Source organism: Pseudomonas sp. XS1P51, assembly GCF_054897845.1.
In genome coordinates, this window is sequence record NZ_CM142707.1 from 566,473 (window position 1) to 681,039 (window position 114,567).

At 59.9% G+C, this 114,567-nt stretch carries 99 protein-coding genes and 5 pseudogenes (2 of these 104 cut by a window edge); 68 read left to right on the top strand and 36 right to left on the bottom strand.

The window, feature by feature from the left end:
* The 4 genes and pseudogenes from ACYZUD_RS02720 to ACYZUD_RS02735 all read right to left on the bottom strand — a co-directional run.
* A protein-coding gene (locus ACYZUD_RS02720) for a MurR/RpiR family transcriptional regulator (protein WP_462022484.1) crosses the window boundary here: on the bottom strand, positions 1-521 show its 5' portion. Its footprint begins 349 nt before the window's first position; the window shows 521 of its 870 coding nt (coding positions 1-521); the start codon lies at positions 519-521; the stop codon falls past the left edge of the window.
* 225 nt (positions 522-746) lie between these two features.
* Positions 747-975, bottom strand: a pseudogene (locus tag ACYZUD_RS02725) (site-specific integrase); the annotation flags it as partial.
* A 784-nt stretch (positions 976-1,759) separates the two neighbouring features.
* Positions 1,760-2,590 carry a universal stress protein gene (locus ACYZUD_RS02730; protein ID WP_462022485.1) on the bottom strand — a complete coding sequence of 277 codons (831 nt, stop codon included), beginning with the start codon at positions 2,588-2,590 and terminating at the stop codon, positions 1,760-1,762.
* A 432-nt stretch (positions 2,591-3,022) separates the two neighbouring features.
* The gene (locus tag ACYZUD_RS02735) at positions 3,023-3,253 is read right to left on the bottom strand and encodes a hypothetical protein (RefSeq protein WP_462022486.1); all 231 of its coding nucleotides are present in this window, start codon (positions 3,251-3,253) and stop codon (positions 3,023-3,025) included.
* Positions 3,254-3,416: 163 nt separating this feature from the next.
* Between ACYZUD_RS02735 and ACYZUD_RS02740 the strand changes: the two are divergent.
* Positions 3,417-4,275: pseudogene (locus tag ACYZUD_RS02740) on the top strand (SulP family inorganic anion transporter).
* A gap of 58 nt (positions 4,276-4,333) precedes the next feature.
* Here ACYZUD_RS02740 and ACYZUD_RS02745 read toward each other — a convergent pair.
* The gene (locus ACYZUD_RS02745) at positions 4,334-4,519 is read right to left on the bottom strand and encodes a ribbon-helix-helix protein, CopG family (RefSeq protein WP_462022487.1); all 186 of its coding nucleotides are present in this window, start codon (positions 4,517-4,519) and stop codon (positions 4,334-4,336) included.
* A gap of 408 nt (positions 4,520-4,927) precedes the next feature.
* Here ACYZUD_RS02745 and ACYZUD_RS02750 point away from each other — a divergent pair, with 408 nt between their 5' ends.
* Positions 4,928-7,507 carry an EAL domain-containing protein gene (locus ACYZUD_RS02750; protein WP_462022488.1) on the top strand — a complete coding sequence of 860 codons (2,580 nt, stop codon included), beginning with the start codon at positions 4,928-4,930 and terminating at the stop codon, positions 7,505-7,507.
* Between the two features lie 633 nt (positions 7,508-8,140).
* Here ACYZUD_RS02750 and ACYZUD_RS02755 read toward each other — a convergent pair.
* Genes ACYZUD_RS02755 through ACYZUD_RS02770 form a run of 4 tightly spaced genes read right to left on the bottom strand, consistent with a single transcriptional unit; the run spans position 8,141 to position 12,199 of the window.
* Positions 8,141-8,599, bottom strand: coding sequence for a Csu type fimbrial protein (locus ACYZUD_RS02755; RefSeq protein ID WP_462022489.1), 459 nt, complete (start codon positions 8,597-8,599; stop codon positions 8,141-8,143).
* Positions 8,596-10,980 carry a fimbria/pilus outer membrane usher protein gene (locus ACYZUD_RS02760; protein ID WP_462022490.1) on the bottom strand — a complete coding sequence of 795 codons (2,385 nt, stop codon included), beginning with the start codon at positions 10,978-10,980 and terminating at the stop codon, positions 8,596-8,598. The genes ACYZUD_RS02755 and ACYZUD_RS02760 overlap by 4 nt, the downstream gene beginning before the upstream one ends.
* Positions 10,953-11,645 (bottom strand): fimbrial biogenesis chaperone, encoded by a 693-nt coding sequence (locus ACYZUD_RS02765; RefSeq protein ID WP_462022491.1) that lies wholly within the window; start codon positions 11,643-11,645, stop codon positions 10,953-10,955. The genes ACYZUD_RS02760 and ACYZUD_RS02765 overlap by 28 nt, the downstream gene beginning before the upstream one ends.
* 50 nt (positions 11,646-11,695) lie before the next feature.
* Positions 11,696-12,199 (bottom strand): Csu type fimbrial protein, encoded by a 504-nt coding sequence (locus ACYZUD_RS02770; protein ID WP_462022492.1) that lies wholly within the window; start codon positions 12,197-12,199, stop codon positions 11,696-11,698.
* Positions 12,200-12,851: 652 nt separating this feature from the next.
* Here ACYZUD_RS02770 and ACYZUD_RS02775 point away from each other — a divergent pair.
* On the top strand, positions 12,852-14,000 hold the full coding sequence (locus tag ACYZUD_RS02775) for a GlxA family transcriptional regulator (RefSeq protein ID WP_462022493.1): 1,149 nt from the start codon (positions 12,852-12,854) through the stop codon (positions 13,998-14,000).
* A gap of 280 nt (positions 14,001-14,280) precedes the next feature.
* On the opposite strand, the gene ACYZUD_RS02780 is transcribed toward ACYZUD_RS02775, so the two are convergent.
* Together ACYZUD_RS02780 and ACYZUD_RS02785 are read right to left on the bottom strand one after the other, a co-directional pair.
* Entirely contained in the window at positions 14,281-14,688 is a 408-nt protein-coding gene (locus ACYZUD_RS02780) for a transposase (protein ID WP_462022494.1), read from the bottom strand.
* 133 nt (positions 14,689-14,821) lie between these two features.
* Positions 14,822-15,135, bottom strand: a pseudogene (locus ACYZUD_RS02785) (transposase); the annotation flags it as partial.
* A 167-nt stretch (positions 15,136-15,302) separates the two neighbouring features.
* Between ACYZUD_RS02785 and ACYZUD_RS02790 the strand changes: the two are divergent.
* From ACYZUD_RS02790 to ACYZUD_RS02830, 9 genes and pseudogenes are all read left to right on the top strand, one after another.
* The gene (locus ACYZUD_RS02790) at positions 15,303-15,947 is read left to right on the top strand and encodes a DsbA family oxidoreductase (protein ID WP_462022495.1); all 645 of its coding nucleotides are present in this window, start codon (positions 15,303-15,305) and stop codon (positions 15,945-15,947) included.
* A gap of 37 nt (positions 15,948-15,984) precedes the next feature.
* Complete coding sequence (locus ACYZUD_RS02795) at positions 15,985-17,097, top strand: alkene reductase (protein ID WP_462022496.1); 1,113 nt, start codon at positions 15,985-15,987, stop codon at positions 17,095-17,097.
* 54 nt (positions 17,098-17,151) lie between these two features.
* Positions 17,152-18,288: an FAD binding domain-containing protein gene (locus tag ACYZUD_RS02800; RefSeq protein WP_462022497.1), complete on the top strand. Its 1,137-nt coding sequence runs from the start codon at positions 17,152-17,154 to the stop codon at positions 18,286-18,288.
* Positions 18,289-18,321: 33 nt separating this feature from the next.
* Positions 18,322-18,447 (top strand): annotated as a pseudogene (locus ACYZUD_RS02805) (LysR family transcriptional regulator); the annotation flags it as partial.
* A gap of 101 nt (positions 18,448-18,548) precedes the next feature.
* Complete coding sequence (locus ACYZUD_RS02810; RefSeq protein ID WP_462022498.1) at positions 18,549-19,082, top strand: GFA family protein; 534 nt, start codon at positions 18,549-18,551, stop codon at positions 19,080-19,082.
* A gap of 493 nt (positions 19,083-19,575) precedes the next feature.
* A complete protein-coding gene (locus ACYZUD_RS02815; protein WP_462022499.1) occupies positions 19,576-20,433 on the top strand; it encodes a sugar phosphate isomerase/epimerase family protein in 858 nt (285 codons plus the stop codon).
* Positions 20,426-21,475 carry an isopenicillin N synthase family dioxygenase gene (locus tag ACYZUD_RS02820; RefSeq protein ID WP_462022500.1) on the top strand — a complete coding sequence of 350 codons (1,050 nt, stop codon included), beginning with the start codon at positions 20,426-20,428 and terminating at the stop codon, positions 21,473-21,475. The genes ACYZUD_RS02815 and ACYZUD_RS02820 overlap by 8 nt, the downstream gene beginning before the upstream one ends.
* Positions 21,476-21,501: 26 nt before the next feature.
* Positions 21,502-22,299 (top strand): transporter substrate-binding domain-containing protein, encoded by a 798-nt coding sequence (locus ACYZUD_RS02825; RefSeq protein WP_462025173.1) that lies wholly within the window; start codon positions 21,502-21,504, stop codon positions 22,297-22,299.
* Positions 22,300-22,348: 49 nt separating this feature from the next.
* Positions 22,349-23,893, top strand: coding sequence for an amino acid ABC transporter permease/ATP-binding protein (locus tag ACYZUD_RS02830; RefSeq protein WP_462022501.1), 1,545 nt, complete (start codon positions 22,349-22,351; stop codon positions 23,891-23,893).
* Here the strand turns inward: ACYZUD_RS02830 and ACYZUD_RS02835 are convergent.
* Positions 23,890-24,795 (bottom strand): LysR substrate-binding domain-containing protein, encoded by a 906-nt coding sequence (locus ACYZUD_RS02835; RefSeq protein WP_462022502.1) that lies wholly within the window; start codon positions 24,793-24,795, stop codon positions 23,890-23,892. The two genes, ACYZUD_RS02830 and ACYZUD_RS02835, sit on opposite strands and share 4 nt — an antisense overlap.
* Positions 24,796-24,962: 167 nt before the next feature.
* On the opposite strand from ACYZUD_RS02835, the gene ACYZUD_RS02840 reads away from it, so the two are divergent.
* From ACYZUD_RS02840 to ACYZUD_RS02880, 9 genes are all read left to right on the top strand, one after another.
* Complete coding sequence (locus tag ACYZUD_RS02840; protein ID WP_462022503.1) at positions 24,963-26,087, top strand: NAD(P)/FAD-dependent oxidoreductase; 1,125 nt, start codon at positions 24,963-24,965, stop codon at positions 26,085-26,087.
* Complete coding sequence (locus tag ACYZUD_RS02845) at positions 26,077-26,415, top strand: (2Fe-2S)-binding protein (RefSeq protein WP_462022504.1); 339 nt, start codon at positions 26,077-26,079, stop codon at positions 26,413-26,415. Before ACYZUD_RS02840 ends, ACYZUD_RS02845 begins: the two co-directional genes overlap by 11 nt.
* A complete protein-coding gene (locus ACYZUD_RS02850; RefSeq protein ID WP_462022505.1) occupies positions 26,408-27,808 on the top strand; it encodes an FAD-dependent oxidoreductase in 1,401 nt (466 codons plus the stop codon). The genes ACYZUD_RS02845 and ACYZUD_RS02850 overlap by 8 nt, the downstream gene beginning before the upstream one ends.
* The gene (locus ACYZUD_RS02855) at positions 27,805-28,158 is read left to right on the top strand and encodes a RidA family protein (protein WP_462022506.1); all 354 of its coding nucleotides are present in this window, start codon (positions 27,805-27,807) and stop codon (positions 28,156-28,158) included. Before ACYZUD_RS02850 ends, ACYZUD_RS02855 begins: the two co-directional genes overlap by 4 nt.
* Before the next feature lie 160 nt (positions 28,159-28,318).
* On the top strand, positions 28,319-29,101 hold the full coding sequence (locus ACYZUD_RS02860; protein WP_462022507.1) for an ABC transporter substrate-binding protein: 783 nt from the start codon (positions 28,319-28,321) through the stop codon (positions 29,099-29,101).
* A gap of 67 nt (positions 29,102-29,168) precedes the next feature.
* Positions 29,169-29,606 (top strand): heme-binding protein, encoded by a 438-nt coding sequence (locus ACYZUD_RS02865; protein WP_462022508.1) that lies wholly within the window; start codon positions 29,169-29,171, stop codon positions 29,604-29,606.
* A 293-nt stretch (positions 29,607-29,899) separates the two neighbouring features.
* The gene (gene ssuD, locus ACYZUD_RS02870; protein WP_462022509.1) at positions 29,900-31,045 is read left to right on the top strand and encodes an FMNH2-dependent alkanesulfonate monooxygenase; all 1,146 of its coding nucleotides are present in this window, start codon (positions 29,900-29,902) and stop codon (positions 31,043-31,045) included.
* Positions 31,042-31,887: an amidohydrolase family protein gene (locus ACYZUD_RS02875; protein ID WP_462022510.1), complete on the top strand. Its 846-nt coding sequence runs from the start codon at positions 31,042-31,044 to the stop codon at positions 31,885-31,887. The genes ssuD and ACYZUD_RS02875 overlap by 4 nt, the downstream gene beginning before the upstream one ends.
* A 194-nt stretch (positions 31,888-32,081) precedes the next feature.
* On the top strand, positions 32,082-32,276 hold the full coding sequence (locus ACYZUD_RS02880; RefSeq protein WP_462022511.1) for a hypothetical protein: 195 nt from the start codon (positions 32,082-32,084) through the stop codon (positions 32,274-32,276).
* A gap of 106 nt (positions 32,277-32,382) precedes the next feature.
* On the opposite strand, the gene ACYZUD_RS02885 is transcribed toward ACYZUD_RS02880, so the two are convergent.
* Together ACYZUD_RS02885 and ACYZUD_RS02890 are read right to left on the bottom strand one after the other, a co-directional pair.
* Entirely contained in the window at positions 32,383-33,420 is a 1,038-nt protein-coding gene (locus ACYZUD_RS02885; protein WP_462022512.1) for an AraC family transcriptional regulator ligand-binding domain-containing protein, read from the bottom strand.
* 9 nt (positions 33,421-33,429) lie between these two features.
* Positions 33,430-34,344 (bottom strand): GGDEF domain-containing protein, encoded by a 915-nt coding sequence (locus ACYZUD_RS02890; RefSeq protein WP_462022513.1) that lies wholly within the window; start codon positions 34,342-34,344, stop codon positions 33,430-33,432.
* 484 nt (positions 34,345-34,828) lie between these two features.
* On the opposite strand from ACYZUD_RS02890, the gene ACYZUD_RS02895 reads away from it, so the two are divergent.
* From ACYZUD_RS02895 to ACYZUD_RS02915, 5 genes are all read left to right on the top strand, one after another.
* Complete coding sequence (locus ACYZUD_RS02895) at positions 34,829-37,357, top strand: TonB-dependent receptor (RefSeq protein ID WP_462022514.1); 2,529 nt, start codon at positions 34,829-34,831, stop codon at positions 37,355-37,357.
* A gap of 63 nt (positions 37,358-37,420) precedes the next feature.
* Entirely contained in the window at positions 37,421-39,334 is a 1,914-nt protein-coding gene (locus ACYZUD_RS02900) for a phytase (protein ID WP_462022515.1), read from the top strand.
* Positions 39,335-39,431: 97 nt separating this feature from the next.
* On the top strand, positions 39,432-40,133 hold the full coding sequence (tolQ, locus tag ACYZUD_RS02905) for a protein TolQ (RefSeq protein WP_462022516.1): 702 nt from the start codon (positions 39,432-39,434) through the stop codon (positions 40,131-40,133).
* 13 nt (positions 40,134-40,146) lie between these two features.
* Positions 40,147-40,593: a protein TolR gene (tolR, locus tag ACYZUD_RS02910; RefSeq protein WP_462022517.1), complete on the top strand. Its 447-nt coding sequence runs from the start codon at positions 40,147-40,149 to the stop codon at positions 40,591-40,593.
* Positions 40,590-41,387, top strand: coding sequence for an energy transducer TonB (locus tag ACYZUD_RS02915; protein ID WP_462022518.1), 798 nt, complete (start codon positions 40,590-40,592; stop codon positions 41,385-41,387). Before tolR ends, ACYZUD_RS02915 begins: the two co-directional genes overlap by 4 nt.
* 93 nt (positions 41,388-41,480) lie before the next feature.
* On the opposite strand, the gene ACYZUD_RS02920 is transcribed toward ACYZUD_RS02915, so the two are convergent.
* The 3 genes from ACYZUD_RS02920 to ACYZUD_RS02930 form a co-directional block, all read right to left on the bottom strand.
* Positions 41,481-41,894 carry a VOC family protein gene (locus tag ACYZUD_RS02920; protein WP_128869654.1) on the bottom strand — a complete coding sequence of 138 codons (414 nt, stop codon included), beginning with the start codon at positions 41,892-41,894 and terminating at the stop codon, positions 41,481-41,483.
* Between the two features lie 89 nt (positions 41,895-41,983).
* The gene (locus ACYZUD_RS02925; RefSeq protein ID WP_462022519.1) at positions 41,984-42,643 is read right to left on the bottom strand and encodes a TetR/AcrR family transcriptional regulator; all 660 of its coding nucleotides are present in this window, start codon (positions 42,641-42,643) and stop codon (positions 41,984-41,986) included.
* On the bottom strand, positions 42,630-43,481 hold the full coding sequence (locus tag ACYZUD_RS02930) for a 3-hydroxybutyryl-CoA dehydrogenase (protein ID WP_462022520.1): 852 nt from the start codon (positions 43,479-43,481) through the stop codon (positions 42,630-42,632). The genes ACYZUD_RS02925 and ACYZUD_RS02930 overlap by 14 nt, the downstream gene beginning before the upstream one ends.
* A 166-nt stretch (positions 43,482-43,647) precedes the next feature.
* Here ACYZUD_RS02930 and ACYZUD_RS02935 point away from each other — a divergent pair, with 166 nt between their 5' ends.
* The gene (locus ACYZUD_RS02935) at positions 43,648-44,664 is read left to right on the top strand and encodes an AraC family transcriptional regulator (RefSeq protein ID WP_462022521.1); all 1,017 of its coding nucleotides are present in this window, start codon (positions 43,648-43,650) and stop codon (positions 44,662-44,664) included.
* A gap of 120 nt (positions 44,665-44,784) precedes the next feature.
* Here the strand turns inward: ACYZUD_RS02935 and ACYZUD_RS02940 are convergent, their stop codons facing one another.
* From ACYZUD_RS02940 to ACYZUD_RS02950, 3 genes are read right to left on the bottom strand one after another with little or no spacing between them, the layout of a single operon-like run.
* Positions 44,785-45,435, bottom strand: coding sequence for a hypothetical protein (locus ACYZUD_RS02940; protein ID WP_462022522.1), 651 nt, complete (start codon positions 45,433-45,435; stop codon positions 44,785-44,787).
* On the bottom strand, positions 45,428-45,739 hold the full coding sequence (locus ACYZUD_RS02945) for a DUF6932 family protein (RefSeq protein ID WP_462022523.1): 312 nt from the start codon (positions 45,737-45,739) through the stop codon (positions 45,428-45,430). The genes ACYZUD_RS02940 and ACYZUD_RS02945 overlap by 8 nt, the downstream gene beginning before the upstream one ends.
* Positions 45,717-46,007: a DUF6932 family protein gene (locus ACYZUD_RS02950; RefSeq protein WP_462022524.1), complete on the bottom strand. Its 291-nt coding sequence runs from the start codon at positions 46,005-46,007 to the stop codon at positions 45,717-45,719. Before ACYZUD_RS02950 ends, ACYZUD_RS02945 begins: the two co-directional genes overlap by 23 nt.
* A 170-nt stretch (positions 46,008-46,177) precedes the next feature.
* Here ACYZUD_RS02950 and ACYZUD_RS02955 point away from each other — a divergent pair, with 170 nt between their 5' ends.
* A complete protein-coding gene (locus ACYZUD_RS02955) occupies positions 46,178-47,992 on the top strand; it encodes an ABC transporter ATP-binding protein (protein WP_462022525.1) in 1,815 nt (604 codons plus the stop codon).
* A gap of 3 nt (positions 47,993-47,995) precedes the next feature.
* Here ACYZUD_RS02955 and ACYZUD_RS02960 read toward each other — a convergent pair whose 3' ends face one another.
* From ACYZUD_RS02960 to ACYZUD_RS02970, 3 genes and pseudogenes are all read right to left on the bottom strand, one after another.
* Positions 47,996-48,952 carry an alpha/beta hydrolase gene (locus ACYZUD_RS02960; protein WP_462022526.1) on the bottom strand — a complete coding sequence of 319 codons (957 nt, stop codon included), beginning with the start codon at positions 48,950-48,952 and terminating at the stop codon, positions 47,996-47,998.
* Positions 48,953-49,162: 210 nt separating this feature from the next.
* Positions 49,163-50,162, bottom strand: a pseudogene (locus ACYZUD_RS02965) (NAD(P)H-quinone oxidoreductase).
* A 51-nt stretch (positions 50,163-50,213) separates the two neighbouring features.
* On the bottom strand, positions 50,214-51,428 hold the full coding sequence (locus ACYZUD_RS02970; protein ID WP_462022527.1) for a YbfB/YjiJ family MFS transporter: 1,215 nt from the start codon (positions 51,426-51,428) through the stop codon (positions 50,214-50,216).
* A gap of 112 nt (positions 51,429-51,540) precedes the next feature.
* On the opposite strand from ACYZUD_RS02970, the gene ACYZUD_RS02975 reads away from it, so the two are divergent.
* Complete coding sequence (locus tag ACYZUD_RS02975) at positions 51,541-52,416, top strand: LysR family transcriptional regulator (RefSeq protein ID WP_462022528.1); 876 nt, start codon at positions 51,541-51,543, stop codon at positions 52,414-52,416.
* A 115-nt stretch (positions 52,417-52,531) separates the two neighbouring features.
* On the opposite strand, the gene ACYZUD_RS02980 is transcribed toward ACYZUD_RS02975, so the two are convergent.
* Positions 52,532-53,254, bottom strand: coding sequence for a pirin family protein (locus ACYZUD_RS02980; protein WP_462022529.1), 723 nt, complete (start codon positions 53,252-53,254; stop codon positions 52,532-52,534).
* 316 nt (positions 53,255-53,570) lie between these two features.
* On the opposite strand from ACYZUD_RS02980, the gene ACYZUD_RS02985 reads away from it, so the two are divergent.
* Positions 53,571-54,521: a GlxA family transcriptional regulator gene (locus ACYZUD_RS02985; protein ID WP_462022530.1), complete on the top strand. Its 951-nt coding sequence runs from the start codon at positions 53,571-53,573 to the stop codon at positions 54,519-54,521.
* 179 nt (positions 54,522-54,700) lie between these two features.
* Positions 54,701-56,185 carry an ATP-binding protein gene (locus ACYZUD_RS02990; protein WP_462022531.1) on the top strand — a complete coding sequence of 495 codons (1,485 nt, stop codon included), beginning with the start codon at positions 54,701-54,703 and terminating at the stop codon, positions 56,183-56,185.
* Here the strand turns inward: ACYZUD_RS02990 and ACYZUD_RS02995 are convergent.
* Positions 56,150-58,954, bottom strand: a complete 2,805-nt coding sequence (locus ACYZUD_RS02995) for an ATP-binding protein (RefSeq protein WP_462022532.1) — start codon at positions 58,952-58,954, stop codon at positions 56,150-56,152. The two genes, ACYZUD_RS02990 and ACYZUD_RS02995, sit on opposite strands and share 36 nt — an antisense overlap.
* Positions 58,955-59,268: 314 nt before the next feature.
* Between ACYZUD_RS02995 and ACYZUD_RS03000 the strand changes: the two genes are divergently transcribed.
* The 3 genes from ACYZUD_RS03000 (at position 59,269) to ACYZUD_RS03010 (ending at position 62,218) form a co-directional block, all read left to right on the top strand.
* Complete coding sequence (locus ACYZUD_RS03000) at positions 59,269-59,844, top strand: flavodoxin family protein (RefSeq protein WP_462022533.1); 576 nt, start codon at positions 59,269-59,271, stop codon at positions 59,842-59,844.
* Between the two features lie 32 nt (positions 59,845-59,876).
* Positions 59,877-60,701 carry an alpha/beta fold hydrolase gene (locus tag ACYZUD_RS03005; protein ID WP_462022534.1) on the top strand — a complete coding sequence of 275 codons (825 nt, stop codon included), beginning with the start codon at positions 59,877-59,879 and terminating at the stop codon, positions 60,699-60,701.
* Between the two features lie 74 nt (positions 60,702-60,775).
* A complete protein-coding gene (locus ACYZUD_RS03010; protein WP_462022535.1) occupies positions 60,776-62,218 on the top strand; it encodes a catalase in 1,443 nt (480 codons plus the stop codon).
* Positions 62,219-62,252: 34 nt separating this feature from the next.
* Here the strand turns inward: ACYZUD_RS03010 and ACYZUD_RS03015 are convergent, their stop codons facing one another.
* Positions 62,253-62,699 (bottom strand): helix-turn-helix domain-containing protein, encoded by a 447-nt coding sequence (locus tag ACYZUD_RS03015; protein WP_462022536.1) that lies wholly within the window; start codon positions 62,697-62,699, stop codon positions 62,253-62,255.
* 209 nt (positions 62,700-62,908) lie between these two features.
* Here ACYZUD_RS03015 and ACYZUD_RS03020 point away from each other — a divergent pair, with 209 nt between their 5' ends.
* The 6 genes from ACYZUD_RS03020 to ycaC all read left to right on the top strand — a co-directional run bounded on the left by ACYZUD_RS03020 (position 62,909) and on the right by ycaC (position 68,695).
* A complete protein-coding gene (locus ACYZUD_RS03020; RefSeq protein WP_462022537.1) occupies positions 62,909-63,892 on the top strand; it encodes an MBL fold metallo-hydrolase in 984 nt (327 codons plus the stop codon).
* 35 nt (positions 63,893-63,927) lie between these two features.
* Positions 63,928-64,848 carry a LysR family transcriptional regulator gene (locus tag ACYZUD_RS03025; RefSeq protein ID WP_462022538.1) on the top strand — a complete coding sequence of 307 codons (921 nt, stop codon included), beginning with the start codon at positions 63,928-63,930 and terminating at the stop codon, positions 64,846-64,848.
* Between the two features lie 315 nt (positions 64,849-65,163).
* On the top strand, positions 65,164-65,580 hold the full coding sequence (locus tag ACYZUD_RS03030; RefSeq protein WP_462022539.1) for a DoxX family protein: 417 nt from the start codon (positions 65,164-65,166) through the stop codon (positions 65,578-65,580).
* On the top strand, positions 65,573-66,163 hold the full coding sequence (locus ACYZUD_RS03035) for an antibiotic biosynthesis monooxygenase (RefSeq protein WP_462022540.1): 591 nt from the start codon (positions 65,573-65,575) through the stop codon (positions 66,161-66,163). Before ACYZUD_RS03030 ends, ACYZUD_RS03035 begins: the two co-directional genes overlap by 8 nt.
* On the top strand, positions 66,160-67,998 hold the full coding sequence (locus tag ACYZUD_RS03040; RefSeq protein WP_462022541.1) for an amidohydrolase: 1,839 nt from the start codon (positions 66,160-66,162) through the stop codon (positions 67,996-67,998). Before ACYZUD_RS03035 ends, ACYZUD_RS03040 begins: the two co-directional genes overlap by 4 nt.
* A 70-nt stretch (positions 67,999-68,068) precedes the next feature.
* Complete coding sequence (ycaC, locus tag ACYZUD_RS03045) at positions 68,069-68,695, top strand: isochorismate family cysteine hydrolase YcaC (RefSeq protein WP_150644494.1); 627 nt, start codon at positions 68,069-68,071, stop codon at positions 68,693-68,695.
* A 119-nt stretch (positions 68,696-68,814) separates the two neighbouring features.
* Here ycaC and ACYZUD_RS03050 read toward each other — a convergent pair whose 3' ends face one another.
* A complete protein-coding gene (locus tag ACYZUD_RS03050) occupies positions 68,815-70,248 on the bottom strand; it encodes a mechanosensitive ion channel family protein (protein WP_462022542.1) in 1,434 nt (477 codons plus the stop codon).
* A 157-nt stretch (positions 70,249-70,405) separates the two neighbouring features.
* Between ACYZUD_RS03050 and ACYZUD_RS03055 the strand changes: the two genes are divergently transcribed.
* Positions 70,406-71,311, top strand: a complete 906-nt coding sequence (locus ACYZUD_RS03055; protein WP_462022543.1) for a LysR family transcriptional regulator — start codon at positions 70,406-70,408, stop codon at positions 71,309-71,311.
* Positions 71,312-71,419: 108 nt separating this feature from the next.
* Here ACYZUD_RS03055 and ACYZUD_RS03060 read toward each other — a convergent pair whose 3' ends face one another.
* The 3 genes from ACYZUD_RS03060 to gspG all read right to left on the bottom strand — a co-directional run bounded on the left by ACYZUD_RS03060 (position 71,420) and on the right by gspG (position 73,647).
* Entirely contained in the window at positions 71,420-71,860 is a 441-nt protein-coding gene (locus ACYZUD_RS03060; protein ID WP_462022544.1) for a hypothetical protein, read from the bottom strand.
* A gap of 150 nt (positions 71,861-72,010) precedes the next feature.
* Positions 72,011-73,198, bottom strand: coding sequence for a type II secretion system F family protein (locus ACYZUD_RS03065; protein ID WP_462022545.1), 1,188 nt, complete (start codon positions 73,196-73,198; stop codon positions 72,011-72,013).
* 14 nt (positions 73,199-73,212) lie between these two features.
* The gene (gspG, locus tag ACYZUD_RS03070; RefSeq protein WP_462022546.1) at positions 73,213-73,647 is read right to left on the bottom strand and encodes a type II secretion system major pseudopilin GspG; all 435 of its coding nucleotides are present in this window, start codon (positions 73,645-73,647) and stop codon (positions 73,213-73,215) included.
* 194 nt (positions 73,648-73,841) lie between these two features.
* On the opposite strand from gspG, the gene ACYZUD_RS03075 reads away from it, so the two are divergent.
* From ACYZUD_RS03075 to ACYZUD_RS03170, 20 genes are all read left to right on the top strand, one after another.
* Entirely contained in the window at positions 73,842-74,450 is a 609-nt protein-coding gene (locus ACYZUD_RS03075; RefSeq protein WP_462022547.1) for a lytic transglycosylase domain-containing protein, read from the top strand.
* A 206-nt stretch (positions 74,451-74,656) separates the two neighbouring features.
* Positions 74,657-80,488, top strand: a complete 5,832-nt coding sequence (gene mnxG / locus ACYZUD_RS03080; RefSeq protein ID WP_462022548.1) for a manganese-oxidizing multicopper oxidase MnxG — start codon at positions 74,657-74,659, stop codon at positions 80,486-80,488.
* A 36-nt stretch (positions 80,489-80,524) separates the two neighbouring features.
* Positions 80,525-82,477 (top strand): YncE family protein, encoded by a 1,953-nt coding sequence (locus ACYZUD_RS03085; protein WP_462022549.1) that lies wholly within the window; start codon positions 80,525-80,527, stop codon positions 82,475-82,477.
* A gap of 13 nt (positions 82,478-82,490) precedes the next feature.
* Positions 82,491-83,147 carry an SCO family protein gene (locus tag ACYZUD_RS03090; protein ID WP_462022550.1) on the top strand — a complete coding sequence of 219 codons (657 nt, stop codon included), beginning with the start codon at positions 82,491-82,493 and terminating at the stop codon, positions 83,145-83,147.
* Positions 83,144-83,764 (top strand): SCO family protein, encoded by a 621-nt coding sequence (locus ACYZUD_RS03095; protein ID WP_462022551.1) that lies wholly within the window; start codon positions 83,144-83,146, stop codon positions 83,762-83,764. The genes ACYZUD_RS03090 and ACYZUD_RS03095 overlap by 4 nt, the downstream gene beginning before the upstream one ends.
* Positions 83,765-83,773: 9 nt before the next feature.
* Positions 83,774-85,324 (top strand): cytochrome c/ABC transporter substrate-binding protein, encoded by a 1,551-nt coding sequence (locus tag ACYZUD_RS03100; RefSeq protein WP_462022552.1) that lies wholly within the window; start codon positions 83,774-83,776, stop codon positions 85,322-85,324.
* 13 nt (positions 85,325-85,337) lie between these two features.
* The gene (locus tag ACYZUD_RS03105; RefSeq protein WP_462022553.1) at positions 85,338-86,291 is read left to right on the top strand and encodes a peptidylprolyl isomerase; all 954 of its coding nucleotides are present in this window, start codon (positions 85,338-85,340) and stop codon (positions 86,289-86,291) included.
* 221 nt (positions 86,292-86,512) lie between these two features.
* The gene (locus tag ACYZUD_RS03110) at positions 86,513-87,046 is read left to right on the top strand and encodes a response regulator (protein ID WP_462022554.1); all 534 of its coding nucleotides are present in this window, start codon (positions 86,513-86,515) and stop codon (positions 87,044-87,046) included.
* Positions 87,047-87,129: 83 nt separating this feature from the next.
* Complete coding sequence (locus ACYZUD_RS03115; RefSeq protein WP_462022555.1) at positions 87,130-88,836, top strand: GspE/PulE family protein; 1,707 nt, start codon at positions 87,130-87,132, stop codon at positions 88,834-88,836.
* Positions 88,817-89,620: a hypothetical protein gene (locus tag ACYZUD_RS03120; protein WP_462022556.1), complete on the top strand. Its 804-nt coding sequence runs from the start codon at positions 88,817-88,819 to the stop codon at positions 89,618-89,620. Before ACYZUD_RS03115 ends, ACYZUD_RS03120 begins: the two co-directional genes overlap by 20 nt.
* 1 nt (position 89,621) lies before the next feature.
* A complete protein-coding gene (locus ACYZUD_RS03125; RefSeq protein WP_462022557.1) occupies positions 89,622-90,167 on the top strand; it encodes a PilN domain-containing protein in 546 nt (181 codons plus the stop codon).
* Positions 90,154-90,702 carry a GspMb/PilO family protein gene (locus ACYZUD_RS03130; protein WP_462022558.1) on the top strand — a complete coding sequence of 183 codons (549 nt, stop codon included), beginning with the start codon at positions 90,154-90,156 and terminating at the stop codon, positions 90,700-90,702. Before ACYZUD_RS03125 ends, ACYZUD_RS03130 begins: the two co-directional genes overlap by 14 nt.
* Positions 90,702-91,220, top strand: a complete 519-nt coding sequence (locus ACYZUD_RS03135; protein WP_462022559.1) for a hypothetical protein — start codon at positions 90,702-90,704, stop codon at positions 91,218-91,220. Before ACYZUD_RS03130 ends, ACYZUD_RS03135 begins: the two co-directional genes overlap by 1 nt.
* A complete protein-coding gene (locus ACYZUD_RS03140) occupies positions 91,217-93,055 on the top strand; it encodes a secretin N-terminal domain-containing protein (RefSeq protein WP_462022560.1) in 1,839 nt (612 codons plus the stop codon). The genes ACYZUD_RS03135 and ACYZUD_RS03140 overlap by 4 nt, the downstream gene beginning before the upstream one ends.
* A 2-nt stretch (positions 93,056-93,057) precedes the next feature.
* Positions 93,058-93,531: a type II secretion system protein gene (locus ACYZUD_RS03145; protein ID WP_462022561.1), complete on the top strand. Its 474-nt coding sequence runs from the start codon at positions 93,058-93,060 to the stop codon at positions 93,529-93,531.
* 4 nt (positions 93,532-93,535) lie between these two features.
* Complete coding sequence (locus ACYZUD_RS03150; protein ID WP_462022562.1) at positions 93,536-93,910, top strand: type II secretion system protein; 375 nt, start codon at positions 93,536-93,538, stop codon at positions 93,908-93,910.
* A complete protein-coding gene (locus ACYZUD_RS03155; protein WP_462022563.1) occupies positions 93,885-94,421 on the top strand; it encodes a type II secretion system protein in 537 nt (178 codons plus the stop codon). The genes ACYZUD_RS03150 and ACYZUD_RS03155 overlap by 26 nt, the downstream gene beginning before the upstream one ends.
* Entirely contained in the window at positions 94,418-94,807 is a 390-nt protein-coding gene (gene csgE, locus ACYZUD_RS03160) for a curli production assembly/transport protein CsgE (protein ID WP_462022564.1), read from the top strand. The genes ACYZUD_RS03155 and csgE overlap by 4 nt, the downstream gene beginning before the upstream one ends.
* Positions 94,804-95,238: a curli assembly protein CsgF gene (locus ACYZUD_RS03165; protein ID WP_462022565.1), complete on the top strand. Its 435-nt coding sequence runs from the start codon at positions 94,804-94,806 to the stop codon at positions 95,236-95,238. Before csgE ends, ACYZUD_RS03165 begins: the two co-directional genes overlap by 4 nt.
* A gap of 31 nt (positions 95,239-95,269) precedes the next feature.
* Positions 95,270-96,133 (top strand): CsgG/HfaB family protein, encoded by an 864-nt coding sequence (locus ACYZUD_RS03170; protein ID WP_462022566.1) that lies wholly within the window; start codon positions 95,270-95,272, stop codon positions 96,131-96,133.
* 349 nt (positions 96,134-96,482) lie between these two features.
* Here ACYZUD_RS03170 and ACYZUD_RS03175 read toward each other — a convergent pair whose 3' ends face one another.
* Positions 96,483-97,751 carry an IS110 family RNA-guided transposase gene (locus tag ACYZUD_RS03175; RefSeq protein ID WP_462021435.1) on the bottom strand — a complete coding sequence of 423 codons (1,269 nt, stop codon included), beginning with the start codon at positions 97,749-97,751 and terminating at the stop codon, positions 96,483-96,485.
* A 1,244-nt stretch (positions 97,752-98,995) separates the two neighbouring features.
* Between ACYZUD_RS03175 and ACYZUD_RS03180 the strand changes: the two genes are divergently transcribed.
* Complete coding sequence (locus tag ACYZUD_RS03180) at positions 98,996-99,346, top strand: DUF6124 family protein (RefSeq protein WP_462022567.1); 351 nt, start codon at positions 98,996-98,998, stop codon at positions 99,344-99,346.
* Between the two features lie 251 nt (positions 99,347-99,597).
* On the opposite strand, the gene ACYZUD_RS03185 is transcribed toward ACYZUD_RS03180, so the two are convergent.
* The 4 genes from ACYZUD_RS03185 to ACYZUD_RS03200 form a co-directional block, all read right to left on the bottom strand.
* A complete protein-coding gene (locus ACYZUD_RS03185) occupies positions 99,598-101,043 on the bottom strand; it encodes a curlin (RefSeq protein WP_462022568.1) in 1,446 nt (481 codons plus the stop codon).
* Between the two features lie 27 nt (positions 101,044-101,070).
* Entirely contained in the window at positions 101,071-101,532 is a 462-nt protein-coding gene (locus ACYZUD_RS03190; protein ID WP_462022569.1) for a curlin, read from the bottom strand.
* A gap of 63 nt (positions 101,533-101,595) precedes the next feature.
* Positions 101,596-103,842 (bottom strand): Ig-like domain-containing protein, encoded by a 2,247-nt coding sequence (locus tag ACYZUD_RS03195; protein ID WP_462022570.1) that lies wholly within the window; start codon positions 103,840-103,842, stop codon positions 101,596-101,598.
* 35 nt (positions 103,843-103,877) lie between these two features.
* Positions 103,878-105,224: a hypothetical protein gene (locus tag ACYZUD_RS03200; protein WP_462022571.1), complete on the bottom strand. Its 1,347-nt coding sequence runs from the start codon at positions 105,222-105,224 to the stop codon at positions 103,878-103,880.
* 281 nt (positions 105,225-105,505) lie between these two features.
* On the opposite strand from ACYZUD_RS03200, the gene ACYZUD_RS03205 reads away from it, so the two are divergent.
* From ACYZUD_RS03205 to ACYZUD_RS03225, 5 genes are all read left to right on the top strand, one after another.
* Positions 105,506-106,954 (top strand): sensor histidine kinase, encoded by a 1,449-nt coding sequence (locus ACYZUD_RS03205; protein ID WP_462022572.1) that lies wholly within the window; start codon positions 105,506-105,508, stop codon positions 106,952-106,954.
* Between the two features lie 186 nt (positions 106,955-107,140).
* Positions 107,141-109,948, top strand: a complete 2,808-nt coding sequence (locus tag ACYZUD_RS03210) for a multicopper oxidase domain-containing protein (protein ID WP_462022573.1) — start codon at positions 107,141-107,143, stop codon at positions 109,946-109,948.
* 17 nt (positions 109,949-109,965) lie between these two features.
* Complete coding sequence (locus tag ACYZUD_RS03215) at positions 109,966-110,976, top strand: SCO family protein (protein WP_462022574.1); 1,011 nt, start codon at positions 109,966-109,968, stop codon at positions 110,974-110,976.
* Between the two features lie 118 nt (positions 110,977-111,094).
* Entirely contained in the window at positions 111,095-112,588 is a 1,494-nt protein-coding gene (locus ACYZUD_RS03220; RefSeq protein ID WP_462022575.1) for a sensor histidine kinase, read from the top strand.
* Positions 112,557-113,987 (top strand): sigma-54-dependent transcriptional regulator, encoded by a 1,431-nt coding sequence (locus tag ACYZUD_RS03225; protein ID WP_462022576.1) that lies wholly within the window; start codon positions 112,557-112,559, stop codon positions 113,985-113,987. The genes ACYZUD_RS03220 and ACYZUD_RS03225 overlap by 32 nt, the downstream gene beginning before the upstream one ends.
* Here the strand turns inward: ACYZUD_RS03225 and ACYZUD_RS03230 are convergent.
* On the bottom strand, positions 113,978-114,373 hold the full coding sequence (locus ACYZUD_RS03230) for a hypothetical protein (RefSeq protein ID WP_462022577.1): 396 nt from the start codon (positions 114,371-114,373) through the stop codon (positions 113,978-113,980). The genes ACYZUD_RS03225 and ACYZUD_RS03230 overlap by 10 nt on opposite strands.
* A gap of 178 nt (positions 114,374-114,551) precedes the next feature.
* Here ACYZUD_RS03230 and ACYZUD_RS03235 point away from each other — a divergent pair, with 178 nt between their 5' ends.
* Positions 114,552-114,567, top strand: partial view of a class I SAM-dependent methyltransferase gene (locus tag ACYZUD_RS03235; RefSeq protein ID WP_462022578.1) — the 5' end (the start) only. 791 nt of this gene lie beyond the right edge of the window; 16 of the gene's 807 nt are visible here — the first part of the coding sequence; its start codon is at positions 114,552-114,554; its stop codon lies off the right edge, out of view.

The following is a 114,567-nucleotide window of genomic DNA, read 5'->3' on the forward strand; positions in this document are numbered from 1 at the left end:
TCGACGAAATTGCCGGCGGCCAGATCGGCCAGGTGCACGCCGTCGCGTAGATATTGCAACTGATGCGCCAGGATCGCCGCGACCCCTCGTTCCGTCTGGAATCCCGCACAGTAGACGTTTTCTCGAGTTGCCAGACGTTTGACGAAACGCTCGAACTCCGGACTTTGAGCGATCTCGTAAACGCGCACCATGGTGCTGATTTCAAACTCCAGGCTGGCGGCAAGCAGGTCGTTTCCCGACTGGGCGCGTGCCGCGAACTCCCGCAGCCGATCACCGACCAACCAGGGACTGTCGCCAATATTGCTTTTCAGATCGGCTTTCAGTTCTTTGAAATGGGTATAGCCGATAGCGCGACAGAATCGGCCCACCGACATTTCACCGACACCGACCTTGGTGGCGATGCTGGCGGCGGTCTCGAAGGGCAACTCGTTCAAATTGGCCAGCATGTAGTTGGCGATAACGCGCCCGGAGGCGGTTGATCCTTCGAGGCTATCGAGCAGGCGCTGCTTCACGGTCGTCATTGAAAAATCCAGAAATGGTATATTTCTATCTTGCTATGGCTGAGTAATATTTTTATAACATGGATCGATCGGCAGCAGTCAACTATTTGGGCAATCGATTCGTGGAGGGCGTAGGAGAGGCGGTGGTGAAAGGATTCGGAGGTCCCGTCCATGGGACTTCGATGGGTATGCCGGTGTTGGTGCTGATCGAAACGGACCCATTCTGCCAATTTAAATTTGACCTTGGGCACGTTGCTGATTTGACCTCTGATGGATGTTCGTCAGCGATTTGCGCGGCCAGGAGCCGCAGGAGTACTCTTTGTTCTCATTGCCCCACCGATACGATAGAAAACGCTGACCGACACGCCGTCCTTCGCACTGAGATTCGACCGACCAGATTGCCGTCCTCCCTGAGGATTCGGCCGGCATCGTTGGCGGTCAGCGACTCGAGTTCTTTGATGGTGATTTTGGCCATAAAATAGGTTCTCCCTACTTTTACCCCCACAAAAACGTCGGCTCTTGATGGACGTTCCTGGGCTCTCGTAGAGCAGAGTATCGCTGGAGCTCAGGTAAATACTCGCTTGGAAAATCCAGAGTAAAACTTTTGGATCTTTCAAGGAGTATGAAAAAGAGAATGGGGTGCTAGGGGGCGAGTGTTCGAATCACTCCGTCCCGACCATATAATTCAAGGGGTTGCGAGATTTTATCTCGCGACCCCTTTTTATTTTTGGTCGTTTTTACCCCTACAAAACGACTGGCTCTGGGTGGAATCCTAATCGCTTTCATTTGGAGCTGAAGCCATCTTTGGCACTCTGTAGCGGTATTTAGGATTACATAAACTCTCTGAGCGAGGCGAAACCTTGCCGATAGTTCAGCCAATGGCCGTTGCGAACGGTCGCAGCTTTTCTTAGGTGTGTGCGTTTACGCGTCAAAACTATCCACAAAAGGAGTGGGTATATCTGTGGATAATGACTCAGGTACTGCGGAATACAGGGCTTGCAAGGTTTTGATCATGAATTGAGCAGATTTTTGTGTGCCGTTGACCTCGGCGTATAGTCGCTGCCGTTCGGCAGGCTCTAGGCTTCATCGCAATTAGATGCCTATCTTTGCTGTGAACCCAGATGCCTGTGATTTGGTAGGACTGATCCGACACTGCCATTCGACATTGGGGCGGTCTCCATGGATAGTTTCCTTTCGGTGCCGAATCCGTTCTGGCCGATCCGGGTCGGTCCCTCCAGAGAGACATGGCTGATCGGGCGTTACATGTTGAGGTAGCTTTTCGGTAGAAACAGGAGAGGGCGCGTAGTCGTCCGAATCATTCTTGAGGTCGTACTGCCAAGCCAGAAGCGGCGGACTCGCGAATGACCAAAAGCGCCCATGACCAACAGATCGATATCGTGCTCGGCCTGATAAGCCTGTAAGGCGAGTTCCACGTTACCGCTGCGGATAGCGGTCCGGACGTCACACCCGGCTGTTTTCAGAATGGCACTTGCCGCATCGAGTCGCCCAAGGTTCGTCGGTGTTTTGGCTGCGACCATCACGAGATGCACCGGCAGTTTTGTGAGTACGGTACTCGCGGCCACCATCTCCGCGCCCATGTGCGTGACCTCACTCCCGTCATAAGCAAGCATCAGGCTTCGTGGGGTGTTGAAGGTGGGAGGGGTGAGCAGAATCGGCTTGTGTAGAGCATGGATGATACTTTCGAGTTGGTTGATGAGGGGGCGAAGCGAACTTTGTTTCCCCACCACCAGCCAACGCATGTCATTTTCCATTTCCAGTAATCGACCCAACAGTTCTCCGTTTCTTTGACGAAGCTCCGGTTTTTCCACGCCATCAGCAATTGCTCGCTCCCGAGCATTTTCAAGCAGCAGATAGCCTTGTTTCAGTGCTTGCTCATGGCGTTGTTCGTCCAGCGTCATGGCTTCCAGCACATGGCCCAGGCTACCCGGGAGAATCTCCACGCAAGGAGGGCGGTCTACAACGTTCAGGAGGGTCAACGGAAGGGCAAAGTTGAGACTGGCCCACGCGGCGTAGTCGCAGACGGCTGGACAAGTATTTGAGCTATCGATACAGGCCAATATGTGAGTCATCTATACCCTCGTCTCGCGACCTTGAAGAGCCTGTCAAGGGCACGCGGGCTATAAACGAAAAGTATCTGTCCGGGGGGCGAACTCAATGCTTTTCGCGTGCCGGTGAACAGGTTCGGCCGCTGCCCGTCCGATTCGTTATCTGGTGACAGCTAAGCTTGATCCAGTTCGAGTATAGACAGGCCTGGAGAGCCTTCAGGCAGGCAACGTCAATTAAAAAGTCAGTGGCCCTGGCTGCAGGTGGCGTGAGGTATTTGCGGGTAGGTATGCGGTGCTTCGATTCTTTCTTTGAGTGTGGCTGCGTAGTTCCTGGCACTCCGCTCATTGCGAAACTCAACGCTGTGGCCGCCAAAATAGACAGACCAGAGTTCTTCATTTTGGGTAGAGCGGTGCTCAATTTTTACTGACATGTTCAAACTCCAAGAGAAGAATTATTCAGAAGTGAACTTCGGCGGACTTGATACCTAGATTCCGAAGCTCATGGATCAGGTCATCCAAGCGTCCGAATGACTCGATTTCTTCGTTGTCGTTGACCAGAAAATAACTTCTTCCCGCCTCTTTTTTGAACAGGATGATCCACTCGCTGGTGTTGGCCGGGTTGGCTATCACATGCGTGTCGAAATGCATGCCTTCACCGTGTTTGGTTTTGACGTCTTCGCGTTTCATGCGGATCTCCGAGTGTGGATTCATTCTGCCCACGAGCATGATTGGGCGCCTGTCAGCACTGGATTCTCAGCCCGCTCGGGTGTTGCGCCGAGGGCAATCGAATTACTTCACTATTATCATATCGTGTGAATAGTATGCACATGCCACCAGAGAGAGGCCAGTCATGATTGCGATACGAGAAGCGTGGAAAGCAGGCCTGTTAAAGCCCGAGCACTGGCTTCGAAATATCGTCTCTGGGGTCATCGTGGGAGTTGTCGCGCTGCCGTTGGCCATGGCCTTTGCCATTGCTTCAGGGGTCAAGCCCGAGCAGGGGATTTACACCGTCATACTGGGTGGTTTGTTGGTGTCTGTCTTTGGCGGGAGTCGTCTTCAGATCGCGGGGCCGACAGGGGCGTTCATCGTCATTCTGGCGGGGGTGACCGCCAAGTACGGCGTAGACGGCTTGCAGATTGCAACGATGATGGCTGGGGCGATCCTGTTCTTGCTCGGTGTCACCAAGCTTGGCGCCCTCATCAAGTTCATTCCCGATCCTGTGATTGTCGGATTCACCGCCGGTATCGGTGTGATCATTTGGGTGGGGCAATGGAAAGACTTTTTCGGTTTGCCGACAACCAGTGGCGAGCATTTTCATGAGCGCCTCTGGCATCTGCAATGGGCATGTGCAGCTTCCACCTGGTGTTTTGGTTTACACCATTGAGGGGCCGCTCTTCTTCGGCGCAGCGGAAACCGTCGAGCGTGTGTTGGCTCAGACGCACACGGATCCAGGGATACTGATTATTCGCCTGAAGCGAGTTCCGTTTATGGACATCACGGGGTTACAAACGCTACTCGAAGTCATTGAACACCTGCGTAAGCGCAACATTGTCGTGAAACTGTGCGAAGCCAACGAGAAGGTTCTTGGCAAGCTGGACAAGGCTGGAATACTCCAGGCACTGGGTTCGGAGCATTATCATGCTGACTTCAGTGGTGCACTGGGCAGCCATGTCGAGATCGATAAGTCGCCAAGCCTTCAGTTGAATTGACGCCTGACCAGTAGTGCGATGGGCTGGCTCCCGTCGTGCCATCCCGTTCGCGAATTAATCACTTGCTGTTGGCCGTGATTTTACTTTTGGTCGAGTAAGACACGCCGTGTGTCTCCAGGTAGTCTCGAATAAGCTGACGGACAACTTGTGAAGGGGTCAAGTCCTGAGAGGCGCAGAGCTCCTCAAGGGCTTTTTTCTTGACGGGATCAATGAGCACCGTCAATCGTGCAGTCTTGTTTTCCATGGATTACCGATGCCCTAGAATGGTCGATGATAATCAAATTGTAATGGTCAGGGCTGTACTTGTCACCGTTCAGGGGCCTCTGGGCTAGCTGGATTGACTATGAGCGCTGGGCGGTGATGACGTCCCTACCCACCTGCATGGCTGCATTGATTTGTCGGGTTCTAATGTCTTTGTCTTCCCTCGTCAAGACTGGGTCTTTGGCGTGTTTTTCGTAAGACAGCCACTTCGGGACTATCCTGTGTTTTTAAACCGACAGTTGTCATGAACCTATGCGTCTGGAGCAGGTGAGCCACACTTTTTAGCGTCAAAATTCGGTACTTAATGCTGCTATCGATGATAGGTCCCCTCCAGTGTCGAGGGCTCTTATGGTGTCCCACAGGTCTTTAGGGATAAAGAACAGTGGGTTGCATGGATAAAGTGGCAACAATGAACGCAAGAGTCGGGCTGACGAGTGGCGAAGAGGCGGAAGACTTTTTCGTACAAACGCTGGAGCAGGCTATCGATGCGGTGGTGATCATTGATGATCACAACAGCGTGGTGTTTTTCAATGCCGCTGCCGAGAGCTTTTGGGGCTGTCCTCGCATCGAGGTGCTGGGTAATAACGTCAGCTCCCTGGTTCCACACGCCTTGCGCGCTCATCATGATGGATATATCAGTGCTAACCGGGAGACCGGGATCAACAAGATTGTGGGGGTTAGCCGAGATGTCCGAATCGTGCGCAAGGATGGCGAGGAGCGTTGGGGCGCAATGTCCATCTCGAAAATCACCTTGCAGGACCGAATCCTGTACGCAGCCTTCCTCAAAGATGTAACGCAATTGCGCTTGAAAGACATTGAGCACCGGCTGCTGTCGATGGCGGTCAATGTCACCAGTTCGGCGACCTGTATCGTCGACGCTAATGCACAGCTTATCTATGTCAATGATGGGCTCATTCGATTGCTCGGTTATCCCCGTGAAGAGGTGATAGGGCAATCACCGCTGATGTTCTTTGTCTCGGATGTTCATGCACAAGCGCCTGCGGAGCCAGGGCTGGAAAAAATCCTCTGTGGCCAGCCCCATGAGGTCAGCGCACTGATCAGCAAGCGTAACGGTCAACGGTTATGGGTGCATGTATCCTCGACGCCCGTGTTTGATGCGCAAGGGCAGATCGACAACATTGTGATTGTGTTGACCGACATTACCCAATCAAAGCTGCATGAGGTCTTGCAGGAAAAGGTCATCGGTGGACTGTTAAAAGAGGATTCTCTGGAGAGCGTGTTAACGCTGATGTGCCACGAGATTGAACGTATCGCCCCCGAAGTCATTGTCTCGATCCTTAGCGTGGACCAGGAGGGGGTTCTACATCCCCTGGCCAGCCCGGGCTTGCCGACGGATTACTCCAGGGCCATCGAGGGGTTATCCATTGGCCCTGTCGCGGGCTCCTGCGGTACCGCTGCCTATAGGGGCGAGCCGGTTCTGGTGATGGACATCAATAATGATCCGCTCTGGGCCGAGTACAAGTCGCTGGCAAAACAGTCAGGTTTACGGGCGTGTTGGTCCATACCGGTGCGCAACAGTTCAGGACGGATTGCAGCTACCTTTGCGCTCTATTTCAGGGAAAGTCGCGGGCCTGATCCCCTGCATGCGCATTTGGTGACGGCGGGCACGCACTTGTGCATGTTGGCGCTTGAGTGGGAAGAGGCGCGTCAATCCATTCGGAAAATGGCCTTTTATGATGCGTTGACCGGCTTGCCTAATCGGAATTTTCTGCTTGCCCAAGCACAGCGGAGCATTCTCGAAATGGCTCGAGAGGAGGCTGAGCTTGCCGTACTGTTTGTCGATCTGGATCGATTCAAGCAAGTCAACGACGCCTTGGGGCACGCGTCAGGAGACGAGTTACTGCGAGTCATGGCGCAACGGCTACGCAGTGTGCTTCGAGAGTCTGACTTTGTTGGGCGTTTATCCGGTGATGAATTCGTGTTGGTACTGCCACGGATGAACGCGACACAAGTCACGATCTTTCTTGAACGGCTGATGATGACCTTGAGCAGTCCGACGACGATTGCGGGCACCTCCGTCGTCGTTTCGGCCAGCATTGGCATCAGCCTGTTCCCGGGCGATGGTCAAGACATGGAGAGCCTGTTGCATCGCGCCGACATTGCCATGTACCAGGCTAAACGGGCGGAGCGCGGTAGTTTCAGTTTCTTTCTTGAAGAGATGAACAGGATCGCTCAAGGGCGATTGATGCTGGAAACGGCGCTGCGTAATGCCCTGACCAACAATGGTCTGAAACTGCACTATCAACCACAAGTCGATCTGAACAATGGGCGTCTGGTCGGTGTCGAGGCGCTGGCGCGTTGGGAGCATCCTACACTGGGCAATATCTCGCCCATACAATTCATCCCCCTTGCCGAGGAGTGCGGGCTGATAAATGACCTGAGCCAATGGGTGTTGCGGGAGGCTTGTGAGCAGCTCAGCGAGTGGCGTCAACAAGGTTTGCTGATCCCGTCCATGTCGATCAATCTGTCGCCGATTAACTTTCACAATCTGAACCTGGGAGGGCTGATCGACCAACAACTGCAACGCTGCGGCTTGCAACCCGCCGACTTGTGCGTAGAAGTGACCGAAGGTGTATTGCTTTGCAATAGTCTGGGGGCCGAGAAAACCATCCGGGATCTGCATGCCTTGGGTGTGCGACTGGCCATCGACGACTTTGGTACAGGCTATTCCAGCCTGGGGTATTTGCGGCACCTGCCAATCAGCGAGCTGAAGCTGGACAAGAGTTTTGTTGATGACCTGGAACACGATACGTCGTGCCGCGCCTTAAGCGAATCGGTCATCGGTATCGGCAAGGGGCTTTCCTTGCACGTTGTGGCTGAAGGTATTGAACACGCTATCCAGCGTGACATTCTCAAGGCCCAAGGCTACGAGGTCGGCCAAGGCAACTTCTTCTCGGCCCCGTTGCCTTGCGAGGCGTTCGTGCAATGGATTACAACTTGCGAGGTCTGATCGAGCATTCAGATGGCAACCTGATGCGCCTCTGAGCTTGTAGGCACACCCAGACAGTTAATTCGACCAATCTAAAGCCCGTACCGGGCCGGCTTTTTTAAGACGGTTTGATTGGCTGTTCGTCGGTCAATTCGCTCGACCAGCCGATATATCCCTTCCTGCCGGACGGAGCATCAGCGCCTGCCCGTTGGTTTGCGGATCATTGCTCCGCTGTTTGGCGAGGCGCGACTGTTGCGCGTTGCAGCGGCCTTCGAAGAGACGCGGCTGTGGTTGAAGACGTTGCCTTTGCAGGTTTTCTGATCGGCCAAACACTCTCCTGAAACCGCCTGCAAATGCTGATAAACCAACCTGTCTGGTTGGCCAGCCACGACGGTAAGGGCTGTCCTTATCGAAGTGTGGCCGTCTAAGTACTTACCCAACTAACCCGACGCTGACGAGCAGTCATCTTGAGCTCCGGTGTCACCGCACTTGAAACTGCTATTGAGGGCGGATTGGCCGTTGGCATCGTCGACCGTGCTCAAGTGCGTCAAGGCATGCGCGTGCTGACCGTTCCCTTCAAGGCGCCCTCTAGGATGGCATGGTATCGCCTGCACCCAACGGCCACCCAAGGGTTAGCGAAACATCAAGCATGAGTCAGTAGATCAACCGTATCCCACTGATATCTCTATAGAGACCAGGGCTATCGCGTCGCCCAGGTTGCATACGCGCGTAGATGGTGTAGGTGCGCGAGGCGCTGGAATGGGCGGGAATGCTGTAGCTGTCGGAAACCGTGCTGCTGACGCCATCACCGCTTCCCCACACCTGCTGATAAGCGCTGGAGGTATAGAGCTGATACTGAGTCTGGCCGGTTGCCGAGGTCATTTGGCGTTCTGCGCTGCCAGTGGCGTCTTCGAGAAGGATCTGGTAACTGACACTCGCTGCGCTGGCATCGCTCTGGCAAATCACGGTGATGGTGGCCGTGCTCAGCTGGATCCGTTCGGCGATGCCTTTAACCAGGCCAAAACTCAATGGTGTTACTGCAATTGAGCAGTTGTAGGCATAGGCCGCAGGACTGCACAGCACGATGACCGTGGACAGGATGAAGGGCTTCATGGGCGGGCTCCGGTTAAACAGGTCAGCGGACCAATTTCGGGAATGTTGTCAGCCTGCGATTGGTATTCAAATGCCAGGTGGCATGAAGGCTTGTCCGGAGGCTGGACCAGCAGTTCATTGTGTGCGCCCAGCCCCTCGAGAAAAGTCAGTCCGTCATAACCGACAACACCTTGTGCGCCAGTGCGATTCAGAGTGACCTGACTGCCTAGCGCTATCGGTTGGTGTTGTTCATCCACGAGGCGCAGGGTGGCACCGTAACTGCGCGAGATCGGGAACTTGACCACCAGGCCGGACCGGTCTCGCGGTCGTACACGTCGTTCGACGTTGTCCAGCGAGGAGTCCATGGGGACATCATTGGCATCAATGGTCAGGAGATTACTTTCATAAGCGCGTAGATCTTCGACGAACAATATTCCAGAAGCATTGGTGCGACCCACAGGGCGGTTCTCTTGCAAGACCATCACATCCGCCAGACCGTCTGTGTCCACAATGGCGAAGCTATCGTTGACACTGTTGGACGCGAACACATGCCCGCCCATTGTCGTGATGGCCCCCCGTGCGGTGGCACGAAAGGCATCGCCATCGTTGCCCTGTTCGGTTTCGGCGCCGACCAGCGCCCAGGGCGTCTTGTACTCCATGCCAAGGCTCCGGCGATTCTGGGCACCGGTTTGTTGCGCGACTCGCCAGCCAACATCACCTTGTTGAACGGCGCTCTGCTGAGCCAGAAGGGTTTGAGAGGCACTGCCGCCGCTGACGCTGCTGCTGGCACTGACCATGGCCCGTTGTCCTATGGGAATGGAAATGCCGATGAATAGCCCATTACCACTGGCGCCTTCGAAATCATGAAACGCCGTGACAAAGCCAAAAGTCTGCCAAGGCAAACGGGTCGAAAAAGTCGCCGAAAGTGTGGAGGTGTGGATGCTTTCTGACTGGACGATATACCTATTGTCGAAGTCATATTGTTCGTAGAGGTTGACCAGTTTTTTTGCATAGACCAGTCCGAACGAGCCGATCCCGGGCAATGGAATGCCCAGATTTGCACGCAGGGTCGTTCGGGGCATAGCGTCGTCGTTGACCGAGGCGATATCGGAAAATTGCTGGTCAGCCTTCAAGATACTCAAGCCATAATTGAACCCGGGTGTAGAGTGGGAGAAGCCCAACCCATACTGAAGTCCTGATTTTCCTCCATGGTCGCTGGCAGCTACCGTGGCAGACAATACGCCGAGATTACCGACTAAAAAGCTTGAGCCGATTCCTCCCATCACCAACCCGGAAGTGCTCTCCAAGTGACTCTCCAGTGTCAGTTTTGAGGTCATGCCACGTCGATAACTTACGGATGCTGCGCTGTCGACGTAATCATTCGACTCGCTGGCATAGTGTCGACGCACTGAGCCCACCTCCACTGACAGGGCATCCAGTCCTGTTTGCAACAGCGCTGTGCTGGCATAAAAAGGCATGGTCTGACTGATCTGGCGGCCACTGGCGTCCTTGACTACCATCGAAATTTCGCCGCCACCGTTGCTGACCGGAAGCTGAGAAACTTCAAAAGGTCCGGACTCGACCTGGCTGGTCAGTTGGTGCAAACCGTTGACGAAGACATCGACAGATGAAGGGACAGCGACTTCTCCGCTTATGCCTGGCAGGGGGAATGTCACCAGATCCGGACGCAGGCCGAAGTTGGTAGTTATCTGCGCGCCCGCCATGCGCACTGGTCGTGTCCAGGGCAAACCGCCGTTAATGAAGTCGCCAGCGTTGTAAGTCCGCAAGTTGACTACATCGGAATATGCGTAAGTACTGTTCAAGCGCACGGTGCTTGTCCGATAAGGATTACTGCTGTGGAGGACACCGGTCTCGAACACGCCATGATCGCCAAAGAAGCGCATGCCTGCCAGGGTGCTCGAGCTGATCTTGCCGCTGTAGCTGGTGACTTGGGTGTCATAATTGAGCACTGCACCAAGATCGCTTCGCGGCGGCAGGTCGGTGAGACGGGGCCCTTCGTGAATCATTCTGAGGGGGACCAAATCGCTATTGGGTACCCGCAGCTGAATGTTCTGTCCGGGGAGATCCAACTGATAGGACCAACCGGGAATGCTGGACAGATCAACCAGACCTTGCTGGCTGTTGTCGGGAAGAATCAGGCCCAGACTCCGTAGCTCGCCGGCATTTGCAAGCATGGCTTCCTGAACCTGGATGAACTCCAGGACACTCTTGCGGCTATTGCCGTTGATGAGCACATCGAGCAATAGGCTTTGCCGGCCGGACGACAGTCCTGCATCGGCATCCGTCGCATGGGCACGCCATGTGGTCACCGGTCCCACTAGACACAACAGCAAGCACAACAACCGTGCCGAATTCACATGCTGGCGCCGACGACCAGCCATTGCTCATGAGGACCTCCTGGGCCTGAGGTTCTTAGTCGCACCTTGGTGCCGATACTCAGTCGCTGCTGCGCGTCCGAGATAGACCAGTGTCGCTCGACGCCGGCCAGGACATAGGGCAAACCCTGGTTCAGCAATTTAAGTTTTTGCCCATTGGCGTCGCTCAGTTCCAGACCCAGTAGTTTGCCGTGCTGCAGACCGTGATTGACGACGATCAAGGTTGGAGTACCGGCCTGTAATTCGATGTGCCACTGTAAATCCGGTTTGGTCGTTTCCACCACTTTGGCGAATACAGGCACCGTCAATCGTAGAGTCATTTCGACTTTGCCGTTGATTTTTCCCGGAAGCTGGTCGAAGACAAGACGGTAGGCACGTTCGGCCTCACCGGAGTGTTCACGCAGCATTACCCTCACGGTTTGCGATTGGCCGGGAGCGATGCGCGCGAATGGAGGGCTGATGACGAGTTGATCGGTTTTTTGCAGAACATCCCCTTGCGTATTTTGGCTCCAGCCGAAGCTGCGTATCTGGATGATCGATTCGTTGTCGGCCCGATTGGTCAGGGTGAAACTGGCGGAGCGTTGGCCGGGAGCCAATTGTTGGCTGATCGGTACAATTTCCAACGCTTGCGCAAAAGCTTGTGAGGAGAGGCTGCATGTACCAGCGAGCATTAGTGCCCACCACAAGGTGACAAGTCCGGTCGTGGGCATTGGGCGTCTTATCAATAGTTAACTGTGACGAGCACAGTGTCGGTGTAATCGCCGACAGTTGTGGAGGTCTGGCCTGCCGGGATTAAGGCATAGACTGGAATCGCCTGTGCGACTCCGGTACCAGCACCCGCTAATGTGTCGGTACCGATGGCTTCTCCCCAATTGGTGGAGTGAGCAAGTTCCTGATAAAGCCCGTAGCTGAGGGCGACGGAGTCTGCACTGTTGGTCAGAGAGCGAGTGCTGGTTGTTGCAGCGTCACCTGCACCAGCCCCCAGCCCGATGGTATAGGGCGCTTCATTGGTGCAGGTGACCGTCAAGGTCGATGTGCTAGAAACGTCAGTGCCTGTGTACGCTGTGAAAGCCAATGGAAGAGTAGACACGGTGCAGACTGCGGCGACAGCCGCGGTTACGGTCATGTTCGCCGTCGCCGTTGCCGCATTTGCATTTAGGGAAAGCATTGCGCCAAGACCGAGCGCCGAAACGGTTACGACTTTGCTGAGAAGTTTACTGGGCATGGTTTTTCCTGAAAGGCGCTAGGGAGTAGGAGGACTTGGTGAGAGACCAATGTCCTCACTCATGTTAGCCGCAAGCGCTTTTTCAGGAGGCTTTAAACTCCTGCATAATTGGCCATGATAGCTGCATAAATAGCCAAGACGACATTTTTATCAGGGCGTCATATGAATATTGGCAGGGCGACAGGAAAGTGGCTTCAGATAAAATTAGTCATGGGGCACCAGTTTCTTAAGTTCTTGATCAAGGCGGAGGGTGTTGGATTTATTGATGGTTGGCGAGATTTTAGTTGAATGTATCTTGATTCGTAAGGTTTTCTTTTTTGCGTAAGATGTAAGGTAGTTGGTTGAAAGTGATAGCATTTTTCTTATATTTGTTGCATGGATTATGAGTCCATGCCTTCGACATCGGCTGAGAAGTATCGTTCGCTAATACTAATGTATGATTTCGGTACTTATTTTATGGGTGGCTTTTTAGCTTGACTCCAATAATACGATGAGACTATTGTTTGAGGCGTTAATTTTTTAACCGATAGCTGCTTGGTTTTTTCTGTGCTAATAATATCGATTCAAGCAAGTATGTAATCAAGCCAAACGTGAATTCGTTCTGGTCATTGTACCTCGGATGTGTCGTTCCGAGTGATAGGGAGCTAATGGAATGCTCTACAAGAGCTTGATACACAATGTGACTATATCTGGCCAAGTTGCGGTCGACGCCAAAGTTGAGACTGGTACTCGCTCTTTGATTATCCTGGCCTACTCCGGTTGTTTTGTTGGCGATATCGTAAAGCTTCTAGAGAGTATATGTTCGCTTAACGAGCATCTTGCTGCGAGTGGGCGTGCAGTTAATTATACTGCAACGGTTTACTCTCTGGATGGCGGGGTGCTGGTTTCACCCTCTACGCCTTTGGTCAGGCTCGAAACTCAGGCTGTGAATACTTATATATCGACCGATATCGACATGTTGGTTATTGCTCATGGGTCGCTGGCTTCGGTATCCGTACTGCCACAATCAATACTCAATTGGCTACAGCAGATATGTCCCCGTGTGGAACGAATAGTGGCGTTAGGTTCTGGGGTGTTCTGGTTGGCCGCTGCAGGGCTTTTGAACAAGCGACAGGTCACGACGCATTCCGTATTGGCGGCTACGCTTCGCAAGCGCTATCCGGCCGTAAAAGTTGAGCCGGGTAGGTGGTTACAAGTAGATGGCCCTTTCTACACTACGAGCGAGTGCATTAATACGAGTGACATGGCTCTGCTTTTGCTGCGTGAAGATTTCTCTGAGAATATACTCGACGTGCTGGAGGTTCATAAATATAAAGAACCTAAAGAGTCTAGTTATCTTGCAGCATTCAGTGCAGTATTAATGCGAGCTGACTCCATTGTTTATCGAGTCTGTGTTTGGTGGTTGGGGCATTTGGACCAAGATTTGAGCATGGGCCTTTCGGCAAGGAGCCTGAGCATGAGTGAACGAAACTTTCGTCGCCAGTTCAAGCTTGAGGTTGGTTATCCACCCTATTATTTTCTATTGCTGCTGCGGGTGGAGATGGCTCGACAGGCATTGATAGATAGCAATCTTCCGGTGGACAAAGTCGCCCGTCGTGGTGGTTTGCTCGATGGCCAGCAATTGGCGCGAATGTTCCGCAAATATATCGGCGTTTCACCTCAGCAATATCGTGCAAATATGCGCGCTGGTTATACGCCCCTCAGTCACCCCGATTACGCTCGGCTATTTAACGCCAAGGTCCAGCCTCACTGGTTACAGAGACTACTGACAGATGTTTTTCCTGTTTGCGCCAAGCGTTGAGAGTGGTTCGGCGATTTGTGAAGAAGACTGAACCGTCGTCACTGATGCTAGAAAAATCGGATAATTAGTAATTGCAGTATCATATCAAAAAGAAATCCGGAGCCAATACCAAAAGTCAGGTTTCTTGCCGCTCTATTCAATAATTTATCCCGTCCGAATACTATTTTAAAGACATCATAAAACATGTTCATGCGTTGCCCTTTCTGTCATCAAGCATAAGTATCCATTCGGTTTTCAAACTCCGGAACACACGCTCCATCGGCGCATTGACGCTCCTATGTCAACCGACGTGCCTCGATTCGTTCAAATCGGCCAAAATCAGAGGGTACAAGTCTCGAATGATGTAGCGCTTCAAACATCTTTGAATTTCCTTGGATGACAGTCCCTCAGCCGTTCTACGCGCTACGTAGGCTCTGGTTCGTGAATCACTGCGCATACGCACCATGGCGATCGTCCACAACGCATTGTTGGCGGATCGATCCCCTCCACGGTTCAGGCGGTGGCGAACCGTCTTTCCGGATGACGCCGGTAACGGACTGACACCGCAAAGCGCAGCGAGCGCTGACTCGCTCTTCAGGCGTTCAGGATTATCGCCGGCAACAGAGATCAGGGTTGCCGCCGACTGGGGGCCCACACCGAATTGATTACGAAGACGATGTGCGTACTGCTGAGTCAGAGATTCCAGCATGTCATCGAGTTCTTTCAGCTCCGCCGCGAGAGCCGTCCAGCGCCTCGCCAGAAGCCTAAGTGACGTAGCCAACGCAGCCAGGAATGGGGCCGTCCCTAACGAGCCAATCAACCGGCTCGTGGACGCTCAGCTAGTCAATCAGCGCGAACGCTCGTGATCTTCCGACATCAAGAGCGCGGTAGCCTTTTTTAGGATGGATTTCTCTCGCTCAAGTCGAGCGATACGAGCTTCCAGTTCCTGGATTTTCTGTTGTTCTGGGGTCAGCGCTTTGCTCTGCGGGGTAACACCTTGGCGTTCCTTCTGGACTTGATCGACCCAACGTCGCAAGGCCGATTCGCCGACGCCGAGTGAACGACTGGCTTCGATGAAACTGTAGTTTTGCTTGAGCACGAGGTCGGCAGCCTCGCGTTTGAATTCAGCGGAAAAGACACGACGTTGTTTGGTCATCTGACACCTCGATCTGGCGAGCATTCTCGCCTAAATGGGTGTCCGGTTTCATTAGACCACTACACTTTGCGTTTTGCGAAAAACAACGTTGTGCAGCAGATGGATTCTCTGACGGGGGCCGGGCGCCTACCTTGGGGGTGTGAAAACATTCAACCACGGAGACCGTCATGAGTTTGCACTCATCCAATATTCAGGTGACTTACGACTTCATCTGCCCATGGTGCTGGATCGGTGAGGAAAATCTCGAACGCGCTCTTGCCGCCTCGGGTTTTTCAACTGACCGCCAAATTACTTTCCTGCCTTATCAGTTGAACCCGGACATGCCTGTTCAGGGTATGGATCGTAAAGCCTATCGCTCTGGCAAGTTCGGCAGCTGGGCGCGAAGCCAGGCCATGGACGCACAGGTCACCCACGCCGGTAAGGCTGTCGGCCTGGCGTTCGATTATGAACGCGTCGAAAAAACCCCCAATACGCTCGCAGGGCATCGGCTGGTATGGCGAGAGCAACAGGCGGGTAGAGACGCTTCCTTCCTGGTCAAGGCCATTTTCAAGGCGTACTTCGGCGAGGGGCGGGATATCGGCGACCTCAATGTATTGGCCGACATCGCTGCCGAAACGGGGCTGGACCGCGGGGCAATTGTCGACTTTCTCGACACCGATGAAGGCACTGCTGAAGTCTTGAAGCTCGAGGCCAAAACCAAAGCCTCCGGCGTGCGCTCGGTACCGAGTATTCAGATCGCAGACGACGTGATCAGTGGTGCTCAGCCCACCGAAGTAATGATCCAGGTACTAAGACGAAGCCAAGCGACTTAAGCCGTTTTTTCAATCCATATCCATTCGGGAAATTATCATGACTCATCACTTGTTCAGCCCAATCAAACTCGGCCAATTCACCCTCAATCACCGCGTCGCCATGGCCCCGCTGACTCGCTCCCGGGCGGGCCAGCCTGGCAACGTACCGACATCGATGAACGTCGAGTACTACCGTCAGCGCGCCAGTGCCGCGTTGATCATCAGCGAGGCTACTCAGATTTCGCAGCAGGGTCAGGGTTACGCCTGGACGCCCGGTATTCACAGCGACGAGCAGGTTCAGGGTTGGAAAGCTGTCAGCGAGGCCGTGCACGCAGAAGGCGGACGCATTTTCCTGCAGCTCTGGCACGTGGGGAGGGTGTCACACCCGGTATTTCAACCCAACGGCGGCCTGCCGGTGGCACCGACAGCGCAGCCGGTCCCCGGCAAGACTTTCATCCTGAATGAAAAGGGCGAGGGCGCCTGGGGTGATGTTCCGGTCCCTCAGGAACTGGACATTCCGGGCATTGAAGCGATCGTTGCCGACTACCGCAAGGCCGCTCGCAATGCTCTTTTGGCCGGTATGGACGGTGTGGAAATCCACGCGGGCAATGGCTACCTGCTCGACCAATTTCTCAACAGTGCCAGCAATCAGCGCAGTGATCGCTACGGTGGAAGTATCGAAAACCGCGCGCGGCTACTGCTTGAAGTCGTGGACGCCGTGACCGCGGAAATAGGTGCCGAACGCGTTGCTGTGCGCCTGACACCGATGGGGCGATTCATGGGGATGGGCGATGACACCCCGGAACAAACCTTTGGCTACATTGCATCCCGGCTCAATCACTGGAATCTCGCTTACCTGCACCTGGTAGAACCGATGATGGTCGGCACAGTGCTCGACGACAGTAACGATCCACGCTGGGACGCCATCATCAAACAGCTGCGTACTGACTTCCACGGCGTTCTGATGCTGGCGGGTGGTTACACCGGCGAAACGGCCGAACAGGCCATCGCGCAGGGTCGTGCCGACCTCATCGCTTTTGGGCGCCCGTTCATTGCCAACCCCGACTTGCCGGCTCGCTTGCGTGGCCGTGCCGAACTCAACCTGGCAGACGGCAACAGCTTTTTTGGCGGCGACGCCAAAGGGTACATCGACTATCCGGTGCTGGCATAACGCTGCGTCAAATCCAGTTGATATGGGAATCACCACTGTACAAGGAGAAAGGTAATGAAGAGTCCAGATGTTCCAAAGGCCTTGGTCATTGGTGGTTCTCTGGGAGGACTATTTGCCGCCACGGCGTTGCGTGCGATTGGCTGGCAAGTTGATGTTTTCGAGCGATCCCCTGCGGCGATGGATAGCCGTGGCGGTGGCATTGTTCTGCAAGCGGATGTCTTGCAGCATTTTCGCTATGCAGGCATCAAACATACCCATGCGCTCGGTGTCCGGTCCCATGATCGTCTGTATTTGAATCGAGCGGGCACCGTCGTGCATAAAGAGCCGACGCCACAAACTCAGACGTCCTGGAACACCCTGTACAACTCATTGTTTTCTGCATTGCCTGCCGAGCACTATCACCGGGGTAAAACGCTGGTTGATCTGGCTCAAAACGAGCAACGGGTGACGGCGATTTTTGAAGATGGCAGCAGCGCCGAAGGAGACTTGTTGATCGGCGCCGATGGTGCAGGTTCAACCGTGCGAAGTCTGGTGTTGCCTGAGGCGGGATATACCTATTCGGGGTATGTGGTCTGGCGTGGTTTAGTCGATGAGAACGGACTTCCTGACTTCGCCAAAGCGGAGCTTTACGAGGACTTTGTGTTTCAGCAGGACCCCGAATCGCTGATGCTGGAATACATGGTGCCGGGCTTGAATGGCTCCGTTAATCCGGGTGAGCGGCGGTTTAACTGGCTCTGGTATTTGAAAGCTGCGCAAGGCCCGGAACTGGACGCTGTGCTCACTGATAACAATGGCCATCGGCGTAGCCACTCCATTCCACCGGGGGCTTTGGCAGCTGAGCAGGATGCTTACCTGCGGGAAATGGGTGAGCGGCATGCCAACCCGGCTTTTCGTGAACTGATTCGCCAGACCAAGGATATTTTTGTGCAGGCGATCCTTGATCTCAAAGTCCCCCGAATGGTGTTTGGTCGCGTGCTGTTGACTGGCGATGCCGCTTTTGTGCCGCGCCCTCATACTGCCGGAAGCACAGCCAAAGCGGCTCGAAACGCGCTCACCCTGGCTCAAGCGATCTCCGACGTTGACGACATCGACAGCGCCCTGCTGGTCTGGCAGCAACAGCAACTTGCCGAGGGCAAGCGAATGGGGGACAGGGGCGTGAGTATGGGCAATCGGATCATGGGCATCACCTGATCAGCCGGCACTTTTCGATCTCGTACACCGTTTATGGATAAGTTGCTGGCGCTGAAAATGTTTGTCGAAACGGTACGCTGTGGTGGTTATTCCTCAGCGGCGCGAAAGCTCGGTATCTCCACTTCGTCAGTGACGCGGCAGGTAACGGGGCTGGAAAGCGCATCAATGTGTTTATAGCGGTTCTCAAGGAAATACTCGCCCCCTGATCACGTCTTGTGCATTCGACAAGACGGAGCATCTGCTTCTCCCAGGCATTTTCCATGGCAAGGAAAGGCCACTACTATGACGGCCACCCCTTTTCCGATATCAACGCTGGAACCGATAAAATACCGATGAATCCTTCTTCAAAAGAGATACCCATGGCATCAGGGCAATGTCTTTGCGGGGCTGTACGCTTTTCCCTAAGGGTTGAACCACGATTTTTTTATCGTTGCCATTGCACCCTTTGTCGCAAGCAAACCGGGGTTGGCCATAACCTCGCCACGCTGGTCAAGGCTCGCGACTTTCAATGGGAAGACGGGCAAGGTGCGATCACTAGTTGGCGCAAACCCAGCGGGTACAGAAATGACTTTTGTTCACGATGTGGTTCGACCGTGCCTAATGTTCTTCGCGAGACGCCTTACTTCTGGATTCCGCTTGGACTTCTGGATGTCGAGCTGAGCATGGAAAGTGTTGGAGATTTCTGCACCGATGATGCTATGCCGTGGGATGAACAACGCTCGGGAAAAAGTTATGGTGCAGCCCCGGAGTCACTTGGGTTTCTTCTGCATGAACTCCAGGTCAAAAATGATTGACTTGGGTGCTTGGTCGGCAAAGGGATAAATGCGCTCACAGATCCTGTTTGCCGCTGGGTGCCCATTACCTCTATGACAACCGCATGAATAGCTTCAAGTGACAGTCGAGCTTCGGTGTATCTGGCGCTGATCTCTGCGACTGAGCGATACCAGCCAAACCAGCGGCAATTGTGCAACGATTACCGTCACAACACCCGCCCAAGGTGTGAGAGCGATCCGCCCGGTGTCGACCAGGGCATTGCCGCTGGTTTCTCCCAAGGCGATGCCCAGGTTGAATGCTGAAATGTGATATTTAGCCCGTCAGGCACGTTAGTTCATGAATTTCTGAACTAACTATTTGCTGCAGCCTATTCAATCATTTGTCTCCATGGCCTTAGGATCCTCCACACGGGACCGAAGCCATCAGAGCAGCAGCCCGCAGCATCCCCTTTCGACTGCCCAGCAACGCCACCAGCCCAATCCGCCAGTGGCCCGACGCAGCCGAGAGGAATGCATGAAGCTAGACATTTTCCGTACCTTGTGGGGCTATACCGCCAGCCATACATCCGCCCTGGATGAACTGCTTGCCGCCGGTTTCGATGGCATCGAAGCACGCTTGCCACTGCAGGCCAATGAGCGTGGCGAGTTCGGCGCTTTCCTGCGCAGCAATCACGTTCCCTACATCTGCACCCTGTTCAGTGCCTACGGTGTCTTGCCCGATCAGCGCGCCACGCCTGCCCAGCACTTGGCCGACATTGATCGCAAGCTCGGCTGGGCCACGGAGCTGACACCCCGTTTTGTCAATCTGCTCGCCGGCAATGACCGCTGGCCTCTGGCGCAGCAGGTCGAGTTCTTCGGTCAGGCCCTGGAACTGGCTGCCAGGCATGGGGTGTTCTGCAGTTTCGAGACTCACCGTGCCCGCTCCTTGTACAGCCCTTGGGTGACCCTGGAACTGATCCGCCAACTGCCGGAGCTGCGTTTCACCAGTGACATCAGCCATTGGGTGGTGTGCTGTGAGCGGTTGCTGGACGACCCGGCCGACGATCTTTCGACCTTCGTCGAGCGTGTCCATCACATTCAAGCCCGGGTCGGCTATGACCAGGGCCCGCAAGTCCCCCATCCCGCCGCCCCGGAATATGCCCGTGAACTCGCGTTTCACCAGCGCCACTGGGAGGCCATCTGGACCTCTCAGCTTCAGCGCGGCTACCCGGTCAGCACCCTGACCCCGGAGTTCGGTGCCGACGGTTATCTGCATCACTTGCCCTTCACCAATATGCCGGTGGCCGATCTCTGGACCTTGAACCAGTGGATGGCACGCACCGAGCGCGAACACTTCGACCGTTTCACCCGTGAAGGAGCCCGTCATGAATAAGACCTCTTCAACCCAGGCCAACTTCAACAGCATCCCGGTGGTGAATATCGCCGGACTGTTCAGTGTCGAACTGGAGCACCGCCTGGCGGTGGCCGAGCAATTGGGACGGGCCGCCAGCGACGTGGGCTTTCTGTACATCACAGGGCATGGCATTGATCCGGCACTGACCGAGGGGCTGCGCCAGGCGGCCAGGGATTATTTCGCGCAGCCCCTGGAGACCAAGATGCGCCATTACATCGGCGCCTCGGAAAGCCACAAGGGCTTCGTGCCCGAAGGTGAAGAGGTGTACTCCAAGGGTAAGCCAGACCATAAAGAGGCCTTCGACATTGGTTTTGAAGTGCCCGTGGATGATCCACTGTTCCTGAGTCGAACGCCGCTGCTGGGGCCGAACCACTGGCCCGACGTACCGGGTTTTCAGGGCTCGGTACAAAACTACTATCAGGCGGTGTTTGCCCTCGGCCGGCGGTTGTTCGATGGCTTCGCCCTGGCGCTGGGCCTGGAGGAGGGTTACTTCGACGCACTGGTCACCCGCCCGCCCTCCAAGCTGCGGCTGATTCATTACCCCTTCGACGCCACCGCCGTGGACGCTCCGGGCATTGGCGCGCATACCGACTACGAGTGCTTCACCATCCTGCACGCCGATCAGCCGGGGCTGGAGGTGCTTAACGATCAGGACCAGTGGATCGACGCGCCGCCAATGCCCGGGGCGTTCGTGGTGAACATCGGCGACATGCTGGAGGTCATGACCGCTGGTGCCTTTGTCGCCACGGCTCACCGGGTGCGCAAGGTCGCTCGGGAGCGCTACAGCTTTCCGCTGTTTTACGCCTGCGACTACCACACGCTGATCAAACCGCTGCCTGCATTCGCCAATGACGCTCAGGACTACGAGGCGCTGGCCATTGGCGAGCACATGTGGAGCCAGGCCTTGCAGACCTACCAGTACCTGCGCAAACGCGTGGAGAACGGCGAGCTTGAGCTGCCGTCCCGTGCCCGAAAGCCATCAAGCTTCGGCCGACTGAAGAACACCGCTACTCATTCCTAAAAAAACAACCAACGGAGCTTCCCATGATGAAAACCCTCTGCGCCCCGACCCGACTGAGCCTGATCGCTGCTGGCCTGTTCTGCGCCAGTGCCGCCCTTGCCAGCACCGCGACCCCCGGTGTTTTGAAGATCGGTATGGAAATCACCTACCCGCCGTTCGAGTCCTACGACGCCAACAAGAATGTGGTCGGCTCTGATCCAGAGTTGGCCCACTCCCTGGCCAAGGCGATGGGCATCAAGGCCAACTTCGTCGATACCAAGTTTCCCAACTTGATCAACGGCCTCAACGCCGGGCATTACGACGCGATCATTTCCGGCATGTACATCACCCCTGAGCGTCAGCTCCAGGCACGGACCATCGCCTACGCCAATACCGGCGCCGCGATCATGGTGCCCAAGGGCAGTGAGTTGAGCCCGCAGGTTCCCGAAGACCTGTGTGGCCTGAAAGTCGGGCTGGAGCAGGGCACCACCTGGGTCGGCAAGTTCCGCCAGTTATCCAGCGACTACTGCGTACCGAACAACAAAGGCGCCATCACCGTCAGCGAGTACCCCTCGGCCCCCGAGGTGACGCAAGCGCTGCTGTCGAAGAACATCCAGGCCCAGGTGGAAATTGCCGGTGCCGCGCACATGATTGCCCAGCGTACCAATGGCCGGGTAGTGGTCAGCTCGCAGAAGCTGGTTTACCCGCAGACCTTGGGTATCTACGTCAAGAAAGACGCTGACGCGACCTATCAGGCACTGGTCAAGGCGCTGGCCGAGAGCAAAGCCAACGGCGAGTACGCCGCCATTCTCAAGACGTATGACCTCGAACCGGTCTCCGAGTAATGCCTGAAACCGCGCCCTCGGCCGAGGGCGCGGCTTGCGCGAGGTGTCTATGCAATTCGATTGGGCTTACTTTATTTCGCTGTTCACCATGGCTGACTTCTGGGCGGCGAGCCTGACCGTCATCGAGCTAAGCACCCTGGCGTGGTTCCTGGGGATGCTGCTGGGTTTCGTCCTGGCATCGGCCAAGCTGTCCAGCTTGCCCTGGCTGCGCATACCGGCGTCTCTCTACATCTGGTTCTTTCGCAGCATTCCGCTGCTGGTGCTGGTAGTCTTCATCTACAACCTGCCGCAGTTGCTGCCGGGTGCCGGGCCGGTGCTGTCGGTGCCGTTCTATTCCGGTCTGTTGGCGCTGGTGGTCACCGAGGCCGCCTACATGGCCGAAATTCATCGTGGCGGGCTGATCTCGGTCGCCAAGGGCCAGAAGGAAGCGGGTCGTGCCCTGGGAATCGGCCTGTTCGGCCTGCAACGGCTGATCGTGATTCCCCAGGCGTTTCGCATCTCACTGCCAACGTTGATCAACGAATACGTGACGGTGGTCAAACTGACCTCGTTGATTTCGGTGATTTCATTGACCGAGCTGCTGACCGTCGGCCAGCGCCTGTATGCCCAGAACTTCCTGGTGATGGAAACCCTGGCGGCAGTGGGCGTGTACTACGTGCTGATCGTCACCCTGTTCGGTTTCGCCCTGCAGCGTCTGGAACGTTACCTGGATCTGAACCTGCGTACGCCGCAAACCCTGGAGGGCGCCTCGATACAAGTACTGCGTGACAGTCTGGCGCCGATGGCACCGAGCAAGGTCAGCCTCCCGGCCAAAGGTGCGGCCCCGGCCCTGCATCTGCAGGACGTGCACAAACGCTACGGCGATCATCATGTGCTCAAAGGCATTGATCTGAAGGTGCACAGTGGCCAGGTGATTTCTATCATCGGTCCGTCGGGCTCCGGCAAGACCTCGTTGATCCGCACCATCAATGGCCTGGAACGCATCGGTCAGGGTGAAATCCTGTTGTTCGGTGAAAGCTTCATCAATGCCAAGGATAAACCGGATGGCCGTCGGCTTCGTCAGGGCGTACGGCGCATCGGCATGGTGTTCCAGAACTTCAACCTGTTCCCGCACCGGACACTGCTGGACAACATCAGCCTCGCCCCTCGTTATCACGGTGCCGGCCGCGCACTGAGCGAACAACGCGCCTGCCAGCTACTCGACAAGGTCGGCCTGCTGGCCCACGTCCACAAGTATCCGCATCAACTGTCCGGCGGCCAGCAACAACGCGTGGCCATTGCCCGGGCCATGGCCATGGACCCGGACATCCTGCTGTTCGACGAACCCACCTCGGCACTGGATCCGGAGTTGGTCGGCGAGGTGCTCACGGTCATCGGCAACCTGGCCCGCGAAGGCATGACCTTGCTGATTGTCACCCACGAAATGGACTTTGCCCTGTCGATCTCCGACCGGGTGATCTTCATGGAAAACGGTCGCGTGCAGCTGGATGCATCACCCCAGGCGATCCGCGAGGCGCCAGGGGCTCAACGAGTGCGGCGATTCATCGGGCTGGAGGAACCGGAGCAGGATCACGGTAAAGTTGCGGTCATCTAGAACCGATAATCCGCCGGCACCTCCCGAGCGATGAAGTGCTGCATGTGTTCGAGAAAGCTGATTTGCAGTTTCGACGCCGGTCCTTGAACCGGCAACAGCATGCTGAAGTCCATTTCAATCGCCGGCTCGAACGCTCGGAACACGATGCCACTGCCTCGGTATTCAACGGCGCTGATGGCATCGACCAGCGCGACCCCCAGACCTTGCTCGACGAAGGCGCACATGGGCAGCGACAGCTGGGTCTCCAGGCGCAGTTCGCGCTCGACCCCATGAGCGGCAAATATGGCGTCGATGTGTTGGCGCGAACCGATGGATTGTGGATAGGAAATAAACGCCTCGCCCTGCAAGTCTTCCGGCCGGATTGTGGCCTTGTCCTGTAAGCGATGATTTGCCGGCAGCGCGCATAGCATGCGTGTTGCCAGCAGTTTTTCTGCGCGCGGGCTGGGGTAGGTGTTGGGCAGTACGATGATGCCCAGATCGCAGCGTTGACCGACCACCAGATCCACGATCTCCCGCGATGAATGCACCACCAGCGATACCTGCACTTGATCATGCCCGGCCATGAAGGCGGCGATGGCTCGCGGCAGGAATGACAGGCCCATGGCCGGTGCGCAGGCGATGTGCAGTGAGCCGCGTTTCAAGCTGCGGATGTCTTGCGCCGTTCGGGCAATGCGTTCGACCCCGAGCAGTGAGCGTTGCACTTCCTGATACAGCGTCATGGCTTCGGGAGTGGGCTGAAGCCGGCCTTTGATCCGGTCGAACAAGCTGAACCCGATGTCCTCCTCAAGGCTGGCAATCAGTCGCGTCGCAGCCGGTTGCGAGATGTGCAGCATCTCGGCGGCACGGGTTACGGTCTGGCCCAGAATCACGGCGCGAAAGGCTTCCAGCTGACGGAGGTTCATGGCGCTATTCCTTCAAGAAACCCATAACGAAAAGACATGGGCTTGCCAAAATAAAGCATTTTTCAAGCTGCTGTCAGCTCTCTAGGATCTTCTCTATCGAGATTATCCAGTGGTAGGGCCTGCGCTGAAGGTGATTTTTCAGTGCCGAGAGAGCGAATACGCAACTCATGCAAAAAACTGATGTAGTTATCGTCGGCGGTGGTTTGGTGGGGCTGTCGATTGCCTATGGACTGGCCATGCTCGGTCGCCAGGTCAGCGTCCTGGACGAGGGGGACGACGCCTTTCGGGCTGCGCGTGGCAACTTCGGCCTGTTGTGGGTTCAGGGCAAGGGCTATGGAATGAGTCCCTACGCACAATGGACTCGCGAATCGGTGGCGCTGTGGCCGCGGTTCGCCGCCGCTTTGCAGGCCGACACCGGCATCGACATCCATCTGCGCCAGCCTGGCGGATTCCAGTTGTGTTTGAGTGACGATGAGATGGCGGAAGAGAGCCGCCGACTGCTCTGGCTGCGCGAAGCCATGGACGGTGATTATCCGTTCGAGCTGCTGGATTCGGCACAACTGCGAACCCGTTTGCCTGGCCTGGGGCCGACCGTAGTGGGCGGCTGTTACTCGCCCATGGACGGTCACGTCAATCCGTTGAAATTGTTACGCGCCCTGTACGCCGCCTGCCGGATGCGCGGGGTCACGATCATCAATGGTCACCGGGTCAGCGCCATTGGCCAGCGCGCCTCGGGCTTCGAGTTGCAGGCCGGCCAACAGCGCTGGTTCGCCGGGCAGGTCGTACTGGCCGCCGGCCTCGGCAATCGCGAGCTGGGCGCGCAGTTGGGGATGGACGTGCCGGTGAGTCCCAATCGTGGGCAGATCCTGGTCACCGAACGACTCAAACCTTTTCTGCATTACCCCACCACGTACGTGCGCCAGACCGACGAAGGCACGGTGCAATTGGGCGACTCCCATGAATCGACAGGTTTCGACGACGGCACCAGCAGCGAGGTGATGAGCGCCATCGCCCGGCGTGCCGTGCAGTGTTTCCCTCAGTTGGGGCACGTACGACTGGTGCGGGCCTGGGGCGCGTTGCGGGTGTTGAGTGCCGACGGTTTCCCCATCTATGAAGCCTCGCAGGCCTGTCCGGGGGCGGTTGTGGTCAGTTGCCACAGCGGCGTGACCCTGGCGGCGATCCATGCCTTGCGCCTTGCGCCGTGGATTGCCGGTGAATTCGACGAGCCGGCTGTGGCGCCTTTCAGTCTGCAGCGTTTCAGTCTCAAACGTGAGGTGCGCCATGCCGGCTGACAGCTTGTTCCGGGCCTTGGTGCCTGCGCAAAAAACCGTGCGGATCGAGTTCGAAGGCGCGTCATTGTCGGTGCCGACGGGTGTTTCCCTGGCCAGCGCATTGCTGGTCAGCGGCGTCACGCAGACCCGCGAAAGTGCGGTCAGCGGCAGGCCCGGCGCGCCCTATTGCATGATGGGTGTGTGCTTCGAATGCCTGGTCGAGGTGGACGGGCAAGCCAATTGTCAGGCCTGCCTGCTGCCGGTTCGGGCGGGCATGCGCGTTCGCAGGCAGCGCGGCGCTCGCGAGTTTCTGGCCTGTGACCACGGCGAGGTGGGCGTTGATGAATAACCAAACGGTCGACCTGATTGTGATTGGCGCCGGCCCTGCGGGAATGAGCGCGGCCCTTGAGGCTATAAGACACGGGCTTTCGGTTGTCGTGCTGGATGAGCAGGGCAGCCCCGGTGGGCAAATCTATCGCAATATCCTGCAGGCCGATGCGCGCAGCCGCAGTGTACTGGGCGATGACTACATGGCGGGCTCGGGGCTTGTCGCACAGTTTCTCCAGTGCGGGGCCCGTTACCTGGGCAACGCGGCGATCTGGCAGGTGACACCACAGCGTCAGGTGCACTACCTGATCGATGGCCGCGCGGAAATCCTGCAAGGGCATCATGTGTTGATCGCCACCGGTGCGTTCGAACGTCCGATGCCCATTCCGGGCTGGACCTTGCCTGGTGTCATGACCGCCGGAGCCGGGCAGATCCTGCTCAAAAGCGCCGCGCTGGTGCCGGTCGGACCAGTGGTATTGGCCGGCTGCGGGCCCTTGTTGTACCTGCTGGCGGTGCAATACCTGCGGGCTGGTATCGCGATCGAAGCGCTGGTGGACACCAGTGGTCAGGGCGATCTGCTGCGAGCGTGGCGCAAAGTCCCTGGCGCCTTGCGCGGCTGGCGTGACTTGCTCAAGGGCCTGCAACTGCTTATCGAATTGAAACGCGCCGGGGTCAGGCATTTTCGCGATGCCCGTGATGTGCGTGTCGACGGTCTGGCCCACGCCAGCGCCCTGAGTTTCGACAGTGGCGGTCGGCGCTGGACCCTTCCCGCCTCGCTGATTTTGCTGCATCAAGGCGTGGTGCCCAACACCCAGATCAGTTGGTCGCTACGCCTCGAACATGACTGGTGCGAACAGCAACTGTGCTGGATCACGCGTCGCGATAGCCAAGGTGAAACCAGTCTGCCGGGCATTTATATCGCCGGTGATGGGGGCGCTATCGGCGGTGCGCAAGTGGCGCTGCTCGAAGGCCGTCTGGCCGGGCTGGCGATTGCCGCACGCTCGGGAAAAGTCGATGCGCAACCGTTGCAACAACTCGCCGCCCCTTATCGAAAGGCCCTGCGTCGCCAGCGTGCTGCCCGGCCATTGATCGATGCGTTGTACCGCCCGCAACAGCAAAACCGCATTCCCGCCGACGAGGTGATTGTCTGCCGTTGTGAAGACGTCAGCGCCGGTGCGATTCGCCAGCACGTCGAGCTCGGCTGTCTGGGGCCCAATCAGACCAAGGCGTTCGGTCGCTGCGGCATGGGGCCTTGTCAGGGGCGCCTGTGTGGTTTGAGCGTCACCGAAATCATTGCCGAGCAGCGCAACGTCCCGGCCGCAGAGGTCGGGTATTACCGCATCCGATCGCCGCTCAAACCCATCACGCTTGCCCAATTGTCCACCGAGACACCTCTTACCCAGGAGCATTTATGAGCCGTATCCAACGCATCGAAAGCAATCCACGCCTGAGCCGCAGCGTCGTGCATAACGGCGTGGCCTGGCTCAGCGGCATCGTCGCCGCCGATTGCAGCCAGGACATCCGTGGCCAGACGCGCCAGGTGCTGCAACGGGTCGACGAACTGCTGGAGGTCTCTGGCAGTGACAAGAGCCGTCTGCTCAGCGTGCAGATCTGGATGAAAGACATGGGCGCCGATTTCACTGGCATGAATGAAACCTGGAGCGCCTGGGTCGACGCCGGGCAAACGCCTGCACGCGCCACGGCTCAAGTGATGTTCGATGACCCGCAGATCCTGCTGGAGTTGATCGTCACCGCCGCCGTCTGACCCATCCCGTTGTAACCGCTGCGCTCGTTCGAGGCTTGCGCAGCGGTGAGCAGACGGCCGACAGAGCCGCCACTCTCGTGAGTTCACATTGCTGCTGCCATAACGGATGCCTTCGATTGCGGAGCGCCCGACATAAACAACATCGCATCTGGAGCTATGAATGAACGTAAAAAGCGTTGTCTTGAAAGTAGGACTCGTCTCACTGCTGGCGTTTGGCGTCAGCGTGCAGGCGGCGGAACAACCTCTGCGCCTGGGCATCGAAGCGGCCTATCCTCCGTTCGCTTCGAAAACCCCGGACAACCAGATCGTGGGTTTTGACTACGACATCGGCCAGGCACTGTGCGCCGAGATGAAAGTCCAGTGCGTGTGGCAGGAACAAGAGTTTGACGGACTGATTCCCGCGCTCAAGGTGAAGAAAGTCGATGCGGTGATTTCTTCGATGTCCATGACCCCGGAGCGGATGAAATCGGTCGATTTCAGCAATCGCTATTACCGTATTCCGGCGCGCCTGGTGTTCAAGAAGGGCAGCGGCATCAGCGACATTCCGGCGCAGCTCAAAGGCAAGCGGATCGGTGTGCAGCGCGCGACCAACTTTGATCGCTACGTCACCGAGAAATTCGTCCCGGCCGGTGCCGAAGTGGTGCGCTACGGCTCGCAGAATGAAATCTTCCTCGACCTGCTGGGTGGGCGCCTCGATGCCACCATGGCCAGTTCGGTGGTGATCGATGAAAGCCTGTTGAAGCGGCCGGAAGGGCAGGGCTATGAGTTCGTCGGCCCGAGTTTTACCGAAGAGCAATTCTTCGGCACCGGCATCGGTATTGCGGTGCGCAAGAGCGATCCACTGGCCGGTCGTTTCAATCAGGCCCTGGCGACGATTCGTGCCAACGGCACATACGACAAGATTCGCCAGAAGTATTTCGACTTCGATATCTACGGCGAGTAACGACCGGGCGTTCTTTCGGCACGCATGCCTGGGCATGCGGCCGTTTTTTTCATTGATTGGAGTCGAGATGCAAACCAAGGCGTTACTGAGCGAGCAAAACGTTTCGCACATGCTGTCGGCGGCAAAAGACCTGGCCCATCGTCGCAACTGGCCCGTGGCAATTTGCGTCGTCGATGACGGCGGTCATCCGCTGGGTCTGTTGCGCCTGGATCATACGGCGCCGATTGCCGGTTACATCGCCACGGAAAAAGCGCGTACAGCGGCGCTTGGTCGTCGCGATAGCAAGGTCTACGAAGACATGATCAATGGCGGACGTCAGGCGTTTCTGAGTGCGCCGAACCTGCAAGGCATGCTCGAAGGAGGCGTCGCCATCTGGCACGAAGGCCACTGCATAGGCGCAGTCGGTGTGTCCGGCGTCAAGGCTGAACAGGATGCCGAACTGGCCCGGTCAGTGGTTGATGCCCTATTGCGTTCGGTAGCCGACAATACCGGGCTTCACACTTGAGCCGGTGATCTGCAACCTTGCGTTGCGCCTAACTGTTTGCTCAGCAACAGCACTTCAACACTTACCGCCTTTGAGCAACAGCACCTTGCCCTGGCAATAAAATTAAAACGTTATAAATCAATCAATTAATGATCTGGTACGGCGCTTGCTCTCTAGAGCCATCGGCCACTGCCCCAGACTTGTTCAAACAAGCACGCTTTACAGCGCCGTGCCGGCCCTGCGTTGCACTACCCGTCGCCTCTTTACCTCATCCAGGGGAGCAGGCGTCTTATTTTGCAGCGAGGAGAGCGTTGATGAGTCTCGATATTTTTTGGTTTCTGCCCACTTCCGGCGACACGCGTTATTTGGGCAGGTCTGACAGCGGCCGCCCGGCTACCAACGAGTACATGCGGCAAATTGCGGTCGCCGCCGAGAGTCTCGGATACGACGGCTTATTGATCCCCACGGGCAGCAGTTGCCTGGACCCCTGGATCACCGCCGCCAGCCTGGTGCCGGTGACCCATCGCATAAAGCTGCTGGTGGCATTGCGCACGTCATTGGGCAACCCAACGGCGTCGGCCCGTCAGGCGGCCACGCTGGACCAGGCCTGCAACGGCCGCCTGCTGCTCAATGTGGTGCCCGGTGGCGACGCCACGGAATTGGCCGCCGACGGTATTTTTCTCGACCACGATCAGCGCTACGAAGCCGCGGACGAGTTCCTCACGGTGTGGCGTCGGGTGCTCAGCGGCGAGACCGTGGATTTTTCCGGCAAGCACGTGCGGGTCGAAGGTGCGCAGAACTTCTTCAAGCCGGTGCAACAACCGCACCCGCCCTTGTATTTTGGCGGGTCTTCGCCCGTTGCCCATGAGCTGGCTGCCCAGCATGTGGACGCTTACCTGACGTGGGGCGAGCCGCCTGCGGCCGTGGCCGAGAAGATCGCCGATGTCCGCGAGCGGGCGAAGAAATATGGCCGCACCGTGCATTTCGGTGTGCGTCTGCATGTGATTGTGCGTGAAACCAACGAGCAGGCATGGGCCGCCGCCGAGGAACTGATCAGCCACCTCGACGACGACACCATCGCCGATGCCCAGCAGAACTACGCCAGGATGGACTCCGAAGGCCAGCGGCGGATGGCCGCCTTGCACGGCGGGCAGCGCGACAAACTGGAGGTCTCGCCCAACCTCTGGGCTGGCGTCGGTCTGGTACGCGGTGGGGCTGGTACGGCGCTGGTGGGCGATCCTCAGACTGTGGCCGCTCGCCTGCAGGAATACGCCGACCTTGGCGTCGACCGTTTTGTGCTGTCCGGCTACCCGCATCTGGAAGAGGCCTTCCGCTTCGCCGAACTGGTGTTCCCGTTGTTGGGCAAACAGCCCGTCACGGTCCGGGATCAGGTACTGACCGGGGGCGCGTTCGACATTCGGGCCGGCAAAAAATCGACCAAGGATGAGGCCGCGGCATGAAGGTGATTGATATGCGCTGCCGTCCGGCCTACCTGCACGACTTTTTCGGGGCCACGCCCGATAGCGCCGGGACTGCCACCGCTCGCTGGCTGAATCGGCGGGTGGGGACGCGCGGCAATGACGAACACTTCGCCCGTTCGCGCACACCCCAGGGGTTTCTTGACGAGGTCCGGGATGCGGGGCTGAGCGGGGCAGTGGTGGTCGGCCGCCACACCCCCGGCCAGCACCTGCCCAACGACCTGATTCACAGCATCGTCCGTGACCATGACGAGTTACTCGGTATCGCCAGCATCGACCCGACCCTCCAGGGGATCGAGGGTGCGCTGGCCGAGATCGACCGTGCCATATCGGGGCTGGGTCTGGCCGGTATCGACCTGGAGCCGGGTTTTGGTGAGCCCGCCAGACATCCGGACGACGTGCTGTATTGGCCGATCTACGAGCACTTGCAGGAACGTGGTATTCCGCTGTTCCTGATGAGTGGGCCCACCACCCCTGACCCCGCCTTCAACAACCCCGAGTATCTGGCCAAGGTCGCCCAGGCGTTCCCGCAGTTGTCGATCGTCTGCTACCACGGCTACTGGCCAAACGTGCAGCAAGCGCTTGGCGTTGCCTTCCGCTACCCGAACATTTACCTGGTGCCGGACATGTACCTGTTCCAGCCTGGCAGCGACGCCTATGTGCAAGCGGCCAACGGCTTTCTGGCGGAGCAGTTGCTGTTCGGTTCGTCGTATCCGTTCCGCCCGATTCGCCAATCCATCGATGACGTCCTGAGCCTGGGTTTCAAGCCGTCGGTGCTCGACAACGTGCTCTATGGCAACGCCGCCAGATTGTTTGGGCTGTAACGCCTTCGCGATACAACGTTGAAGCGGGGGAGACACCTGACTGGAGTCCAATCTGAAACCGCCAAGGAAAAGAACGCCGATGAGCGCGTGCAACTGCAGGCGGGCAATGGAGGTGAATTACCGCGAAGTAAGGGGAATGGGTCCCGCGATTCGGGCGTAAACTAGCGGTGCTACCTCATCAAAAGGAGCCGCACATGATCGCCGACCAAATGTCCAGGCAGATGTCCGAGGACAAAGCTGTGTGGGATCAATACTTCTGTGCTGCGCTGATTGCGGAAAGCAATCTGACGGCACCGGTTGTAGGAGGGGCCACTCACGATGACAGACAGAATCTGTTGATTGAAAGGGCCAAAGCGCTCGCTGACAAGATGATGGACACTCGAGGGTAACCAGAGCCCGTCCATTGCTCGCAAGCTTCAGATAACAAATCAGGCTTTTCAATGTATTGGCCCAACCTTTTCAGGTTGGGCTTTTTCATGCCTGACATTCAACCTCTCAGCTCGAACTGAAGAGCTGCCGAATCAAGTTTGGCGTACTCCCCGTCCATCGCTTGAACGACCGCCGAAAATTCGCCGCATCGTTAAAACTCAAATACTCAGCCACCTCCTCATTACTGAACCCTTTGATCTGATACAGGTACAGCGCTACATGCTTGCGCACCCGATCCACCTGTTGCTGAAACCCGGTGTCGTGTTTTTGCAGTTTTCGCTTGAGGGTAGCGGGGCTCATGGCGAACGCTTGAGCCGCCTGTTCGAGGCTTGGGGTTTGGCGCACATGGGTTTGTAAGTAGCGATAAACGCAGTCGACGAAGCTTGAGGCAAAGCCCAGTTGTTCGATCTGCCCTTGAGCTTCCTGACGGGCGACTTGACCAGCGGTAGCCGATGCAGCGGGCCAGGCAAGCGCAAGATATTCCCGAGGGATGCGCATCAGGTCCAGTGGCCGGTTGAACTGAGTGTGCTCGCCCAGATGCACCCAGTATTGCTCGACATAACGTGGCTCGGCATGGCTGAAGCTGCATTCCCATGGCAGGCGTTGGCCGCTCTGTGACCGGCTCATGGCCACGATCGAGGTCATGCTCGCCTCCAGCAGAAATCGCCATTGTTCGCCCGCCCCGCAACTGTCCAGCCAATAGAACCAGGCGTGTTTTTCATCCAGCACCAGTCGCGGTGTCACCAGAGGGCTGAGCAGCGCCTGTTGCTGCACCAGGGTGTCGAGTGCCTGGTGCAGGTTTTGTGCATGACGCAGGGCATGGCTGGCGGGGCCATAATGGCCCGGCAGCAGACGCTGGCCAAACAAAAAGCTGCTGTCGTCGGCATCCAGCAAGCGCCGGCTGTTGTTGATCAGCCCGAAAAACTGCTGCGGACTGAGGCGGGTTTGCCCCGCCAGGATGTCTTCATGGAACAGCCCGGTTCCGCGCAGCAGGCGATGGCTGTCGATGTCCCGGGACAGTGCGAGATCGATCAGGGTCGCTGGCTGATAATGCCCGGGAATGAAGCGGCTGTCGGTTTCGTACCACGTGGTTTTCAGCGTCATGGTCGCGCCTCAGGCTGTTTTTGCCAGGGGCTGCTTGGCCCGGGCCAGCGCCAGGTTGAGGCGTTTGAGCAGGGCATCTGGCGCCTCATTCACAGCCATGACCACGGCGGTGCTGGCCGACAGGTGAACGCGCTCGCCATGCTGCCGGGTTTTGTGGGCCAGGCTTTGAACGGCTTGTTGCAGCTCCAGCGCCAGCAGTCGTGCCTGGCTCTCGCCGGTGTTGGGCAGCAACACTACGAAACGGTCGCCGGCCAGTCGGCAGAGCAAGTCCTGCCGCCGCAGGTTGAGCAGCAGTAAATGACTGAGCGCCTGCAAAACCGCGTCGCCTTCGTCATGCCCGAACGCCTGATTGATTGCCGTGAAGTTATCGATGTCCAGCGCCAGCAATGACAGCGGTTGCTGTTGCCGCTGACTTTCATCAAGGCTGCCGGCCAGCTGACGCTTGAGGTAGTCGGCGCCGCCCAGCGGCGTGAGTTTGTCGAACAACCGGTGTTCGCGGAATAGTTTTTCGCGTTTCTCCATCTGCGCGCTGATCGCCAGTTGTTCGCGGTGCCAGTGGTAGATGCCGATGGTCAGCAGAATCAGGCCCACCGGCATCGGCCCGGATTCCAGCCAGTGATCCCAGGTGATGCCGGCGGGCAGGCGGATGAACTCGTCGAGGCTGTCGATCCACCAGGAAAAAAAGATGCCGCTCAAGCCGAGTGCCAGGTAATTGGTGACGCGCCCGGCCGGACGACTCTTGAGCACCAACCCCAGCCAGACCAGCGCCAAAAGCGCCGAGCCACCTTCACCGACGATGTCCAGCCAGACCCATTCGCTGACGCTTTTCAGCTCGCCGCAGGCCAGGTGCAGCAGCAATCCCGTGTTCGCCGCCAATAGCAGCAGGGCGAGTTTCCAGCGATGGGGTTTGAGCACTGAGAACATGGTCGCGATCCTTTGGCGAAGTGGCAATGCGCGTCAGCACAGCAGATGTTTGTGACAGTCGGGTGACCGGGCCGGGAGGCAGGTACAAGGTCGAATCAGCTCACGGCGCAGAGGCGTTTTTCTGCCTGGCGAAGACCTGTGACGAGGGAGCTTGCCTGTGGCGAGGGGGCTTGCCCCCGTTGGAGTGCGAAGCGCTCCCATCTTGAACATCGCGGTGATTCTATTGGCGGCCGCTGCGCGACCGAACGGGGGCAAGCCCCCTCGCCACAGGCAAGCTCCTTATCACAGGACATCACTGGCCACAGCGTTGTCAGCCGGCACAGGTCATTTCAGCTCACTTCCATCCCCAAAACCCTGCAAAACCCCGTTTTACAGCACTTCCCGCCAACCCCTGTCACAGAACGGTCATCCCCCGACCCTAGCTTGCCCTCCCAGTTGCCGGGCCACTTGCCTGGCGTTATCGGACTCTTGGGGGAGGACCATCATGTACCAGCGCAGCAGTACCGCCGGGCTCGTCAGCTTTACGCTCACCGCATTGGCCATGGCGATGGCCAGCGAACGTCTGAGCGCCGCCGAAACCACCGCGAACACTGAACACGTCGAAGTGGTGGGGCAGGCTGCGAGTATTGACCAGGCGCTCAAGGAGCAACGCAGCTCCGACAGCATCAAGAGCGTGGTGCATGCCGACGGTGTGGCTCAGCTGCCAGACGAAAACGTCGCCGAAGCGGTGCAACGCCTGCCGGGGATCAGCGTCGAGCGCGACCAGGGCGAAGGGCGGTTTGTCAGCGTGCGTGGTCTGGGCCCGGACCTCAACAGCGTGACCATCAACGGCACGCTGGTGCCGTCGCCGGAAAGCGAGCGTCGCGCCGTGGCCCTCGACGTGTTGCCCTCGGAGCTGGTGCAATCCTTGTCGGTGATCAAGACCCTGACACCGGACATGGACGCCAACTCCCTGGGCGGCACCGTCGATGTACAAAGCCTCTCGGCCTTCGATCACAAGGGCCTGTTCTACACCGGCAGCAGCGAAGCCAGCTACGACAAGAACACTCACCAGACCAGCCCCAAGTTCTCCGGCGCCATCAGTGACCGCTTCAGCCTCGGCGACGGCATCGACAACTTCGGTGTGGCCGCCGCGTTGAGCTGGCAGAAGCGCGACTTCGGTTCGGACAACGTCGAAACCGGCGGTGCCTGGGATTTCGAGCAAGGCGCCAAACTGGAAGAGTTCGAACAACGCGACTACGACATCAGCCGCGAACGCGCCGGCGGTGGCCTGAACTTCGATTACAAGCCCGATGACCTCAGCAGCTATTACCTGCGCACGCTCTACAGCCGCTATAAGGACAGCGAGACGCGCAACGCCGCCAGCCTCGAATTCGCTGACCCGCAGGCCGCGGGTGAGTTGGGCGACGCCGAAGGCTCACGCAAACTCAAGCAGCGCGAAGAGACGCAGGAAATCCAGTCCTACGTGTTGGGTGGCGAGCGCATGTTCGGCCTCTGGACCCTCAGCGGCCAGGCCGGCTACAGCCGCTCCAGCGAAGACAGCCCGGGCCACATCGCCAATGCTGCGTTCGCCGGCAACGATGACTTCGCCGACAGCGGTTTCTACGACAACGACAAGCCCCGGCCGATCGTTGGCCCGGGCTTCTACGACCCGGCCAATTTCACCCTCGACAAGGTCGAGTGGGAAAAGCAGAACACCACCGACACCGAGAAAAACCTGCGCCTGGACCTGGCCCGCGATTACGACTTCAAAGGTTACGCGTCACAGGTCAAATTCGGCGGCAAGGTCAGCCGGCGCAACAAGGACAACGACCTCGAGGCCTGGGTCTATGAAGATTTCGACGCGCTGGGTTTCAGCGATGACCAGCTCAACCTGACGCACTTTCAGAAGGGCACCGTCGACTACCGCCTCGGCCAGTTCGGGCCGGGTATCAGCGGCAGCGCCATCAAGCAGTTGATCGGCGGCCTCAATCAAGCGGACTTCTATGACGAGGTCGAATCGCGGGTCAACGACTTCAAGATTAGTGAAGACATCAACGCCGGCTACCTGATGAACACCCTCGATATCGACGACTGGCGCTTCATCGCCGGCCTGCGCTACGAGGGCACCGAGTTCGAAGCCAAGGGCACCGGCGTGACCGATGGCGAGTTCCAGTCCACCGAGACCAAACGCCGCTATCACCACTGGCTGCCGGGGCTGCATGCGCGCTACCAACTGGACAAGAACACCCAGGTTCGCGCGGCGTGGACCAAGTCCGTGGTGCGCCCGACCTTCGGCCAACTGGCGCCGGGTTTTGTCATCGACGATGACGAGGCCACCTTCGGCAACCCGGACCTCAAGCCGCTGGAGTCGAGCAACCTCGACCTCGGGATCGAGCACTACATGGGCCACGCCGGCACCGTCTCGGCGTTCGTGTTCTACAAGGACATCAAGAATTTTGTCTACAACACCGATCTCGCCGGCACCGGGGCCTGGGTTGATTTTGCTGAGGCTCACACCTTCGCTAACGGCGACAGCGCCAAGCTCTATGGCCTGGAACTGGCCTATTCGCAGAAATTCGACTGGCTGCCGGCGCCCTGGAACGGCCTGCTGATTGGCGCCAACACCACCTTCAGCCGCTCCGACGCCGAGATCAAAGGCTTCGACGCCGCCAGTGGTATCAATCGCAAGCGCAGCATCGATTTGCCCAATCAGTCCGACACGGTCGGCAACCTGATGCTCGGCTGGGAAGACGACAAACTGAGCCTGCGCCTGTCGGCCAACTACAAGTCCGATTACCTCTTTGAGCTGGCCTCGATCAACGACAAGGCCCACGACTTGCACGTCGATGCCCAGACCTTCATTGACTTCAGCGCGCGTTACTCGCTGACCAAAAACCTGCAGGTCAGCTTCGAGGCGCAGAACCTCACCGATGAGCCGTATTTCGTCTACACCGGCCACCGCTCCTACAACGGCCAGTACGAAGAATACGGCCCGACCTACAAGCTCGGCCTGACCTTCACCCACTTCTAAGCCCCGGGGCGGCAGCCCAGTGCTGCCGCCGTGTTGGATGCACGACAAGGACTTTGCCTGTTCATGAGTATTTCGTTTCTACCTAAACGCCACTGGCTGGCCGCATTGATCTGCCTGACTGCCGGTCAGGTTCTGGCGGCCGTGCCAACCCTGACACTCACACCCTGGGGGCCAAATCTGTCGGTCGATGCGGTGGCTTTTCTGCCAGCCAATCTGGGCCCCGAACGCCTGGCTGCCAGCGAGCGTGACGGCTTGCTGTTGCTCGATGCGCAAGGCAAGGAACTGGCGCGTTTGAAGGGATCGTTCAGTGGCGTGGACAGCCGCGGCGCCGACCGGCAAGTGCTGGTGGCGAGCCTCGACAACAGTCGTCAGCAAGCGCTGCTGGTCAGCCTCGATCCGGGCAAACGCAGTTGGGGCCAGCCGGTGTATCTGCCGACGCGGGATTATCCGGTGAACGGCCTGTGCCTGTACCGCGACGAAGCCAGCAACCTGTTCCTGTTCCTGGTGGGCGAGGAGGGCAAGGGTGAGCAATGGCTGGTGGGCAACGGCGCGACACTAAACCCGCAGCCACAACGAGTGCGCGGTCTGCCGCTGCCACCTTCGGCCACGGATTGCCAGGTCGACGACGGCGCCAATCAGCTGGTGGTCAACGAGGAGAACGTCGGTTGGTGGGCCTACCCGGCGCATCCCGAAGCCGACGTCACGCGCACACCGGTGGCCATGCGCCAACCGTTCGGCGAGGTCAAAGAGGCGGCGGGTGCCATGGCAGTGGTGCCGGGTGGCATCGTCGCGCTCGATCCGAAAGCGGCGCAGTTGCACGTCTATCAGCAGCAGGGCGAACGCTGGAAGGCTCAGGCTGCCCTGGCACTGCCAGGTTTGAAGGAACCGGAAAACCTGGCCCTGCGCCCGACAGACAACGGTTTGCAAGTGCTGGTGCGCGACGATGACGACGGCCGCCTGTATCAGGGTGAATTGAACTGGCAGGCTACGCCGGTGCCCTTGGCGCCGGTGCTGCCGAACGTAAAGGCGATCAGCCAGAGCGACCCGGTCGGCCGTCAGGGCGATGCCGCGGACGATCCGGCGATCTGGATTCACCCGCAGCAACCGGCCCTCAGTCGAGTGCTGGGCACCAATAAAAAGCAGGGCCTGTTGGCGTACGACCTGCAAGGCAAGTTGCTGCAGGAGTTGCCGGTCGGGCGTCTGAACAACGTCGACGTGCGGCCGAACTTCAAACTCGGCGACCAGACCGTCGACCTCGCCGTGGCCAGCCATCGCGATCACAACAGTCTCAGCGTGTTCAGCATCGACCGTCGTAGCGGCGAGCTGCGCGAAGCTGGCGAGATCCCCACGCCGCTCAAGGAAATCTACGGCATCTGCCTGTTCCAGCCCGCCAGTGGCGAGCTCTACGCAATTGCCAACGGCAAGGATGGCACCTTCCTGCAATACCGCCTGAGCGCGCCGAACGGCAGTGTACAGGGTGAGTTGGTGCGCCAGTTCAAGGTCGACAGCCAACCCGAAGGCTGCGTGGCCGATGACCAGCGCCAACGGCTGTTTCTCGGCGAAGAGGATGTTGGTGTCTGGGCGGTGGATGCCCGTGCCGATCAGCCGGCAATGCTCCGTAGCGTGATCAAGGTCGGGCCGCAATTGCATGCCGATGTGGAAGGGCTGGCGCTCTATCAAAGCGAGGCTCACGACTATCTGGTGATTTCCAGCCAGGGCAACGACAGCTACCTGGTACTGGATGCCGAGCCGCCGTTCGCCCCACGCGGCGCGTTTCGTGTCGGTTTGAACGCCGCGCTCGGCATCGACGGCGCTTCGGAAACCGACGGCCTGGAAGTCACCTCGGTGAACCTCGGCGGGCCCTGGAGCAAAGGCATGCTGGTGGTGCAGGACGGCCGCAAACGCATGCCCGAGCAGACCCAGAATTTCAAGTTCGTGCCCTGGGCCGAGGTCATCAAGGCCCTGAAGCTACCTTGATCCGGCCCGTCATCAACCTGTCATCTCTATTTCATCGAATAGCTCAACGGCCGTCGCGCATCGGCGGCCCGAGCGCTTCAGACAAGGAGTTTCACCCATGCAGGCCACACTCGAACACATGACGATCTGGGGGCTGATCAGCGACGCCAGTCTGCTGGTCAAGGCGGTCATGCTCATCCTGCTGCTGGCGTCGTTGCTCAGTTGGTACCTGATCATCCAGTGCAGCCGTGTGCTGCAACGCCGCGAGCGGCAGATGAACGCCTTTGTGCAACGCTTTCGCGGTGCCTCGGACCTGATGCCGCTGTACCGGGAAACCGCTGACAGCGAGAGCGGCGTGGAACCGATTTTTCACGCAGGGCTTCACGAGTTCAGTCATCTCAACCAACACGCGGGTAACTCCGCCGACGTCGTACTCGAAGGCGTGGAGCGAGCACTGTATGTGGCCATCAGCGAGCAAGAGATTCGGCTGGAAAAGGGGTTGCAGTTTCTGGCCACGGTCGGTTCGGTCAGCCCTTACATCGGCCTGTTCGGCACCGTGTGGGGGATCATGAATTCCTTCCTCGGCCTGTCCCAGGTGCAGCAAGCGACGCTGTCGACCGTGGCGCCGGGCATCGCCGAGGCGCTGATCGCCACGGCCATCGGCTTGTTTGCGGCGATTCCGGCGGTGATTGCCTATAACCGTTTTTCCTCCCGCAGCCAGACCTTGCTGACCCGTTACTACGCCTTCGGCAATGAGCTTCAGGTGCGCCTGCATCGCAAATTGCACGGTGTGCCGTTGAACCTGGCCGCTGCGGCCTGAGAGGAGCGTGAAGATGCTGGTCAGACCGCAACGCAAGCACGGGCCCAAGGCCGAAATGAACGTCGTGCCGTACATCGATGTGATGTTGGTGCTGCTGGTGATTTTCATGGTCACCGCGCCGATGCTGACCCAAGGGGTGAAGGTCGAACTGCCCAAGGTCGCCAGCGAGGCCCTGGCCACGGACACCCGCCAACAAATCCTGACCTTGTCGGTGAAAGCCGAAGGCGGCTATTACTGGAACCTTGGCGGCGAACTCGACACTCAACACCAGACCGACAGCGCCGTGACGCTCGACGATATGCGCGGGAAGGTTGCCCGGATTGTTGCCGAGCATCGTGACACCCAGGTTTACATCCGTGCCGACAAGGAGGCCGGTTATGGCCGCGTGGTCGCGGCCATGGCGGCGCTTCAGCAGGGCGGCGTCAGCAATCTCGGGCTGGTGACCGAGGCCCCGCAATGACGGCGATGATCATGCACACTCCCTCGATGATGTTGCAGAGCCGGGTTCGCAGTGGGTTCTGGCAGAACAGCCTGGCGGCGAGTCTGGCGGTGGCGTTGCATGCGATCGTCCTGGCGTTGCTGGTGCACGGGTGGACGATCGAGAAGCCTCCCGTCGAACAGCCCTCCGTGTTGAGGACCCAACTGGTGATGTTGTCCCCGGCCCCCCAGCCAGAGGCACCTGAACCAGCGCCTGCGGTGGTCGAGCCGACACCGCCCGAACCGGTTGTCGCAGCGCCCGTCAAACCCGCAGTCGATCCGCAGATCCAGGCACAAAAACTTGAACAGGCCACCGTGGCGCGCAAACGGGTCGAAGACAAGAAGCGCGAGCAGCAAGCCGAGCAACAACGTCAACGTCAGGAGATGGAGGCGCGAAACCGCGAGGCCGAACAACAACGCCTCGCCCGGCAGCAGGCGCAACAGGCTGAACAGGCGCGGCTGACGGCCGAACGTGCTCGCCAACAAGCGGCGCAAACCACGGCCGACAGTCGCCAGTACCTGCCCTTGAGCAAGGAAGCGCCGGACTATCCGCAGCGCGCACTGGACAAGAACATCGAAGGCGACTGCACTGTGGAATACACCGTCAACCCGCAGGGCAACGTCGAAAATCCCAGGGTGCTCGACGGCTGCCATCCGCTGTTCATACGTCCATCACTGGCCGCCGCCAACACCTTTCGTTATCAGCCGAAAGTCGTCGACGGTCAGGTGGTTGCGGTGCCGGCGGTGCGTAATACGTTCCACTATCGGATCAAATGAACCCTGGTCATGCCAGTAACTCAACCCCTGTAGCAGCAGGCTTCGCCAGCTGCTACAGGGGGCGCGTTACGGCTCAACTGACGGGCATTAGTCTCACTGATCCTTCTCGCAATTAACCATCCACGACACACCAAATCGATCGACCAGCATTCCGAAACGCGCGGCCCAGAACGTGGCTTCCAGTGGCATTTGCACCTTGCCGTCTTCCGCCAATGCCGTGAAGACCCGCTCCGCCTCGGCAATGCTGTCGACATTCAGCGAGACTGAACAACCGGCCATTTCATCCGTGGGGCGATCCGGTGTGGTGTCCGAACCCATGATCGCCTGATCGCCCACCGACAGGCGCGTGTGGATGATCAGGTTGTGCAGGTCCGCCGGAAAATGCTCGCGCGCCGGGCTTTCACCGAAGGTCATCATCATTTCGATCTGGCCTTGCAGGGCTTGGGCATAGAAGGTGAAGGCGGCTTTACAGTCGCCATTGAAGATGAGGTAGGGATTGATTTTCATGTTGGGCTCCCGGTCGTTGAGAGGTACACATCGGTTGGACGACGGGTTCGTCAGTGAATTCCGATGGCATCGACTCGGGTAGCAAAGCGCTAAATCGCAGCGGGTGTCCGGGTTTTTTTAGATGTTTTTTCTATGGCCGGGGCGAGGCTTATCGCCTCATGTGTACGTCGTGGCGCCAGCAACCGCTCGATGGCGCCGCTCACCATGTTTTCCATCAGCTCATCGCGTTCGCGTTCATCCAGCGAATAGTGCGTCAGCCAACTGGGCGCGCTGTTGAGCAAGGCGCCAATGGCATGACCGGCGGCCAACAGGCCCTGTTCGCTGAATCGGGACCGGACGCCGAGCATCAGCAGCAACTTGCGTTCGTACTGCTCGCGCAATTGTCGAACCCGTTCCTGCTGTTCTTCATTCAGGCAGCCACTGTCGCGCTCCACCAGGCGAAAATGCCAGGGCATTTCCTGATGCAGATTGAGGTGCGCGCGGATCAGTTGGTTGAGCCTGTCGCGTTTTGCCGGGGCCTTTTGCTCGATGCGCCCCAGGGTGGCCAGCAGTTCTTCGTAGAATTCCTCGATCAGGTCGAGCAGTAAGTGCTGTTTGCTGGGGTAATGGTGATACAGCGAGCCCGGAGCGAGCCCCAGGCAGGTCGCGAGCTCACGCATGCCGACCTGACCGAAACCTTTGCTGGCAAAGAGCTCCAGCACCTTGTCCCGGTATTCGGCGAAACGTGAGCACCGCTCAGGCATAGGCATGGAAGCCACGCCCCGTCTTGCGTCCCAGGTAGCCGGCGGCGACCATTTCCTTGAGCAGTGGAGCGGGGCGGTATTTGCTGTCGTTGAAGCCGTCGTAGAAGGCTTCAAGGATCGCCAGCACGGTGTCCAGGCCGATCAGGTCCGCCAACGCCAGCGGGCCGATCGGCTGGTTGCAGCCCAGGCGCATGCCGGCGTCGATGTCTTCGGCGCTGGCCAGGCCTTCCTGAAACACCAGGATCGCTTCGTTGATCATCGGTACCAGAATCCGGTTCACCACGAAGCCTGGGCGGTTGCCGGCGGTGATCGCGGTTTTGCCCAGTGTTGTGGCCATGTCCAACGCGAGGGCGTGGGTCGCGTCGCTGGTTTGCAGGCCGCGAATCACTTCGATCAGGCCCATCACCGGCACCGGGTTGAAGAAATGCAGGCCGATGAAGCGCTCAGGCTGGCTGACGCTGGCGGCGAGTTGGGTAATGGACAGCGACGACGTGTTGGAGGCAATCACACACTCAACAGATACCTGGGCGGCGATTTGTTGCAGCACGCGCAGTTTCAGGTCGAGGTTTTCGGTGGCGGCTTCGATCACCAGTTGCACGTTCTGCAGGCTGCTGTAATCGGTGCTGGTGCGAATCCTGTCGAGGGCGGCGAACTTTTGCTCCTGGGTCAGCGTGTCCTTGGCGACCTGCCGATCGAGGTTTTTGCTGACGGTCGAGACAGCCTTTTGCAAGGCGCTTTCGGAGATGTCGATCAAGGTCACGTCGAAGCCGGCCAGGGCGCAGACTTGCGCAATGCCGTTGCCCATGGTGCCTGCGCCGATCACGCCAATGTTTTGCAGATTCATGTACACATCCTTCCGGTCAAACCCTGCGATACCTTGGCCGCCGCAACGGCCGAAGGCGTACTATTGGCCGCGAGTCTAGAACCGGCAGGGCGGTTGTCCTATGCCGAAACTGTTCAACGGTGCTGGTGTTTTTTGCCATTCGGATGATGGGGAGAGAAGCGTTCACATGCGGGAAAAGGACTCGGTGGCTGCCTACTTCGTGCAGGCAATGATCCATGGGCTGGGGGACAATCCGCAGCGCTTGAGGGGCGCGCTGGAACAGGCGGGCATCGACCCGGCGTTGATGGAACAGCCCACGGCGCGGGTTCCGGCCAGTGCGTTTGCCGCGCTGTGGCTGATCCAGATCCGCGAGCTCAACGACGAGTTCTTCGGCCTCGACTCCCACGGCATGCCGCCGGGCAGCTTTGCGCTGATCTGCCGGGCATTGATCCAGGAGCCCGATCTGCACAAAGCCATGCGCCAGTGCCTGGCCAACTTTGCACTGTTCCTCCACGACTTTCGCGGCACGCTGGCCGTGCGCGGCAAACGGGCGGTCATCAGCCTGCAGACCCACGCGCAAAACGACGAGGTCAGTCGATTGGGCGAAGAGACGTTTCTGGTGTTGATGATCAGTCTGCTGTGCTGGCTGGGTGGGCGGCGCATCCCCATCGATCGCGCGGACTTTCGCCATGAGCGCGTGTCTCTCTGCGATGACCGTTTGCTCTGGGGCCCCAACCTGACCTTTGGCACCGAACGCACCGAAATCGAATTCGCCAGCCACTACCTGCGACTGCCGGTGGTTCAGGACCTGGCCTCGTTGAAAGTGTTTTTGCGCACCGCACCGCAATGGCTGGTGATCCGATTCCGCAACCAGCATGGCCTGGCGTCGCAGGTTCATCAGCGCCTGCGCCACAGCCATTACAGCGAATGGCCGACCTTGCAGGCCTTCGCCCTGGAACAGCACCTGAGCCCCAGCACCTTCCGCCGAAAACTGGAGCGTGAAGGCTGTTCGTACCAGGAGATCAAGGATGAAGTGCGGCGCGGGGTCGCGTTTGAACGGTTGCGCCAGAGCAAGGCGAGCATCAGCGATATCGCCGAACAGCTGGGTTTTCAGGAGCCGAGTGCGTTTCATCGGGCGTTCAAGAAGTGGACGGGAGAGAGTCCGGGGCGGTATCGGGCGCGGTTTCAGAAAGCACTGGATTAAGTGCTACCACTTGAGCCAAGTGCCCTGGCTAGTTCAGGTTTTATCCACGACTCAAAAATCAGCCCACAGTTTTTAATGAAATGCGGGCTGTTCTCTCACAGGTACGGTTGAGCTTCAGTATCAATCTGTCCAAGGAAACCGTTGCAGCATATAGCGAGGTTTGCTGGAGCCAATTCTCTTGGCGCTCAATGTGATGTTGAAGGTCTTATAGAGATGCAGATTCACAGCATTGGGGTCAGGAATCTCTCTCGGAATTCCTCCGTAAATCACCGAGCCATCAGAAGTTCTGAATTCGAACGCCCGCTTGTCCGGGAGCGCTCCTATAAACTCTCCAGTAAATGTCTCTGTTGTTTCCTTGATGTTGTCCAGGCTCAGTCGAGCTTTGCTCCGGCGGACTTGTTCGCTATCAGCGAACTGAAACCTCCTGGTGCGGGTAGTCAGCGAGCAAGAAGCATCATAGCTGGATAGCTTTGCCAAAAAATCTGAAACGCTGGATATGGCCCTATCAGCGAGCCGCGAGACGGGTTCGGATAGCTCTTCATCACTTTTGGTGGTTGCTTCGAGTAATTCGGTTATCAGGTCGATTGCTTGGGTAAGGATTACCTTTGCGGGCTGGTATGTATCCTGACCGTTCGCTTCAAGATACGATTTCGCCTCATCGATTCGAGAACGAATAGACATCGCAGATAGCTTGCTGAGTCCTGGTTTGGCCAGCTGCTTCTCAAGGAAAAGAAGCTCCGCGGATCTGTGCAGATACTCGTTCCTATTCATGAGTGAGCTCCTGTTTTCGAGCTGCCAGCATGGCCAGTGTTACTTGATCTTGCTGGGGATCAAGATCAACTCGTAGAAATCCCTTCCACTGCTTTGATCTTCGATGGGCCCACATGCTGTACCAGTACGATGTCATTTCCACCAAACGCTCTGGTGCATCACGGAGAGATTGAACATAAAAATCAACTTTAAACTGATGTTTTATGAAGGACTGATCCTCAGGGGGCGCACCCAGTAATCTTAGTTGATCGGGCTGCAGACCGTCATAGAACTCGTCCCCTTCAACTAGTGAAGGTAACGACATCGATGTCTCTTGGGGCGCGCTGATCAGTTAGCTCAATGTGTTCCGTAAAGCTACCGTTCAGCCATTGGAAACCTTCAGCCATGCCAATTTTATGCAGCTCGGAGCGGTGTGAGAGATAGCCTTCCAAAATAACACATCGGTCCAGACTGGTTGCGAAGCGCTCCACGAATGCCAGGAGATCGACTTCATAGGGCGATCTATCCATCCCGGCAGGGTTCTGTTCATTGATGGGAGGGAGAAGCCCCTCCGGATTCCACTCAGGGATCAATTTCGGCCTCCTTGCGCACTGGTCCGATAATTGATCGATCCTCATCGGACGTGCGCTCAGCGTCAAGCGGACAAACGTTACAGTTGTTGCGCACCCACGCCACTGCCCGGCTGAAGTACCATGGCGCGTTGTCGTGATCATCGTCTGTTCTTCGTCGAGTCCATTGCCCTATGCCTGCTGCCCTTGACCGCGTCACCTCGTTGCTCGACCAGGCCAGACGCGCCTTGCTGCTGGTCTGGGGAACGTCTCGCGGGTTGTTTCTCGGTCTGGTGCTGGCAACCCTGATCGCCGGTGTCCTCCCGGCGCTGGCCGCCTGGCTGGGTCAACGCATCGTCGACGCAGTGGTCTTCGCCATGCAGTTGCACGCGCAACAGGGCAGTGCGCCGTTGTGGCCGGTGGTGCGTTACGTGCTGTTCGAGGCGGGTGTGCTCGCGTTGCTGTCCGGGACCCAGCGGGCGCTGTCGGTCCAGCAGTCGTTGTTGCGGGTGCAGTTGGGGCAGAAGGTCAACACGATGATTCTGGAGAAGGCCCAGACGTTGTCGCTGGTGCAGTTCGAGAATTCCGAGTTTTACGACAAGCTGGTGCGGGTGCGGCGCGAGGCGTCGACCCGGCCGTTGGCGCTGGTGATGAAGTCGCTGGGGCTGATCCAGAACCTGATCGTGCTGATCAGCTTCGGCGTGTTGCTGGTGCATTTTTCACCGTGGGCGCTGGTGTTGCTGGTGGTCGGTGCGTTGCCGGTGTTCTTTGCCGAGGCGCATTTTTCCGGGGATGCCTTCCGGCTGTTCACCCGGCGCGCGCCGGAGAGTCGGCAGCAGAGTTACATCGAGACGTTACTGTCCCACGAGGGCTATATCAAAGAGGTCAAGCTGTTCGGTTTTGCGCCGCTGCTGTTGAAGCGGTATCGCGAGACGTTTGCGCGTCTTTATGCCGAAGACCGCCGGCTGACGTTGCGCCGGGATGGCTGGGGATTTGCCTTGGGTCTGCTCGGTACCGGCGCGTTTTATCTGGCCTATGCCTGGGTCGTGGTCGATACCGTCCATGGCAGCATCACGCTCGGGCAGATGACCATGTATCTGGTGCTGTTCAAGCAGGGGCAGACGGCGGTGAGCAGCAGCCTGAGTGCCATCAGCGGTCTTTACGAGGATGGGCTCTATCTGTCGAGTCTCTATGAATACCTGGCCGAACCCGTTGTGGCGGATACCGGTAACCTGACGGTGGGTGCGGTGCCCGGCGACGGTCTGCGTTTCGAGAATGTCGGCTTCACCTATCCGGGTGCCAGCCGCGCCGCACTGGAAGGGATCGATCTGCATCTGGTGCCAGGGCATAGCGTTGCGCTGGTGGGGGAAAACGGTTCGGGCAAGACCACGCTGATCAAGCTACTGACGCGTCTTTACCGTCCGGATGAAGGTCGCATTCTGTTGGACGGCAGCGACTTGCAGGTGTGGGAAGAAGACGCGCTGCGTCGGCGCATCGGCGTGATTTTCCAGGATTACATCCGTTACCAGTTCTCCGTCGGCGAGAACATCGGCGTTGGCGACACCCTGGCGTTCAACGATGAACAGCGCTGGCAGGAGGCTGCCGCCGAGGGTATGGCCGCGCCGTTCATCGAGCGGCTGGACCGAGGGTATGCCACGCAATTGGGGCGGTGGTTTGCCGGTGGGCAGGAACTGTCCGGCGGGCAATGGCAGAAGATCGCCTTGTCCCGCGCTTACATGCGCCGTGACGCCGATATCCTGATTCTGGATGAACCGACTTCGGCCCTCGACCCTGCGGCGGAAGCCGCGGTGTTCGAGCATTTCAGTCAGCATACCGAAGGCCGGATGACGCTGCTGATATCCCACCGGTTTTCCAGCGTGCGCAATGCCGACCACATCATCGTGCTGGATCAGGGCGCGATCCTTGAGCGCGGCGATCACGACAGTCTGGTCGCGGCAGGCGGGAGTTATGCGCAACTGTTCAACTTGCAGGCCCAAGGTTATCGATAGCCTTCAGGAGTCCTGAGCGGTCCGGGTCACTGTCGGCCCGGCCATTTGCGGCGGTTTTGCCTTCATCAGACCTTCAAGTGCCTGGCGATACTGTGTACCGCCCAGGCTCATGCTGTTGTTGTGCGTACCTCCCGGCACCAGCAACAGGCGCTTGGGTTCGTTGGCGGCGTTGAACAACTGCTGGCTGAATCGCGAGGGCATGAACGGGTCGGCCAGGCCGTGGACCACCAGCAGGGGCATGTCGATGTCGACGATCTTGTCGATGGAGTCGAATTTCTGTGACAGCAGCCAGCGTACGGGCAGCCATTTCACCGGCAGGTTGCTGTCGGCCACTTGCGCCACCGCATCGCCCAGTGAGGTGAAGGTGGACTCGATCACCAGACCGCGCACCGGCACCGTGCCATGCTCCTTTTTCGCCTGGGCAGCCAGGTCAGCCGCGAGGTCGATGGCCACCGCGCCGCCCAGGGAGTGGCCATAGATCAGACGCTTGTTGGCGTCCGGTTGCATCGCCGCGAAGCGCTCCCACGCGGCGTGAGCGTCTTCGTAAACACTGGCTTCGGACGGCAGATCACCCTTGCTCTGGCCAAACCCTCGGTAGTCGATGGCCAGCACCGAATAGCCCATGGCCCGCAATTGCTCGATGCGGAACGCCTGGCCGGTCAGGTTCCAGCGCACGCCGTGCAAGTAGAGGATCGACGGCGCATCGCGACGCGCGGCCGGCCACCACCAGGCATGCAGGTTTTGCCCGGCCTTGAAGCTGGCGGGCTTGATGTCGAATTCCTGGACGTCCTGCGGCAAGCCGCGATACCAACCGGCCGTGCCTGGCTCAATACGAAACAGCAACTCTCGTTCCTTGTACTTGAGCGCGCCGCAACCCGCAGGCAGACCGACGATCAGCGCGGCCATGCACAGCAGCGGCAGCCAGCGTCGGCGCAGACGAGCGAGAAGGGAAGCGGGCATCGGGTGCTCCACTGACAAAAAACTGAAGCTCGGGTTTTAACAGAAGCCTGATGGGGATGGGGAAAATTTCGACGATCGTTCACCTTCCCCCTGCGGGAACGAGCCTGTTCGCGAAAGGGGGCATGACATTCAGCATTGATGCCGTCTGACATGCCGCCTTCGCGAGCAGGCTCGCTCCCACAGGGTTGCGCGTCGATTCAAGGTTGCGGATCAATCCACCCGCAACACAATCTTGCCAATGTGATCGCCACCCTCCATCCGCGCATGAGCCTGCGCCGCATCGGCCAACGGATAGACCTTGTCGATCATCGGCAGGCAACGCCCGGCGGCCAGTACTGGCCAGACATATTCACGCAGCTGTTCGGCGATCGAGGCTTTTTCTTCGCGGGTGCGTGAGCGCATCAGTGATGCCGGTGATCGTCGCGCGTTTTCCCATGATCGCCATCAAATCGACGTCTTTGGTGTGGGCGCCGCCGAGGAAGCCCAGCATCACCAGCCGACCGTCCATACCCAGCGCCGCGATGTTCGAGTTCAGGTACGAGCCGCCCATGATGTCGAGGATCACATTGACGCCTTTGCCGGCGGTTTTTTCCTGGATGACCTGGGCGAAGTCCTGATCGCGATAGTTGATCGCCTCGGCCCCCAGTTTGCGAATCGCCGCGCACTTGTCCTCACTGCCCGCCGTGGCGAAGGCCTTGACGCCGAATTCGCAACACAACATCAGGGCGGTCGTGCCGATGCCGCTGGTGCCGCCGTGAATCAAGGCACGCTGGCCTTTGCTGGCACCGCCGATGTCGAACAGGTTCGCCCACACCGTGAAGAACGTTTCCGGGACGGCCGCCGCTTGTACCCAATCCATGCCATCAGGCATCGGCAAGGTCTGGCTGGCCGGGGCGACGCAGTATTGTGCGTAGCCGCCGCCGTTGGTCAGTGCGCAGACGTTGTCTCCAACGATAAATTCGCTGACGTCTTTACCGACCGCCACCACTTCACCGGCCACTTCCAGTCCGGGGATCGAGCTCATGCCTGGTTTCATCGGATACTTGCCGGCCCGTTGAATCACGTCGGGGCGATTGACCCCGGCGGCGTGCACGCGAATCAGCACTTCGCCCACACCGGCGGTCGGCACCGGCTCCTGGCGCGGCTTTAATACTTCGGGACCGCCGGGTTCGGTGATTTCGATCAGGGTCATGGTTGGGGGCAGATTCATGTCGGCGTCCTGTTGTGAGGTATTCAGTAGATGGGACCGCGTCTTCACGCATCATGGACAACTCACCCGAACCAGTCGATCACGACGATTGACCAGGCGCATGCCCTGTTCCAGCAGCAGCGCCACGACAATGGCACCCGCCGCAATGATGAACAACAACCCATGATGGCCGCCGCTGGCATTGAACAACGCCGAATAGGCAAACCCGGCAATCGCCTGGAACGTGGCGAACGACACCGTGGCGCGACTCCAGGCAATCTGCTGCTGGTGATGGTTCGGGATCAACTCGTGCACCCGGGCCAGCGCCAACGGCACGATGCCGGGCGGGAAGGAGCCGAGGATCACCGCCAGCAAGGCCAGTGTGGTGAATGAACTGGAGATCGACAGCAAACCGACGGCAATCGCCTGCACCACCAGCACCAGGCGAATGCTTAGCCGTGCGCCCAGTTTGTCGGCCAGAAAACCGTAACTTACCGGCCCGATTATCGCGCCCAGGCCGTACATCACCCAGATGAGCGCTCCGACGTGCGATCCGGCACCAAGACCGCGGGCGACGTAATCCACCAGAAACACCATGGCGGGCACGAGCCCGGCGGCCATGAACGCGTATTGAGCGAACAACAGGTAAACCCGTGGATCGGTCGGTGCTTTTGATTCGTCGACGGATGAAGTGAGGGTCGCAGCGTGCGTGGCTGAAGGCCAACCGAACCAGCTCGCGGCGGTCAGCACCAGTGACAGCACACCCAGACCGAACCAGGTGTCCTGCAAGCCAAGGCTCAACAGCGGTGGAACAATCGTTCCCGATCCGGCAATGCCCAAACCGATGCCCAGAAAGATCGCGCCGCTGGCCAGCCCTCGACGGGACGCCGGCACATGCGGCAACACGGTCGCGGCCACTAACACCATTATCGCGCCCCCGGCGATGCCCGACAGCAGGCGCCAGCCGAAGAACCAGCTCACCGACAACGCAAAGCCACAGGCAAAAAACGACAGCGTCACCGCCACCATCATCAAGCGCAGGGCGTTTTTGTTGGAGGTGCGACGGGCCAGCGGATGGCCGATCAGCGCACCGATCAGGTAACCCACCAGATTGGCGGCACCGAGGTACACCACGTCGCTGGCGGAAAACCAGTGAGCCTGGATCAACGAAGGAATCAACGGCGTGTAAGCAAATCGCGCCAGGCCAATGCTGACCAGGCTGGCACAGAGACCGGCGAAGATCGGCAACCAGATCGCGCTGCGTGGAGTGGTTGATGTACTGAGCATGGGCGTTGTCCTGTGGATTTTTCTCTGGTGCCCAGCTTATCCAGATTTGTTGATGCATTAACGCAGCGATTTTGCGATATTGTGATGCGTGTATGCATCGGTGGAGAACCGTATGAATTGGGATGACGCCAGGGTCTTTCTGGCGGTTTGCCGCGAATCGACGCTGCGCGGTGCGGCACGTGTGCTGGGGGTTGATCAGGCCACGGTCGGTCGACGGATCACTGCACTGGAAAAGTCCTTGAGTGCGACGCTGTTCCTGCGCACCTCAGAAGGCTACGCGCTGACCGCTGTCGGCGAGGCTGCGCTGAAAGCCGTGGAAAAGATGGAGCATTCAGCGCTTGAACTGGAGCGCCAGATTCAAGGCCTCGACGACCGCCTGACCGGTGTCGTTCGGGTCAGCACCACGGACTCCATGGCCCTCGACTTCCTGATCCCGGCCATTGCTCGCTTGCATGAGCGGCACCCCGATGTGCGGGTGCAACTCGATGCCTCGACGCAAATTCTCAGCCTGGCGAAACGCGAAGCCGACATCGCCGTGCGCAACACCCGGCCAGACAACCCGGACCTGATCGCCCGGCGCATCGCGCGCTGGCCGGTGGGCCTGTTTGCATCGCAAGCCTACGTAGACGCGTACGGCGCGCCGGAGCCGGGCTCGGCGTTCGAGGGGCATGACCTGGTGGTGTATCAGCCGTACTTGCAGGGCAACAAGGACATGACGCTGGTTTCGGAGCCGCTGGGTCGCGGGCGGATCGTGTCGAGCCTGAGTTCAAGCCTGCTGGTGCGCCGATCCATTGCCGCCGGGATCGGGGTGGGGGAAATTCCGGTGTACATGGGGGAGAGGGACGGGCTGGTCAGGCTGTGGCCGGAACGCACGCGACCGTTACCGTATGACGTCTGGCTGGTGACTCACGCGGACTTGCGGCATACCGCCAGGGTCCGCGCGGTCATCGATGAAATTGTTGCGGTGTTTTCGGGGACGGGTGAGTAAAGGTTGAAAAAGATCGCAGCCTCGTTTCACTCGACAGCTCCTACATGGATTGATAAGCACCTGTAGGAGCTGTCGAGCGAAGCGAGGCTGCGATCTCTTGATCTTGCGATCAACGTTACGGCATCTGCGGCAGTTCCTGCGGACGCAGATCGAACACCAGCACTTCGGCATCCACGCCGTTGCTCAAGGTCAGCACCTGTTCTTCCCGAACCCGCACGCCGTCGCCTTCCTGCAACTGCACGCCGTTGAGTTCGACGCTACCCCGCGCCACATGCACATAGGCATAACGATTGGCTGCCAGCTCCAGGGTGGCGCTTTCCTTGCCGTCGATCAGTGCGGCATATACCCGCGCATCCTGACGCACTTTCAGCGAACCGTTTTTCCCGTCGGGGGAGATGATCAACTGCAAGCGCCCGCGTTTTTTCTGGGTGCTGAAATGCTCTTGTTGGTAACGCGGTTTGGCGCCGACGACCTCCGGAACAATCCAGATTTGCAGGAAGTGGACCGGCCGGGTCGCCGAGTGGTTGTACTCGCTGTGGGCCACGCCGCTGCCGGCACTCATCAATTGCACGTCACCGGGGCGAATCACCGAACCGGTACCCAACGTGTCCTTGTGTTCAAGGGCGCCTTCGATCACGTAGGAGAAAATCTCCATGTCGCGGTGCGGGTGTTGGCCGAAACCTTTGCCGGCGGCCACGCGGTCATCGTTGATCACCAGCAGGTCGGAAAAACCCTGCTCCTTGGGGTTGCGATAGTTGGCGAAGGAAAAGGTATGGAACGACTTCAACCAACCGTGATTGGCGGCACCGCGATCAGAGGCTTTGCGAAGGGTCAGCATGATGGAATCTCCTGTGGGGACGTTGATTCGTCCGACTGAGGAGAAGGTTAATGTTTACTGGTTGGTGCAATAAGTAGATGAAAATTGAATTACTGTCTCGTTGGGATTGACAGTAAGATGCGGTAGATCGGGTATTCTTATCCGACGCTCCATTCCTTGATGCCGTACGAGTACCGTTGTGGGAGCGAGCCTGCTCGCGAAAGCGCTCTGTCAGATGGCATCAGGTTTGAATGTCACATCGCCTTCGCGAGCAGGCTCCACACAGGTTTCTGTGTACGGCAGACTCTCCTTCTTTGATCTCAGTGATTTTGAAACCATGAAAACCGTGGCAATGGTGCTGTTTCCCGACTTTCTCCTGCTCGACATGGCCGGGCCCATGGAGGTGTTTTCCATCGCCAATCGTTATCTGAGAGCGGACCAGCGCTATGAGTTGTCGACCATTGGCACCGCGCATGGCGCGCTGCGTGCTTCCAACGGCGTCAGCGTGCAGACCGATCTGCACATCGATCAGGCGAATAAAAGCTACGACCTGTTGCTGGTGCCTGGCGGCCCGGGTGCCTACAACGAAAAACATCCGCCACTGCTCGGCTGGCTGCAGGGCGCCGTCTCGCGCGCGGGGCGCTATGGTTCGATCTGCACCGGCGCGTTCGTGCTGGGACATGCCGGTTTGCTGGACGGTTATCGCGTGACCACCCACTGGCACTACACGGAACGGCTGATCAAAGGCTTTCCGAAGGCGATGGTGGAGACCGATCAGATTTACGTGCAGGACCGCAATCTCATCACTTCCGGCGGCGTCACTGCCGGTATCGACCTCGCGCTGTCGGTGGTTGCCGAAGACCATGGCAAGAAAGTCGCCCAGGACGTGGCCAAGGTGTTGTTGGTGGTGACGAAACGTCAGGGCGGGCAGGCGCAATTCAGTCCGTTGATGGCCGTCGTCGCGGCCCATGAAACACCGGTGACCCGAGTGCAGAACTATGTGCTCGAACACCTCGATGAAGTGTTCAGCATCGACCGCATGGCCGGCCTGGCCACCATGAGCCCACGTCATTTCGCCAGGGTTTTCGCCCGGGAAGTGAACATGACGCCTATGGAGTTTTTGCAGCGCGCACGCATCGACTGTGCGAGGCGTCTGTTGGAAACCACTGACTTGCCGTTCAAGACCGTGGCCTTCAAAAGTGGCTTTGGCAGTGTGCGGCATATGCGTTTTCTGTTCAGTGAAAAGCTTGGTCTGACCCCGACCCAATACCGCGAACAGTTCAGCTAGAGCCTTCTTGTCCGTTATGCGCACTCTGATGGCCGTGACGCTCCCACCGTGGCTGTTGTTCCGTCACTGATGCCTGCCAAGATACCCGTGAACTCTTTGCAATGGAGGTGGCGCAAGCCTGACGCGCCATGGGTTTTGCAGTCCCTTGAGCTGTTCCGGGTTTGCGCACGTGCATGTGTATGAACAGCGTCAGACATTCAAACAGCGATACGGTGGTGCGATTCGGCTCCTACGCATTCCATGTGCGACAACGGCTGATCCTGGACGGTGATCGGCCGCTGCGCATGGGCGGGCGCGCTCTGGATATTTTGCAAGTGCTGGTCGAGCGTGCCGGCATGGTCGTGAGCAAGGACGAGTTGATTGCTCAAGTCTGGCCGACATCAGTGGTCGAAGACATCAATCTGCGGGTGCACATCGCCGCGCTGCGTCGCGCCCTGGGTGACGGACAGAACGGGCAGCGCTACATCGTCAACCTGCCCCAACGCGGTTATAGCTTTATTGCTCCGGTGCACGCTGTGCCGGAGGGGACGCTGGTTCCTATCGAGACCGTTCAGAAGTTTCAGCACAATTTGCCCGCGCGGCTCACGCCGGTAACCGGTCGGGATTCGATCGTCGGCAGCCTGGTCCGGCAGTTGCCGGTTCGGCGGCTCATGACCTTGGTCGGTCCCGGTGGTATCGGCAAAACCACCGTGGCGTTACGCGTAGCCGAATTGCTCTTGCAGCATTATGAGGACGGCGTCTGGCTGGTCGATCTGGCGACGATCGACGACCCCACGCAGGTGGTCGATCACCTGACCCGTGCCCTTGAACTGGACATCGGTACGACCCTGGATGCACTGGCGCAATGGCATGCGTTGTTGGTCCTCGATAACTGTGAGCATCTGCTCGAGCGCTGCCGGACATTGGTCGAGGATCTGCTGAAATCCGCGCCGCGCTTGTCGATCCTGGTCACCAGCCGTGAACCGCTCCAGGCGATGGGAGAAACGGTCCAGCGTTTGCCGGGCCTGGCGGTGCCACCGGCTTCGGCGCTGCGCAGCGTGACCGAGGCGATGGGGTATTCGGCGGTGCAGCTGTTCGTCAGTTGTGCCCGTGCTCGTCAGCAAGGGTTTGCCCTGCGCGAGCAAGACCTCAAGGCCGTGCGCGAAATCTGTCGGCGGCTTGATGGTTTGCCCTTGGCCATCGAGCTCGCGGCCGCGCAGATCGATGCGCTGGCGCTGGTGGGTTTGCAGGCGCAACTGGACAACTGTTTTCAGCTGCTGACCCAAGGCCGGCGCACCGCCGTACCCCGGCATCAAACCTTGAAAGCGGCGCTGGACTGGAGCTATGAACAGCTCAGTCCGCTGGAGCAAACCGTGTTGCAGCGCCTGGCGGTGTTCAAAATGGCCTTTACCCTGGACGCGGCGATGGGTGTGATCAGTTGCGCGCGGCTGTTGCCCGGTCGGCTGGTGGGCGTGGTGGAAAGCCTGGCGCTCAAATCGTTACTGATGGTGGAGCAGGGCAGTGGTGTGACCCGTTACCGTTTCCTCAACACCACCCGCACCTACGCCCTGGAGAAACTCGAACACAGCGGTGACTTGCGCGCCTTTGAAATGCGCTATGCCGGCTACATCAGCCACCCGCGCCGGACGTCAGGCGGGCAGGTGGCGCTGCAACTCGTCGAGTAGCCGGCGGACTTTGGTCAGGTCCGGGGTGGCAAAGCCTTCGGTGAACCGGTTGTAGATCGGCGCCAGCAGTGTGTGTGCTTGCTGGTGGCGCCCCTGACGCTGCCAAAGCTGTGCCAGCGAGGTGGCGCTGCGCAGTTCCCAGGCCAGGGCGCCCTGGTGTCTTGCCACGTTCAAGGCCCTGATCAGCACAGCCTCGGCGGCGTCGGTTTTCAAGGGGCAGTTTTCTGCCAGCAGCGCGTCCGCCCGGGCGCGTAGAATTTCCGCGGTGCTCCAGCCCGCCGTGCCGGTGTCCGCGCGCTGCAACAAGGCATCATCGACGAACCGGGTATCCAGCGTGACCATGAGGTCCTTGATCAGCCCCGTACCCGGTTGAGGGCGCGGGTGTGCTTGCGCTCGGTCGATCACCTGCGCGTAGTGCCGCGCCCAGGTGTAGAACAGCAGCACCGAATGTTTCTGCGTTTGTTCCAGCAGCAGGCGCAAGAGTTCGCGGGCGGTGCGGGTGTCGCCGTTGTAATGGGCGATCAGGCAACCGGCCACCGCCAGGGTGTAGCAGATGGACGTGCCGTGATTGATCTGGATTGCGATGTCCAGCGCTTGCCGGGCGGTGCGCCAGGCCTGTTCCGGTTGGCCCTGCAACCAGAGGATGCGCGCCAGGATGGTCAGCGCGGCAACGCTCTGGTCGTATTGCACGCCAAAACCGTGGGTGAACCGGTTGAGGTGCCCGCTCTGGGCCATGCGCTGGATCACCTGTTCGGCATTCACCCGCGCCAGATGCTGGTCCCCGGCGAAGTGCAGGGCCAGCACCCGCAAGCGGTGCGTGCTCAGGGACAGCACCGCGTCGCCGTTCAGCCCCAGCCTGTCGAACTGCAGGCTCTGCTCCAGGGCCATTTGATAATTGCCGCAACTGAGATTGACCGCCATGTGCCCGGACACCGCCCGAAGCTGACCGGCGATGTCGTTGCAATGTCTGGCCAGGGTCCTGGCGCTGACGAAGACTTCAATGGTTTCCGCTGTGCCGCCCTGGGTGTGATAGCAGGCGCTGCCGAGGGCGAGTTTGAGGGCCATTTTCAAACGAGGGCAGGGCTCGGGCGCTGACTCCAGCAACGCCAATGCCCTGCGCACATACACGCCGTGCTCCTTGAGCAGCGACAGTTCCTGCCAGAGCGGTGCCGATGTCGCGGCCAGGCGGATCGCCAGTGCCTGCGGACCTTGAGGGCTCAAGCCCCAGTCGAGGGCGGCGCGAACATCTTCCAGGCCGCGGGCATAACGCTCGATCCACATCCCCGTCGGAATCAACTCCCAGTCGTGTTGGGCCTGATGCATCAAGGCCAGGCAGCGTTCGGCATGGCGTTCGCGGGTGCTCGACAGATCGGCGGCCTGATCGAGTTTTTCCAGGGCATAGCTGCGGGTAGTGTCGAGCAGACGGTAGAACACTTCTTCGTCGCCCACTTCCACGTTCAGCAGCGACTTGGCCACCAGTTGCGTGATCGATCCAAACACCGCTTGGGGTTCGATATGTTCGCCGACAATGACCGCAGCCGCCGACGCCAGGGTGAAGCCGCCCCTGAACACACCCAGTCGGCGCAGACAGGTCTGCTCGCAGGCACTCAGCAGCTCGAAGCTCCAGTCCAGCGTGGCGCGCAACGTCTGGTGTCGTCCCAGTGACGTCTGACAGCCTTGGGTGAGCAGGCGAAAACTGCCTTGCAGTTGCGTCAGCAATCCGCTCAATCCAAGGCCACCCACTTGCGCCGCCGCCAGTTCGATGGCCAATGGAATACCGTCCAGACGACGGCAGATTTCAATGGCCAGTGGCAGCTCTTCATCGGTCAATTCGAAGCTGTCGTGGCTGGCCATGGCCCGCTCGACGAACAATTGCAGGGCCGAAAAGGTCAGGGCCTGAGCGCGGTCGAGCACGGCGATAGGGGGAGGGAAGTCGAGCGACTCAAGACGCTGAACGAACTCGCCTTCAGCCCTCAGGCTCTCCCGGCTGGTGGACAGAATGTGCACCTGCGGCGCAGCACGCAGGATGCTTTCGCTGAGCAGCGCAATCGCATCGATCAGGTGTTCGCAGTTGTCGATCACCAGCAGCATCTGCCTGTCGCGCAGGAACGTGGCGAGGCTGTTCATCGGTTCGGCGCCGTGCAAGGACAGTTCGAGTAGCGTCGCCAGGTGAGCCGTGATCATCAACGGATCGTTGATCGGTGCCAGGTCCAGCAGACGAATGCCGTCCCGGTAGCGGCCGATCAGCTGTTCGGCGACGCGCAGGGCCACGGTGGTTTTGCCAATCCCACCGGGGCCGACGAGGGTGATGAAGCGTTGGCTTGTCAGCTGGGCCACGAGGCTGTCAACCAGGGGCTGGCGCCCGATCAGGCGGGTTCGACGCACGGGCAGGTTATGGCCGCTCGGTTGGGGGGCTTCGCTGACGGGATGTTGCTCGACCTGTTCCAGCGAATAGGGCGCCACAAAGCTGTAGCCACGCTGGGCTACGGTGATGATGTAGCGCTGGCCGGCCTGGCCGTCGCCCAGGGCTTTGCGCAATGCCGCCATGTGCACTCGCAGGTTGATGTCTTCGACCACGCTTTTGGGCCAGACCCTGGCAATCAGCTCTTGTTTGCTGACCACATTCCCTGCGTGCTCCAGCAGGATCAACAGAATGTCCATGGCACGCCGGCCCAGCCGCAGGGGTTGGCCGGCCTCCATTATCAGGCGTTGACCGGGATAGATCCGGTAGGGGCCGAAATGGATGGCCTGTTCGAGGGAAAGGATCAACGGGTCACTCCTGCTTGCATCCGTCTAATACGCGCTTTCCGAGCATATTCGTCAGGTTTTTTCGTCAGTGCAATGCGATGGTCCGGTGACTCTCGGGTGTTCGTCACGACTGCCGGTTGCCGAGTGTCATTGGCAAGTCCGTTTTTATTGGGCGCAGGGGGCGTAACAGGAGCGTCAGGTTTTTTGGCGCGCCATGGAAAATTAACAACGTTTAACTCGTCCTGCGTCTGGTCTACGCCCAAAACTCTGCTTCTTCAACTTCCACCGGTCAGCCGTAGTGTGGGAGCCGGCTCGCTGCCAGAAAGGACGACGCGATGAGCAACGTGGTGGTGGTCTATCACAGTGGCTACGGGCACACCCGGGTCATGGCCGAAGCCGTGGCCCAAGGCGTGCAACGTCACTTGGGCAGCATTTGCCAACTGATTGCGGTCGAGGACGTGGATCAATACTGGGACCGTTTGCACAACGCTGATGCAATCATCTTCGGCGCCCCTACCTACATGGGCAGCGCCTCCGCGCCCTTCAAGGGGTTCATGGAGGCCACGGCCACGTTCTACCTGGCTCAGCCCTGGCGCGACAAGCTGGCTGCCGGGTTTACCAATTCCGGCTGCCTGTGCGGCGACAAGCTCAACACCTTGCTGCAGATGGCGGTGTTCGCCGCGCAGCATTCGATGATTTGGGTCGGTCTCGATCTGCTGCCGGCACGGTCCGGTACGGGCCTGTTCGATGGGCAACTGAATCGCCTGGGCAGCTCGCTGGGCGCCATGGCCCAGTCGAATGTCGAACAGTCTCCCGATTTTGCCCCGCCTGCCGAAGACCGCCATACCGCCGCGCACCTGGGCGAGCGAGTCGCGCGGCTGGCCGAACGCATGAGCCACTCACCGGTTTGATTCACCCCTGACCCTCGCTAAGGAGACATCGCATGAGTACGTTCACGACCCGAGACGGCACCGAGATTTACTACAAGGACTGGGGCACCGGCCAGCCCATTGTCTTCAGTCATGGTTGGCCGCTGAATGCCGACAGCTGGGAATCGCAGATGATCTTCTTGGCTTCCAAGGGCTATCGCGTCATCGCCCACGACCGTCGTGGTCATGGCCGCTCCAGCCAGCCATGGTTTGGCAATGACATGGACACCTACGCCGACGACCTGGCGCAGTTGATTGAGCGGCTGGATCTGCAAAACGCGGTGCTGTTCGGTTTCTCTACCGGCGGTGGTGAAGTGGCGCGCTACATCGGTCGCCATGGCACTGGCCGGGTCGCAAAAGCCGGGCTGATCTCCTCGGTGCCACCGCTGATGCTCAAGACCGAAGCCAACCCCGGCGGTCTGCCGGTCGAGGTGTTCGATGGCATTCGTCAGGCGTCCCTGGCCGACCGTTCGCAGCTCTATATCGACCTTGCCAGTGGCCCGTTCTTCGGCTTCAACAAACCTGGCGCCAAACCGTCCCAGGGCATGATCGACTGGTTCTGGATGCAAGGCATGACGTCCGGCCACAAGAATGCCTATGACTGTATCAAGGCGTTCTCCGAAACCGACTTCACCGAAGACCTGAAGAAATTCGACGTGCCGACGCTGGTGGTGCATGGCGACGCCGACCAGGTCGTGCCGATCGACGCCGCCGGCATCGCTTCGGCAAAACTCGTGAAAGGTTCTACGCTGATTGTCTACCCCGGCGCGCCTCATGGCTTGACTGATACCCATAAGGATCGACTCAACGCTGATCTGCTGGCGTTCCTCAAGGGTTGATGTACCCCGGCGCGGGCGTAGATTCGCGCCGGTTTTTTGCTCCTGATGAGCGGCAATCAATCGAGAACATGACCATGAAGAAGCTGACCAACGCCACTGGCGCCCCGGTGGTCGATAACTTGAATATTCAGACCGCCGGTCCTCGTGGTCCGGCGCTTTTGCAAGACATCTGGTTGCTGGAAAAACTCGCCCACTTTGACCGCGAACTGATCCCCGAGCGCCGCATGCACGCCAAGGGGGCGGGCGCCTACGGCACTTTCACCGTCACCAATGACATTACTCGTTACACAAAAGCCGACATTTTCAGCTCAGTGGGCAAGCAAACACCGCTGTTCGTGCGCTTTTCCTCGGTGGCCGGCGAACGCGGCGCGGCGGATGCCGAGCGCGATATCCGTGGCTTCGCGGTGAAGTTCTACACCGACGAAGGCAACTGGGACATTGTCGGCAACAACACGCCGGTGTTTTTCTTTCGCGACCCGTTGCGTTTTTCCGACCTCAACCACGTGGTCAAGCGCGACCCGCGCACCGGCTTGCGCAACGCCACCAGCAACTGGGATTTCTGGTCCCTGCTGCCCGAGGCGCTGCACCAGGTGACCATCGTCATGAGCGATCGCGGGATCCCCACCAGCTTCCGCCACATGCACGGTTTTGGCAGTCACACCTTCAGTCTGATCAACCGCGACAACCAGCGGGTGTGGGTGAAGTTTCATTTTGTCTGCCAGCAAGGCATCCAGAACCTGTCGGATGCCGAGGCCGCCGAGGTGGTCGGCAAGGACCGCGAAAGCAATCTGCGGGATCTGTACGAGGTCATCGAGCAGGGCAACTTCCCGCGCTGGAAGCTGTGCATCCAGGTGATGGAAGAAGAGCAGGCGCTCCACTATCGGCACAACCCGTTCGACTTGACCAAGGTGTGGCTACACGGTGAGTTTCCGTTGATTGAAGTGGGCATCATGGAGCTCAATCGCAACGCCGAAAACCACTTCGCCGAAATCGAACAAGCGGCGTTTTCGCCAGCGAACGTGGTGCCGGGTGTGAGTTTTTCACCGGACCGCATGCTCCAGGCGCGGCTGTTTTCCTATGGCGATGCCCAGCGCTATCGCCTGGGGGTGAACTTCAACCACATCCCGGTCAACGCACCACGCTGCCCGGCTCACAGCTATCACCGCGACGGCGCCATGCGCACCGACGGCAACCTGGGTGGCACGGCCAGCTATTTCCCCAACAGCGTGGGCGAATGGCAGGACTCGCCGGAACTGGCCGAGCCGCCGCTGCCGCTCGAAGGCTTTGCCCAGCACTATGATCATCGACTGGAAGAGGATCACTACGAGCAGCCGGGCAACCTGTTCCGCTTGCTCGATCCGGTGCGCAAACAACTGCTGTTCGACAACACGGCGCGGGCGATGAATGGCGTGCCGCAGGCGATCCGTCAGCGCCATATCGACAATTGCACCAAGGCTGATCCGGCATACGGGTTTGGGGTGGCCGAGGCGTTGGAACGGTTGGTTCCGCTGGAGTAAAGCAAGATCAAAAGATCGCAGGCTTCGCCAGCTCCTACGGGTGTACGCATAACCGTGTAGGCGCTGGCGAAGGCTGCGATCTTTTGCTGTTAAAAACCTGACAACGCCACGCAAACGGATTGATGCCTTCGCTGCGGGTAAAGATATGGCAGAAATGCGCCTGATCGCAGAAGCCGCATTCCTGGCTTATTTGCGTAAGGCTCAGGTCGGTGCTCTGGATCAGCTGCTTGGCGCGGGCAATGCGTTGGTGACGAATCCAGTCCTGGGGCGAGAGGCCGGTGCTGCACTTGAACGCTCGGGAGAAGTGACTGCGAGAGAGAGCGCAGGCGCGGGCCAATTCGCTCACTTCAATGGTTTCACCGAGGCGTTCGAGGATCAGTTGCCTGGCCAGGCTTTCACGCCACGGGCTCAGGCCGCCGGTACATTTTTTTTGCGTTTCAGGTGCTGACGCGTGAGCGGCGTTTTGCTGAACGTGAGCCATGGCGAATGTCCGTGTCGGTGGGATTCATTCTTGGGCGCGAGGCTCTGGCTAGCGAGTTAAACGTTGTTAATTTCTTGTTTGGTATTGGCGGGCGCCGGCACTGACTCAGCACATCGCTGCAATTTTTCGGTAGGGCGCCGGTGCATGATTGACGTCATGTGGCGGGCCTTTGCGTGGCCGCTTTTTCTGATTCGATCAAGGGTGACTGCATGAAGTATTCTCTGGTTGGCGCGCTGAGCCTCGCGATGGCAATGGCGTCCGGCGTTTCCCTGACACAGGCACCAGCGCAGGTTGGCACACAAGCGCCGGGCTACTTCCGCCTGGCAGTCGGCGATTACGAAGTGACGGCGTTGTTCGATGGTTACAACGACCTGTCCCCCAAACTGCTCAAGGGCCTGACCCAGAGCCAGATCCGCGCGCTGCTGGCCCGTCGCTCGATTGAAACACCGGGCGTACAAACCGCGTTCAATGCCTTTCTGGTCAATACCGGCAAGCAACTGATCCTGGTGGATACCGGTGCCGGTCAGTGTATCGGCGCTACGGCGGGCATGCTGTCGGACAACATGAAAGCGGCCGGTTATGAGCCTTCGCAGGTCGATACGATTCTGTTGACGCACCTGCATCTGGACCATGTGTGCGGGCTGGTCGATGGCCAGCAGCAACCAGTATTTGCCAATGCCACGGTCTATGCGGCGAAGGCAGAAGCCGATTACTGGCTCGATCCTCAGGCGCTCGCCAAAGCCCCCGAGGGAGCCAAGCCATATTTCAAGATTGCCCAGGACTCCACCGCACCGTACGTCGTGGCGGGACGTTTCAAGACGTTCGACGCCGGTCAGTCGCCGGTGCCGGGTGTTGATGCGGTTCTCGAGGCGGGCCATACGCCGGGCAGCACCACGTACCGCTTCACCTCTCAAGGACAAAGCATTTTGTTCATGGGCGATCTGGTGCATAACCTCGCGGTGCAGTTCGAACACCCGCAAGTGTCGATTGGTTTTGACGTCAACAGTCAGCAGGCGATCAAGAGTCGCGCCAAGGTGTTCAGCGACGCAGCCGCCAGCAAGACCTGGGTCACCGCTGCGCACTTGCCGTTCCCGGGCATCGGCCATATCGCCGCAGAGGGCAAGCACTTCCAATGGGTACCGGTCGAATACGGTCCTTACAAACGTGCGGCCCACGTGCCGCTGATCGAGTAAAGTCCGCCGCACACATACACAAGGGAGCCGTGCCTATGAACCGTAACGATCTGCGCCGCGTCGACATGAACCTGCTAGTGATTTTCGAGGCGTTGATGTTCGAAAAGAACCTGACCCGTGTCGCTGAAAAACTGTTCATGGGCCAACCGGCGGTGAGTGCGGCGCTGGGGCGGCTACGGGATCTGTTTGACGATCCGTTGCTGTTGCGCAATGGCCGCGGCATGGAGCCAACGGGGCGGGCACTGGCGATTCTCAAAGAGCTGCAACCGGCCATGGACACCATTTCCGGAGCGGTCAGCCGGGCCAAGGAATTTGATCCGGCGACCAGTTGCGACGTGTTCCGCATTGGCCTGTCGGACGATGCCGAGTTCGGCTTGTTTCCGCCGTTGTTGCGGCAACTGCAAGAAGACGCTCCGAGCATCGTGGTGGTGGTGCGTCGCGCCAACTACTTGCTGATGCCAGCATTGCTGGCCTCGGGAGAAATTTCTGTGGGGGTGAGCTACACCACGGATTTACCGGCGAATGCCAAGCGCAAAAAGTTGCGGGACATCCCCTGCAAAGTGCTGCGCGGTGACAAACGGCCGGGACCACTGACGCTGGATGAATACTGTGAACGGCCGCATGCGATGGTGTCGTTTTCCGGGGATTTGAGCGGCAATATCGATCTGGACCTGGCCAGGATCGGGCGCAATCGCCGGGTGGTATTGGGCGTTCCGCAGTTCAGTGGATTGCGGGCGTTGCTCGCCGGAACCGAGATGATTGCAACTGTCCCGGATTATGCAGCGTGTGCGTTGGTCGAGGGCTGTGCATTGCGCGCCGAAGACCCACCGTTTCCGATTGAAGCGGCGCAGCTGTCGATGGCCTGGAGCGGGGTGCATGACAATGATCCGGCGGAGCGCTGGTTGCGGTCGCGGATCAGTGAGTTCATGTCGGGGCCTTTGCCTGTATCGGGCTGAACACCGCGCGCCGACCCTCTGTAGGGGCTTGCCCGCGATAGCGGTTTGACAGCCAATAATCCCCCCCAGATGTACCCCGTTAAATTGTGGGGGCGAGCCTGCTCGCGAATGCGCCGTGCCAGTCAATATCGCTTTCAATGACCCACCGCATTCGCGAGCAGGCTCGCTCCCACAAGGGATCTTCGGTGAGTGATGGACCCGCGACGGCCATCAAAAAGAGCACGTACATTCAATTTTTCCCTCCCCCACACCGGCACTATCGAATGACGTTCCGGCGCATTGGCGCCGGTGGTTTTTCATTCGTGCAGGTAGCCCATGAACGCTTCGCGACGGGACCAACGAGCCCAGGACTTCGGGCTGTTTTTTTTGCGGGTCAGCGCTGGTTTGTTTCTGCTGTGGGTGCACGGTTTGCCGAAGCTGCTTAACTACAGCGCGCAACTGAAAAACATCGAAGACCCTTTTCACCTCGGGACGAACGTTACGCTGGTGCTGGCGATTTTCGCCGAGGTGCTGTGTCCGTTGCTGATCATCGTCGGGGTGTTGGTGCGTCTGGCGTGCTTGCCGGTGTTGTGTGTGCTGTTGGTCGCGCTGCTGGTTGTGCATCCGCAATGGAGCATCGAAGAAGGGCAGTTCGGTTGGCTGTTGTTGATGCTGTTCACCAGCATTCTTATCGCCGGGCCGGGACGGCTGGCGCTCAATGTCCGATTTGCCGGAGCTTTGCGTTATGCCTGAATCCAATCGTTTCGAGGAAGTCGTGACCCTGGTCATCAAGCACCGGATCAAGGCCGGTTTTGAAGTGCCCTACGAAGCCTGGTTGCGCAACATTGTCAGCATCGCAGGGCAGCAGGAGGGCCACTTGGGCGTGGACGTGATGCGCGGGAAAAACGCCGGCCTCGACATGTACACCTGCGTGCTGCGCTTTTGCTCCACCGACGCCATGCAACGCTGGCTCGATTCGCCGCAGCGGCTTGAGCTGGTCAACGAAGCCACGCCGATGCTGGCGGACGGCGACCAGACCGAGGTCAATCCGGTCAACGAGTTCTGGTTCGCGCCGCAGGCAGAAACCAGTTCGCCGCCGCCGCGCTGGAAGCAGGCTGCGGTGACGTTACTGGTGATTCTGCCGCACACCTTGCTGGTGCCGCTGATCTGGGGGCCGCTGCTGCGGCTCAATGCCTTGCTCTCCAATTATGTGGTCGCGACTTTCCTGATCACCCTCACCATCGTCGTCTCGGTGGTGTACCTGTTCATGCCGATGGCGACGCGCTTGTTCGCGCCCTGGCTATCCCATTCCACTGTGCCCAAGGAGCCGCGATGAACGCCGATCTGATTTTATTCAATGGCCAATTTCATACCGTTGACCGTGAAAACCCACGCGCCAGCGCCGTCGCTATCAGTGACGGCCGCTTCGTAGCGGTCGGTACCGACGCCGAAGCCATGGCCCTGCGCGGTTCGGGCACGCAAGTCATCGACCTCAAGGGCCGTTGTGTCATTCCCGGCCTCAACGACTCGCACTTGCACCTGATCCGTGGCGGTTTGAACTACAACCTCGAACTGCGCTGGGAAGGCGTGCCGTCGCTGGCGGATGCCCTGCGGATGCTCAAGGAGCAAGCCGACCGCACGCCGACCCCGCAATGGGTGCGAGTGGTAGGGGGCTGGAACGAATTCCAGTTCGCCGAAAAACGCATGCCGACCCTGGAAGAACTCAATCAGGCCGCGCCGGATACCCCGGTGTTTGTCTTGCACTTGTACGACCGCGCCTTGCTCAACCGTGCGGCGCTGCGTGTTGCCGGTTACACCCGCAACACGCCGAACCCACCGGGTGGCGAGATTGTGCGTGATGCCAACGGCGACCCGACCGGGATGCTTGTCGCGCGGCCCAACGCAATGATTCTGTACTCGACGCTGGCCAAGGGGCCGAAGCTGCCGCTGGAGTATCAGGTCAACTCGACCCGTCAATTCATGCGCGAGCTCAACCGTCTTGGCCTGACCAGCGCCATCGACGCTGGTGGCGGTTTCCAGAATTATCCGGACGATTATGAGGTGATCGAGCAGTTGGCCAAGGACCAGCAACTGACGATTCGTATCGCCTATAACCTGTTCACCCAAAAGCCCAAGGAAGAGCTGACTGACTTCAAGAACTGGACCAGCAGCGTCACCTTGCATCAGGGCGACGACTTCCTGCGGCACAACGGAGCCGGGGAAATGCTGGTGTTTTCGGCGGCGGATTTCGAGGATTTCCTCGAGCCGAGACCGGACCTGCCGCCAGCCATGGAAGACGAACTCGAACCGGTGGTGCGCCACTTGGTCGAGCAGCGCTGGCCGTTCCGTTTGCACGCCACGTACAACGAATCCATCAGCCGCATGCTCGATGTGTTCGAGAAGGTTAACCGCGATATTCCGTTCAACGGCTTGCCTTGGTTCTTCGACCACGCCGAAACCATTACCCCGCAGAACATCGAGCGGGTGAGGGCGCTGGGCGGTGGTATTGCGATTCAGGACCGCATGGCGTTCCAGGGCGAGTACTTCGTCGAGCGTTATGGCGCCAAAGCGGCCGAAGCGACACCACCGATCAAACGCATGTTGGCCGAAGGCGTACCGGTCGGCGCCGGCACCGATGCTACGCGTGTGTCCAGCTACAATCCCTGGACCTCGTTGTACTGGATGGTCAGCGGCCGCACGGTCGGTGGTCTGGAATTGCACGCGGAGGGGCTTTCCCGGCAGACCGCGTTGGAGCTGTTCACCCACGGCAGCGCCTGGTTCTCTTCCGAGCAGGGCAAGAAAGGCATGATCAAGATCGGCCAACTGGCCGATGTGGCCGCCCTGAGCGCCGATTTTTTCAATGTCGAGGAAGAAGCGATCAAGTGGATCGAATCGGTGTTGACCGTGGTGGGCGGCAAGGTGGTGTACGCCGCCGGTGACTTCGAAAAACTCGGGCCGGCCAGTGTGCCGGTGCTGCCGGACTGGTCGCCGGTGGTGAAGGTGCCGGGGCACTGGCGCCCGGCCTCGCCGATGCAGGCGCAGGTACACCATTGCAGCGGACCGTGTGGCGTGCATGCCCACCGCCACGAAAAGGCTCGCTTGTCGAACGCGCCGGTCAGCGATTTCGCCGGCTTCTGGGGGGCCTTTGGCTGCTCGTGTTTCGCGTTCTGAAGATCACAACAACAGCGCCGACCCCGCCTGTCGGCGCCTTGCGTAATACCCATCCATCGAGGAGTTTCACATGAGCAACGTTCCGTACAAACGCCTGAACAAAGACGATGCCGTTGTGCTGTTGGTCGACCACCAGACCGGTCTGATCTCGCTGGTTCAGGATTTCTCGCCGAACGAATTCAAGAACAACGTGTTGGCCCTGGGCGACGTGGCCAAGTTCTTCAAACTGCCGACCATTCTCACCACCAGTTTCGAAAACGGCCCTAACGGCCCGATGGTGCCTGAGCTCAAAGAGCAGTTCCCGGACGCGCCGTACATCCCGCGCCCAGGCCAGATCAACGCCTGGGACAACGAAGATTTCGTCAAGGCGGTAAAAGCCACCGGCCGCAAACAACTGATCATCGCCGGTGTGGTGACTGACGTTTGCGTGACCTTCCCGACGCTGTCGGCGCTGGCTGAAGGGTTTGAAGTGTTTGTGGTGACCGACGCCTCGGGCACTTTCAACGAGACCGTTCAGCAAGCGGCCTGGGCGCGCATGGCGGCGGCCGGTGCTCAGCTGGTCAACTGGTTCTCCGTGGCCTGCGAGTTGCAGGGCGACTGGCGCAACGACATGGAAGGCCTGGCGAACCTGCTGTCGCCGCGCATTCCGAACTATCGCAACCTGATGAACAGCTATTCGGTGCTGACGGCGAAGTAATGCTTCGACCTGTAGGAGCGAGCTTGCTCGCGATGGCCTCCAGGACACCGCGTTTATCCAGGTAACACGCGTTATCGTTAACGACCATCGCAAGCAAGCTTGCTCCTACAGGGTTCGCGTTATGCCTGACGTTTTTGTAGCCACCCCAAAAAACCTCCCTTCTTGATCGACTCCGGTTTGGCCATCAACGCCAACCGACTGTTCTGTTGCCGCACCGCCTGCAACTTGTTCAACGCCTGACCCACTTCGACACGTTGCTCCATGCAACTGCGGGTCAGGGATTTGTCGATACGGTAGATGATGCACGAGGTCAACGTGGTGAACGTCGCCTGTGACGGTGTATCGGCGAGGATGCTTTGCTCGCCCATGACCTCGCTCGGCCCCATGCGACCCGCTTCAGTCTGCCCGGCGCCATCGGGTACGGTCGCGCTGACCACTCCGGTGGCGATGACCATCAGGCTGTCCGGCACTTCACCCGATTCCAGCACCACCTGACCGGCCGCGTACTGCTGCGCAACCATGGACCGGGCCATTTGATCGCGTTCATCTTCGCTCAGGGAGCGGAAGACTTTCACTTCATCCAGCAATGCCCGTGCGCGTGTCGACGGTTCAATCACCCCATCGAGCTGCCGGGAAATACCCGCCGCTTCCAGGTGCCGATGCGCCAGGTCGAACAGCTGATTGCGCACGTCGCTTTTTTTGCCCAGCTCGGCGATGAACCCACTGGCCACGTATTCGGACATGCTTTCGCCGGCCTCCTTGAGCACGGCTTTCGGTGGCGGACTCAGCAGCAAACTGCTGCTGCCCTGAAGCGTGCGATCCAGCGCATCCAGCACCCGGCGCGGACGAATGTGGTTGGGCACCTGAATGCTGATTGACACGCCGTGCATGTTGTTCGGCCGACTCAGGTTGACGATCTTTGCCTTGGCCGCCACCGAGTTCGGCACCACCGCGGTACTGCCGGCGCTGGTCAGCAGGTGGGTGGCGCGCCAGTCGATGTCGAGCACTTTGCCTTCGACACCATCAATCACGATCCAGTCGTCCACCTGATACGGTTTGGTGGTGTTGAGCACGATCCCGGAAAACACATCGCTCAAGGTGCTCTGCAACGCCAGACCCACGACGATTGCCACGACGCCGGACGTCGCCAGCAACCCTTTCACCGGCAGTTCCAGCACGTAACCGGCCGCCGCGACGATGGCGATCAGAAACACCAGCGCGCCAATGACATCCTGCAACAATCGCCCGCTGTGACCGATGCGGCGCATCAGCACCAAGCCGACGACTTCGGTGAACACACGCGCGGTGTACAGCCACCAGAGAATCCCCAGCGCCGTGGCGCCCAACTGCGCCACGCGGTCCTCGGCAAACAGCGGTGCCTGTAGCGGGCTGACACCGGCGTTGATGACGAGCGCGCTGAACATCAGGAACAGCGTCAGGCGCACACCGATCCGTGTGACGCGATGCTTGAACGGCGCCAGATGCCAGAGCACGGTGTCGATCACCAGCAGCAGGGCACTCCAGGACAGCAGATGAGCGAGGAGGAAGGACATGGAAAACTCCGGCATGGATGAGGTCGTTTATTGCAGACAGGAGGTCAGGTTGCTGTCCGGGTTTCAGGCCTCAGCAACACCGTGGACACAGATTAATAGGGTGTATTGAAGCGAAAAAGCCGCTATAAAACGTTTAACTGTCAACCAGGTTGTGACAATGAACCCGTTCGAAGATATGCGTATTTTTTGCCAGGTCATGGACTCCGGCAGCTTCACCGCGGCGGCCGATCAATTGGGCCTGTCCAAGCAGTTCGTCAGCCGTCGCTTGATGCAACTGGAAGAGCGTCTCGGTGTGCGTTTGCTCAACCGCTCGACCCGGCGGCTGGACGTCACGCCATTGGGGCAGAGCTATTACGAGTCGGCCTTGCGCCTGCTCGGCGAAGTCGAGCAGGTGGAGCAGGGCATCGCCGGCCAGACCACCGAGCCGCGGGGCACCATTCGCGTCAGTGCACCGTTGTCGTTTGCACTGGCGCATCTGGGTTGCCTGCTGCCGTTGTTCTTGCAGCGGTATCGTGACGTTACGGTGGAAGTGGACTTGAGCGATCGACCGGTGGATTTACTCGGCGAGGGTTACGACCTGGCGTTGCGCATCGGCATTCTGGAAGATTCCACGCTGATCGCCCGCCGTATTGCTTCCATCCAGCGCGTCTACTGCGCCAGTCCGGCTTACCTGGCCGAGCGCGGCACGCCGCTCAAACCCGACGACTTGCACGCGCATGACTGTCTGCCTTACGGCCATGGTCGTCAGGTGCAGTGGCGTTTCGAAGGTCCGGGCAAGCCGCTGACCGTCAACGTCACCGGGCGGATGCGGGTCAATAACGGGGAATTGCTCAAGGACGCGGCGATTGCCGGGATGGGGATTACGTATCTGCCGACGTTCATTGTCGGTTCGGCGCTGAAGGATGGGCGGCTGGTGCCGGTGCTGGAGGATTTTCGGCCTGAGCCGCTGACGTTATCGGCGGTGTATCCGCAGCATCGCCAGAGTTCGCGACCGGTGCAGGCGTTGATCGAGTTTTTGCGCGAGAGGCTGGATCAGACTGACGGTTCACGCGATTCCTTGTAGGAGCGAGCTTGTTCGCGATGGCGACGTGTCATTCACATTGATCTCGTCTGACACTCCGCTATCGCGAGCAAGCTTGCTCCTACAGGGGGTTGAGGGCATCAGCGGTGGTCAGGACCTTTTGTCATCGCCCGGTTCGCCACCGACATGCACGCCATGGTCATCACCGATTTCGCCGGAACGATGGACACCGTGGTCATCACCGATTTCACCCGAGCGATGAACCCCATGATCGTCACCCGGTTCGGCGTGAGTGCCGCTGCGTCCGGAGGAGGCTGTGTTCCCGGAATGTCCCGAGCCATGGTCGCTGCCGCTGTGACCGCTACTGCTGTTGCCACCACTGCCGTTTCCACCGTGACTACCGCCATTGCCACCGCCACCGCTTCCACCACCGCTTCCACCACTGCCGCCGCCACCGCCGGATCCACCGCCACTCCCACCATCCTTGGCCTGTGCGCTCGACACACCGGACAGGCTGTCCGGAATCAATACGGTAGACGCCGACAGAACTGCGCCAATGGCTACGGCAAGTAAAAGCTTGTTGATGTGCATGTCGTTCTCCGTCTTCTTATTCAGGTTGGAACGTTGATGAACAATGCAACGTGCTGCTTCATTCAGTCGGTAAACACGCCAACCTGCCGATTTATTCAGTGGTCACGTCGATGAACATTGCAACGTACGGCTCGACCCTGTTCCAAAGGGTCAGTGAATGCTCGAAGCCAGTTCGAAAATCGGGATGTACATCAGGATCACGATCACCCCGATCAGCAGGCCGATGAAGGTCATCAGCAACGGTTCGAACAAGCGCACGAACCATTCGATCCAGCGGCTGATTTCCTCATCGTAGAAATCAGCGCTGCGCTCCATCATTTGCCCGAGGTTGCCGGACTGCTCGCCAGCACGTAGCAAGCGCAGGGACACCGGGGTCACCAGATGATTGAGTTCCAGCGCGGCCGACAGCGACTGCCCCTCGCGCACCCGTTCGCAGGCCTGGTCCAGCCGCACGCGGGAGGCGACGGTGAGCAGGCCGCGGACCATGCCCATGGCGGTGACGAGAGGGATGCCGCCTTGCAGCAGAATCCCCAGCGAGCGGTAGAACCGCGCCAGTTCATACATGAAGATGCGTTGATGGACCGCCGGGAGTTTTTCAATCACCCGGTCCACGCCCCGGCGAAAAGCTGGTTGGCGCTGAAGGAAGACGAGGGCGACGACGATCGCTGCCAATGCACCGAAGAATTCACCCTGATGGGCATGCAGGAACATCCCGCTGCTCATCAAAACCTGCGACAGCCACGGCAGGTTCGAGCCCAGCCCTTCAAACACCAGGCTGAAGCGCGGCACCACATAGCCCATCAGAAACAGCACCACGCCACCGCCGACCACCAGCAACAGCAACGGATAGATCGACGCGCTGACGATCTTCTGTCGAACCTCATCCATGCGCTGGCGGTAGCTGACATACCGGCCCAGGGCATCACCCACCGCGCCGGTTTTTTCACTGGATTGCACCAGCGCCACGTAGAGCGGCGGGAACACGGCGGACAATTGCCCGAGTGCCTGGGAGAACGACTTGCCTTCATAAAGCAGGCGCACCAGTTCGCTCAAGGTTTTACGCGCCTGGGGCGCGTTCTCTTTTTCCGCCAGGCTTTCCAGCGCATCGATCAGCGGCAGGCCGGCATTGAGCAACGTGGTCAGTTCCTGGCTGAACAACACCAGGTTGAACGTCTCGCGCTTGTGCAAACGCAACGCCCGCCAGTGCCGCTCGGCGTGCAGGCTGACCACCCGCAAGCCCTGGTCCTCGACGATGCGCCGGGCTTCGCTGTGGCTGGGGGCCTCGACGGACATCGAGACCACGCCGGCCTTGCCGACGGCCTTGAGATGAAAGCGCATGGTCGACTCTCCCGTCATTGCCAACTGGTGACTTCGGCGTTTTCGCCTTCGCCGCCGGGCTGGCCGTCCTTGCCCATGGACAGCAGGTCGTACTCGCCGTTTTCGCCGGGGTAGCGATAAGTGTAGTTACGGCCCCACGGATCCTGCGGCAGTTTTTTCTGCAAGTAAGGGCCGGTCCAGCGGGTCTCATCGCTGGGCGCGGTGACCAGCGCCTGCAACCCCTGTTCGGTCGACGGGTAGTGACCGACCTCCAGACGGTACAAATCCAGTGCCTTGCCCAGGCCTTCTATTTGCGCCTTGGCCACCTTCACTTCGGAGCGGCCCAGTTGGGCGAAATACTTCGGCGCGACGATGCCGGCCAACAGCCCCAGCACCACCAGCACCACCAACAGTTCGAGCAGGGTGAACCCGCTTTGCGTACGCGGGGCACAACACAGACGCTGATTCATGATGACCTCACACAGTCGGCAGAAGGGTCGCCACGAAGGCTTATGCAATTGCCATGCTCACCCCCGGACATCCTTCTGCAACCCCTGAATTACGGGCCTTCGCGCATCCGGCACAGTGCTTGCGTATGGCTGGTTTACTACCGGCCATTGGGGCATTAGCCCCATTTTTCGGGGCCGGTCAGGGGAGGCGAAAAATGAAAACACTCACCACAGGACTGCTCGGCTGGCTACTGCTGACCGGCGTCGCCGAGGCCGATGTGTTCGTTTCCGTGGACACCAAGGGCAGCTACGTCCTGTCCAATGTCCACCGTCCCGGCCGCACCTATGAACGGGTGATTCACGAGCCAGAATCAGCCCAGGTCAGCATCGATCAGCAACCGCAGATGATTGCCCGCCAGCCCTATGCCGAGCTGGTGTCGGCCGCCGCCACGGCCAATGAATTGCCGGCGGCGCTGTTGCATGCGGTGATCCAGGCCGAGTCCGCCTACGACTCCGGCGCACGGTCACCCAAGGGGGCGGGAGGGTTGATGCAATTGATGCCTGACACCGCCCGAGAGATGGGGGTGACCAACGTCTACGACCCCAAGGCCAACATCCAGGGCGGGGCCAAATATCTCAAGCGTTTGATGACCCTGTTCGACAACGACATCGCCCTCGCCGTGGCCGCCTACAACGCCGGGCCGCAAGCGGTGCTCAGCCGTGGCGGGGTGATTCCACCGTTCGCCGAAACCCAGCGTTATGTGCCCAGCGTGTTGCGCCAATACCGACGCTTGCAGGGGCTGGCCGTGGATGCGCCGTTGTGATCGGCAGCAGTGGGGCAGGTTTCCCCAACAGTGGGGCAAAAAGGCCCGCCCCGGAAAGTGGGGAATGGGTGGGGAATATCCCCGGAGTTATCAAGTCGTTTAAGTAAATGATTGAAAAACAAATACATTATTTATGGCATGCGGATTGCTCAAAGGGATTTGTCGAGAATTATTCTCTGTGAGCACCCACAGCGAGGCCCGTGATCATGACCGGCATACACGCTCAGTCCTTTTTCAAGTTCCTGCTGCTAGTGGCGTCGATGTTTGGCATCGAGCTGGCCGAGGCTGCCTTGCGTTGCGAACGCAACCTGGTGGCCAACGTCGTGGCACTGGATCAGCCGCTGATGTTCAACCGCCTCGGCGCGCAGAACGTCAATGGCATGATGTTCGCCTTGCGGCGTGATGTGGTCGACGACCATGACCGGTCCCTGGCCCTGGGCGGAGCGGCGGTGCCGGGCAAAGTGTCGCTGCGGCCCGACAAGCGTCCGCGGCCGCTGGTACTGCGTGTCGCCGCCGGTGATTGCCTGACCATCAACCTGCAGAACCTGCTGGCTTACCAGGCGAATCCTGGCAGTCACGAGAGTGGGGAGGAAGAAGAGGGTGAGATTGAGGGGGAAGTCGAAATCGGCAACGCGGACGACTTCAAGGTCGATGAGCAGGTTACCGACCGCCACGTCGGCTTCCAGGTCAACGGCATGCAAGCGGTCAACAGTATCGACGACATTGCTTCGTATACCGGACGAAATGCCAATACCTTGATTGCCCCAGGTGCCACCCGTTCCTACACCTTGTACGGCGAGCGCGAAGGCGCGTTTGCCGCCAGCAGCCGTGGTGCGACCTTCGGCGGTGAAGGGGATGCGGGTAACGTGGCCAACGGGCTGTTCGGCCAGGTGGTGGTGGTGCCCAAGGGCGGCCGCACCTATCGCAATACGGTGACCGAAGAAGAAATGCGCCTGGCCAGTGTCGGTCGCACCCCGGCCGGTCAGCCGATCGTCGACTATCAGGCGCGCTACCCGCAACGCGAGCCATGGATCCGTGAAGGCAAGGCCGGCACGCCGATCATCAGCATGGTCGATGGCAATGAAATCATTTCCAGCGAGAGCGACGCAATCGTCATGGGCAGCAACGCCGACGGCAGCTTCCCGCCGTCGACCTATCCGCTGGAAGCCATCGGCAAACGCAACCCGGCGATCCCCAATCGACTGGAGCCGTTCCGCGATTTCGCGTCCCAGTTCCAGGATGAAACCGCTGCGACCCAGGCATTCCCCGCCTATTGGGCGGACCCGGTGATGGCCCACGTGCTGGAGCCGACCCGCGACTCGTTCATGATCAACTACGGCTCCGGCGGCATGGGTGCCGAAGTGGTGGCCAACCGTTTGGGCGTCGGGCCGATGCACGATTGCCTGTCCTGCGCCTATGAAGAATTCTTCCTCAGTTCCCACACTGTCGGCGACGTTGCGATGCTGGTGGACGTGCCGGCCAACGCCGGCCTGGAAGGCATTCTGCCGGGTCAGGTACCGAGCGCCGATCAGGTCGGGGTCAAGGCGACCATGGCGCTGTACCCGTCCGAGCCGTCGAACGTCAACCACAGCTACATCGGTGACTTCGTCAAATTCCGCAACACCCACAACGGCCACGAGCAGCACATTTTCCACCTGCACGGGCATCAGTGGCTGTTCAACCCCAACGACGACAACTCCGACTATGTGGACGCCCAGGGCATTGGCCCGGGTGCCGGCTACACCTATGAAATCGCCAACGGCGGTTCGGGCAACCGCAACCGCGTAGCCGGCGATGCGATCTACCACTGCCACTTCTACCCGCACTTTGCCCAAGGCATGTGGAGCATGTGGCGGGTTCACGATGTGTTTGAAGAAGGCACTAAGCTTGAGGTGTCCCAGCAGGGTGACGACGGTTTCCACAGCGAACCTTATGCACTGCGCAGCGGTAAACCGGCTGCGGGCGCACGGGCCTTGCCCGATGGCGAGATCATTGCCGGTACACCGATTCCAGCCGTCGTTCCGCTGCCGGGCAAAGCCATGGCGCCGATGCCGGGCAAGGTCGCGGTCGTGCCGAAAATCGGCGAGACCCTGGTCGCCGGTAGTGATGACGACGATGAAGATGGCGATGACGACGGTGAACACCATGGCAGTAACGGCGGTGCTCAGGCCATCGGTTCCCTGGCCCTGGTGGATCGCAGCGAAGCCAACCGCAATGCCGACGGCAGCCTGAAAAACCCGGGCTATCCATTCTGGATCGGCGGCATGGAAAGTTCGGTCGGCCAACGTCCGCCGACTCCTCCGCTGGACATGCTTGACGCCACCACGGCCCAGGCCTTGAAAACCAGCGGCAACGCCTTGTGGGCCAACCTTGACCCGGCTCAATCCGGTGGCTGGGACGGCGGTTTGGGGCGTCATTCCCTGGACGGTTTCTCCTCCGGTGGCCAGGCGCACACCGTTACCACGTCGCTGGATTTCTCCAAGGAAGTGACGCGCGCCAAACCGCTTTACCTGCCGGAAGAGGGCACTGAAGTCGAACAGGCGGCCATGGCCTTCCACGCCAAAAAGGACCACCCAAGCTTTGCCGTGCTGCCGGGTAATCAAGTGGTGGCGCGCAATTTCCGCACCAACGGCGCATTGCCAATGGCCGGCGCCCCGTTTTACGAACCGTGCATGGATGACCGGCAAAAACGCCTGAGCAGTAGTGCAGGCACCGGCGAGTTTGCCAGTGGCGAACGGCTCGACGGCATGTCGTTCACCGGTTCCTCGGCCTTCACCGCCGACCGCCCGCGCATCTATAAAGCCGCGAACATCCAGTTCGACGCGGTGTACAACAAGGTCGGCTACCACTTCCCGCAAGCGCGCATCCTCGCCCTGTGGGAAGACGCCTGGCCAGTGATCACCAAGCAGCGTCCGCCAGAGCCTTTGGTAATGCGCATGAACACCTTCGACTGTGTGCAGTACCAGCAAACCAACCTGGTACCGGCCATCTATGAGATGGACGACTATCAGGTGCGCACACCGACTGATGTGATCGGCCAGCACATTCACCTGCCGAAATGGGATCTGACGGCGGCCGACGGTTCGGCCAACGGCTGGAACTACGAAGACGGCGTGCTTTCCCCTGGTGCGGTGCAAGAGCGCATCCACGCCATCCGTGAGTTCAACCAATGCGAAGGCACCGATCCGCGTGACGGAACGCCGGCCTGCCCGAAAGCCAAGACTCACCCGTTCTTCGGTCAATACGGTCGGGCCGACTGGGTCGGGGCGCGTACGGCGATGCAGCGCTGGTTTGTCGATCCGGTGGTGAACGCCAAAGGTGTCGATCGTGGCCTGGGGACCATTTTCACCCACGACCACCTCGGCCCATCGACCCACCAACAGATTGGTCTGTATGCCACCGTGCTGGCCGAGCCGGCCGGTTCCACCTGGTTCCACGCCGAAACCGGCGAGCCGTTGTACAGCGGCGCGCGGCAGGACGGCGGGCCGACTTCGTGGCAGGCGGTGGTGTCCACCGGTGACCTGGACGGTGACGGCAAGAACGACAGCTTCCGTGAGTTCTTCCTTGAGTACAGCGATTTCCAGCATGCCTATGAAGCCGGTGTGTACGTCGGCGCCGGCCCCAATGGCGTGCCCAATCCACAAGCCTTCCCGGCCACCGCGGACAGCTTCCGCTACGCGATCAACCCGCCGGTGCGCAATAACGCCAGTACCCTGCTCGAAGGGGTCGTCGAAGTTCAGGGCGGACAGGTTCCCGGTTGCCCAAGCCGGCCATGCCCGCAAGCGATCTCGGTGGATGATCCGGGCATGTTCGTGGTCAATTACCGCAACGAACCGCTGGCCCTGCGGGTGTACGACCCGAACAAGGTCGGCCCGGACGGCAAGCGCGGCATGCAGGCTGACGGCCTCGGCGGCGACCTGGCCTATGCCATGCAAAGCCGTACCGACCGCGCCATCCCGGCGATGAACCTGGCACCGAACCTGGTCACCGCAGCGACGGGCCCAACTGGCGGCACCACGTTGTTTCCACCGCACATCAACCGTGGCGGCGCGGAGCCGGGTGACCCGTTCACCCCGATGCTGCGCACCTACACCGGTGACAACGTGCGGCTGCGGGTGCATGCCGGTGGTCACGAAGAAGAGCACAACGTGACCCTGCACGGCGTGAAGTGGCTGCAAAGCGGTTCCGGCTTCGGCAACAGCTCCAACTCCGGCTGGCGTGCGTCGCAGATGATCGGGATCTCCGAGCAGATGGGCTTCATTGCGCCCGTCTCGATGATGTCCAGCTCGGCGGCGACCACGGGTGATTACCTGTACTCGATGGACGCTTCGCTGGAAGGTTACTGGAGCGGGATCTGGGGGGTGATGCGCAACTACACCGCCCAGCGCAGCGATCTGTTCGCGCTGCCGAACAACCCGAAACCGGCCGGTATGCGCAACACCGTGGCGTTTGAAGGCACCTGCCCACGAATCGGCGCCAACCCCAATGGCATCGGCACCCGGCCAACCGTGCAGCGCAACTATGAAGTGGTCGCGGCACTGGCCAACGACATCCTCGGCAATCCGTTGAACCTGTCCATCGGTGATTCGGCGGGGCTCGGGCAACATGTCGGCGGGCTGTTGAATCCGGCGGGCGGCACCCTGGTGTTCAACTCGCGGACCGTGAGCATTCCGCAGGTCACTGTGACCGATCCTGAAGATGGCGAAACCTTCACCATCGGCGGGCAAAGCGGGCCGCTGCATGACCCGACGGCGATCCTGTACGTGCGCAAGGGTGACCTCGATCCAATCACCGGCAAGCTCAAACCCGGTGTGCCTGTCGAACCGCTGGTACTTCGCGCGGCGGCTGGTGATTGCATCAACATCACCCTGGAAAACCGTCTGCCCATGGTTATGCCGGACCTGACTCAGACGGCGGTGATGCAAGGCATGGTCAAGCGTGATCGCAACAGCGGCCTGGGCGCGACCACCTTCAGCAATAACCTGATGCGGCCGTCCAGTCACGTTGGCCTGCACGCGCAACTGTTGGCGTATGACATCACTAAATCCGACGGCGCCAACGTCGGCGCCAACCCGATCCAGACCGTGCCACCGCGGGTGGGTAACGTCGGTGCATACCCGACGCGTACCTATCAGTACTACGCCGGGCACCTGGAGCGTGAAGGCAAGCCGATCACGCAACTGGGTCGCAGTGTCGACAACATCAACGCCACGGCGGTGGAGTTCGGCGGGCTGAATTTCACCCCGGCGGACGTCATCAAACAGCCGCAAAAAGGCCTGGGTGGTGCAATGAGCATCCTGCCGATCGGCGCGACCTGGGTTGACGATGCGCGCAAAGTGACAGCGACGGTCACCGCCCCGGGGCAGACCCCCTACCGTGACTTCGCGATGGTCTGGCAGAAAGCCCTGAACATCCGCTGGGCCAACGGCCGGCCAGTAGAAGGCATTGCCGCGGAAGGTCTGGGCGTGCCGACCGATCCACAGGACAACTCGAGCATGGCCATCAACTACAAGGCCGAGCCGCTGTGGTTCCGCTTCGGTCTGGCGCCGGATGCGCCGTTCGGTCACGCCGACGGCCATGGTTACGGTGACGTGCCCAACGCGTACATGGCTTACAGCAATGCGCTGGTGGGGGGCGATCCGCAGACGCCGGTGCTGTATGTGAAACCGGGTCAACCGTTCCGCACCCACATCATGATGCCCACCGGCGGCAGCCGCGGCACGACCTTCCAGCTTGATGGTCACGTCTGGTCGGTCAATCCGTTCCAGTCGGAGAAGAGCGATACCGGTGGTTATCCGATGAGTACACCCGGGGTGGGTTCGGTGCGGTTCGGCTACAACCCGATGTCGATGTACATCGGCGCCCACGAAAGCATCCTGCCGGCGGCGCACTTCAGCTTCATGCACCCTAGCGCCGGGGGCAGCAACGCCATACCGGGCGACTACCTGTTCCGCGATTACGGCGCCTACGGCAACACCGCCGGGCTGTGGGGATTGCTGCGGGTGACCAATGAACCTGAACCGGCTCCGGCACCTTGAGCCATAGCAGACACAGATCTGAAGGGGAGATGCATTATGAACAGGACCATCAAAGTGGCCAGTTGTGCGCTGGTTGTCGGGGTGGCGCTGATCTGGCTGGGGGTATGGCGCACGACGCCGCCGGACATGCTCAGCGAGGTGGCGCTGCCCAACACCTGGAGCAACAACACGCTGGTGCGTGACGGGGTGTCGGTGGCGCTGGAGGTGCGGCCGTTGGCCGAGGACGGCGTACTGCGCGAAGGTGAGTTTGCCGACGTGCGCTTCCGGGTCAATGACAGCGCCTCGGGCCAGCCCTTGTCGGGCGTCAATCCCGGCGCCTGGCTGGACCCGGAAGCCGTTGCCGCCGACCAGGCCCAGGGTCGCGAACGCAGTTGCAAGTCACGGGTCGGGGTGTTTCTCAAATCGAGTATCGGTGCGCGGCCGCTGCTCGATCTGAACAGCTACTTCCTGTTGGTGATGAATCGTGATGCCAGCGTCTCGGTGGTCGATCCATCGGTGTCCGTCGGCGGCATCACCAGCACCATGGCCCGGATCGACATCAAGCAACCCCCGATGGACTGGGTGACACCCAAGGACAACAAGCGGGTGTTCGTTTCGATGCCGACCGCCGGGGAAGTGGCGGTGATCGACAGCGAAAAGTTCAAGTTGATCGACTCGGTGGCCGCCGGCAGCAACCCGGTGCGGGTGGTGTTGCAACCGGACGAGCGTTTGCTGTGGGTCGGCAACAATGCGAAGGCGGCTGCGGAGTCCGGGGTCACGGTGATCGACGCCCGCAGCCTCAAGCCTCTCAAACACCTGGCCACGGGGGCCGGGCATCACGAAATCGCCTTCAGCAAGGACAGCCGTTACGCCTTCGTCACCAACCGCGACGACGGCACGGTGAGCATCATCGACATCGCCAGCCTGACCATCAGCAAGCAACTCAAGACCGGTTCGCACCCGCTGTCGGTGGCGTACTCTTCGCTCTCCCAGGCGGTGTATGTGGCCGATGGCAAGGACGGTACGGTGACGGTGGTCGATAGCGCCAGCCTGGCGGTGCGCCGGGTGATCAAGGTGAAGCAGGGCCTCGGCCCGATGGGCTTCAGCGCTGACGGTCGCTTCGGCATCGTCCTCAATACCCTGGAGAACCAGGCCTCGGTGATCGACGCGGCCACCGATGCGTTGATCCATGACCTGAACGTGTCTGCCGAACCTTATCAAGTGGTCTTCACCAAAGCCTACGCCTACGTGCGTGGACTGGCCTCGGCCAAGGTCACGATGATCAACCTGTCGTCGCTGGGTGAGGGCCGCACGCCGATCAGCCAGGGTTTCGAAGCCGGGCCCCAGGCACCACGGCTGGCCGGTGATTTGCCGCTGGCCTCGAGCCTGGCGGTGTCGCGGGACGACAACGCGGTCTTTGTAGTCAACCCGGTGGACAACACCACTTACTTCTACGCTGAAGGCATGAATGCGCCGATGTCCGGTTACCCCAATCGCGGGCAAGTGGCGCGCGCGGCGATGGTCATCGACCGCAGCCTGCGCGAAGTCGAGCCGGGGCTGTACAGCGCGCGGATCAAACTGCCGCCGGCCGGGCGTTTTGACGTGGCGTTCCTGCTCAATCAGCCGAACATCATCCATTGCTTCACGGCATTGGTTGAGCCCGACAAAAATCTGAACCCACACCTGGGCATGCCGAAGGTGGAGTTCATGCTCGACAAGTCCACGGCCGCCCTCGGCAGTCCTTACGTGGTGCGCTTTCGCATCGTCGAGGGCAAGCAGAAAGCGCAGCGCAGTGGGGTCAAGGACGTTCAGGTGCGCTACTTCCGCGCCCCGACTTCCCGGGCTCAGGCCGTCGCCGCACTGGAAGTCGGCAACGGGGTTTATGAAGCCCCGGTGACCCTCGACCAGAACGGTGCCTGGTACCTGCACGTGCGTGCCGCATCCCTCGGCGCGAGTTTCGACGACAAGACTTTTGCCAGCGTCCGGGTCATCCCCGGCGATGCCCACTGAAGAGGAAATCGACATGAACCGATTCGTACACCGTGGACTGCTGATGTTCTACCTGTTGGCTGTCGGTATCGGCCAGGCCCTGGCGCACTCGGCGGATGAACACGCCGGGCACGACATGCCGGCCAAGAGCGCCAGTTCGGAGAGCGCCCAGGTCAAGTTCGCCGACGTGGCGCTGGTGGACCAGAACGGTAAACCGGTACGCCTGGAAAAAGACCTGGTGACCGACAAGATCGTGGTCATGAGTTTCATCTACACCAGTTGCACCACGGTGTGCCCGGTGGTGTCGTCGATCATGGGCAAGGTGCAGAAACAGCTTGGGGCGCGGGTCGGCACCGAGGTGCAACTGGTGTCGATCAGCATCGACCCCCAGCGCGATGACGCTAAACGCCTGAATGACTATGCCCGCAACTTCCAGAACGGGCCGGGCTGGAGCTGGCTCACTGGCAGCTCGCAGTCGATCAAGGACACCCTCAAGGGCCTCGGCACGTTCAGCGGTGACTTCAAAAGTCATCAGCCGCTGATCCTGGTGGGGGACGGCAACAGCCGTCACTGGACCCGCTATTACGGCTTCACCGACCCGACCGTGCTGACCCGTGAAGTAGAGAAACTCAGCGGCCAGCGCAATGTCCACGCCAAGCACACTGCCATTGCCATGGAGCATCAGCCATGAAAGCCCTCGCTTTGATCTTCCTGACAATGTGCTTTTGTATTATCAGTTTTATGGCGTTTTCCCACGAAGGGCACGAAGAGCCCGCGCCTACGGTGGCGGCCGCCCAGCCCGCCACAGGAACGCGCGATGCGAAAACCTGGTTCACCGACACGCCGTTGCAAGACCAGAACGGCCAGACGCTGCGCTTCTACAGCGATGCGCTGCAAAACCGCATCGTGCTGCTGAACGTGATTTTCACCAGTTGCAACGATGCCTGCCCACTGATCACCCGCAAGCTCAAGGAGGTTCGCGAAGTGTTGGGCGACAAGGCCGACGGCATCACCTTTATCTCCCTTACCAGTGATCCGCTGCGGGACACCCCGGCGGTGCTCAAGGCTTACACCTTGAAACAGGGCGTCGATGGGCCCCACTGGCTTTTTCTCACGGGTGACAAGGCGCAGATGGACCTTGTGCTGAGCCGCATCGGCCAGATCGTGCCGACCCCCGAACAGCATTCCACCCAGTTGATCGTCGGTGACGTGGCCAACAAACGCTGGAGCAAAATTCGCCCCGATGCCCCGGCCGCCGCCATTGCCCAGCGTTTGCAGTTGCTGACAATGCCCGTGGTCGGTCGTTGAGCCCGCGCCATGAAAACCTTACTCGTCCTCGGCCTGCTACTCGTTGGCGGCATCAGCCTTGCCGCCCACGCGTTGCCCCTGAGCCCCAGCGAAAGTGCCGGTAAACGGCTGTATCGCGAGGGCGTGTCCGGGAGCGGTGAGCCGATCATGGCCCGGGTCGGCGCGGCGGGGATGTTGCTGCCGGCCACCAGCCTGCCGTGCGCCAACTGCCACGGCGACGATGGCCTGGGACGGCCCGAAGGCGGGGTTCGACCGCCGAATCTGAGCTGGTCGCGGCTGACCAGCACTTACGGCCAGCAACAAATCAATGGCCGCAATTATCCGGCGTACACCGAAGGCACTTTGGCGCGGGCCATCCAGGAAGGGCGTGATCCCGGCAACAATCGGCTGGACACGGCGATGCCGCGATTTGTCCTGTCGATGAATGATCAGCGCAACCTCACGGCCTACCTCAAGCGTCTGGCCGATGACCGCGACCCCGGCCTGACCCCGGACAGTCTGCACCTGGGCACCTTGTTGCCGAGCCATGGGCTGTTGAGCGAGGAGGGCGCTACCGTGGCGGCGGTGCTCAAGGGCAGCGTGGTGCGGATCAACGAGGCGGGCGGGATTCATGGCCGGCAGTTGCGCCTGACGATTCTCGATCCGGGGCCCGACCGCGCCAGTGCCGAACGGGCGCTGGACCGGTTGATCGGGCAGGAACAAGTGTTCGCCCTGATCGCGCCGCTGGCACCGGCGCTGGGCTCGGACCTGGCCGCGCGCCTGGAGCGGGCCGGTATTGCGCTGATCGGGCCGCTGTCGTTGTTGGGGCCGGCCCAGGCCAGTCGGCAGATTTTCGAGCCGCTGCCGGGGTTGCGCGAGCAACTGATCGCCTTGGCCGACTACGCCACCGACAGCTTGCGGGTGCTTCAGGGGCCGACGCTGATCACCTATCCGGATGAGCCGAGCCAACGGCTGGCGGCACAGAACCTCGGCCAGTACTTGCAGGATCACGCCTGGCAGCAGGTGCGTCTGCAAGCCTACGACTCGGCGCAAGACGAGCTGCCGCTGGGCTCGCGGTCGGTGTTTTACCTGGGCAGCGGCGGCGGGTTCAGTCGCCTCGCCGAGCGCTTGCAGACGGCAGGGCAGGTGCCTTACCTGTTTGCCACGTCGAGTCAGGTGGGGGGTGACCTGTTGCAGGTGCCCAGCGGGTTTTCCCGGCGAGTGTTTCTGGCTTATCCGTTCGTGCCCAGTGACTGGACGCTGGCCGGGCGCCTGGCCTTGACCCAATTGCGCGAGCATCAGGGGCTCGGCGGTCAGCACGCGGTGCTGCAAGTCGGCGCGTTCAGTTCGATGCTGCTGCTCAGCGAAGGCATGAAGCAGGCCGGGCGGGACGCCAGTCGCGAGAAACTGATCAGTGCCCTGGAAGGCCTGCATGATTTTGAAACCGGGCTGACCCCGCTGATCAGCTTCGGTCCGGGCCGTCGCCTGGGCTTGAGTGGCGCGCATATCGTCACCGTGGAACTGCCTGACCAGCGTTTTTATCTGGTCGCCCCCTACAAACCCATTGCCGCTACCCCCTGACGCGAGGCCGATCATGAAGCTCAACACTCTGCTGATTCTGCTGACGATGTGGATCCCCGTGGCGTTTTGCAGCAATGGCCCGGTCGCCGCGCGGGTCAACGGCGAGGAAATTTCCGAATTTCGCCTGGAGCGCTACTTCGCCGAATACCTGGAAGATCAGGGGCGCGCCGTGGGCAACATTCGTAATCCCAAGGCGTACAAGCAACTGCGCCAGGCCGCCCTCGACGCGTTGATCGACCGGGAGTTGCTGTGGCAGGAAGCCGTCAAGCGCGGGGTGGTGATCAGCGATGCCGAGGTGCAAGACCAGGTCGCTCAGACCCGGCAGGCCATCGGCGGTGCCGAGAAGTTCGCCCGGCGCCTGGAAGACGCCGGTTTCGACGACGCCGGTTTTATCGAGTACACCCGCCGTGAACTCGCCGCCCGGCAGGTGTTCGCCGACCTGACCAAGGTCGCCGGGCCGGACGAAAAACAGGTCCGCGCCTTCTACGAAGAGCATCGCGCCGAGATGAGCCGGCCCGAGGAAGTCCAGGCCCGGCATATCCTGATCAAAGTGCCTAAGGATGCAGACGCTTCCACAGTCGAAGCCGCGCGACTACGCTTAGAGGAGATGCGTGTGAAAATCAGCCAGGGTGAAGACTTTGCCAGCGTTGCCCGGGCCGGCTCCGAAGATGCATCCGCCAGCGAAGGCGGGAATCTGGGGTCCTTTCCTCGCGGGCGCATGATGCCTGAGTTCGAAGCGGCAGCCTTTGCCCTGGCGCCGGGGGCTGTCAGTGCACCGGTACGCACGCCTTTTGGCTGGCATTTGATCTACGTACAGAACCACTTGGAGGCGGCCGATGTCTCAGAGCAGCAGGGGCTTGAAATGGTCCGGGCTTACCTTGCCCGACAGCAACAGGCCCAGGCTCGTCTACAGGTTCTGGCACAGCTGCGGGCAAGCAACCGGATCGAACGGATTGACGATGATTGAAGGTTCCCCCCCAATAATGGGGGAAAGCTTCAGGGTTCATCCGTGTGCTTCCCCGCCTTTGGGGGACGGGGTGCCTGGACGAAAAGGCTTTTCCATAAAAATCAAACACATGCAGTGGTGAAAAAACCGGCGCTCAGCCTGGCATGAAGTGTGCGTTAGCCTCAGTAAGGCGCGCACTCCCAGGGTTGAAACATCGGACCTGCGGTTTCAAGGAGTCCACCTTGTTAAACAAAGTACTGGTTGTCGAAGACGAACAGCTCCTTGCCGAAAACCTCAAGGATTACCTTCAGGCCCAAGCGCTGGACGTCCGGATTGCACATGACGGTGTGACGGGTATCGGTGAAGCCGAACAGTTTGCACCTGATGTGATGGTGTTCGATTACCGCTTGCCCGATATGGAAGGCTTTGAGGTGCTCGATGCTGTCCGCCAGAACAGGAAGTGTCATTTTGTACTGATCACAGGGCACCCGACCGCTGAAGTCTGTGAGCGGGCCCGGCAACTTGGAGTCAGTCATATCCTGTTCAAACCGTTTCCATTGGCGGAATTGGCCCGGGCAGTCTGCGACCTTCTGGGGATAGAGCGCGAACCCAAAGCAGGCATGAGCGCTTCCGAAGGTTTTGTCGAACGACGCCAGAGCAGGACCGAGAGTTTCCCGCTGCAGTTGTACGACGGCAGTTGGGTGCTGGCAGATCGTCGACGAAGTACATCGACTTCCAAGGCACCAGACGACGAACAATTGCTCACCGGGGAGTAGTGGCGCGACAAGACGTTCCGGCACCGCCGTAATTGCTCGCCGCGTCGACAGGGCTTTAAGCCCCCGGCGTTGGAGAGCATGCCATGGACCGTCTATCCCTTGCCGTCGAACCGGCGTTGTTGGACTGTGTACCGTCACGTTTTTCCAGTGAGCAACTGGCCCAGGCACGGTCCCGGGCCGCCAGTTCCGGCGAACGGATCCTGGAAGCCCTCGGGGTGTTGTGCGAACTGGCCCCCATGCCCTTCATCCAGTGCCTCGGCGCTACCCTGCATTATCCGGTGCTCGACACCGACAACCTGTTCCAGGCCACCCCGGTATTCGATCGGGTCACGCTGGCCCAATGCCTCAAGCGCGAATTCATCCTGCTGCGCCACGACGATGCGGTCATCGGTGTGTTTGCCGACCCCTTCGATGCCTCGCGCCTGGCCTGGATCGATGATTGCCTGCACGGCGCGCCGCTGTACCTGGTGCATGCCGATGACCTGAAAGCCTATCTGGCGCGCCACGAAGAGAGCTTCCACGCGGTGGAGTCGCTTAACGCCCAGGCCGACGCCAATGTCGAAATCGATACCCTGCAAAGCCTGTCCCTGACCAGCATCAGCGAAGACGCCAGTGTCGTCGTCAAACTGGTCAACTCGACCCTGTACGACGCGCTGAAAATGCACGCCAGCGATATCCATTTGGGCACCACCGGCAGCGGCCTGGTGATCAAGTACCGGATCGACGGCGTACTGAACAACATCAGCAAGATCCAGGGCAGCGAGTTCGCCGAGCAGGTGATCTCCCGGGTCAAAGTCATGGCCGAACTGGACATCGGCGAAAAACGCGTGCCCCAGGACGGTCGCTTCAAGATCGGCATCAGCGGCCGGCAGATCGACTTCCGGGTGTCGATCATGCCGAGCATTTTCGGTGAAGACGCGGTGCTGCGGGTGCTCGACAAACAGGACCTGGCGGACAAGGTCTGCGGCGTGCAATTGCAAGCCCTGGGCTTCGAAGACGAAACCCTGCGCCAGCTCCGCAGACTGGCCGCCGAACCCTACGGCATGGTGCTGGTGACCGGCCCCACCGGCAGCGGCAAAACCACCACGCTGTACGCGATGATCACCGAGATCAACCACGGCGTGGACAAGATCATCACCATCGAAGACCCGGTGGAATACCAACTGCCGGGCGTGCTGCAAATTCCCGTCAACGAAAAGAAAGGCCTGACCTTTGCCCGTGGCTTGCGCTCGATCCTGCGTCATGACCCGGACAAGATCATGGTCGGTGAAATCCGTGACCCCGACACCGCACAGATCGCCGTGCAATCGGCGCTTACCGGTCACCTGGTGTTCACCACCATCCACGCCAACAACGTGTTCGACGTGATCGGCCGGTTCACCCAGATGGAAATCGACCCTTACAGCCTCGTCTCCGCCCTCAATGCCGTGCTGGCCCAGCGCTTGATCCGCCTGGTCTGCGCCAGTTGCAGCGCGCCGAGCAACCCGACTGACGAAGAACTGCGCGATTCGGGACTCGATCCGCAAAAGGTCGATCACTACCGCTTCGTCCACGGCAAAGGCTGCGGTCATTGCCGAGGCACCGGTTACCGAGGGCGGACCGCGATTGCCGAGCTGCTGCACCTGGACGACGAACTGCGGCAGATGATCGTCGAGCGCCAACCCATTTCGAAAATCAAGGCACACGCTTGCAAACGTGGCTTGCGCCTGCTGCGCGAGTCGGCCCTGGAACTGGTGCAGGAAGGGCGTACCACGCTCGAGGAGATCAATCGTGTCACTTTTGTCTCGTGATCGTTTTGTCGCCGTGCTCGGTGCCAGTGGTGTCGGCCTGGGCCAGCGCCGTGGCAGCGAAACCCTGTGGCTGGGCAGCGTCGGTTTTATCGACGAAGGCTTCCATGCCTGGGCCGTGGCCCTGGACACCCTCGACCATTTGCTGGCCGAACACACCCGTCCCGGTGTCGAATTGAGCGTGGTGATTTCCGGGCACTTCAGCCGGTTTTGCCTGGTGCCCTGGAGCGAGCAGATCAGCAGCCCCGACGAACTGCTCGGGTTTGCCCAGCTGTGTTTCGAAGACCTCTACGGCGTACCGACGCAACCCTGGAGCCTGGTGCTCTCGGCCGAGCCGGCAGGCTACGACCGGATCGCCACCGCGCTGCCGCAAGACTTGCTGGCGCGCCTGCGCAGCCTGGTCAGCGGCCGTGGCCTGCGCTTGCGGTCGGTGCAACCGTACTTGATGGCCGCCTTCAATCACTTCGATAAAAGCCTCGACGCCGGCGACTTCCTGTTTGTCGTCGCCGAGCCGGTGCGCAGTGTGTTGCTGCTGGCGCGGGAAGGGCGCTGGACGTCGGTACGTTCGGTGGGCACCAGCGACAGCGATGCCGCACTGACCGCGCTGATCGGCCGCGAAAGCCAACTGCAGGCCTCCACCAGCGAACGGCCACTGAGCGTTTACCTGCATGCGCCAGCGCGTCTCGATGCACAGCCTGACGTACCCGGTGTGCAGTTGCGCACCCTCGAAGAGGACCGGACAGCCGTACGCGATGGTTTGTACGTCATGTCCCGGGCGGTGGCCTGACATGCGCGCCCTGATGCTCGACTTCCAGCCGCGCCGCCGCTCGGGCCCATTGGGCTGGAGCCTGCTGGCCGGTGGCGTGGTGCTGACGCTGGGCTGCTTCTTCGTTCAGCAGCACCTCAGTGAACAGGCTGCGCAACAGCAGGGCCACCTGCAACACGCCCAGCGTGAACTCACCGGCGACACCGGGACCAAGGTCGGCCTGACCCCGGCAGAAACCCGCGAGCAGGCACAGAACCTGGCCGAAATGCGCAAGGTGTCCCAGCAACTGCGTCGGCCATGGGAACGCCTGTTCGCCATGCTCGAAGCCATGCCGCGCGAGAACATTGCCTTGCTGACCCTGACCCCGGACGCCCGCAAAGGCCAGGTACGGATCAGCGCCGAGGCGAAGGACCTGGAAGCCATGCTCGACTTCCACCGCAGCCTCGAAGCCAGCGACGAGCTGTCCGATGTGTCGCTGCTCAGCCACGAAATCGTCGCCAACGTGCCGGAACACCCGGTGCAATTCAACTTGTCGGCTACCTGGGAGATTGGCGATGCAAATCCCTAGATTGATCGTCCACGAATACCTGCAAGGCCTGGGCATGCCCGGTCTGGCAGGGCTGGCGATGGTGCTGCTGGCGCTGGTGTATGGCCTGGCGGGCCTGATGCCGGACTGGCAGTCGCTGCAACAGCTCAGCCAGCAGACCCGCGAAGCCGGCGAGTACCTGGCCAGGGTTGAAGACGGCAGTGTCGCCGCGCCGGTGGTGCCGCAACGTCAGCTCGACGATTTCCGCAGCAAGTTGCCGTCCCAACCTCAGGCCACCGTGGCCATCGACAAGATCTACGCGCTGGCCGCCCAGGAACACATCACCCTGGCCCGTGGCGAATACTCCCTGGGCATCGACCCCAAGACGCACCTGGCCCGTTATCAGATTCTGCTGCCGGTACGCGGCAGCTACCCGCAACTGCGGCGCTTCCTGCATGCCTTGCTTGGCCAGTTGCCGGCGGTGGTGGTGGAGGACGTGGAGTTCCAGCGTAAAAAGATCGCCGACACCGACCTGACCGGACGGATCCGCATGACCCTTTATCTGTCGAGGTCATGATGAATACCAAACGCGTAGTGGGTTGGGTGGGGTTCTTCGGCGTGGCTGCGGCGCTGACCTGGTTGCCCGATTACTTCATGCCGTCGCAGGAGGACGATGCGTCCGTCGCCGCCGTGACCACCCCGACCAAAAGCAAAACCCGAGGTGCGCTGCAGTCCGCGCCCGCCGCTGGCAAACCGACGGTGGTCAAGGACCTGAGCCCGGCGGGCGACCTGTTCGCTGCCCGCAGCTGGAAGGCTGCGCCCAAGCTCGCCGCCGTCATCGAACAACCCGTCAACGCGACCCCGGTGGTGCAAGCCCCCACTGCACCGCCGATGCCCTTCCAGTTCATCGGCAGGCTGGATGACCGTTCCGACCTGCAAGTGTTTTTGCAGAACGGCGAAAAAATATACGTCGTGCGCAAAGGGGATGTGATCGACGAAACCTGGCGGATCGAGGGCATTTCCGATGTGGAACTGAGCTTTGTCTACCTGCCTCTGCATTTGTCCCAGACCTTGTCTGTGGGGAGCACGCAATGAACAGATTCCGTTTGCTGATGGGCCTCGTCTGCCTTTGTGCAGGGCTGGCCGCGTGCAGTTCCGCGCGGGTCGCCAACGAGGAAGCGTCCGAGCTGATGGAGCAGGGACAATACGAAGCCGGCCTGGCGCGTATCGAGGAGGGATTGCGCGACAACCCTCGCGATACCGAACTGCACATGGCCCTCAATACCGCCCGCGCCAAGGCGATTACGGCACTGTTGACCGAAGCTGACACCGATCGTGCGCGCCGCAACTTTGCCGCGGCACGGATGAGTTACAGCCGGGTGCTCACCATCGAACCGAACAACCGCCGCGCCCAGGACGCCATGCGTCAGCTCGACTACCTGCGAAGCATGGATGACAAGCTCGAACTGGCCCGTGGCGACCTGCGTCGCGGCGACATCTACGGCGCCGACCGCCAGGTGAAACAGATCCTCGAACTGGATCCGAAGAATGAAGGTGCCCTGGAACTGCAAAGCAACATCCGTCTGGTCCAGAGCCGCAACGTGATCCCGTATCCACAGCTGCGCACCCGCCTGGACCGGCCGGTGACCCTGGAGTTTCGCGACGCCAACCTGAAAACCATTTTCGAAGTGCTGTCCCAGGTTGCCGGGTTGAACTTCATCTTCGACAAGGACCTGCGCCCGGACATGAAAGCCACCATCTTCGTGCGTGACGTGCGCATCGAAGACGCCGTGGAACTGCTGCTGCAACAGAACCAGCTGCACCAGAAAGTGGTGAACGAAAACACCTTGCTGATCTACCCGGACTCACCGCAGAAGCTCAAGGATTATCAAGAGCTGGTGATGCGCACCTTTTACCTGACCAGCATCGATGCCAACACCGCGCTGAACATGATCAAAACCATGCTCAAGACCCGCGACGTGTTTGTCGATGAACGCCTCAACACCCTGACCATGCGTGACACCGAAGACGCCATCCGCATGGCGGAAAAACTCATGCAGTCGCAAGACCAGTCCAACCCGGAAGTGGTGCTGGAAGTGGAGGTGATGGAAGTCGCCACCCAGCGGATTCTCGACCTCGGCCTGCAATGGCCGAACACCTTCGGCGTGGTCAACAGCGACGGTTCCCCGGTGTCGCTGCTCAACCAGCTCAAAGGCATCGACTCCAGCCGGATCACCATCAACCCATCGCCCCAGCTCAAGATCAACGCCCAGGACAACGATATCAACACCCTGGCCAGCCCGGTGATTCGCGTCAGCAACCGCGAACAGGCGCGCATCCACATTGGTCAGCGGGTACCGATCATCAGCGCCACTTCTGTGCCGTCGACCCAGGGCCCGGTGATCACCGAAAGCGTCACTTACCTGGACGTCGGCCTGAAGCTGGAAGTGCAGCCGACCGTGCACCTGAACAACGAAGTGGCGATCAAGATCGCACTGGAAGTCAGTAACGCCACGCCGCTGGAGCCGACCCGTCAGGGCACTATTCCGGTTCAGGTCGACACCCGTAACGCCCAGACCACCTTGCGTTTGCATGACGGCGAAACCCAGATCCTGGCCGGCCTGATGCGCAACGACCATGGCGCTACCGGCAACAAAATCCCTGGCCTTGGCGACATTCCCGGGCTGGGCCGGTTGTTCGGCAGCAACAAGGACAATGTCAGCAAATCGGAACTGGTGCTGTCGATCACGCCACGGATCGTGCGCAACCTGCCTTACCAGAGCCCGTCGGACATGGAGTTCCCCACCGGCACCGAAACCAGCATGCACATCCAGGCGCCGGACCGGCGGATGGAAGCGCCGATCCAGAACGAGCACATCGATCGGCCGGTTGCTTCCACCACCACCCAAGTCGTTATCGGGAAGCCTTGATCATGAACGCCTCCCAGCGCGGTTTTACCCTGATCGAAGTCGTGGTGACGATGGCCCTGATCGGCCTGCTGGCCGGCATGGCCGCGCCGCTGACCGAGACCGTGGTGCGCCGGGGCAAAGAGCAGGAACTGCGCACCGCGCTGTACCAGATTCGCGATGCCATCGATGCCTACAAACGCGCGTTCGACGCCGGTTACATCGAGAAGTCGCTGAACAGCAGCGGCTATCCGCCGAACCTGAAAGTGCTGGTCGAAGGCGTGCGCGATGTGCGCAGCGCCAAGGGGGCCAAGTTCTATTTTCTGCGGCGCGTGCCCCATGACCCGCTGGCACCGGTCAAGCGTGACGACGAAGGCGGCTGGGGCTTGCGCTCCTATGACAGCACGGCTCAAAACCCGCGGGAGGGCGAAGACGTCTTTGACGTTTATTCCCAGGTCCGGGGCAAGGGCCTCAACGGCATCGCCTACCGGGAGTGGTGAAATTATGCGTCGGGAAAAGGGTTTTACCCTGCTGGAACTGATGGTGGTCATGGCAATCATCGCGACCCTGATGACCATCGCCTTGCCACGCTATTTCAACAGCCTCGAGGCCTCGAAAGAGACCACGTTGCGCCAGAGCCTGTCGGCGATGCGCGAAGCACTGGATCACTACTACGGCGATACCGGGCGCTATCCCGATTCCATCGAGCAACTGGTGGAGCAGCGTTACCTGCGCAACCCGCCGATGGACCCGATTGCCGAACGCAAGGACCTCTGGGTTCTGGTCGCGCCGCCTGAGGGTGTACCGGGCGGGGTCGCCGATATCAAAAGCGGAGCCACAGGGAGGGCGCGTGATGGCAGCCTTTATTCCGAGTGGTAAGCCTTCGAGCGAGGGCGGTTTCACGTACCTGGGCGTGCTGTTCCTGATCATGCTGATGGGCATGGGCCTGGCCAGTGCCGGCGAACTGTGGTCGACCGCTTCGCGCCGGGACCGCGAACGCCAGTTGCTCTGGGTCGGTACCCAGTATGCCCAGGCATTGCGCAGCTACTACCGCAGTTCGCCGGGCCTGGCCCAGTACCCGAAAGAACTGGCGGACCTGTTGCAGGACGAGCGTTTTCCCAATGCCAAACACCATATTCGCCAGCTGTACCTGGACCCGATCGGTGGCGGCGAATGGATGCTGATGCGCGGTTTCGACGGACGCATCACCGGCCTGTACAGCCCCTCTACGGACAAGCCGCTCAAGCAGGCGGACTTCCCCAGTCAGTGGTCGGACTTCACCGGCATGGCCAGTTACAAGGACTGGCAGTTCGTGGCCGAGAAGGCCTTCCTCGATGGCGCGTCCGGACCGAAAAGTCCGTCCCGGGCTGCGCAAGGGGTGATGCCATGAACAGCTGGTGCCTGGCTTTGATCCTGCTGCTGACGACGCCTTTTGCCGTGGCCGGCGAAGAGGACGAAATGATGGGTTTTATCGTCGATGACACGATCTCGCACATCGGCCACGACTTTTATTACTCGTTCAGTGAACGCCTGCGTGCCACCAGCCCGATGGATTTCAACCTGGTGGTGCGCGAACGACCTTCGGCTCGCTGGGGCGCCCTGGTCACCGTGGAATATCAGCAGCGTTTGGTTTATCGGCGTTTTCTGCCGCCGAACACCGTGGAGCTCAAGGACGAGGCCTATGACGCCGCCGACTGGGTTCGCGGACAGATTGTCCAGCGCAAGCTGGAAGCCTTGTTGCAGGACACAACGGACCTTGAGAGGGACGAATTATGAAAACGAAAACAATCTCGCAGCGCCCCGGGCTTTCACTGGCGGGCATCTGGTTGCTCGGGCTCGGAAGTTGCGGCCTGGTCCAGGCCACGGAGCTGGTCTACACGCCCATCAACCCGTCGTTTGGCGGCAACCCGTTGAACGGGACCTGGCTGCTCAACAATGCCCAGGCACAGAACGACTACGACGATCCTGACTTGAAGAAACGCACGGCCGCGGCCGGGACTTCAGCACTGGAGCGGTTCACCAGTCAGTTGCAGTCGCGGTTGCTGGGGCAATTGCTGGACAACATCTCTGCGGGCAATACGGGGAGCCTGACCACCGACGCTTTTATCGTCAACGTCATCGACGACTCCGGCCAATTGACCATTGTCGTGACCGACCGAGCGACCGGTGAAGTCTCCGAAATTCAGGTAAGCGGCCTGGCCCCTTGACGGGGATTCGGGTTGATGGGGAGTAAAGGACATGAAAAAAATAATTGTGCTAGGGCTGATGCTGGCGGCTTTACAAGGGTGCAGTCTGCGCGACCCTGTCGGGGCCGAGCAGGACACCGAAACCCCGACGCTGACCCCCAGGGCTTCGACCTATTACGACTTGTTGAACATGCCACGACCCAAGGGCCGGTTGATGGCGGTGGTGTACGGTTTTCGGGACCAGACCGGTCAGTACAAACCGACGCCGGCCAGTTCGTTTTCCACCAGCGTGACCCAGGGCGCGGCGAGCATGTTGATGGATGCGTTGCAGGCCAGTGGCTGGTTTGTGGTGCTGGAACGGGAAGGGCTGCAGAACCTGCTGACCGAGCGCAAGATCATCCGCGCTTCGCAGAAAAAACCGAATACGCCGGTGAACATCCAGGGCGAACTGCCGCCGTTGCAAGCGGCGAATATGATGCTCGAGGGCGGGATCATTGCGTACGACACCAATGTGCGCAGCGGCGGAGAAGGGGCGCGCTACCTGGGCATCGACATTTCCCGGGAGTATCGCGTGGATCAGGTTACGGTGAATCTGCGTGCGGTGGATGTGCGCAGTGGGCAGGTGTTGGCGAATGTGATGACCAGCAAGACGATTTACTCCGTGGGCCGCAGTGCCGGGGTGTTCAAGTTTATCGAGTTCAAGAAGTTGCTCGAGGCTGAGGTCGGCTACACCACGAACGAGCCGGCGCAGTTGTGCGTGTTGTCGGCGATCGAGTCGGCGGTGGGGCATTTGCTGGCGCAGGGGATTGAGCGGCGGTTGTGGGCGGTGGCCGGGGATAATTCACCTCAGAGCAGTGAGACGCTTGACCGTTATCTGACCCAGAACAAGGTTGTTCCTGAGGGTGAGGAGGAGTGAGCCGGGTTGGCCTTCGGGCTGACCGGTTTCTTTTGCGGATCTTGGCGGCCTGATAGCCGACCAATCTCCCGCAGATGTACCCGGTCCAAACTGTGGGAGCGAGCCTGCTCGCGAGGCGGCCTGGTAGCCGACCTATATTTTGTTGACTGAGTACATATCCATTCCTGCGGTAACGGCCGCTTATGGTTTCGCCCTTACGGCGACTCCCTTTTTTACAAGCGCCTAAAAAAGGAAGCAAAAAACGCTCGCCCCAAGCGTCCGGCCCCTCGCTAAGGCTCGGCGTTCCTTCGTTCCGGTATCCATCCGGGGACACTGCCCTCCGGTCTGCTTCACGCCCTGAGGCTTTCCGTCAACACGGTTTTGCCGTCCCCACTACGTTTAGGAGGGAAGAGCCTCGCTGGGCTAGAGCCGTTAAATAGGTTGTTTCGTCATACGGCGTACTGTTCTTCCAACACCGATAAACGATCCTGATCCACTTGAATGCCAATGCTCTGATGGCTGCCGGGTATGAGCAACCTTTAGCCCTCTGCTGCTGATAATAAGCCTTTGCCCAGGTCGATTGATGGACGCTATGCACAGCCCATTCCACAAATGTTTGGCGCAGAAACGTCGCGCATCGATAACGCCAATGAACAACTTTCTTCTTGCCACTGCGTTCTGTTACTGGAGCGATTCCGACATATCTCTGCACGCTATTCGCATCCTTGAAGCGATCACGTTGCTCCCCAAAAGCCACCATGAGACGTGGAGCAAGTTGGGGGCCTGCGCCGGGTAAAGTCTTGAAAAGGCTGTAGTCAGCCAAGCTATTGGCGGTTTTTTCGATCTGGCTATCAAATTGTTTGATCGACTTTATGATCCCCTTCAACTGCACTACCTGGGTTAGAACATACAGCTCTGAGGGCCGAATTACTCCTGGGTCTTCGGTTAGCGGCATGGCCTTGGCGATCAGATCCAAACGTGCCTGATTGAGCTGAGCCCGGCGGACATTGTGCTCGTTGAGAAACTTCAAAATGCTGGTTTGCCGAGCATGTTTAAGTTTTTCAAAGGTTGGCCAGTGCGCTAGGAAATCACAAAACACCAGCGTGTCATGGTCATGGAACAGATCGAGCATCAATGGATAGTACTGTTTGAGCGTGCAGACGATGCGATTGCTGATTTTGACTCGGTCACCCACCAGCCCTCGACGATGTTCGGTCAAGCTTGCGAGTGAACGCATCGCTGAGCTTTGGCGAATAAGTTGGGGAAACCATTTCGGGTGGTTGAGCAGCAGCTCAAGTGCCCATTGAGCATCCGTAGGGTCGTCCTTGGCGCCACTGTGGACGAAGGTTTTGCGGTGTTTAGCCAAGGTGCTCGGATTGATCGGAAACACACAAAAAAACTCGTATTTTTGAAGCGCTGCAACCAACGGCCCTTTGTTCAACTCCACGCCTATCGCGATCTTTCCTCCAAAACGCTGATGCAGAGTCTTGGCCCAGCGATCAATCGATTCTGGCTTGTGTTCAATGACATCGAAATGCCGCTGAGTCTCGCCAGCGATTTGCAGGCAAATGTCGTGCTTGGTATCAGCCCAATCAATTCCGATATAAGCAGTGAATTCTTGATCCAGGAGCGTTTGCATGGAAAGCCTCCACAGACGCTAAAGTAGATGCAGGGACATGCATGCTTGCGTCCAGCGAAGGCGATATAGAGAGCCGTGCGTGGCTTTCCCTGAGAGTTCGTTAGAGGGCGCAAGCGCACCTGTGGTCTCGAAGGTGAAGCCGTAATCATCGAGTGTTTCGCGACGCTATTCGTAGGCCACAGGTGCATGTTCCTTCCTTGATTTCGTGCAGCATCAGTATGGAAGAAAGGAACAGATCACCTATATCGCGACGACCTACATGCAGCGTGTTCGACTGCGTCGAACGGCGCTACGCGCCAATCCCCGGATGAACACCTCCACTCAGCCTCCCGAAGGGGCGGGCAGATCAAGATCAAAAGCAGGCGAGCTAACGCTCGACCTCATTGTTTGGTGGGGGACGCCGATCCATTGTGGGAGCGAGCCTGCTCGCGAAGGCGGCCTGACAGCCGACCAATTTCTCACAGATGTACCTGGATCAAACTGTGGGAGCTGGCTTGTCGGGTCGCCGCATCGCTGCGATGGCGGCCTGACAGCCGACCAATTTCTCACAGATGTACCTGGATCAAACTGTGGGAGCTGGCTTGTCGGGTCGCCGCATCGCTGCGATGGCGGCCTGACAGCCGACCAATTTCTCACAGATGTACCTGGATCAAACTGTGGGAGCTGGCTTGTCGGGTCGCCGCATCGCTGCCATGGCGGCCTGACAGCCGACCAATTTTTCACAGATGTCCCTGGATCAAACTGTGGGAGCTGGCTTGTCGGGTCGTCGCATCGCTGCGATGGCGGCCTGACAGCCGACCAATTTCTCACAGATGTCCCCGGATCAAAATGTGGGAGCGAGCCTGCTCGCGAAGACGGCCTGACAGCCGAGCAATCTCTCTTGGCTGTATTCGAAGGATCGTTCCCACACGGGCGCGTGGGAATGATCATCAGGAGAAGAAAATCATGGAAATATCCGACAGGTTTTTAAGGTTGTCCGTCGGAAGCGCGGCGTCTAGCCTCTGAACGTCGCTGCCAATTCAGCGTCCGGGCGTGGAACCCCGAGGTGTAAACGGCGCAAAAGCGCCCTTCATAACGTATGCTTGCGCACCTTTAATGTGTGCACGCCGTTATGGCGGCTGTGCGCGGGCGGACTTCGGTCCGGCCGGGTTTTCCGTTTGCCCCGGGTTCCAACCTGCGTACAGCTGCCACCCATTCGCTTGGTACCGAATGGAGCAGCTTCAACTCGTAGACGGAGTTTCACTATGTTCAAGGCAACACCCACCCCTCCGGAAACCGACGACGTTTCCCCCTACGCGTCCATCGACTCAAAAAAACTCCACGAAGCCGCCGACCGCGCCCTCGATCATTACCTCAATCCCCATAAAGACACCCCTGACCGCAAGCCCAGCACGATCTTCATCATCGCCCCCGACATCGACACCCTGCTGGCCCACGCCTGTGAATCCTTGGCCTCGGCGAGTGTGATGGCGAGTGATTTTGCAGGGTTTCTGGAAGGCCCCCATCGCAACATGATGCTGGCGCTTCAGCAGATCATCATGCGGGGTGAGCTGGCGGTGAACCGGGCGCTGGATAACATTGATCCGCAGGAGTAGGCGTGAACCACTGTGGCGAGGGAGCAAGCTCCCTCGCCACATGAGTTCGTCAGGGTGGATCGCGTTATCGTTCATCGCGAGCAGGCTCGCTCCCACATGGGATTGGCGTCGTACACAAAATCCATGTCCAGACACAATCCACTGTGGGAGCGAGCCTGCTCGCGATGACGGCCTCACAACCAACCGATCTCACACAGGCCAAACCCATAAAAAAACCGCGACCCAGGGCCGCGGTTTTTTTGCGCCCACGATTACTGCTGCAACACCGTCGCCCGGTTATCCGTACCCAACTGCTGAACAGTCGCCATTTGCGTCACGCCACTCTGATCCACACTGGCAATGTTGCCGCTGCCGCCCTGGGTCACATACGCCACGTTCATGGTGTCAGCCTGTTTGACCATGATCTGGTTGTCGCTGCCCCACTGCGTGGTGTAGGCCTCGTTGCCGGTGCCGGACTGGTTGAACTCGGTGGTGTTGGCAGTGCCGTTGCTGCTGCCCTGGGCCAGGTTGGTGGTGCCGCGCTGGTCGGCGATGAGGATGTTGTCGCTGCCGTTCTGGTCGAAGTACAACTCGTTGTAGTTCTCGGCCTGGCTGACGGTGGTCTTGTTGCCGGTACCGGTCTGGTGGGTGGTCATGATGTGGCCGACCCCATCCTGGGTGAAGCTCGCGATGTTGGCCGTGCCGACCTGGGTGATGGTTGCGCGTTGGTTGCTACCGAACTGGCCACCCGCTTGCGGGCCTTTCCAGTTGCTGGCGTAGACCTTGTTGTCGTTACCCACTGACGTGGCGTTGAGCACATGGCTGTCGCCGGTCTGATAGGTAAAGTGCACGTTGCCGGTGCCTTGTTGGTACAGCGCCAGGGTCGAGCCCATGGATTCGAACTGGTCGGCGTAGATCGCGTTGAGGTCGCCGACTTGCAGCACCTGGGCCACGTTGTTTTCGCCGAAGCTCTGGTCGACCACGGTTTCGTTGGTCATGCCGTACTGGTTGACGGTGGCCTCGCTGGCGAGTTGGGAGTCTTGCCAGACTTCGGTGCCGTTGAAGTCGCCGAACTGGTTGATGGTCACGGTTCCGCCGTCACCGAAGCTCTGGTCGCCATAGGCGTAGTTGCTGGTGCCCGCCTGGTTGATGTTGATCTGGCCGGCCATGTGGCCGAACTGTTCGGCAGTGCCGTAGTTGGCGGTGCCGTATTGGATGACCGTCGCGTTGTTGCCGATGCCCAGCTGGATCTGTTCGATATTGGCCTCGTTGCTGTCACCGAACTGGAAGGTTTGACCGCTGCTGCCTTCCTGACTGTCCTGATAGATGAACGAGAAGTTACCGGTGCCTTGCTGTTGTTGCAGCGCTTCGTTGCCGCCTACGCCGATCGACTGGCTGGCATGGCTGGTGTTGAAGCTGCCGACTTGTTGCTGGGTGATGGTGCTGTTGTCTTCGAACAACTGCTCGGCGTACCCGGCGTTGTAGTCGCCGAGCTGGTTCTGCTCGATGGTGCTGGTCGCCGTGTCCTGCACCGCGGCCGCGTCGTTGCCCTGGCCGAGTTGCTGTTGGGTGGCGGTACTGAAAGGGGCCGAACTCTGCTTCACATCAGCGATGTTGGCGGTACCGACCTGGTTCTGGGTGGACACGCTGTCGTCGGCCATCGCCTGGGCACTGACAATGACCAGGATGGCGGCGGTAAGTGGCGTCAGTTTGAACATGATGAAACCTCCAAGTGGTGCAGTGCTTTAGCGATATTGTTTGACCGAAACGCTCATGCCGTTTCCCGACTGGGTCACGGCGCTTGAAAGCCCCGTGCCGGCCTGGTCGATGCTGGCGTCGTTGTTGTTGCCGTTCTGGGAAATCTGCGCGCGGTTGTGGCTGCCGTCCTGCGTGATCGAAGCGGCGTTGCCGGAACCTTGCTGAGTGATCATTGCCATCAGGTAGCTGCCTTGTTGCAGGATGTAGGCTTCCTGATTGCTTCCCGACTGGACGATGGTGCCGAGCAGCGACTGGCCGTTCTGTTGCAACAGCGCCATGTTGGCCTGGCCGTTCTGGTCGATCAGCGCTTGCTGGCCAATCGGCGGTGGCAACTCGCCGAGGTCCGCGCCGGGGGCCAGGTCGTCGTTCTCCATCAAATCGTCGGCGCGCACGCCCGCACTGCTGCAGAGCAGAAGCAGGCAGAGCAGGGCGGCGGTCGGCGTTTTCATGGCGTTGTCCTGTGGGTAGAGACCCGCCCCACTGACCCTGTTTCGGGCCAGTGGGGCTAAGGCTCAGTTCGAGATCACCGACACCGTGCGCACGGTGCCCTGGGACGAGCGGATGGTCGCGGTCGGGTTCGCCGACGGAATCACCGTGGTGCTGTTGTTCACCGTCAGCCGCCAGCGACCGGTCACCGGCACCGTGGTGGTGCCCAGGGTTACCAGCCCGGTCGGCGTGGTGACCTGGATGGTGATGGTGTTGCCGGTGGTCACCGATGAGGTGCCCGTGAAGTCCCAGTTGAAGCGGTTGTTGGAACGGGCCGTCACGGTGGCGGCGGTGACTGCGAAGGTTTCCGCAGCCGGCCTTGGCGAGACTTGCACCGTGACCGTGGCCGGTGCCGACAGGGCGCCGAAGCTGTCCCGGGCGACGTAGGTGAAGGTCGTGGTGAAGGCCGTGGTGACCGTGGCCGGTGGCGTGTAGGTAATCACCGTGCCGTCGGTGCTCACGGCGCCGCGACCTGCCGCAGGCTGGGTCAGGCTGGCGACGGCCAACGGCACGTTGCCTTCCGGATCGGTATCGTTGGCCAGCACGTTGATCGGAACCGCCACACCCAGGGTCGCGATGCTGTCGACGACAGCCACCGGAGACTGGTTAGGCGCCACGGTGATGGTCACGGTCGCCGCAGCGGTCGAGGCCAGGCCTTTGACGTCTTGAGCCTTGTAGGTGAAGGTCGTGGTCAGCGGTGCATTGACCACGGCTGGCGGGGTGTAGATCACCGCTGCCGCCCCGCTCAATGCCACGGTGCCCTGGCCTGCGGCCGGTTGGGTCAACGCGGTGATGCTCAGTGGCGTGTTGCCGTCCGGGTCGCTGTCGTTGGTCAGCAGGTTGAGGGTGATCGGCACACCGAAGCTGGTGCTGCCGCTGTCGGCCACGGCCAGCGGTGGCTGGTTCTCGCCGATTTCCGGTGCAGCACCGACCACTACGACGGGCTCGGTATCGTTGCCGCCAGCGGCGGATTTGATGGTGACGCTGGCCGGTGGCTGAGTCAGATCGGCAACGGTAAGGCGCTGCAAGGTGCCGGTTTTCGACAGCCGTCCGTAGCCCTGCGCGACCATGTCCGGCACCTGCACTTCGTCAGACGAAGTGGCTTCGATCAGGAGGCTGTGATTGCTCCAGTTGTAGCGTGCTGTCTGGATTTTCACCACGTCGGTGACTTTGCTCGATACCGCCGTTGGCCGGCTGGTGCCGCTCGGGTCGGTAGCGGTGACCACCACCACCGAAGGAACGGTGCTGCCGGTCAGACGATGGCCGAAGAACTGGCCGGTGTTGTCGCCGAGCAGGGTGATCAGGCAGGGCGTCTGCGGTGGTCCGGCAACCAGGGCCACGGTTTCGCGGAAGCACAGGCTCGAACTGTTGGTTGATTTGCCAAAGACTTCTACCCGGGTACTGCTCGTGCCCGGACCTGTAGAGGTGCGGCGGTAAGTGGCCCGGCCGATTTCCACAGGCGTTTGCGCGCGGTTATCGAGGACTTTGCCGGACACAGTGAACAGGTTGGTCTGGATGGTCCCGGCCGGCCCCTGGATGCGCAAGAAGTTGTTGTTGGACGGGCTGCCGGTGACCGCTTCGGTGAGGTTCGGATCACCTACGAAAGTCTCGATGGCGCCGGTGTCCGGATTCACTTCGGTGTACGGGCCGTTGACGCTGCGCAGGAATGGCCCGACCTCGCCGTTGAGTGCACCCGAGAAGTTGCCTGGTGCGCCGATGCCGATGTCACGGGTGATGTTGATCGCACGACGGCCCGGGGTGGTGACGTTGACCGTTTCCACGCCATACGGGTGGGTGATGGTGTAGGTCCCCGCGACAGGTATGTTCACCCGCAGACGAATCCGCGCGAAGCTTGCCTGATCGCCGTCGACAGGGTTTTCCGAGGCGAATGCCGCTTCGATCCCGGCCACGTAGGCATCCACGCCATAGCCTCCGACATCGTTGATGCTGGTTTCGGCGAGAAACCAGAACGCTTCCGGTGGCCAGTTATCCGGAAACACCATCGGCTGGGTGTCGTCGAAGACGCCAGGTTCCGGATTCAGGATGCACATGTAGGAGGGCGCGCCAGGAGCACCCGGTGCGCGCGAGCTGGTAGCCCGCGACTGGCACAGTTCCAGCGACAGCAAATTGCTGTCCTGATACCACATGGGGAATTTCCCCGTGGCAAAGGTGTAGGGGCCGGTATCGACGGCGGCGAGTTGCGCGAACGCACTGCCGGACAGCGAGAGAGTCAGCCCGAGCGCGTTGAGCGCGAAGCGTGGCCACTTGTTCATGATGCCTCCTGATGCGGATCTGGGCATGAGAGCGTTCATTGCACGATGACCACTTCTTCGGTATCGCTGCCGCCATTGGATGACGTCACCCGAACCTTGGCCGGTGGAATCGGCGAGATGCCGGTCGACAGGGATTTCTCTGCGCCGTTGCCACTGAGGGCGCCGATGGCGACACCCGTGCCGGAGGTGACGGTGAGTACCGGTGGCGATGTTTCATCGCTGGTAGACGCGACTACGGTGATTTGCCCGCTGCTCAGGCTGTACTCGGCCCGTGAAATCACCACCAGGTCGGTCAGCGGCATGGGCAAGGAGGTGGGCGTGCTGCTCGGGATGGCCAGATGATTGTCGGCTGTCACCAGCAAGCTGCTCGGTAACGTCGGGTTGGTCGCTGACTGGGCATACCAGTGGCCGGTGGTGTTGGCCTCGGTCAGGTTCAGCACCGGGCTGTTGCTGTCCAGGGTCACGGTGGCCGGTGGTGGTGGAGCCAGGACGAAAACATCCTGCTGGGCCACCGGCGCGCTGCTGCCGGCCTTGCGCGAGTAAGTGCTGCGTTCGGCAATAATCGGGGTGGGTCGAACCACCGTCGAGAGCTTGCCGGAGATGGCCATCACCGTCGTGCGCAAGTCCAGCCCGTTAGGTCCTTCAATGCGGATGTAGTTGGTATTGAAAGGGCTGCCAGTGAAGGCCTCTTCGAGGTTTGGATCACCCACGAATCGATCGGCGGAACCGGTGACCGGGTTGGTCTCGGTGTAGGGGCCGTTGATGCTGCGCAGGAAGGGGCCGAGGTCACTTTTAAGTGCGCCGTCGTAGGTTTTCGGCGAGCCGATACCAATGTCACGGGTCATGTTGATCGCGCGGCGCCCGGGGGTATCGACGTTGAAGACATCGACGCCGTAGGGGTGGGTGATGACATAGGTGCCAGCGGTGGGCACGTCGACCCGAATACGGATACGGCCAAAACTGACCTGGTCGCCTTCGACCGGATCTTCAGCGGCGAAGGCTGCTTCGACGGCGCTGACATAGGTCAGGTCGATGCCCCGTGTCGCATCGACGATGGATCCGTCGCCGGTAAACCAGAACGATTCATCGGGAAAGTTGGTCGGGAAAACGATCGGCTGAGTGTCGTCGAAAACGCCGGGAGTCGGATTCAAAAGGCACATGTAGGACGGCGCACCGGGCGTACTGGGGACCCTGGAACTGACCGCCTTTGACAGGCACAGGTCGAGGGTTCGACCGTGGGAGTCCTGATACCAGGAAGCGAAACCACCGTTGGCGGGCAGGTAAGGTCCAGGGTCGACAGCAAACAGCGCTGCCTGTGCGACACCTTGGGCCAGTGCGGTCACGACCAGTGCGGTCGCGGTTTTGGACAGTAAAGGGTGCATGAGTATTCCCTCTATCAGAGTACCTGCCCCGTAGGGATGGGTCAGTTGAGAGAGGTTCGGCAACTTCCATACCAACCGGCGAAAACGTCCTTGAGAGGCCCTAGGCACCGGCATGTCACACACAAACGCCGTCAGACCGACGTTCAAGCGAACGGGCCACTGTCCCCAGCATTGGGGGTAGGTGGGGATACCGGGGAAGGAGAGGGAAACGAGACCCAAGGTCGGGCAAACGGCCCTGAGTGGGCTATAAACCTATAGGGGAATCGTCGGGAAGAACGTCCATGAACATGCCTACACAAACGCTCCACACCGAGGAGGGCGATGTGCGCCTGAGCTCGCGCAGGCAGCCGTTCAATCTGCTGCGCTGGTTTTCGCTCATCAGCATGGCGGTGATCGGCACCGTGGCGGTGGCGCTGGGGGCAGTGTCCACACGGTTCGTGATTACCGAAAGCGTGCAGCGCGATGCGTTGTTGACGTCCCAGTTCATCCAGGCGATTGCCTCGGCCGAGGTGCGCCACGTGTCGATTCCCAATGTGCGGACCATGGGTGAGTTACTGGACCCGCGCAAGGACAGGGACTTTCCCGAGGTCGACCCGCTGGCCCGCGCCAGTGCCCGTGGTGAATTCCTCGACCATATCGAGCATTTGCCGGACGTGATCCTGGCCAACATCTATGCCCCCGACCGCATGGTGATCTGGTCGACCAATCCAGCCTTGATGGGTACGACGATCCATTCCGACGAAGATCTGGACCAGGCGTTCGCCTCCAAGATTCCGGTGTCGGCCAGTTATCACAACGTCGACAAGACCCGCATGGAGCAGAAGTTCGTCACGCCGCCGGACTTCATCTTCATCGAAAACTACATTCCGCTGTTCGATGCCGACGGCGACCACGTCACGGCGATGGTCGAGATCTACAAGGAACCCAAGGACCTGATCAGTCGCATGGAGCGAGGTCTGGTCCTGATCTGGCTGGCGACTGCCTTGGGCGGTGGCCTGATTTATCTGGGGCTGTACTGGATCGTGCGGCGGGCGGCGATTCTGCTGGCGGCGCAACAAAAGCAACTGATCACCAACGAAACCTTTGTCGCCCTGGGCGAGATGTCGTCGGCGGTGGCCCACAGTTTGCGCAACCCGTTGGCGACCATTCGTTCCAGCGCCGAGCTGGCCCTGGAATTCGACAGCGGAGCGGCCCACAAGAACATCAACGACATTATCGGGCAGGTCGATCGCATGTCGAAGTGGGTGAGGGAGCTGTTGCAATCGTTGCGCCCGCTCAACGACGAGGCCGAGCCAGTGAATCTGGTGGCGGCGTTGCACGACAGCCTCATGGCCTTCGAGCAACAGATCGCCAAGGGCGGGATTGACGTGGTATTCGAGCCGAAAGAGACACCAATGGTCCTGAGCCAGCACGTGCAACTGACGCAGATCCTCAACAGTTTGCTGGCCAACGCGCTGGAAGCCATGGACAAGGGTGGCACGCTGAGCATCGCGCTGGAATCGACCGATGGCCAAGGCGTTTGTGTGGTGTTGAGCGACACCGGCAAAGGCATGAACGAAGAACAGCGCAACATGGCGTTCCGGCCGTTTTTCACCACCAAGCAAGGCGGGCTCGGCGTCGGGCTGGTGCTGGTCAAGCGGACCATGGAGCGTTGTGGCGGTTCGGTGACCCTGGACAGTCGTGAGGGTGAGGGCACGTGTGTCCGCCTGTCGTTCAAACGGGTTCCCTGAAAACGGGTGTGAACTTTCCCCGTTAGCGGGTGTCATGCCCCACCCGGTTTTTTCGGTCATGGCGCAATTATGTCGATAAGCCATTGTTTTATTTGGTATTAATACTTTTGTATAAAGTTGTTACAAGTCTGGCGAGGTCCTTGCAAAACCACCACTACCCCCTTCATGACTTCGAGGCGGCTGGTGATGGACAGTAAAGCGCGTTACCCCTTCAAGTGGTTTGGCCTCCTGACGCCCTTGAGCGTCCTGCTGACGATGACGCTGGGCACGGCGAGCGTTCGCGCCAGCCCCATCGACGACGAACGACAGCCCGAACCGTCCGACCCCTCGGCGTATTACGACGAACCGGCAGACAAGCCGGCGGCCCTGAATGCCATCCTGACCCTGCCGGAGGCCAACGAAGATTCCTTCGATTTACCCGATGGGGTCAAAGGCAGCCGAGACACTCCGCGCAAGGAGAACATCCTGCCGCCGGCGGTGCAGACCAGTTTCAACTACCCCACCAACGGCAAGCCCAGCCCGCTGTTCGGCGCTCAGCCGTTCACTCAGCAACTGGTGCTGTTCGAAGAGTTCGGCCCGGAAAAACTCGACCCCACCACACCGGCGGCACCCTTGGGTTTTCCACCGGCGGCCATTGGCCCGGCGCCCCAGCAGGACCCCACCAGTGCGGCCCGCAGCGCGCCACCGAGTGCGGCCCTCGATGCCTTCTTGCGCCAACCGGGGCTGACGCCGTTCCCGAGTCAGTTCTCCAACGTGGTCGACCGCAACCCGTGGCAGGCGCAGATCGAGTATTTCCTCAATCGCCATATCGGTTCGTCCGCTGAAGGCCGCCCGCCAGGAAAGGGCTGGTCCCATCAGCGCTGGAACGAGTTCTATCCGCAAGCGGCCTACAAAACCGTGCAGACCGGTGCTCGAACCAACGGCGGCCTGCGCGACAGTCGGCAGATGCATGGCTATGCACTGGGTGAGTTCGGCCCCGGTGGCCTCTATCACAACACCGCTGGCGTACCGCTGACCGATGGCACCGCCAAGGGCGTCGATGCGCGCTTCCACCCGAACATGCCGGTGCAGAACCACAACTCGGTCTGGACCTTCGACGGCACCTTGCCGCCCAAATTGCTGATGGTGCGTTATGGTCAGCCGGTGCTGATGCGCCATTACAACGGCTTGCCCATCGACCCGTCCGCCAACCAGGGCTTTGGTTTGCACACCATCAGCACCCACGAACACAACGGTCACGCACCGGCGGAAAGCGACGGTTATGCCAACGCGTTTTTCTTCCCGGGGCAGTATTACGACTATCGCTGGCCGATCCAGCTGGCGGGCTACGACAGCATCAACACTCGCGCTGAAGACCCGCGTGCGGCATTTCCTTGCTCGCCGGGGGAAACCCTCTGGGTCAACGACATGAACCCCGGCCGCAAGACCTGCGACCACGGCACCATCAAGATCCGCGGCGACTGGCGCGAAACCATGAGCACCCACTGGTTCCACGACCACATGCTCGATTTCACCGCGCAGAACGTCTACAAGGGCAACGCGGCGATGATGAACTACTACAGCGCCCTGGACCGCGGCAACGAGTCGGTGAACGATGGCGTCAACCTGCGTTTCCCCAGCGGCAGCGCCTTGCCCTGGGGCAACCGCGACTACGACGTCAACCTGGTGATCGCCGATAAGGCCTGGGATCAGGGCGGTCAGCTGTGGTTCAACCCGTTCAACACTGATGGCTTTATCGGTGATCAGGTGTTGGTGAACTGGCAGTGGAAACCGACCCTGGACGTGCGCGCCCGTAGCTACCGTTTCCGCATTCTCAACGGCTCGGTGTCGCGTTATTTCAAACTGGCACTGGTGCGCGAGATCAAGGGCAACAGCGGCGAGTTCCCCGGACCGAAAAACTCCGGTGTGTCTTATAGCCGCGTGCCGTTCCACATGATTGCCAACGACGGCAACATCATGGAACACAGCGTGCCGTTCGACGGCACCATGGACCTCGATGCCGACGGCGATAAAAAGAATCACAACGCGATCCTGCCCACCCAGGGCATCGCCGAGCGCTTCGACATCATCGTCAACTTCGCGAAAAACGGGATCAAGCCCGGGGACAAGGTGTTCGTGGTCAACCTGCTGGTGCATGACGACGGCAAGGGGCCCAAAGAACCCGTGGCGCTGGCGGATGTGCTCTCGGAAAAATACCTGGCGGTGCTCAAGCAAACCAGTAAAGGACCGCAGTGGGACAAGGGCGACCCGGTGGTGGGCAAAATCCTGCAACTCAACGTCAAGCCTTACACCGGTCAGGACCTGGCCATGGACCCCGCCGCCTATGAACCAGCCAAACCCGGCAAGGCCGAAGGCCTGGTGATGATCCCGCTGAAAATTCATCGCGACAACGTTGCCGACAAGGCGCTGCTGGCCAAGGCCCGTCACCGCACCTTCACCTTCGGGCGTTCCGATGGCACCGATGAGGCGCCCTGGACCGTCAAGACCGATGGCGGTTTCGGTTTCCACATGGACCCGCGTCGCTTGAACGCATCGACCCAGTTGGCCAGCGGTCCCACCGATGCCGGTGTCGCCGGTTTCGGCACCCTGGAAGTGTGGAACATCAAGGCGGGCGGCAAGGGCTGGAGCCACCCGGTGCATGTGCACTTCGAGGAGGGGATCATCCTCAGCCGCGGCGGCAAGGCGCCACCGGAATGGGAAAAATGGGCACGCAAGGACGTGTACCGCATCGGTTCGGAAGACGATGGCCTGGACAGTGTCGAGATGGCGATCAACTTCCGCGAGTTCGCCGGCACGTACATGGAGCACTGTCACAACACTCAGCATGAAGACAACTCCATGTTGCTGCGCTGGGACATCGAGAAGCCCGGGCAATTCCAGTTGATGCCGACACCGTTGCCGAGCTGGGACGGCGTGCGCTACGTCAATTCCGCCGCGCTGCCAACCTTCCGCACGGGCGATGGCCTGGGCCCACAAGTGACGGTGAAAAAATGAAAAGGGAGGGAGCCGACATGACCCTGCATACGCCGCGCTCCCGCGCCCTGGGCATGCACCTGATTTTGCTGCTGGTCACCTGTCTGCTGGGCATCCGGGTGCTGGTGGCTCACGAGGTGGCGGCGCCGGTTTCGGCGTCGGCGACTCCCTGGGGCGGCGATTATTTTCCCAATATCCTGCTGACCGACCAGGACGGTCGGCAGGTGCGTTTCTTCGATGACTTGATCAAGGACAAGGTGGTCGTGATCAACTTCATATTTACTTCGTGCAGCGACTCCTGCCCGCTGGAAACCGCGCGCCTGCGTCAGGTGCAAAAACTGTTGGGCGAGCGGGTCGGGCAGGACATCTTTTTCTACTCCATCAGCATCGATCCCTTGAGCGATACACCCGACGTGCTCAAGGCCTACTCGCAACGCTTCAAGGTCGGGCCGGGATGGCTGTTTCTCACCGGCGAATTCGCCGACGTCACTGAACTGCGGCACAAACTCGGACTGTTCATCGAAGGTGTCGACAACGGGCGCAACAAAGACCACAACCTGAGCCTGATCGTCGGCAACCAGGCCACGGGTCGCTGGATGAAAGCCTCGCCCTTCGAGAACCCGTGGATCCTGGCCGATCAGTTGGCCAATACCTTGCAGAACTGGAAGCAACCCAGTGTTGAAGAAAGCTACGCCAATGCGCCCGAGATCCGCCCGCCGAGCAATGGCGAAGAACTGTTTCGCACCCGGTGTGCCTCGTGCCACAGCCTCGGGCCGCTGGACGGGCAGGGCATCGGCATGCGCAGCATCGGCCCGGACCTGATCGGTGTGACCCGTCAGCGTGATCCGGCCTGGCTCAGCCGCTGGATCCGCGAGCCGGACCGCATGCTCGCGGAAAAGGACCCGATTGCGATGGAATTGTTTGAGCGCTTTGACAAGATCCCGATGCCGAACCTGCGCCTGGATGAGAACGCGGCGCAGTCCATCGTGGATTTTTTGCAGGAAGAAACCGATCGTCAGCAACCGTTGCAGGCGGCGCGGGTGCAATAGCGGCTAAATACTATCATTGGTCGAACTGTCGCGAACAATGCGACCTACACTGATCGATGACAACGGCTGAGAAGGCTTGCCAGGCTAAAGGTTTGATGCAATCCACCAGGACAATCCCATGCAGATACTAGAACAACAAAAAGTACCTGCGCCGGATACACCGGCAGCAGAAGGCAAGGGCTGGCGCGGACAGTTCAATCTGCTTCGCTGGTTTTCCCTGGGCAGTTTTTTCATCATCGCCGTGGTGGCGTTGGGCCTCGGCTACATTTCCACGCGCTTTGTGGTCACCGAGAGCATCGAGCGCGATTCCATGCTGACCGCGCAGTTCGTCCAGGCCATTGGCGAAGGCGAAATCCGCCACGCTTCGATTTCCTCGAACAGAACCATGGGCGAAATGCTCGACCCGCGCGAGGACAATGCCTATCCCGATGTGGAACCGGCCACCCGTGCATCCGCGCGCATCGAGTTCCTCGATCATGTGGAACATCTGCCGGACATTCTGTTGGCCACGGTGTACGCGCTGGACCGCACCGTGGTCTGGTCGACCAACCCGGAATTGATTGGCGTGCGCATTGAAGGCGATGCGGAACTGGACGAATCCTTTGACATGAAGGAACCGGTGTCCACCAGCTACCACAAGGTCGACGAGGAACGTCCCGAGCAGATGTTGCTGCGCGAACCCAAGTACTTGTTCATCGAGAACTACATCCCGATGTTCAATGCCGACAAAAGCAAAGTGATCGCCATGGTGGAAATCTACAAGGAGCCGGCTGACCTGGTGGAACGCATCCAGCGAGGCTTCAAGTCGATCTGGCTGGCGACCGTGCTCGGCGGGGCGGTCATCTACCTGGGGCTGTTCTGGATTGTCCGGCGCGCGGCGATGTTGCTGCAGAGCCAGCAGAAACAGCTGATTGCCAATGAGACGTTCGTGGCACTGGGGGAAATGTCCTCGGCGGTGGCTCACAGCCTGCGCAATCCGTTGGCGAATATTCGCTCCAGTGCCGAACTGGCCCAGGAGATCGCCAGCCAGAGTGCGCAGAAGAATATCGGCGACATCATCAGCCAGGTCGATCGCATGTCGCGCTGGGTCCGTGAATTGCTGGTATCGCTGCGGCCGATGAATGACAACTATGAAGCGGTGGACCTGGTGCTGGCCATCGACGACACCCTGAGTGCCTTCGAGCCGCTGATCAAACGGTGCAACGTCGAGGTGCGCTTCACGCCTCAGACCTGTCCGCCAGTCGTCAGCCAACAGGTGCTGCTCACGCAGATTCTTAATAGCCTGTTTGCCAATGCCCTGGAAGCGATGTCCAAGGGCGGCGTGCTGAGCATCGATATCGAATCGTCGAGTTGCGGCCAGTTGTGCATGACCCTGAGCGATACCGGCAAGGGCATGACCAAGCAGCAACAACAAATGGTCTTCAAGCCGTTTTTCACCACCAAACAAGGCGGGTTGGGCGTGGGCCTGGCCCTGGTCAAACGAATAATGGAGCGCTTCGAAGGTTCGGTCGTACTGACCAGCCAGGAGCAGGAAGGAACCCGCGTCAGTCTCAACTTTATAGTGGCAACGGGAGGGGAATATGGAGCACAGCATACTGCTGGTCGAGGATGATGAACTCCTTGCCGAGAATATTCAGACCTACCTGGAGCGCAAGGACTTCGAGGTGACAGTCTGCCACTCGGCTGAGGATGCACTGGAGCAATTGGGCACTTTCGTTCCTGATGTGGTGCTGACCGATAACTCGCTGCCGGGCATGAGCGGCCACGACTTGATCCAGAAGCTGCGCATCAGCGCGCCGGATCTGAAAGTGATCATGATGACCGGCTACGGCAACGTCGAAGACGCCGTGGTGGCGATGAAAGAGGGCGCGTTCCATTACGTCACCAAACCGGTGGCGCTGCCGGAACTCAAGCTGCTGCTGGACAAGGCCCTGGCCACTGACCGGATGGAACGCACACTGTCGTTCTATCAGGAGCGCGAAGCACAGAAGTCAGGCGTGCAGGCATTGATCGGCGAATCGGCGCCCATGCTCTATCTGAAAAACACCATCGGTCAGTTGCTCGACGCCGAGCGGCGGATGGCCAACACCGATCTGCCGCCCGTACTCGTTGAAGGCGAGACCGGCACCGGCAAGGAATTGGTGGCCCGGGCGCTGCACTTTGACGGTCCGCGCGCCAAGGGTCCGTTCATTGAATTCAACTGCGCATCGATTCCTTCCAACCTGGTGGAGTCGGAACTGTTCGGCCACGAGAAGGGCGCGTTCACCGATGCCAAGGACCGTCGCGTGGGCCTGGTGGAAGCGGCCGATGGCGGGACGCTGTTTCTTGATGAAGTCGGTGAAATGGACCTGCTGCTGCAAGCCAAACTGCTGAAGTTGCTGGAGGACCGGACCATTCGCCGGGTTGGCTCGGTGAAGGAACGCAAAGTCGATTTGCGGGTGATCAGCGCCACCAACTGCAACCTCGAACAGATGGTCCAGCAGGGCAAGTTCCGCCGCGACCTGTTCTTCCGTTTACGGATCATCTCGATCAAGGTGCCGCGCCTGTATGCCCGAGGCGCTGATATCCTGCTGCTGGCGCGACATTTCCTGGCAATCCACGGCAAGCGCTATGGCAAACCGCACCTGCATTTCAGCAATCAGGCCGAAGAGTTGCTGCTCAGCTACAGCTGGCCGGGCAACGTGCGCGAATTGCGCAACATGCTGGAGCAAACCGTGCTGCTGGCCCAGACCGACACCATCGCCGCCCACCAGTTGAACGTCTGCCTGAGCCTGGTGGATGAGCCGCTGGTGTTTCAGCAGGAACCCCAACACAGCGAGCCGCGTCCAGTCTACAACGGCACCGAGTCCATGAACCTGCCGGAAGTGGAGCGCGACATGGTGCGCAAGATGCTCGACAAGACCGACTGGAACGTCACCAAGTCTGCACGGTTGCTGGGCCTGAGCCGCGACATGCTGCGTTACCGGATCGAAAAACTCGGCCTCGCACGCCCGGACAAACGTCAATGGTAGACGGCATTCGACTGACTCTGGCGACTGAGGCATGCCAGCAGGCAGGTGGGGTCGATGACTTCTTCGTTCACGTAGACGCCGCGTTCCGCATCGTAGGAACGGATGAACACCCGAACGGTGGCATCCGCGACGGTCGGCAATCTTGAGTCCGAGAACTCGTGCTGGCTGGCAATCGGGATGAAATCCAGAGGCGGTGTCGGGATGTACGAGCGCGGCGGAACCGTGCTCAGGGACGGAGGGACAGGGTGGGCGAAGGGTTGGTCCTCCCCGTAATAGTTGAACTCACTGCTGTACTCGGACGTGGGTGTCAGGCTCTCGTCCGCGTGAGCGCCGGTGGTGAGGGTCAGGCAGAGGGCGAACAACAGCGTCAGCTCGGTTTGTTTCATGGCAGCACCTGCGAAATCGGTTTTCCCGCGTGTCCCCAAGGTCATTAACTATAGCTGCCATACGGGGCTGCGTTCGCGAGCCCGGATTACAAGTTTCCAACACGCGCCAAATGGGTTTTTCCAGAACGCTGATCTAGACTCGTGCCGGTCAATCAAGACCCGAGTTCTGGAGTGCGCAATGGAAGTGCCGACAA

Bases quoted from the DNA above. Each gene is read 5' to 3' on its own strand.
- tolQ (WP_462022516.1), top strand. From the start codon at position 39,432: ATGCAGGCCACACTCGAACACATGACGATCTGGGGGCTGATCAGCGAC.
- ACYZUD_RS03095 (WP_462022551.1), top strand. From the start codon at position 83,144: ATGAAAGCCCTCGCTTTGATCTTCCTGACAATGTGCTTTTGTATTATC.
- ACYZUD_RS02830 (WP_462022501.1), top strand. From the start codon at position 22,349: ATGCAATTCGATTGGGCTTACTTTATTTCGCTGTTCACCATGGCTGAC.
- ACYZUD_RS02840 (WP_462022503.1), top strand. From the start codon at position 24,963: ATGCAAAAAACTGATGTAGTTATCGTCGGCGGTGGTTTGGTGGGGCTG.
- ACYZUD_RS03125 (WP_462022557.1), top strand. From the start codon at position 89,622: ATGCGCGCCCTGATGCTCGACTTCCAGCCGCGCCGCCGCTCGGGCCCA.
- ACYZUD_RS02890 (WP_462022513.1), bottom strand. From the start codon at position 34,344: ATGTTCTCAGTGCTCAAACCCCATCGCTGGAAACTCGCCCTGCTGCTA.
- ACYZUD_RS02970 (WP_462022527.1), bottom strand. From the start codon at position 51,428: ATGCTCAGTACATCAACCACTCCACGCAGCGCGATCTGGTTGCCGATC.
- ACYZUD_RS02885 (WP_462022512.1), bottom strand. From the start codon at position 33,420: ATGACGCTGAAAACCACGTGGTACGAAACCGACAGCCGCTTCATTCCC.
- ycaC (WP_150644494.1), top strand. From the start codon at position 68,069: ATGAGCAACGTTCCGTACAAACGCCTGAACAAAGACGATGCCGTTGTG.
- ACYZUD_RS03190 (WP_462022569.1), bottom strand. From the start codon at position 101,532: ATGAAAACGCCGACCGCCGCCCTGCTCTGCCTGCTTCTGCTCTGCAGC.
- ACYZUD_RS02920 (WP_128869654.1), bottom strand. From the start codon at position 41,894: ATGAAAATCAATCCCTACCTCATCTTCAATGGCGACTGTAAAGCCGCC.
- ACYZUD_RS03205 (WP_462022572.1), top strand. From the start codon at position 105,506: ATGAACATGCCTACACAAACGCTCCACACCGAGGAGGGCGATGTGCGC.
- ACYZUD_RS02795 (WP_462022496.1), top strand. From the start codon at position 15,985: ATGACTCATCACTTGTTCAGCCCAATCAAACTCGGCCAATTCACCCTC.
- ACYZUD_RS03165 (WP_462022565.1), top strand. From the start codon at position 94,804: ATGAAAACGAAAACAATCTCGCAGCGCCCCGGGCTTTCACTGGCGGGC.
- ACYZUD_RS03085 (WP_462022549.1), top strand. From the start codon at position 80,525: ATGAACAGGACCATCAAAGTGGCCAGTTGTGCGCTGGTTGTCGGGGTG.
- ACYZUD_RS03050 (WP_462022542.1), bottom strand. From the start codon at position 70,248: ATGTCCTTCCTCCTCGCTCATCTGCTGTCCTGGAGTGCCCTGCTGCTG.
- ACYZUD_RS02810 (WP_462022498.1), top strand. From the start codon at position 18,549: ATGGCAAGGAAAGGCCACTACTATGACGGCCACCCCTTTTCCGATATC.
- ACYZUD_RS02800 (WP_462022497.1), top strand. From the start codon at position 17,152: ATGAAGAGTCCAGATGTTCCAAAGGCCTTGGTCATTGGTGGTTCTCTG.
- ACYZUD_RS03195 (WP_462022570.1), bottom strand. From the start codon at position 103,842: ATGAACAAGTGGCCACGCTTCGCGCTCAACGCGCTCGGGCTGACTCTC.
- ACYZUD_RS02745 (WP_462022487.1), bottom strand. From the start codon at position 4,519: ATGGAAAACAAGACTGCACGATTGACGGTGCTCATTGATCCCGTCAAG.
- ACYZUD_RS03055 (WP_462022543.1), top strand. From the start codon at position 70,406: ATGAACCCGTTCGAAGATATGCGTATTTTTTGCCAGGTCATGGACTCC.
- ACYZUD_RS03175 (WP_462021435.1), bottom strand. From the start codon at position 97,751: ATGCAAACGCTCCTGGATCAAGAATTCACTGCTTATATCGGAATTGAT.
- tolR (WP_462022517.1), top strand. From the start codon at position 40,147: ATGCTGGTCAGACCGCAACGCAAGCACGGGCCCAAGGCCGAAATGAAC.
- ACYZUD_RS02975 (WP_462022528.1), top strand. From the start codon at position 51,541: ATGAATTGGGATGACGCCAGGGTCTTTCTGGCGGTTTGCCGCGAATCG.
- ACYZUD_RS02825 (WP_462025173.1), top strand. From the start codon at position 21,502: ATGAAAACCCTCTGCGCCCCGACCCGACTGAGCCTGATCGCTGCTGGC.
- ACYZUD_RS03105 (WP_462022553.1), top strand. From the start codon at position 85,338: ATGAAGCTCAACACTCTGCTGATTCTGCTGACGATGTGGATCCCCGTG.
- ACYZUD_RS03170 (WP_462022566.1), top strand. From the start codon at position 95,270: ATGAAAAAAATAATTGTGCTAGGGCTGATGCTGGCGGCTTTACAAGGG.
- ACYZUD_RS03040 (WP_462022541.1), top strand. From the start codon at position 66,160: ATGAACGCCGATCTGATTTTATTCAATGGCCAATTTCATACCGTTGAC.
- ACYZUD_RS03010 (WP_462022535.1), top strand. From the start codon at position 60,776: ATGAAGAAGCTGACCAACGCCACTGGCGCCCCGGTGGTCGATAACTTG.
- ACYZUD_RS03180 (WP_462022567.1), top strand. From the start codon at position 98,996: ATGTTCAAGGCAACACCCACCCCTCCGGAAACCGACGACGTTTCCCCC.
- mnxG (WP_462022548.1), top strand. From the start codon at position 74,657: ATGACCGGCATACACGCTCAGTCCTTTTTCAAGTTCCTGCTGCTAGTG.
- ACYZUD_RS02735 (WP_462022486.1), bottom strand. From the start codon at position 3,253: ATGAAACGCGAAGACGTCAAAACCAAACACGGTGAAGGCATGCATTTC.
- ACYZUD_RS03075 (WP_462022547.1), top strand. From the start codon at position 73,842: ATGAAAACACTCACCACAGGACTGCTCGGCTGGCTACTGCTGACCGGC.
- ACYZUD_RS02850 (WP_462022505.1), top strand. From the start codon at position 26,408: ATGAATAACCAAACGGTCGACCTGATTGTGATTGGCGCCGGCCCTGCG.
- ACYZUD_RS02845 (WP_462022504.1), top strand. From the start codon at position 26,077: ATGCCGGCTGACAGCTTGTTCCGGGCCTTGGTGCCTGCGCAAAAAACC.
- ACYZUD_RS02955 (WP_462022525.1), top strand. From the start codon at position 46,178: ATGCCTGCTGCCCTTGACCGCGTCACCTCGTTGCTCGACCAGGCCAGA.
- ACYZUD_RS03065 (WP_462022545.1), bottom strand. From the start codon at position 73,198: ATGCGCTTTCATCTCAAGGCCGTCGGCAAGGCCGGCGTGGTCTCGATG.
- ACYZUD_RS02940 (WP_462022522.1), bottom strand. From the start codon at position 45,435: ATGAATAGGAACGAGTATCTGCACAGATCCGCGGAGCTTCTTTTCCTT.
- ACYZUD_RS02770 (WP_462022492.1), bottom strand. From the start codon at position 12,199: ATGCCCAGTAAACTTCTCAGCAAAGTCGTAACCGTTTCGGCGCTCGGT.
- ACYZUD_RS03155 (WP_462022563.1), top strand. From the start codon at position 93,885: ATGGCAGCCTTTATTCCGAGTGGTAAGCCTTCGAGCGAGGGCGGTTTC.
- ACYZUD_RS02765 (WP_462022491.1), bottom strand. From the start codon at position 11,645: ATGCTCGCTGGTACATGCAGCCTCTCCTCACAAGCTTTTGCGCAAGCG.
- ACYZUD_RS02945 (WP_462022523.1), bottom strand. From the start codon at position 45,739: ATGTCGTTACCTTCACTAGTTGAAGGGGACGAGTTCTATGACGGTCTG.
- ACYZUD_RS02980 (WP_462022529.1), bottom strand. From the start codon at position 53,254: ATGCTGACCCTTCGCAAAGCCTCTGATCGCGGTGCCGCCAATCACGGT.
- ACYZUD_RS02820 (WP_462022500.1), top strand. From the start codon at position 20,426: ATGAATAAGACCTCTTCAACCCAGGCCAACTTCAACAGCATCCCGGTG.
- ACYZUD_RS03000 (WP_462022533.1), top strand. From the start codon at position 59,269: ATGAGCAACGTGGTGGTGGTCTATCACAGTGGCTACGGGCACACCCGG.
- ACYZUD_RS02860 (WP_462022507.1), top strand. From the start codon at position 28,319: ATGAACGTAAAAAGCGTTGTCTTGAAAGTAGGACTCGTCTCACTGCTG.
- ACYZUD_RS03035 (WP_462022540.1), top strand. From the start codon at position 65,573: ATGCCTGAATCCAATCGTTTCGAGGAAGTCGTGACCCTGGTCATCAAG.
- ACYZUD_RS02900 (WP_462022515.1), top strand. From the start codon at position 37,421: ATGAGTATTTCGTTTCTACCTAAACGCCACTGGCTGGCCGCATTGATC.
- ACYZUD_RS02915 (WP_462022518.1), top strand. From the start codon at position 40,590: ATGACGGCGATGATCATGCACACTCCCTCGATGATGTTGCAGAGCCGG.
- ACYZUD_RS02895 (WP_462022514.1), top strand. From the start codon at position 34,829: ATGTACCAGCGCAGCAGTACCGCCGGGCTCGTCAGCTTTACGCTCACC.
- ACYZUD_RS03135 (WP_462022559.1), top strand. From the start codon at position 90,702: ATGAATACCAAACGCGTAGTGGGTTGGGTGGGGTTCTTCGGCGTGGCT.
- ACYZUD_RS02960 (WP_462022526.1), bottom strand. From the start codon at position 48,952: ATGCCCGCTTCCCTTCTCGCTCGTCTGCGCCGACGCTGGCTGCCGCTG.
- ACYZUD_RS03140 (WP_462022560.1), top strand. From the start codon at position 91,217: ATGAACAGATTCCGTTTGCTGATGGGCCTCGTCTGCCTTTGTGCAGGG.
- ACYZUD_RS02865 (WP_462022508.1), top strand. From the start codon at position 29,169: ATGCAAACCAAGGCGTTACTGAGCGAGCAAAACGTTTCGCACATGCTG.
- gspG (WP_462022546.1), bottom strand. From the start codon at position 73,647: ATGAATCAGCGTCTGTGTTGTGCCCCGCGTACGCAAAGCGGGTTCACC.
- ACYZUD_RS02985 (WP_462022530.1), top strand. From the start codon at position 53,571: ATGAAAACCGTGGCAATGGTGCTGTTTCCCGACTTTCTCCTGCTCGAC.
- ACYZUD_RS02875 (WP_462022510.1), top strand. From the start codon at position 31,042: ATGAAGGTGATTGATATGCGCTGCCGTCCGGCCTACCTGCACGACTTT.
- ACYZUD_RS02815 (WP_462022499.1), top strand. From the start codon at position 19,576: ATGAAGCTAGACATTTTCCGTACCTTGTGGGGCTATACCGCCAGCCAT.
- ACYZUD_RS03150 (WP_462022562.1), top strand. From the start codon at position 93,536: ATGCGTCGGGAAAAGGGTTTTACCCTGCTGGAACTGATGGTGGTCATG.
- ACYZUD_RS03200 (WP_462022571.1), bottom strand. From the start codon at position 105,224: ATGCACCCTTTACTGTCCAAAACCGCGACCGCACTGGTCGTGACCGCA.
- ACYZUD_RS02935 (WP_462022521.1), top strand. From the start codon at position 43,648: ATGCGGGAAAAGGACTCGGTGGCTGCCTACTTCGTGCAGGCAATGATC.
- ACYZUD_RS03145 (WP_462022561.1), top strand. From the start codon at position 93,058: ATGAACGCCTCCCAGCGCGGTTTTACCCTGATCGAAGTCGTGGTGACG.
- ACYZUD_RS02930 (WP_462022520.1), bottom strand. From the start codon at position 43,481: ATGAATCTGCAAAACATTGGCGTGATCGGCGCAGGCACCATGGGCAAC.
- ACYZUD_RS02990 (WP_462022531.1), top strand. From the start codon at position 54,701: ATGAACAGCGTCAGACATTCAAACAGCGATACGGTGGTGCGATTCGGC.
- ACYZUD_RS03115 (WP_462022555.1), top strand. From the start codon at position 87,130: ATGGACCGTCTATCCCTTGCCGTCGAACCGGCGTTGTTGGACTGTGTA.
- csgE (WP_462022564.1), top strand. From the start codon at position 94,418: ATGAACAGCTGGTGCCTGGCTTTGATCCTGCTGCTGACGACGCCTTTT.
- ACYZUD_RS03220 (WP_462022575.1), top strand. From the start codon at position 111,095: ATGCAGATACTAGAACAACAAAAAGTACCTGCGCCGGATACACCGGCA.
- ACYZUD_RS02775 (WP_462022493.1), top strand. From the start codon at position 12,852: ATGCTCTACAAGAGCTTGATACACAATGTGACTATATCTGGCCAAGTT.
- ACYZUD_RS02835 (WP_462022502.1), bottom strand. From the start codon at position 24,795: ATGAACCTCCGTCAGCTGGAAGCCTTTCGCGCCGTGATTCTGGGCCAG.
- ACYZUD_RS03030 (WP_462022539.1), top strand. From the start codon at position 65,164: ATGAACGCTTCGCGACGGGACCAACGAGCCCAGGACTTCGGGCTGTTT.
- ACYZUD_RS03060 (WP_462022544.1), bottom strand. From the start codon at position 71,860: ATGCACATCAACAAGCTTTTACTTGCCGTAGCCATTGGCGCAGTTCTG.
- ACYZUD_RS03230 (WP_462022577.1), bottom strand. From the start codon at position 114,373: ATGAAACAAACCGAGCTGACGCTGTTGTTCGCCCTCTGCCTGACCCTC.
- ACYZUD_RS02780 (WP_462022494.1), bottom strand. From the start codon at position 14,688: ATGCTGGAATCTCTGACTCAGCAGTACGCACATCGTCTTCGTAATCAA.
- ACYZUD_RS03100 (WP_462022552.1), top strand. From the start codon at position 83,774: ATGAAAACCTTACTCGTCCTCGGCCTGCTACTCGTTGGCGGCATCAGC.
- ACYZUD_RS03020 (WP_462022537.1), top strand. From the start codon at position 62,909: ATGAAGTATTCTCTGGTTGGCGCGCTGAGCCTCGCGATGGCAATGGCG.
- ACYZUD_RS03005 (WP_462022534.1), top strand. From the start codon at position 59,877: ATGAGTACGTTCACGACCCGAGACGGCACCGAGATTTACTACAAGGAC.
- ACYZUD_RS02855 (WP_462022506.1), top strand. From the start codon at position 27,805: ATGAGCCGTATCCAACGCATCGAAAGCAATCCACGCCTGAGCCGCAGC.
- ACYZUD_RS03215 (WP_462022574.1), top strand. From the start codon at position 109,966: ATGACCCTGCATACGCCGCGCTCCCGCGCCCTGGGCATGCACCTGATT.
- ACYZUD_RS02730 (WP_462022485.1), bottom strand. From the start codon at position 2,590: ATGACTCACATATTGGCCTGTATCGATAGCTCAAATACTTGTCCAGCC.
- ACYZUD_RS02925 (WP_462022519.1), bottom strand. From the start codon at position 42,643: ATGCCTATGCCTGAGCGGTGCTCACGTTTCGCCGAATACCGGGACAAG.
- ACYZUD_RS03090 (WP_462022550.1), top strand. From the start codon at position 82,491: ATGAACCGATTCGTACACCGTGGACTGCTGATGTTCTACCTGTTGGCT.
- ACYZUD_RS03225 (WP_462022576.1), top strand. From the start codon at position 112,557: ATGGAGCACAGCATACTGCTGGTCGAGGATGATGAACTCCTTGCCGAG.
- ACYZUD_RS03185 (WP_462022568.1), bottom strand. From the start codon at position 101,043: ATGTTCAAACTGACGCCACTTACCGCCGCCATCCTGGTCATTGTCAGT.
- ACYZUD_RS03015 (WP_462022536.1), bottom strand. From the start codon at position 62,699: ATGGCTCACGTTCAGCAAAACGCCGCTCACGCGTCAGCACCTGAAACG.
- ACYZUD_RS02880 (WP_462022511.1), top strand. From the start codon at position 32,082: ATGATCGCCGACCAAATGTCCAGGCAGATGTCCGAGGACAAAGCTGTG.
- ssuD (WP_462022509.1), top strand. From the start codon at position 29,900: ATGAGTCTCGATATTTTTTGGTTTCTGCCCACTTCCGGCGACACGCGT.
- ACYZUD_RS03210 (WP_462022573.1), top strand. From the start codon at position 107,141: ATGGACAGTAAAGCGCGTTACCCCTTCAAGTGGTTTGGCCTCCTGACG.
- ACYZUD_RS02755 (WP_462022489.1), bottom strand. From the start codon at position 8,599: ATGAAGCCCTTCATCCTGTCCACGGTCATCGTGCTGTGCAGTCCTGCG.
- ACYZUD_RS02760 (WP_462022490.1), bottom strand. From the start codon at position 10,980: ATGGCTGGTCGTCGGCGCCAGCATGTGAATTCGGCACGGTTGTTGTGC.
- ACYZUD_RS02750 (WP_462022488.1), top strand. From the start codon at position 4,928: ATGGATAAAGTGGCAACAATGAACGCAAGAGTCGGGCTGACGAGTGGC.
- ACYZUD_RS03025 (WP_462022538.1), top strand. From the start codon at position 63,928: ATGAACCGTAACGATCTGCGCCGCGTCGACATGAACCTGCTAGTGATT.
- ACYZUD_RS02790 (WP_462022495.1), top strand. From the start codon at position 15,303: ATGAGTTTGCACTCATCCAATATTCAGGTGACTTACGACTTCATCTGC.
- ACYZUD_RS03130 (WP_462022558.1), top strand. From the start codon at position 90,154: ATGCAAATCCCTAGATTGATCGTCCACGAATACCTGCAAGGCCTGGGC.